Annotated in this window: 120 protein-coding genes, 1 tRNA gene and 1 pseudogene (1 of these 122 only partly in view); 80 read left to right on the forward strand and 42 right to left on the reverse strand. The window is 73.1% G+C overall.

What is annotated here, in order from left to right; genetic code table 11:
• Positions 1-125: 125 nt before the first annotated feature.
• From ACFU5J_RS05315 to ACFU5J_RS05350, 8 genes are read right to left on the reverse strand one after another with little or no spacing between them, the layout of a single operon-like run.
• A complete protein-coding gene (locus ACFU5J_RS05315) occupies positions 126-782 on the reverse strand; it encodes a response regulator transcription factor (RefSeq protein WP_430578055.1) in 657 nt (218 codons plus the stop codon).
• Between the two features lie 10 nt (positions 783-792).
• Entirely contained in the window at positions 793-2,328 is a 1,536-nt protein-coding gene (locus ACFU5J_RS05320; protein ID WP_430578056.1) for a sensor histidine kinase, read from the reverse strand.
• Positions 2,328-2,684, reverse strand: a complete 357-nt coding sequence (locus ACFU5J_RS05325) for a hypothetical protein (RefSeq protein WP_430578057.1) — start codon at positions 2,682-2,684, stop codon at positions 2,328-2,330. The genes ACFU5J_RS05320 and ACFU5J_RS05325 overlap by 1 nt, the downstream gene beginning before the upstream one ends.
• Before the next feature lie 7 nt (positions 2,685-2,691).
• Positions 2,692-3,768: an adenosine deaminase gene (locus ACFU5J_RS05330; RefSeq protein WP_430574575.1), complete on the reverse strand. Its 1,077-nt coding sequence runs from the start codon at positions 3,766-3,768 to the stop codon at positions 2,692-2,694.
• A 28-nt stretch (positions 3,769-3,796) separates the two neighbouring features.
• Positions 3,797-4,450 (reverse strand): response regulator, encoded by a 654-nt coding sequence (locus ACFU5J_RS05335; protein WP_430578058.1) that lies wholly within the window; start codon positions 4,448-4,450, stop codon positions 3,797-3,799.
• On the reverse strand, positions 4,447-5,727 hold the full coding sequence (locus ACFU5J_RS05340; RefSeq protein ID WP_430578059.1) for a sensor histidine kinase: 1,281 nt from the start codon (positions 5,725-5,727) through the stop codon (positions 4,447-4,449). The genes ACFU5J_RS05335 and ACFU5J_RS05340 overlap by 4 nt, the downstream gene beginning before the upstream one ends.
• Positions 5,714-6,586: an ABC transporter permease gene (locus ACFU5J_RS05345; protein WP_430578060.1), complete on the reverse strand. Its 873-nt coding sequence runs from the start codon at positions 6,584-6,586 to the stop codon at positions 5,714-5,716. Before ACFU5J_RS05345 ends, ACFU5J_RS05340 begins: the two co-directional genes overlap by 14 nt.
• Positions 6,583-7,545, reverse strand: a complete 963-nt coding sequence (locus tag ACFU5J_RS05350) for an ABC transporter ATP-binding protein (protein WP_430574579.1) — start codon at positions 7,543-7,545, stop codon at positions 6,583-6,585. The genes ACFU5J_RS05345 and ACFU5J_RS05350 overlap by 4 nt, the downstream gene beginning before the upstream one ends.
• 220 nt (positions 7,546-7,765) lie before the next feature.
• Here ACFU5J_RS05350 and ACFU5J_RS05355 point away from each other — a divergent pair.
• From ACFU5J_RS05355 to rplA, 5 genes are all read left to right on the forward strand, one after another.
• Positions 7,766-7,841 (forward strand) — tRNA-Trp (locus ACFU5J_RS05355).
• Between the two features lie 129 nt (positions 7,842-7,970).
• Positions 7,971-8,231, forward strand: coding sequence for a preprotein translocase subunit SecE (gene secE / locus ACFU5J_RS05360; protein ID WP_430574580.1), 261 nt, complete (start codon positions 7,971-7,973; stop codon positions 8,229-8,231).
• A 62-nt stretch (positions 8,232-8,293) separates the two neighbouring features.
• Positions 8,294-9,118 (forward strand): transcription termination/antitermination protein NusG, encoded by an 825-nt coding sequence (nusG, locus tag ACFU5J_RS05365; RefSeq protein WP_430574581.1) that lies wholly within the window; start codon positions 8,294-8,296, stop codon positions 9,116-9,118.
• A 111-nt stretch (positions 9,119-9,229) separates the two neighbouring features.
• A complete protein-coding gene (gene rplK / locus ACFU5J_RS05370) occupies positions 9,230-9,661 on the forward strand; it encodes a 50S ribosomal protein L11 (protein WP_430548497.1) in 432 nt (143 codons plus the stop codon).
• A 130-nt stretch (positions 9,662-9,791) separates the two neighbouring features.
• Positions 9,792-10,502 (forward strand): 50S ribosomal protein L1, encoded by a 711-nt coding sequence (rplA, locus tag ACFU5J_RS05375; RefSeq protein WP_430574582.1) that lies wholly within the window; start codon positions 9,792-9,794, stop codon positions 10,500-10,502.
• Positions 10,503-10,607: 105 nt separating this feature from the next.
• Here the strand turns inward: rplA and ACFU5J_RS05380 are convergent, their stop codons facing one another.
• Both ACFU5J_RS05380 and ACFU5J_RS05385 read right to left on the reverse strand, forming a co-directional pair.
• Positions 10,608-11,189, reverse strand: coding sequence for a hypothetical protein (locus tag ACFU5J_RS05380; RefSeq protein ID WP_430578061.1), 582 nt, complete (start codon positions 11,187-11,189; stop codon positions 10,608-10,610).
• Positions 11,186-11,593, reverse strand: coding sequence for a DUF4383 domain-containing protein (locus ACFU5J_RS05385; protein ID WP_430574584.1), 408 nt, complete (start codon positions 11,591-11,593; stop codon positions 11,186-11,188). The genes ACFU5J_RS05380 and ACFU5J_RS05385 overlap by 4 nt, the downstream gene beginning before the upstream one ends.
• A 291-nt stretch (positions 11,594-11,884) precedes the next feature.
• Here ACFU5J_RS05385 and ACFU5J_RS05390 point away from each other — a divergent pair, with 291 nt between their 5' ends.
• The 44 genes and pseudogenes from ACFU5J_RS05390 to ACFU5J_RS05605 form a co-directional block, all read left to right on the forward strand.
• Complete coding sequence (locus ACFU5J_RS05390) at positions 11,885-12,520, forward strand: RNA polymerase sigma factor (RefSeq protein ID WP_430574585.1); 636 nt, start codon at positions 11,885-11,887, stop codon at positions 12,518-12,520.
• Positions 12,517-13,032 (forward strand): hypothetical protein, encoded by a 516-nt coding sequence (locus tag ACFU5J_RS05395; RefSeq protein ID WP_430575353.1) that lies wholly within the window; start codon positions 12,517-12,519, stop codon positions 13,030-13,032. The genes ACFU5J_RS05390 and ACFU5J_RS05395 overlap by 4 nt, the downstream gene beginning before the upstream one ends.
• The gene (locus ACFU5J_RS05400; protein ID WP_430578062.1) at positions 13,029-14,912 is read left to right on the forward strand and encodes a S8/S53 family peptidase; all 1,884 of its coding nucleotides are present in this window, start codon (positions 13,029-13,031) and stop codon (positions 14,910-14,912) included. The genes ACFU5J_RS05395 and ACFU5J_RS05400 overlap by 4 nt, the downstream gene beginning before the upstream one ends.
• A gap of 146 nt (positions 14,913-15,058) precedes the next feature.
• A complete protein-coding gene (locus ACFU5J_RS05405; RefSeq protein ID WP_430578063.1) occupies positions 15,059-17,584 on the forward strand; it encodes a CHAT domain-containing protein in 2,526 nt (841 codons plus the stop codon).
• 101 nt (positions 17,585-17,685) lie between these two features.
• Positions 17,686-17,808 carry a hypothetical protein gene (locus tag ACFU5J_RS05410; protein ID WP_430578064.1) on the forward strand — a complete coding sequence of 41 codons (123 nt, stop codon included), beginning with the start codon at positions 17,686-17,688 and terminating at the stop codon, positions 17,806-17,808.
• Positions 17,809-18,097: 289 nt separating this feature from the next.
• Positions 18,098-18,628 (forward strand): 50S ribosomal protein L10, encoded by a 531-nt coding sequence (rplJ, locus tag ACFU5J_RS05415; RefSeq protein ID WP_380322286.1) that lies wholly within the window; start codon positions 18,098-18,100, stop codon positions 18,626-18,628.
• A gap of 83 nt (positions 18,629-18,711) precedes the next feature.
• Entirely contained in the window at positions 18,712-19,101 is a 390-nt protein-coding gene (gene rplL / locus ACFU5J_RS05420) for a 50S ribosomal protein L7/L12 (protein WP_430574589.1), read from the forward strand.
• Between the two features lie 459 nt (positions 19,102-19,560).
• A complete protein-coding gene (gene rpoB, locus ACFU5J_RS05425; protein ID WP_430574590.1) occupies positions 19,561-23,073 on the forward strand; it encodes a DNA-directed RNA polymerase subunit beta in 3,513 nt (1,170 codons plus the stop codon).
• 57 nt (positions 23,074-23,130) lie between these two features.
• Positions 23,131-27,012 carry a DNA-directed RNA polymerase subunit beta' gene (locus ACFU5J_RS05430; protein WP_430574591.1) on the forward strand — a complete coding sequence of 1,294 codons (3,882 nt, stop codon included), beginning with the start codon at positions 23,131-23,133 and terminating at the stop codon, positions 27,010-27,012.
• A gap of 445 nt (positions 27,013-27,457) precedes the next feature.
• Complete coding sequence (gene rpsL / locus ACFU5J_RS05435; protein WP_430574592.1) at positions 27,458-27,832, forward strand: 30S ribosomal protein S12; 375 nt, start codon at positions 27,458-27,460, stop codon at positions 27,830-27,832.
• The gene (rpsG, locus tag ACFU5J_RS05440) at positions 27,832-28,302 is read left to right on the forward strand and encodes a 30S ribosomal protein S7 (protein WP_430574593.1); all 471 of its coding nucleotides are present in this window, start codon (positions 27,832-27,834) and stop codon (positions 28,300-28,302) included. The genes rpsL and rpsG overlap by 1 nt, the downstream gene beginning before the upstream one ends.
• Positions 28,303-28,415: 113 nt before the next feature.
• The gene (gene fusA / locus ACFU5J_RS05445) at positions 28,416-30,518 is read left to right on the forward strand and encodes an elongation factor G (protein WP_430574594.1); all 2,103 of its coding nucleotides are present in this window, start codon (positions 28,416-28,418) and stop codon (positions 30,516-30,518) included.
• Between the two features lie 128 nt (positions 30,519-30,646).
• On the forward strand, positions 30,647-31,843 hold the full coding sequence (gene tuf, locus ACFU5J_RS05450) for an elongation factor Tu (RefSeq protein WP_430574595.1): 1,197 nt from the start codon (positions 30,647-30,649) through the stop codon (positions 31,841-31,843).
• A gap of 482 nt (positions 31,844-32,325) precedes the next feature.
• The gene (gene rpsJ / locus ACFU5J_RS05455) at positions 32,326-32,634 is read left to right on the forward strand and encodes a 30S ribosomal protein S10 (protein ID WP_013837837.1); all 309 of its coding nucleotides are present in this window, start codon (positions 32,326-32,328) and stop codon (positions 32,632-32,634) included.
• Positions 32,635-32,647: 13 nt separating this feature from the next.
• Positions 32,648-33,301: a 50S ribosomal protein L3 gene (gene rplC / locus ACFU5J_RS05460; RefSeq protein ID WP_416342460.1), complete on the forward strand. Its 654-nt coding sequence runs from the start codon at positions 32,648-32,650 to the stop codon at positions 33,299-33,301.
• 5 nt (positions 33,302-33,306) lie between these two features.
• Positions 33,307-34,005: a 50S ribosomal protein L4 gene (gene rplD / locus ACFU5J_RS05465; RefSeq protein ID WP_430574596.1), complete on the forward strand. Its 699-nt coding sequence runs from the start codon at positions 33,307-33,309 to the stop codon at positions 34,003-34,005.
• The gene (gene rplW / locus ACFU5J_RS05470) at positions 34,002-34,304 is read left to right on the forward strand and encodes a 50S ribosomal protein L23 (protein ID WP_079572420.1); all 303 of its coding nucleotides are present in this window, start codon (positions 34,002-34,004) and stop codon (positions 34,302-34,304) included. The genes rplD and rplW overlap by 4 nt, the downstream gene beginning before the upstream one ends.
• Positions 34,305-34,333: 29 nt before the next feature.
• Positions 34,334-35,170, forward strand: a complete 837-nt coding sequence (gene rplB, locus ACFU5J_RS05475) for a 50S ribosomal protein L2 (RefSeq protein ID WP_380321622.1) — start codon at positions 34,334-34,336, stop codon at positions 35,168-35,170.
• Between the two features lie 15 nt (positions 35,171-35,185).
• The gene (gene rpsS, locus ACFU5J_RS05480; RefSeq protein WP_075829208.1) at positions 35,186-35,467 is read left to right on the forward strand and encodes a 30S ribosomal protein S19; all 282 of its coding nucleotides are present in this window, start codon (positions 35,186-35,188) and stop codon (positions 35,465-35,467) included.
• Positions 35,468-35,525: 58 nt separating this feature from the next.
• A complete protein-coding gene (gene rplV / locus ACFU5J_RS05485; protein ID WP_079572426.1) occupies positions 35,526-35,894 on the forward strand; it encodes a 50S ribosomal protein L22 in 369 nt (122 codons plus the stop codon).
• A complete protein-coding gene (rpsC, locus tag ACFU5J_RS05490) occupies positions 35,894-36,727 on the forward strand; it encodes a 30S ribosomal protein S3 (protein ID WP_430574597.1) in 834 nt (277 codons plus the stop codon). Before rplV ends, rpsC begins: the two co-directional genes overlap by 1 nt.
• A gap of 2 nt (positions 36,728-36,729) precedes the next feature.
• The gene (rplP, locus tag ACFU5J_RS05495; protein WP_380244191.1) at positions 36,730-37,149 is read left to right on the forward strand and encodes a 50S ribosomal protein L16; all 420 of its coding nucleotides are present in this window, start codon (positions 36,730-36,732) and stop codon (positions 37,147-37,149) included.
• Positions 37,149-37,388, forward strand: a complete 240-nt coding sequence (gene rpmC, locus ACFU5J_RS05500) for a 50S ribosomal protein L29 (RefSeq protein WP_380321628.1) — start codon at positions 37,149-37,151, stop codon at positions 37,386-37,388. Before rplP ends, rpmC begins: the two co-directional genes overlap by 1 nt.
• A 7-nt stretch (positions 37,389-37,395) precedes the next feature.
• On the forward strand, positions 37,396-37,686 hold the full coding sequence (rpsQ, locus tag ACFU5J_RS05505; RefSeq protein ID WP_430578065.1) for a 30S ribosomal protein S17: 291 nt from the start codon (positions 37,396-37,398) through the stop codon (positions 37,684-37,686).
• 145 nt (positions 37,687-37,831) lie between these two features.
• Positions 37,832-38,200, forward strand: a complete 369-nt coding sequence (rplN, locus tag ACFU5J_RS05510; RefSeq protein ID WP_380321634.1) for a 50S ribosomal protein L14 — start codon at positions 37,832-37,834, stop codon at positions 38,198-38,200.
• A 2-nt stretch (positions 38,201-38,202) separates the two neighbouring features.
• A complete protein-coding gene (gene rplX, locus ACFU5J_RS05515) occupies positions 38,203-38,544 on the forward strand; it encodes a 50S ribosomal protein L24 (protein WP_430574598.1) in 342 nt (113 codons plus the stop codon).
• On the forward strand, positions 38,544-39,119 hold the full coding sequence (rplE, locus tag ACFU5J_RS05520; protein WP_430574599.1) for a 50S ribosomal protein L5: 576 nt from the start codon (positions 38,544-38,546) through the stop codon (positions 39,117-39,119). The genes rplX and rplE overlap by 1 nt, the downstream gene beginning before the upstream one ends.
• 1 nt (position 39,120) lies before the next feature.
• On the forward strand, positions 39,121-39,306 hold the full coding sequence (locus tag ACFU5J_RS05525; protein ID WP_069386379.1) for a type Z 30S ribosomal protein S14: 186 nt from the start codon (positions 39,121-39,123) through the stop codon (positions 39,304-39,306).
• A 73-nt stretch (positions 39,307-39,379) separates the two neighbouring features.
• The gene (gene rpsH / locus ACFU5J_RS05530; RefSeq protein WP_430574600.1) at positions 39,380-39,778 is read left to right on the forward strand and encodes a 30S ribosomal protein S8; all 399 of its coding nucleotides are present in this window, start codon (positions 39,380-39,382) and stop codon (positions 39,776-39,778) included.
• 19 nt (positions 39,779-39,797) lie between these two features.
• Positions 39,798-40,334 (forward strand): 50S ribosomal protein L6, encoded by a 537-nt coding sequence (gene rplF, locus ACFU5J_RS05535; RefSeq protein WP_430574601.1) that lies wholly within the window; start codon positions 39,798-39,800, stop codon positions 40,332-40,334.
• On the forward strand, positions 40,334-40,705 hold the full coding sequence (gene rplR / locus ACFU5J_RS05540) for a 50S ribosomal protein L18 (RefSeq protein ID WP_430574602.1): 372 nt from the start codon (positions 40,334-40,336) through the stop codon (positions 40,703-40,705). The genes rplF and rplR overlap by 1 nt, the downstream gene beginning before the upstream one ends.
• A 43-nt stretch (positions 40,706-40,748) precedes the next feature.
• Entirely contained in the window at positions 40,749-41,426 is a 678-nt protein-coding gene (rpsE, locus tag ACFU5J_RS05545) for a 30S ribosomal protein S5 (protein ID WP_430574603.1), read from the forward strand.
• A complete protein-coding gene (gene rpmD, locus ACFU5J_RS05550; RefSeq protein WP_079573239.1) occupies positions 41,426-41,608 on the forward strand; it encodes a 50S ribosomal protein L30 in 183 nt (60 codons plus the stop codon). The genes rpsE and rpmD overlap by 1 nt, the downstream gene beginning before the upstream one ends.
• Before the next feature lie 2 nt (positions 41,609-41,610).
• Complete coding sequence (rplO, locus tag ACFU5J_RS05555; RefSeq protein ID WP_430574604.1) at positions 41,611-42,075, forward strand: 50S ribosomal protein L15; 465 nt, start codon at positions 41,611-41,613, stop codon at positions 42,073-42,075.
• A 313-nt stretch (positions 42,076-42,388) separates the two neighbouring features.
• Entirely contained in the window at positions 42,389-43,687 is a 1,299-nt protein-coding gene (gene secY / locus ACFU5J_RS05560; RefSeq protein WP_430574605.1) for a preprotein translocase subunit SecY, read from the forward strand.
• Between the two features lie 101 nt (positions 43,688-43,788).
• Complete coding sequence (locus ACFU5J_RS05565) at positions 43,789-44,346, forward strand: adenylate kinase (protein WP_430575354.1); 558 nt, start codon at positions 43,789-43,791, stop codon at positions 44,344-44,346.
• Between the two features lie 13 nt (positions 44,347-44,359).
• Positions 44,360-45,244, forward strand: coding sequence for a type I methionyl aminopeptidase (gene map, locus ACFU5J_RS05570; protein ID WP_430574606.1), 885 nt, complete (start codon positions 44,360-44,362; stop codon positions 45,242-45,244).
• Positions 45,245-45,483: 239 nt separating this feature from the next.
• On the forward strand, positions 45,484-45,705 hold the full coding sequence (gene infA / locus ACFU5J_RS05575) for a translation initiation factor IF-1 (RefSeq protein ID WP_012867920.1): 222 nt from the start codon (positions 45,484-45,486) through the stop codon (positions 45,703-45,705).
• A gap of 70 nt (positions 45,706-45,775) precedes the next feature.
• Positions 45,776-45,889: a 50S ribosomal protein L36 gene (gene rpmJ, locus ACFU5J_RS05580; RefSeq protein WP_009740505.1), complete on the forward strand. Its 114-nt coding sequence runs from the start codon at positions 45,776-45,778 to the stop codon at positions 45,887-45,889.
• 194 nt (positions 45,890-46,083) lie between these two features.
• Positions 46,084-46,458, forward strand: coding sequence for a 30S ribosomal protein S13 (gene rpsM / locus ACFU5J_RS05585; RefSeq protein ID WP_380321661.1), 375 nt, complete (start codon positions 46,084-46,086; stop codon positions 46,456-46,458).
• A gap of 74 nt (positions 46,459-46,532) precedes the next feature.
• Positions 46,533-46,937, forward strand: a complete 405-nt coding sequence (rpsK, locus tag ACFU5J_RS05590; protein WP_380321664.1) for a 30S ribosomal protein S11 — start codon at positions 46,533-46,535, stop codon at positions 46,935-46,937.
• A 162-nt stretch (positions 46,938-47,099) separates the two neighbouring features.
• The gene (locus tag ACFU5J_RS05595; protein ID WP_380243303.1) at positions 47,100-48,116 is read left to right on the forward strand and encodes a DNA-directed RNA polymerase subunit alpha; all 1,017 of its coding nucleotides are present in this window, start codon (positions 47,100-47,102) and stop codon (positions 48,114-48,116) included.
• Positions 48,117-48,192: 76 nt separating this feature from the next.
• Positions 48,193-48,714, forward strand: a complete 522-nt coding sequence (gene rplQ / locus ACFU5J_RS05600) for a 50S ribosomal protein L17 (RefSeq protein ID WP_430574607.1) — start codon at positions 48,193-48,195, stop codon at positions 48,712-48,714.
• Between the two features lie 164 nt (positions 48,715-48,878).
• Positions 48,879-49,451, forward strand: a pseudogene (locus ACFU5J_RS05605) (alpha/beta fold hydrolase); the annotation flags it as partial.
• 108 nt (positions 49,452-49,559) lie between these two features.
• On the opposite strand, the gene ACFU5J_RS05610 reads toward ACFU5J_RS05605, so the two are convergent.
• Positions 49,560-50,372, reverse strand: coding sequence for an ROK family protein (locus ACFU5J_RS05610; RefSeq protein WP_430574608.1), 813 nt, complete (start codon positions 50,370-50,372; stop codon positions 49,560-49,562).
• A gap of 30 nt (positions 50,373-50,402) precedes the next feature.
• On the opposite strand from ACFU5J_RS05610, the gene truA reads away from it, so the two are divergent.
• Positions 50,403-51,299 (forward strand): tRNA pseudouridine(38-40) synthase TruA, encoded by an 897-nt coding sequence (gene truA, locus ACFU5J_RS05615; RefSeq protein ID WP_430574609.1) that lies wholly within the window; start codon positions 50,403-50,405, stop codon positions 51,297-51,299.
• 34 nt (positions 51,300-51,333) lie between these two features.
• Here truA and ACFU5J_RS05620 read toward each other — a convergent pair whose 3' ends face one another.
• A complete protein-coding gene (locus ACFU5J_RS05620) occupies positions 51,334-51,747 on the reverse strand; it encodes a DUF5709 domain-containing protein (RefSeq protein ID WP_430574610.1) in 414 nt (137 codons plus the stop codon).
• 137 nt (positions 51,748-51,884) lie between these two features.
• On the opposite strand from ACFU5J_RS05620, the gene ACFU5J_RS05625 reads away from it, so the two are divergent.
• The 6 genes from ACFU5J_RS05625 (at position 51,885) to ACFU5J_RS05650 (ending at position 56,727) form a co-directional block, all read left to right on the forward strand.
• Positions 51,885-52,463 carry a DUF937 domain-containing protein gene (locus ACFU5J_RS05625; RefSeq protein WP_430578066.1) on the forward strand — a complete coding sequence of 193 codons (579 nt, stop codon included), beginning with the start codon at positions 51,885-51,887 and terminating at the stop codon, positions 52,461-52,463.
• A 247-nt stretch (positions 52,464-52,710) separates the two neighbouring features.
• On the forward strand, positions 52,711-53,160 hold the full coding sequence (gene rplM, locus ACFU5J_RS05630) for a 50S ribosomal protein L13 (protein ID WP_430574612.1): 450 nt from the start codon (positions 52,711-52,713) through the stop codon (positions 53,158-53,160).
• Between the two features lie 32 nt (positions 53,161-53,192).
• On the forward strand, positions 53,193-53,681 hold the full coding sequence (gene rpsI / locus ACFU5J_RS05635) for a 30S ribosomal protein S9 (RefSeq protein ID WP_430574613.1): 489 nt from the start codon (positions 53,193-53,195) through the stop codon (positions 53,679-53,681).
• A gap of 157 nt (positions 53,682-53,838) precedes the next feature.
• A complete protein-coding gene (glmM, locus tag ACFU5J_RS05640; protein WP_430575355.1) occupies positions 53,839-55,203 on the forward strand; it encodes a phosphoglucosamine mutase in 1,365 nt (454 codons plus the stop codon).
• Positions 55,200-55,901, forward strand: coding sequence for a peptide deformylase (locus tag ACFU5J_RS05645; RefSeq protein ID WP_430578067.1), 702 nt, complete (start codon positions 55,200-55,202; stop codon positions 55,899-55,901). Before glmM ends, ACFU5J_RS05645 begins: the two co-directional genes overlap by 4 nt.
• A 160-nt stretch (positions 55,902-56,061) precedes the next feature.
• On the forward strand, positions 56,062-56,727 hold the full coding sequence (locus ACFU5J_RS05650) for a DedA family protein (protein ID WP_430574615.1): 666 nt from the start codon (positions 56,062-56,064) through the stop codon (positions 56,725-56,727).
• A 15-nt stretch (positions 56,728-56,742) separates the two neighbouring features.
• Here the strand turns inward: ACFU5J_RS05650 and coaA are convergent, their stop codons facing one another.
• On the reverse strand, positions 56,743-57,702 hold the full coding sequence (coaA, locus tag ACFU5J_RS05655) for a type I pantothenate kinase (RefSeq protein ID WP_430575356.1): 960 nt from the start codon (positions 57,700-57,702) through the stop codon (positions 56,743-56,745).
• Positions 57,703-57,861: 159 nt separating this feature from the next.
• Here coaA and ACFU5J_RS05660 point away from each other — a divergent pair, with 159 nt between their 5' ends.
• Positions 57,862-58,209, forward strand: coding sequence for a pyrophosphatase (locus tag ACFU5J_RS05660; RefSeq protein WP_430574616.1), 348 nt, complete (start codon positions 57,862-57,864; stop codon positions 58,207-58,209).
• Positions 58,210-58,222: 13 nt separating this feature from the next.
• Here ACFU5J_RS05660 and ACFU5J_RS05665 read toward each other — a convergent pair whose 3' ends face one another.
• Positions 58,223-59,044 carry an alpha/beta fold hydrolase gene (locus ACFU5J_RS05665; RefSeq protein ID WP_430578068.1) on the reverse strand — a complete coding sequence of 274 codons (822 nt, stop codon included), beginning with the start codon at positions 59,042-59,044 and terminating at the stop codon, positions 58,223-58,225.
• 51 nt (positions 59,045-59,095) lie between these two features.
• Between ACFU5J_RS05665 and ACFU5J_RS05670 the strand changes: the two genes are divergently transcribed.
• Together ACFU5J_RS05670 and ACFU5J_RS05675 are read left to right on the forward strand one after the other, a co-directional pair.
• Positions 59,096-59,446: a holo-ACP synthase gene (locus ACFU5J_RS05670; protein ID WP_380319364.1), complete on the forward strand. Its 351-nt coding sequence runs from the start codon at positions 59,096-59,098 to the stop codon at positions 59,444-59,446.
• Between the two features lie 45 nt (positions 59,447-59,491).
• Positions 59,492-60,295, forward strand: a complete 804-nt coding sequence (locus ACFU5J_RS05675; RefSeq protein WP_430578069.1) for an aminoglycoside N(3)-acetyltransferase — start codon at positions 59,492-59,494, stop codon at positions 60,293-60,295.
• Between the two features lie 51 nt (positions 60,296-60,346).
• On the opposite strand, the gene ACFU5J_RS05680 is transcribed toward ACFU5J_RS05675, so the two are convergent.
• Positions 60,347-61,402, reverse strand: a complete 1,056-nt coding sequence (locus ACFU5J_RS05680; RefSeq protein ID WP_430578070.1) for an LLM class F420-dependent oxidoreductase — start codon at positions 61,400-61,402, stop codon at positions 60,347-60,349.
• A 57-nt stretch (positions 61,403-61,459) separates the two neighbouring features.
• Here ACFU5J_RS05680 and ACFU5J_RS05685 point away from each other — a divergent pair, with 57 nt between their 5' ends.
• Positions 61,460-63,061, forward strand: coding sequence for a bifunctional ADP-dependent NAD(P)H-hydrate dehydratase/NAD(P)H-hydrate epimerase (locus ACFU5J_RS05685; protein ID WP_430578126.1), 1,602 nt, complete (start codon positions 61,460-61,462; stop codon positions 63,059-63,061).
• Between the two features lie 38 nt (positions 63,062-63,099).
• Positions 63,100-63,732, forward strand: a complete 633-nt coding sequence (locus ACFU5J_RS05690; RefSeq protein WP_430578071.1) for an acetyltransferase — start codon at positions 63,100-63,102, stop codon at positions 63,730-63,732.
• Here ACFU5J_RS05690 and ACFU5J_RS05695 read toward each other — a convergent pair.
• Complete coding sequence (locus ACFU5J_RS05695) at positions 63,729-64,211, reverse strand: glutathione peroxidase (protein WP_430574622.1); 483 nt, start codon at positions 64,209-64,211, stop codon at positions 63,729-63,731. The two genes, ACFU5J_RS05690 and ACFU5J_RS05695, sit on opposite strands and share 4 nt — an antisense overlap.
• Before the next feature lie 52 nt (positions 64,212-64,263).
• Between ACFU5J_RS05695 and ACFU5J_RS05700 the strand changes: the two genes are divergently transcribed.
• The 6 genes from ACFU5J_RS05700 to ACFU5J_RS05725 all read left to right on the forward strand — a co-directional run bounded on the left by ACFU5J_RS05700 (position 64,264) and on the right by ACFU5J_RS05725 (position 69,518).
• Positions 64,264-65,265, forward strand: a complete 1,002-nt coding sequence (locus tag ACFU5J_RS05700) for a pseudouridine synthase (RefSeq protein WP_430578072.1) — start codon at positions 64,264-64,266, stop codon at positions 65,263-65,265.
• Positions 65,266-65,339: 74 nt separating this feature from the next.
• Positions 65,340-66,602 (forward strand): alanine racemase, encoded by a 1,263-nt coding sequence (gene alr / locus ACFU5J_RS05705; protein WP_430578127.1) that lies wholly within the window; start codon positions 65,340-65,342, stop codon positions 66,600-66,602.
• Positions 66,599-67,150, forward strand: a complete 552-nt coding sequence (tsaE, locus tag ACFU5J_RS05710) for a tRNA (adenosine(37)-N6)-threonylcarbamoyltransferase complex ATPase subunit type 1 TsaE (protein ID WP_430574624.1) — start codon at positions 66,599-66,601, stop codon at positions 67,148-67,150. Before alr ends, tsaE begins: the two co-directional genes overlap by 4 nt.
• Positions 67,151-67,264: 114 nt before the next feature.
• The gene (gene tsaB / locus ACFU5J_RS05715; protein WP_430574625.1) at positions 67,265-67,996 is read left to right on the forward strand and encodes a tRNA (adenosine(37)-N6)-threonylcarbamoyltransferase complex dimerization subunit type 1 TsaB; all 732 of its coding nucleotides are present in this window, start codon (positions 67,265-67,267) and stop codon (positions 67,994-67,996) included.
• 116 nt (positions 67,997-68,112) lie between these two features.
• Entirely contained in the window at positions 68,113-68,613 is a 501-nt protein-coding gene (gene rimI / locus ACFU5J_RS05720) for a ribosomal protein S18-alanine N-acetyltransferase (RefSeq protein ID WP_430578128.1), read from the forward strand.
• Positions 68,610-69,518, forward strand: coding sequence for a sulfurtransferase (locus ACFU5J_RS05725; protein ID WP_430578073.1), 909 nt, complete (start codon positions 68,610-68,612; stop codon positions 69,516-69,518). Before rimI ends, ACFU5J_RS05725 begins: the two co-directional genes overlap by 4 nt.
• 90 nt (positions 69,519-69,608) lie before the next feature.
• Here ACFU5J_RS05725 and ACFU5J_RS05730 read toward each other — a convergent pair whose 3' ends face one another.
• Together ACFU5J_RS05730 and ACFU5J_RS05735 are read right to left on the reverse strand one after the other, a co-directional pair.
• Positions 69,609-70,232, reverse strand: coding sequence for a malonic semialdehyde reductase (locus tag ACFU5J_RS05730; RefSeq protein ID WP_430578074.1), 624 nt, complete (start codon positions 70,230-70,232; stop codon positions 69,609-69,611).
• A gap of 77 nt (positions 70,233-70,309) precedes the next feature.
• Complete coding sequence (locus ACFU5J_RS05735; protein ID WP_430578075.1) at positions 70,310-71,365, reverse strand: substrate-binding domain-containing protein; 1,056 nt, start codon at positions 71,363-71,365, stop codon at positions 70,310-70,312.
• An 86-nt stretch (positions 71,366-71,451) separates the two neighbouring features.
• Between ACFU5J_RS05735 and ACFU5J_RS05740 the strand changes: the two genes are divergently transcribed.
• Positions 71,452-71,856, forward strand: a complete 405-nt coding sequence (locus ACFU5J_RS05740) for a MarR family transcriptional regulator (protein ID WP_430578076.1) — start codon at positions 71,452-71,454, stop codon at positions 71,854-71,856.
• Here ACFU5J_RS05740 and ACFU5J_RS05745 read toward each other — a convergent pair.
• The 12 genes from ACFU5J_RS05745 to urtA form a co-directional block, all read right to left on the reverse strand.
• Positions 71,797-72,780, reverse strand: coding sequence for a HoxN/HupN/NixA family nickel/cobalt transporter (locus tag ACFU5J_RS05745; protein WP_430578077.1), 984 nt, complete (start codon positions 72,778-72,780; stop codon positions 71,797-71,799). The two genes, ACFU5J_RS05740 and ACFU5J_RS05745, sit on opposite strands and share 60 nt — an antisense overlap.
• Positions 72,777-73,538, reverse strand: coding sequence for an urease accessory protein UreD (locus ACFU5J_RS05750; protein WP_430578078.1), 762 nt, complete (start codon positions 73,536-73,538; stop codon positions 72,777-72,779). The genes ACFU5J_RS05745 and ACFU5J_RS05750 overlap by 4 nt, the downstream gene beginning before the upstream one ends.
• A gap of 1 nt (position 73,539) precedes the next feature.
• Positions 73,540-74,316, reverse strand: a complete 777-nt coding sequence (gene ureG / locus ACFU5J_RS05755) for an urease accessory protein UreG (RefSeq protein ID WP_430574632.1) — start codon at positions 74,314-74,316, stop codon at positions 73,540-73,542.
• Positions 74,309-75,073: an urease accessory protein UreF gene (locus ACFU5J_RS05760; RefSeq protein ID WP_430578079.1), complete on the reverse strand. Its 765-nt coding sequence runs from the start codon at positions 75,071-75,073 to the stop codon at positions 74,309-74,311. Before ACFU5J_RS05760 ends, ureG begins: the two co-directional genes overlap by 8 nt.
• A gap of 5 nt (positions 75,074-75,078) precedes the next feature.
• A complete protein-coding gene (locus ACFU5J_RS05765) occupies positions 75,079-76,782 on the reverse strand; it encodes an urease subunit alpha (protein WP_430578080.1) in 1,704 nt (567 codons plus the stop codon).
• Positions 76,782-77,156 (reverse strand): urease subunit beta, encoded by a 375-nt coding sequence (gene ureB / locus ACFU5J_RS05770; protein ID WP_430578081.1) that lies wholly within the window; start codon positions 77,154-77,156, stop codon positions 76,782-76,784. Before ureB ends, ACFU5J_RS05765 begins: the two co-directional genes overlap by 1 nt.
• Positions 77,157-77,184: 28 nt before the next feature.
• Positions 77,185-77,487 carry an urease subunit gamma gene (locus ACFU5J_RS05775; RefSeq protein ID WP_430578082.1) on the reverse strand — a complete coding sequence of 101 codons (303 nt, stop codon included), beginning with the start codon at positions 77,485-77,487 and terminating at the stop codon, positions 77,185-77,187.
• A gap of 79 nt (positions 77,488-77,566) precedes the next feature.
• Positions 77,567-78,268 (reverse strand): ATP-binding cassette domain-containing protein, encoded by a 702-nt coding sequence (locus tag ACFU5J_RS05780; protein WP_430574637.1) that lies wholly within the window; start codon positions 78,266-78,268, stop codon positions 77,567-77,569.
• Positions 78,265-79,125, reverse strand: coding sequence for an urea ABC transporter ATP-binding protein UrtD (gene urtD, locus ACFU5J_RS05785; RefSeq protein ID WP_430578083.1), 861 nt, complete (start codon positions 79,123-79,125; stop codon positions 78,265-78,267). Before urtD ends, ACFU5J_RS05780 begins: the two co-directional genes overlap by 4 nt.
• Positions 79,122-80,273, reverse strand: a complete 1,152-nt coding sequence (urtC, locus tag ACFU5J_RS05790) for an urea ABC transporter permease subunit UrtC (protein WP_430578084.1) — start codon at positions 80,271-80,273, stop codon at positions 79,122-79,124. Before urtC ends, urtD begins: the two co-directional genes overlap by 4 nt.
• Complete coding sequence (gene urtB, locus ACFU5J_RS05795; protein WP_430578085.1) at positions 80,270-81,154, reverse strand: urea ABC transporter permease subunit UrtB; 885 nt, start codon at positions 81,152-81,154, stop codon at positions 80,270-80,272. Before urtB ends, urtC begins: the two co-directional genes overlap by 4 nt.
• A 32-nt stretch (positions 81,155-81,186) precedes the next feature.
• Complete coding sequence (gene urtA / locus ACFU5J_RS05800; protein ID WP_430574641.1) at positions 81,187-82,479, reverse strand: urea ABC transporter substrate-binding protein; 1,293 nt, start codon at positions 82,477-82,479, stop codon at positions 81,187-81,189.
• A gap of 136 nt (positions 82,480-82,615) precedes the next feature.
• Between urtA and tsaD the strand changes: the two genes are divergently transcribed.
• Together tsaD and ACFU5J_RS05810 are read left to right on the forward strand one after the other, a co-directional pair.
• Positions 82,616-83,665: a tRNA (adenosine(37)-N6)-threonylcarbamoyltransferase complex transferase subunit TsaD gene (tsaD, locus tag ACFU5J_RS05805; protein ID WP_430578086.1), complete on the forward strand. Its 1,050-nt coding sequence runs from the start codon at positions 82,616-82,618 to the stop codon at positions 83,663-83,665.
• 58 nt (positions 83,666-83,723) lie between these two features.
• The gene (locus tag ACFU5J_RS05810) at positions 83,724-84,680 is read left to right on the forward strand and encodes a methyltransferase domain-containing protein (protein ID WP_430574643.1); all 957 of its coding nucleotides are present in this window, start codon (positions 83,724-83,726) and stop codon (positions 84,678-84,680) included.
• 12 nt (positions 84,681-84,692) lie between these two features.
• On the opposite strand, the gene ACFU5J_RS05815 is transcribed toward ACFU5J_RS05810, so the two are convergent.
• Positions 84,693-85,841, reverse strand: coding sequence for a glutamate--cysteine ligase (locus ACFU5J_RS05815; RefSeq protein ID WP_430578087.1), 1,149 nt, complete (start codon positions 85,839-85,841; stop codon positions 84,693-84,695).
• A gap of 54 nt (positions 85,842-85,895) precedes the next feature.
• Positions 85,896-87,119 carry an SAM-dependent methyltransferase gene (locus ACFU5J_RS05820; RefSeq protein WP_430578088.1) on the reverse strand — a complete coding sequence of 408 codons (1,224 nt, stop codon included), beginning with the start codon at positions 87,117-87,119 and terminating at the stop codon, positions 85,896-85,898.
• Between the two features lie 211 nt (positions 87,120-87,330).
• Between ACFU5J_RS05820 and groES the strand changes: the two genes are divergently transcribed.
• Positions 87,331-87,627: a co-chaperone GroES gene (groES, locus tag ACFU5J_RS05825; protein WP_079572552.1), complete on the forward strand. Its 297-nt coding sequence runs from the start codon at positions 87,331-87,333 to the stop codon at positions 87,625-87,627.
• Between the two features lie 57 nt (positions 87,628-87,684).
• Here the strand turns inward: groES and ACFU5J_RS05830 are convergent, their stop codons facing one another.
• Entirely contained in the window at positions 87,685-87,975 is a 291-nt protein-coding gene (locus ACFU5J_RS05830; RefSeq protein ID WP_430574646.1) for a WhiB family transcriptional regulator, read from the reverse strand.
• 203 nt (positions 87,976-88,178) lie between these two features.
• On the opposite strand from ACFU5J_RS05830, the gene ACFU5J_RS05835 reads away from it, so the two are divergent.
• A complete protein-coding gene (locus ACFU5J_RS05835; RefSeq protein ID WP_430578089.1) occupies positions 88,179-89,303 on the forward strand; it encodes a MerR family transcriptional regulator in 1,125 nt (374 codons plus the stop codon).
• A gap of 96 nt (positions 89,304-89,399) precedes the next feature.
• Complete coding sequence (guaB, locus tag ACFU5J_RS05840) at positions 89,400-90,917, forward strand: IMP dehydrogenase (RefSeq protein ID WP_430574648.1); 1,518 nt, start codon at positions 89,400-89,402, stop codon at positions 90,915-90,917.
• A gap of 81 nt (positions 90,918-90,998) precedes the next feature.
• Here guaB and ACFU5J_RS05845 read toward each other — a convergent pair whose 3' ends face one another.
• Positions 90,999-92,624, reverse strand: coding sequence for a flavin monoamine oxidase family protein (locus ACFU5J_RS05845; protein WP_430578090.1), 1,626 nt, complete (start codon positions 92,622-92,624; stop codon positions 90,999-91,001).
• Positions 92,625-92,898: 274 nt separating this feature from the next.
• On the opposite strand from ACFU5J_RS05845, the gene ACFU5J_RS05850 reads away from it, so the two are divergent.
• On the forward strand, positions 92,899-93,537 hold the full coding sequence (locus ACFU5J_RS05850; RefSeq protein WP_430578091.1) for a Rid family hydrolase: 639 nt from the start codon (positions 92,899-92,901) through the stop codon (positions 93,535-93,537).
• 72 nt (positions 93,538-93,609) lie between these two features.
• Here the strand turns inward: ACFU5J_RS05850 and ACFU5J_RS05855 are convergent, their stop codons facing one another.
• Positions 93,610-95,145: a helix-turn-helix domain-containing protein gene (locus tag ACFU5J_RS05855; RefSeq protein WP_430574651.1), complete on the reverse strand. Its 1,536-nt coding sequence runs from the start codon at positions 95,143-95,145 to the stop codon at positions 93,610-93,612.
• A gap of 109 nt (positions 95,146-95,254) precedes the next feature.
• The gene (locus ACFU5J_RS05860; RefSeq protein ID WP_430574652.1) at positions 95,255-96,025 is read right to left on the reverse strand and encodes an exonuclease domain-containing protein; all 771 of its coding nucleotides are present in this window, start codon (positions 96,023-96,025) and stop codon (positions 95,255-95,257) included.
• Between the two features lie 54 nt (positions 96,026-96,079).
• Here ACFU5J_RS05860 and ACFU5J_RS05865 point away from each other — a divergent pair, with 54 nt between their 5' ends.
• The 3 genes from ACFU5J_RS05865 to ACFU5J_RS05875 all read left to right on the forward strand — a co-directional run bounded on the left by ACFU5J_RS05865 (position 96,080) and on the right by ACFU5J_RS05875 (position 99,373).
• Complete coding sequence (locus ACFU5J_RS05865; protein WP_430574653.1) at positions 96,080-97,204, forward strand: GuaB3 family IMP dehydrogenase-related protein; 1,125 nt, start codon at positions 96,080-96,082, stop codon at positions 97,202-97,204.
• Positions 97,201-97,644 carry a GNAT family acetyltransferase gene (locus ACFU5J_RS05870; RefSeq protein WP_430574654.1) on the forward strand — a complete coding sequence of 148 codons (444 nt, stop codon included), beginning with the start codon at positions 97,201-97,203 and terminating at the stop codon, positions 97,642-97,644. The genes ACFU5J_RS05865 and ACFU5J_RS05870 overlap by 4 nt, the downstream gene beginning before the upstream one ends.
• 106 nt (positions 97,645-97,750) lie before the next feature.
• Positions 97,751-99,373: a succinic semialdehyde dehydrogenase gene (locus ACFU5J_RS05875; RefSeq protein ID WP_430578092.1), complete on the forward strand. Its 1,623-nt coding sequence runs from the start codon at positions 97,751-97,753 to the stop codon at positions 99,371-99,373.
• A gap of 27 nt (positions 99,374-99,400) precedes the next feature.
• On the opposite strand, the gene ACFU5J_RS05880 is transcribed toward ACFU5J_RS05875, so the two are convergent.
• Genes ACFU5J_RS05880 through ACFU5J_RS05890 form a run of 3 tightly spaced genes read right to left on the reverse strand, consistent with a single transcriptional unit; the run spans position 99,401 to position 102,333 of the window.
• The gene (locus tag ACFU5J_RS05880; protein ID WP_430578093.1) at positions 99,401-100,048 is read right to left on the reverse strand and encodes a vancomycin high temperature exclusion protein; all 648 of its coding nucleotides are present in this window, start codon (positions 100,046-100,048) and stop codon (positions 99,401-99,403) included.
• A 9-nt stretch (positions 100,049-100,057) separates the two neighbouring features.
• Positions 100,058-101,008, reverse strand: a complete 951-nt coding sequence (locus ACFU5J_RS05885; protein ID WP_430578094.1) for a DUF4031 domain-containing protein — start codon at positions 101,006-101,008, stop codon at positions 100,058-100,060.
• Positions 101,005-102,333, reverse strand: coding sequence for a carboxylesterase family protein (locus ACFU5J_RS05890; RefSeq protein ID WP_430578095.1), 1,329 nt, complete (start codon positions 102,331-102,333; stop codon positions 101,005-101,007). Before ACFU5J_RS05890 ends, ACFU5J_RS05885 begins: the two co-directional genes overlap by 4 nt.
• 78 nt (positions 102,334-102,411) lie before the next feature.
• Here ACFU5J_RS05890 and ACFU5J_RS05895 point away from each other — a divergent pair, with 78 nt between their 5' ends.
• Positions 102,412-102,930 carry a gluconokinase gene (locus tag ACFU5J_RS05895; RefSeq protein WP_430578096.1) on the forward strand — a complete coding sequence of 173 codons (519 nt, stop codon included), beginning with the start codon at positions 102,412-102,414 and terminating at the stop codon, positions 102,928-102,930.
• Here ACFU5J_RS05895 and ACFU5J_RS05900 read toward each other — a convergent pair.
• From ACFU5J_RS05900 to ACFU5J_RS05910, 3 genes are read right to left on the reverse strand one after another with little or no spacing between them, the layout of a single operon-like run.
• Positions 102,917-104,191 carry an acetate/propionate family kinase gene (locus ACFU5J_RS05900; protein WP_430578097.1) on the reverse strand — a complete coding sequence of 425 codons (1,275 nt, stop codon included), beginning with the start codon at positions 104,189-104,191 and terminating at the stop codon, positions 102,917-102,919. The two genes, ACFU5J_RS05895 and ACFU5J_RS05900, sit on opposite strands and share 14 nt — an antisense overlap.
• Positions 104,188-106,326, reverse strand: a complete 2,139-nt coding sequence (gene pta, locus ACFU5J_RS05905; protein WP_430578098.1) for a phosphate acetyltransferase — start codon at positions 106,324-106,326, stop codon at positions 104,188-104,190. The genes ACFU5J_RS05900 and pta overlap by 4 nt, the downstream gene beginning before the upstream one ends.
• A gap of 48 nt (positions 106,327-106,374) precedes the next feature.
• Positions 106,375-108,870: a phosphoketolase gene (locus ACFU5J_RS05910; protein ID WP_430578099.1), complete on the reverse strand. Its 2,496-nt coding sequence runs from the start codon at positions 108,868-108,870 to the stop codon at positions 106,375-106,377.
• A 171-nt stretch (positions 108,871-109,041) separates the two neighbouring features.
• On the opposite strand from ACFU5J_RS05910, the gene ACFU5J_RS05915 reads away from it, so the two are divergent.
• A complete protein-coding gene (locus tag ACFU5J_RS05915; protein WP_430574663.1) occupies positions 109,042-109,941 on the forward strand; it encodes an SURF1 family protein in 900 nt (299 codons plus the stop codon).
• Between the two features lie 42 nt (positions 109,942-109,983).
• Positions 109,984-110,154 carry the beginning of a GyrI-like domain-containing protein gene (locus ACFU5J_RS05920; RefSeq protein ID WP_430578100.1) on the forward strand. It continues 438 nt past the right edge of the window, so 171 of the gene's 609 nt are visible here — the first part of the coding sequence; its start codon is at positions 109,984-109,986; the stop codon falls past the right edge of the window.

A 110,154-nucleotide genomic window follows, 5' to 3' on the forward strand; every position in this document is an offset into this window, starting at 1 on the left:
GCCCGGGGCCCCTGCGGCCCCGCCGGGCCCCGCCCCCGTCGCCCCCCGGCCCCCCGCCCCCCACGGGGGGGGGGGCACGGTGGTGGGGGTCCAGAACGTGCACCACCGCCTGTTCGGCACTCGGGTCAGGCCAGCCGGTACCCCATGCCCCGCACGGTGACGAACCGCTCGGCGCCGAGCTTGTTGCGCAGGTAGCGCACGTACACGTCCACGACGTTGGACCCGGGGTCGAAGTCGTACCCCCACACGCGCGACAGGAGCTGCTCGCGGCTGAGCACCTGCCCGGCGTTGCGCAGGAACGCCTCGGCGAGCGCGAACTCGCGGGCGGACAGGTCCACCTCGACGCCGGCGGCGGTGGCGCGCCGGGTGCGCAGGTCGAGGCTGAGGTCGCCGTGGCTGAGCACGGTGACCTCGCCGGCGGGCTCGACGCGCAGCCGCAGGCGGATGCGCGCCAGCAGCTCCTCGAAGCGGAACGGCTTGGGCATGTAGTCGTCGGCGCCTCCCTCGAGGCCGGCGACGGTGTCGGTGACGGAGGTGCGGGCGGTGAGGATGATGACGGGCAGCGTCACCCTCGCCTCGCGCAGGCGCCGCAGCACGGTGAAGCCGTCCTGGTCGGGCAGGCCGAGGTCGAGCACGAGCAGGTCGAAGTCGCCCGTGCACGCGAGGTCGAACGCCTCGCGCGCGGTGCCGACGGTGGTGCTGGCGTACCCGGCGGCGCGCAGTCCCTTGGCGATGAAGGAGGCGATCCGGGTCTCGTCCTCGGCGACCAGGATCTGGCTCACGGCGTGGTCCTCACGGTGCGGTCCTTCCGTCGGGAGGGGGAGGGGGCGGCGGCACGGCCGGCGGCAGGTGCGGGGGAGTCCCCGCGTCGGCGTCGGGCACCGGGAGCACGGGGATCTCGACGGCGAAGAGGGAACCGCGACCCACGACGGACTCGACCGTCGCCCGGCCGCCGTGCCCGTGGGCGATGGCGGCGACGATGGCCAGCCCGAGGCCGGAGCCGTCGCGGCGCTCGCCGTCGTGCTCGGCGCGCGCGAAGCGCTCGAAGACGCGGCCGAGGTCGTCGGGCGCGATGCCGACGCCCTCGTCCCGCACCCACAGGCGGACGCTCGAGCCGTCGGCGGTGGTGCGCGACCCGATGGCGACGACGCTGCCGGGCGCGGAGAACTTCACGGCGTTGGCGGCGAGCTGCAGCCACGCCTGGGTGAGGCGCTGCGCGTCGGCGAGGGTGCGCGCGTCGGTGCGGGCGTCGACGAGCCAGGTGCGCTCGCCGAGGGTGCGCGCCTTGTCGAGGACGTCGTCGGTGAGGCGGCCGAGCTCGACGGGTGCGGGGCGCACGAAGTCGGGCTGCCCGACCGTCGCGAGGGTGACGAGGTCGTCCACGAGCCGGTGCATCCGGTCGAGCTCGTCGAGCGTGAGGTCGCGCGTCTCTGCGGTGTCGGCGGGGTCGGCGGGGTCCATGAGCTCGAGGTGGCCGCGCACGATGGTCAGTGGGGTGCGCAGCTCGTGCCCGACGTCGTCGAGCAGGCGGCGCTGCGACTCGAAGGACCCTTCGAGCCGGTCGAGCATCGCGTTGACGGCGCGGGTGAGGTGCGTGAGGTCGTCGTTGCCGGTCTCGGGGATGCGCGCCGACAGGTCGGTCTCGCCGATCTGCTGCGCGGTGTGCGCGAGGGTGCGGATGGGCCGCAGCAGCCGGCCGGCCAGGAGCCACCCGACGACGCCCGCGACGACGAGCGCCGCGAGCGCGACCAGGGCGTAGCCGCGGAAGACGGCCTGGGTCTCGGCGTGCTCGGCACCGCGGTCGTAGGCGAGGACGAGCGCGGCGGGGGCCTCGGAGGTCGCGCCGCCGGCGGCGCCGGGCAGCGCGCGGACGGGGGCGACGAGGGCGCGGTAGTCGGCCGTGGAGGTGGTGACGGTGCGCAGCAGCACGCGGTCGGCGTCGACGAGCGGCGTGACGGCTGCGACGAGCTCGGGGTCGTCCTGCAGCCGCACCTCCACCTCCTGCTGGGTGACGAGGGGGCGCTTGCCGGTGCGCAGCCCGAGGACGCCCTCGTTCCGGGCGGGCACCTCGAGCTGGATGGCGGCGACCACCACCTCCTCGGGCGAGGAGAACGGCAGGCCCGTCACCGGGTCGACGCCGGAGGCCGCCAGGGTGCGCAGCTCGTCCGCGCTCTCCACGAGGTCGGCGTCGATGCGCTCGTCCACCTGCCGGTGGGTGAGCAGGAAGGCGGTGGCGCCGGCGAAGCCCAGGGCGAGAGCCGTGAGCGCGAGCATGGAGGCGAGCAGACGCGTGCGGACGGTGAGCCCGCGCCGGACGGCCCGCGCCATCAGCGGCCCCCGCCGGCGGTCGGGGTGGCGGTCGCGTCGTCGTCCGGCTCGTCGTCGTCCGGTCCGTCGTCGTCGTCGTCATCGTCGTCGTCCGTCGGCGGAGCGGGTGCCACGTCGTCATCGTCGTCGTCATCGTCATCGTCGTCGGTGGGGGTGGGCGACGGCCGGGGCGAGGACGCGGGGGACGGTGTCGACGGCCCGGGGGAGACGACGACCACGCCGCCGACGTCGCGGTCCTCGGGCTGCGAGCCGGCGGCCGAGGCCACGAGGGCGACGATCGCCGCGACGAGGGCGGCGCCGAGCCCCCAGGGCACGACCCTGCGCCACCCCCACCCCGCGCGCTCGCCGTCCGTCATGCCGGGATCATCCCGCCGGCGGATGAGACGCAGATGAGAGCCCGTCGTCGCCGCCCGGCCCCGGGTCGGGCGCCGCGAGCCACGCGTCGACGTCGGCCAGCATCGCGCGCCGGGCGGACCCCGACGCGCGGCTAGCGCGCACGGACGACCGGGCGAGGTCGGCCAGCTCGGGGTCGGTGAAGCCGTGCACCTCGCGGGCGGCGACGTACTGGTCGAGCAGCCGGGAGGAGAACAGGAGCGGGTCGTCCGCGCCGAGGGCGACCCGGGCACCCGCCTCGACCAGGGGCCGCAGCGGCACCTGGGACGTGTCGGCGTACACGCCGAGGCCGACGTTCGACGCGGGGCACACCTCGAGGGCGATCTCGCGCTCGACGAGCTCGGCGAGGAGCGCCGGGTCCTCGCCGGCGCGCACCCCGTGGCCGAGCCGGTCGGGGTGCAGCGAGTCGACGACGTCGCGCACGTGCGACGGGCCGAGCAGCTCGCCGCCGTGCGGCACGGACGCCAGGCCCGCGCGGCGGGCGATCCGGAACGCGGCCGCGAACTCGGCCGTGTCGCCGCGCCGCTCGTCGTTGCTGAGCCCGAACCCCACGACCTCGCCCGCGCCCTCCCCGGCGTACCGGGCGGCCAGCCGGGCGAGGGTGCGGGCGTCGAGCGGGTGCCGCATCCGCGACGCCGCGACGATCACCGCCACCTCGACGCCGTGCGCGGCGCTCGCGGCCCGCGCGGCGTCGAGCACGATCTCGACCGCGGGCGTGATCCCGCCGACGAACGGCGCGTACGACGTGGGGTCCACCTGGATCTCGAGCCGGCGCGACCCCTCCGCGGCGTCGTCCGCCGCGGCCTCGTCGACCAGCCGGCGCATGTCCGCCTCCGAGCGCACGCAGGCGCGCGCCGCGTCGTACAGGCGCTGGAACCGGAACCAGCCGCGCTCGTCCGCGGGCACCCGCAGCGGGTCCCCGTCGGTCAGCGCGCCGGGCAGGCGGACGCCGTGCTCCTGGGCCAGGTCGCGCAGGGTGGGCACCCGCATCGAGCCCGTGAAGTGCAGGTGCAGGTGAGCCTTGGGGAGCTTCGCCAGATCGCGCACTGCGCCAGTCTGCCCCGAGCGCGCCCGATCAGGGCAGCCAGCCACGCTCCCGGGCCACGGTGACGGCCGCCGTGCGGTCGTCCACGCCCAGCTTCGCGAACGCCCGCAGCAGGTGCGTCTTGACGGTGGCCTCGGCGATGAACAGCTCCCGGCCCACGGCCGCGTTGGACAACCCGCGCGCCACCAGCCCCAGCACCTGCGCCTCGCGCGCCGTCGGCCGCTCGGACGCCGTGCGCACGCTGGTCACGAGCCGCGTCGCGACCCCGGGCGCCAGCACGGTCTCGCCGCGCGCGGCCGCCCGCACGCCCGCGACGAGCTGGTCGCGGGGGGTGTCCTTGAGCAGGTAGCCGGTGGCCCCGGCCTCCACGGCGCGCAGGATGTCGGCGTCCGTGTCGTAGGTCGTCAGCACGACGACGTGCGGCCCGGTCCCGGCGATCCGGGAGGTGGCGCCCACGCCGTCGAGGCGCGGCATCCGCAGGTCCATGAGCACGACGTCCGGGGCGAGCTCGGCGGCCAGCGCGACGGCGGCCTCGCCGTCGGGGGCCTCGCCCACGACCTGCACGTCGGGCTCGCCGTCCAGCATCCCGATGATCCCCGAGCGCACGACGGGGTGGTCGTCGGCGACCAGCACGCGGACCGTGGCCCTCGGGCCGGCCGTGCCGTCCGTGCCTGCCGCGTTCACGCGGCGTCCCCGGCCGGCACCCGGACCTCGACGCGGGTGCCGCCCTGCTCGCCGGGCCCGACGTCGAGCGTGCCGCCCACGGCCGAGACCCGCTCGCGCATGCCGGCGAGGCCGAGGCCGTCGGTGTGACCGGTGGAGAGGCCGCGGCCGTCGTCGATCACCTCGAGCCGCACGCCGGGCGCCGGGCCGGCGCCGGCGGGGTCCGCGGGCGCGTCGCGCGTCAGCCGGATCGTCACCGCGTGCGCACCGGCGTGCCGCCGCACGTTGGCCAGCGCCTCCTGGGCCGCACGCAGCAGCACGACGTCCGCGGCCGCGTGGCCGGTCGCCCCGCCGGGCGCGGTCGTGCCGGCGACGTCGAGCAGGACGCGCGCGCCCGTCTCGGCGGTGAACCGCTCGGCCAGGCGTCGCAGCGCCTCGGCCAGCGTCGAGCCCTGGAGGGGCACGGGGGCGAACGCCGCGACCAGGGCGCGGGCCTCGGCGAGGTTGTCGCGCGCGGTCTGCTCCACCAGCACCAGGCGTTCGCGGGCCCGGCCCTGCTCGCCCCGGTCGAGGGCGGCCGTCGCGGCCTGCGCCTGCGTCACGACGCTCGTGAAGCCCTGCGCCAGGGTGTCGTGGATCTCGCGGGCCAGCCGCTCGCGCTCCGCCGTGACGCCCGCCGCGTGGTGGGACTCGGCGAGCTCGGCCTGCGCGTCACGGAGCTCGCCCAGCAGCCGGGCACGCTCCTCGGAGAGCCGCATCGTCGTCGCGACCCACAGCCCGAGCATGACGGCGAAGGCCAGCGCGATCGCCATCTGCGGTGCGGCCTGCAGCAGCGTCGGGACGTCGAACCCGCCCTGGAAGGAGATGCCCACCGTCGACGCGGCCGCCAGCACCACCGACGCCACGACCGCCCGGCGCGGCGGGTCCAGCAGCATCCACAGCTGCGTGAACGCGCCGAACAGCAGCAGCGTCGCAATGCCGTTCTGCGCCACCGTCACGGCGGTCCCGACGATCAGGACGACCACGTACGCCGTGGCCGTGCGCTGGTCGCGCGTCCGCGCCGCACGGGCGCCCCAGAGCGCGTAGGCGAGGAGGATCGCCGCCATCGCGCCGTACGCCACCCACAGCTGCGGCCCGCGCTGCCCCGCCGACGGGAGCGCGACGGCGGTGAGCAGCACGATCGCGACGAACGTGCGGTCCCACCAGACGACCTGGCGCTCCCAGTCGTCGTCGACCACCGCGGCGTACCGGTCGGGGGCGGCGGCAGGGTCGGCCGCGCCGTCGTCAGCCGTCGTCACGACGCCGCCACCGGAAGGTGCGCACCCCGACGACGAGCCCCGCGATCAGCCATACGGCAAGTACACCAGCGGTGGCGAGGTGCTGCCACGACCCGCTGGTCTCCAGCGCCGCCATGTCCTCGGGCAGGAAGACGGACCGCATGCCCTGCGCGATCCACTTCAGGGGGAACACCGAGGCCAGGGTCTGCATCCAGGCGGGCAGGGCGAAGAACGCGAAGAACACGCCGGAGACGAACTGGAGCACCAGCACGACCGGCGTCACGACGGCGCTCGCCGACCGGCCGGAGCGCGGCAGCGATGAGAACGCGACGCCGCAGACCGTGCCCGTGGCCGTGCCGAGCACGAAGACCCAGGCGAACGTGGCCCAGCGGCCGGCGTCCGAGGGCATCGGCACGTCGTAGACGAGGGCCGCGACCGCGAGCAGCAGGGCCGTCTGCACGACCGAGGTCGCGAGCGTCAGCAGCACCTTGCCGCCGAAGTACGCGGAGGACGGCAGCGGGGTGGCGCGCAGGCGGCGCAGCGTGCCGTCGTCGCGCTCCACGGCGATGGAGATCGCCAGCGACTGGAAGCTGGTGAGCACGACGCCCGTGGCGACCATGCCGGGCAGGAAGTACTGCGCGAAGCCGATCTCGGCGACCTCGGTGCCCTGGTCCTGGCCGCCGAACACCGTGGCGAAGATCGCCAGCATGACGATCGGGTAGGCGAAGACGAAGACGACGGCGTCGCGCTCGCGCCAGAACTGGCGCAGCTCGACGCCGGCGCGCACGAGCGAGAGGGGCAGCACGCCGGGCAGCCCGGCGGGGGTGCGGGCGGCCGGCCCGGCGCCGCGGGCGGGTGCGGTCGGGGCCGTGGTGCTCATGCGTCGCCTCCGGGAGTGACGAGACCGAGGTAGACGTCCTCGAGGCTCGGGCGGGTGATGGACAGGTCGGCGACCTCGCCGTCGGGACCGGCGACGGTCGCGACGAGGTGCGCGGCCAGCGCGGTGGGCGTGTCCGTGCGCTCGGTGCGCCGTGCGCCGTCCTGGGTCCAGGACACGACGGGCGTGCGTGCCCCGGGGCCGCCGAGGGACCCGGGCGTGCCCTCGGCCACGACCTGCCCGTCGCGCACGACGGCGACGCGGTCGGCCAGGTGCGCGGCCTCGGCGAGGTCGTGGGTGGTGAGCAGGATCGTGGTGCCGGCCTCGCGCAGGCCGAGGACGAGGTCCCAGAACGCCCGGCGGGCCTGGGGGTCGAAGCCGGTGGTCGGCTCGTCCAGGAACAGCAGCTCCGGGTCGCCGACGACGCCGAGCGCCACGTCGAGGCGGCGTCGTTGCCCACCCGAGAGCGAGCGGACCCGGGCGCCGGCCTGGGACGTGAGGCCGACCGCCGCGACGACCTCGTCGGGGTCGCGCGGTGCGGGGTAGTAGCGGGCCGTGGAGCGGACGGACTCCGCGACCGTGAGCTCCGCCTGGTCGCGGGAGTCCTGGGCGACGACGCCGATCCGGGCGCGCCAGGCGCGGCCCGCGCGGGCCGGGTCCTCGCCGAGCACGCGGACCTCGCCGCCGTCGCGGGCGCGGAAGCCCTCGAGGATCTCGACGGTGGTCGTCTTGCCGGCACCGTTGGGCCCGAGGACGGCGACGATCTCGCCGGCGTCGAGGTCGAGGTCGAGCCCGTCGACGGCTCGCTTGGCGCCGTAGCGCCTGGCCAGGCCGCGGACACGGACGGCCACGTCGCCGTGCGGGTGCGGCGCGGCGGGGCGGGACCGGGTCCCGGTCGAGGATCGCGGGCCGCGCAGCGCGGTGGACGGCGGCGGGGCCGGTGCGGGGGTCGGCGAGGTCATGCCCCGAGCCTGGCCGCCCGGCGGGGGGCGGCGGGAGCCCCGGACGGGGGGACCCGGGGTCCACCGATCGGTGGACGGACCGGAGGTCCGGGGGCCCGCGCGGAGGCGGTTCGACCCACGCCTGCGCGTCGCGTACAGTTGTCCCTCGGTGGTTGATGCCCGCCATGCTCGAACGCGCCCTTCCGGGTGGTTCGGACTGGACGGCGGGGGTCGAGCACGAAGGGTAGTGGCGCAATTGGTAGCGCAGCGGTCTCCAAAACCGCAGGTTGCAGGTTCGAGTCCTGTCTACCCTGCCAGCGTGATCCCCCGCGGGGCCGCGCGCAGCGGGGCCATCGCATGACCCCGGAACGCCAGGAGTCAGTGCCGTGGGTGCGTCACCGGCAGGTGGCGTGGCCGCGGCGGGAACGCGAAACGGGGTAGTGCGAGTGAGCGAGTCACCGGCCGAGGCCGTGGGGACGCCCGGCGGCGGCAAGTCGGCCACCGGCAAGCGCCCGCACCTGTTCGCGCGTATCGCGCTCTTCGTGCGCCAGGTCGTCGCGGAGCTCCGCAAGGTCGTCACGCCGACCCGTTCGGAGCTGATCAACTACACGATCGTCGTCCTGGTGTTCGTCGTCGTGGTCATGCTCTTCGTGACGGCGCTCGACTGGGTCATCGGTCTGGGCGTCCTCGCACTCTTCGGCGACTGACCGCGGCAGGCCGCCGGTCGCCCGCCCCCGAAGCAAGCAGATTCCAGAAAGCAGGTTCGTTCGTGTCCCAGGATCCGCTGGACCAGACGGAGAACGTCGACCCCACCCAGCCCGACGCCGACGGCGCCGAGGCGGACCTCGACGTGCCCACGGACGCGGAGCCCGAGTCGGGCACCGAGGACGCTGCTGACGAGACCGGCGCCGAGGACACCGACGAGGCCGCGGAGGACACCGACGAGGACGAGCGCCCGGCGGACGCCGACGGCGACGTCGTCGAGGACCCGGCCGAGGAGTTCCGCCGCACGCTGCGCTCGCAGCTCGGCGACTGGTACGTCATCCACTCGTACGCCGGTTACGAGAACCGTGTGAAGGCCAACCTGGAGAACCGCATCCAGAGCCTGAACATGGAGGACTACATCTTCCAGATCGAGGTCCCCATGGAGGAGGTGACCGAGATCAAGAACGCGCAGAAGAAGACCGTCCGCCGCGTCCGCATCCCCGGTTACGTCCTCGTGCGCATGGACCTGACGGACGAGTCGTGGGGCGCCGTGCGCCACACGCCGGGCGTCACCGGGTTCGTCGGCCACACGCACCAGCCCGTGCCGCTGACGCTCGACGAGGTCTACTCGATGCTCGCGCCGGTGTTCGTCGAGGCCGCCCCCGAGGCCGGCAAGGCCGCTGCCGCGTCCGGCGCGTCGGCGAAGGCGCCGGTCGAGGTCGACTTCGAGGTCGGCGAGTCGGTCACCGTCACGGACGGCCCGTTCGACACGCTGCCCGCCACGATCTCCGAGATCAACGTCGAGGCCCAGAAGCTCCAGGTCCTCGTCTCCATCTTCGGCCGGGAGACCCCGGTCGAGCTGTCGTTCAACCAGGTCGCGAAGATCTGATCAGCCCGGTCTGACGTCTCGCGCGGCGCGGCCGCGCGCGACGGGACGCAGCACTGCAACCGGGTCATCGCCCACGGCGTCGGCCCACGAACAGAGAGCAAGGAACGCGACATGCCTCCCAAGAAGAAGGTCTCCGGCCTCATCAAGCTCCAGATCAAGGCCGGCGCGGCCACCCCCGCGCCGCCGATCGGTCCGGCGCTCGGTCAGCACGGCGTCAACATCATGGAGTTCTGCAAGGCCTACAACGCGGCCACCGAGTCGCAGCGCGGCAACGTGGTGCCGGTCGAGATCACGGTCTACGAGGACCGCTCGTTCACCTTCATCACGAAGACGCCGCCGGCCGCCGAGCTCATCAAGAAGGCCGCCGGTGTGGCCAAGGGCTCCGCGACGCCGCACACGGTCAAGGTCGCGCAGCTCTCCCAGGACCAGGTCCGCGAGATCGCCCAGACGAAGCTCCAGGACCTCAACGCGAACGACATCGACGCCGCGATGAAGATCGTCGCCGGCACCGCCCGTTCGATGGGCATCACCGTCGCGGAGTGATCCGCGGGCGAGCCGCCCGGCCGTGACCTGGTCACGTCCGGGCGGCCCGCACCAAGTCCCGGCGAACGACGCCGGGCACGTGGCAGGGTCCGCGCGGACCCGCTCACCACGACTGCAGAAGGAGAAGCAGATGGCAACGCGCAGCAAGGCGTACCGCGCCGCGGCGGAGAAGATCGACCGCGACGCCCTGTACGCCCCCCTCGAGGCGGTCCGCCTCGCCAAGGAGACCGCGACGGTCAAGTACGACGCGACCGTCGAGGTCGTGTTCCGCCTGGGTGTCGACCCCCGCAAGGCCGACCAGATGGTCCGTGGCACGGTCAACCTGCCGCACGGCACCGGCAAGACGGCCCGCGTGATCGTCTTCGCGAACGCCGCCAAGGCCGAGGAGGCCGTGGCCGCCGGCGCCGACGAGGTCGGTGGCGACGAGCTCATCGCCAAGGTCGCGGCGGGCTACACCGACTTCGACGCCGCCGTGGCGACGCCGGACCTCATGGGCAAGGTCGGCCGCCTGGGCAAGGTGCTCGGCCCCCGTGGTCTCATGCCGAACCCGAAGACCGGCACCGTGACGATGGACGTGGCCAAGGCCGTGTCCGACATCAAGGGCGGCAAGATCGAGTTCCGCGTCGACAAGCACTCGAACCTGCACTTCATCATCGGCAAGGCGTCCTTCGACGAGAAGGCGCTGGTGGAGAACTACGCCGCCGCGCTGGACGAGGTCCTGCGTCTCAAGCCGACGTCGTCCAAGGGTCGGTACATCACCAAGGCCACGATGACGACGACGATGGGCCCCGGCATCCCGCTGGACCAGTCGCGTACCTCGAAGCTGCTCGACGAGGCGTGATCGACGCGTGATCCCGCAAGGGACTCGCTGAACCGCACCGCACGACGGCCCGGCACCCACGAGGGTGCCGGGCCGTCGTCGTCTCCGGGTGCGGGCGGCGGGCCGTCACGGCCCGTGGTGGTGCCCCTCGAGCCCGGGGAGGTCGGGCAGGTGGTGCTCGCTGTGCGGGACGGCCCGCGCCCCGGCCTCGGTGTCGGTGAGGCCCGCCGACGTGACCGTCGAGACGGCGACCGCCCCGGCGAAGAGGACCGCCAGCGCGGCGGTCGGGCGGCGGGCCCGGACGCGCCCGCGGTCCGTCGGCGCGCCGTCCGGCACCACGCGGCGGGGCCGGGTGAGGACGCCCACGGCGGCGGCCGCGGCCAGCTGCAGGGCCGTGACCGCCGCGGCGGCGGCACCGAAGTGCCCGCCCGGGGCGAACGCGACCAGCACCCCGGCGACGCTGCCCGCGGTGAGAGCCGCGACCGCGGCCCGCGCGAGCGCACCGGCAGGGAGCCGCCGCGGACCCACGCCCCGGAGGACGCCGAACGCCGCGACGAGCTCCGCCGCGCCCGCCAGCAGCGCGAGCCACCCCTGCGGCGCCGGGAGGACGCCCCGCACCAGCCCCAGGTTGACGACGCCCGCGCCCAGCAGCGCGAACGCGAGGAGGGTGCGGCCCAGCGGCACCGCCGCCGTGGCGCCGGGGGTCATGCGGTGGCGACCGCCGACGCCTGGGTGCGGTCGGCGGCGAGGCCCACGCCCAGCAGCAGGACGGCGCTCGCCAGGTGCAGCACGTTGTCCGCCCCGTTGAGCGCGATGATGTTGGCGCCGGTGCCGACCAGGAACAGGCCGAGCACGCCGACCAGGAGGTAGACCGCGCCGATGGTGACGTTGACGCCCTTGGCGGCGCCCACGGAGCGGGAGGCGATCAGCAGGGCGGCGCCGACGCCGAGGTGGACGATGTTGTGGAGCGGGTTCACCTCGAACAACAGCAGGTTCGCGCCCTCCGTGGCGGCAAAGCCGACGCCCGACGTGACGACGAACCCGGCGAGGCCGACCAGCAGGTAGACGGTGCCAAACACTGCGGCGAGGAGGCGGTTCGCGGACGAGGACATGATGGCTGCTCCTTCTTCTCGGGCGCGGGGACGTCCCGCGCTCACCCGGGGTTCGGAACGGCGGGCGCTGCGGATGGGTGCACCTGCACCGGCGTGTATCAGGAGGTCGGCGGGCCCCTCCCTCCCCGTGACGACGAGAGCGCGGCGCCCTGCGGGCCCGCCCTGCGAAGGGGTGATGGCATGACGACGCAACGTCACCCTTCATCCGTCCCGACGGGCGCCGTAGGCTCGGAGGTTCCGGGGCGCAGCCGTCCCGGCTTCTCGACGAGCCCTCACGAGGTGCGAACAGTCATGACACGAGCCACGGAGGAACCGCTCGGTGGGGCGCCCGACGCCGACGAGAGCCTGGGCGACCGGGCCGCGCGGGCCATCCTCGAGTTCCGTGAGGGGCGCACCGACGCCCTGACCGACCTGGTCCGCGAGGCCAGCCCGCTGCTGTGGCACACGGTGCGCGCCCAGGGTGTCGACCGGGACGTCGCCGACGACGTGGTGCAGTCCACCTGGGCGGCGCTCGTGCGGCACGCGGACACGATCGCCGAGCCGAAGGCCGTGCTCAAGTGGCTCCTCGTGACCGCCCGCCGTGCCGCGTGGGAGTCGGTGCGCAAGGGCCGCGCCGACCTGCGCCGCCGCACCGAGCTGCCCGACGACGTCACGGAGGGCTCCGCGGCTCTGCCCGACGCCGGCCCGGGCCCGGAGGCCGAGGTGCTCCGCGACGAGCGCGACCGCCTCCTCTGGTCGTCCCTGCGCCGGCTCCCGGAGCGCTGCCAGGAGCTGCTGCGACTCGTCTCGCTCGCCGACCGCCCGGACTACAAGGCGATCTCGGCGTCGATCGGCATGCCGGTGGGAAGCATCGGCGCCACACGGGGACGGTGCCTGGCGAAGCTGCGCGCCGTCCTCACCGAACAGGGGGAGGCCTCGTGGACATGAACCTGAAGCACGAGAACGCATGGGGCGCGCCCGTGCCCGGCGAGGACGAGCCCCTGGACGAGCGCGACGTCGCCGTCCTGGAACGCCTCGGCCGCGCCGTGCAGGCGGTGGACCCGATGCCCGACGGCCTCGTCGAGCGGTCGCTGTTCGCGATGACCCTCGCCCGCCTCGAGGCCGAGGTGATGGACCTGCAGCAGATCGAGGCGCCCGTCGGCTCCGTCCGCGGCGACGCCCCGCCGCTGGAGGCCCGCACCATCACCTTCACGCACGAGCGCCTCACGGTGATGATCGCGCTGTCCACCGACGACGACGGCACGCACGTGCGCCTCGACGGCTGGGTGGCTCCGGCGGACACCCTCGTCGTGGAGCTGCGCCAGCCCGGTGGCGAGCGCACCACCACCGCCGACGACGACGGCCGCTTCGCCTTCACCGCCGTCGACCGCGGTCCCGCAAGCCTGCTGATCCGACTCGAGGAGGAGACGTCCGTGACGACGCCCGTGGTGGAGCTGTGAGCGACACCCCCCAACGCCTGCAGTGGCGTACGCGAGCACTCGACCCGACCGACGCGCGCCGCACGGGGACGCAGCCGTCCCCGCAGCCGACGTGGTACGTGGGGGACCGGCTGCTGCTGGACGTGGAGGCGCCGTCGCGCTCCGGCCCGGCACCGCGGTGGCTCCGGCGGCTGCGGCACGCCGCATGGCGCCATGGGGTCAACGTCGAGATCGAGCCCGAGACCTACGAGGACCTGGACCTGCTCTCCGAGGCCGCCGATCTCGGGGACTTCGACGATGCCCTCCGTGCCCGGCTCCGCCAGGTCTTCGGTACGTCGGCGGTGCTCGTCCGGTTGAACGAGGGCGGCCTGCCCGACGGCTGGAACCTCCTCACCGCGGTGCAGGGGAGCTGGGACCAGCACGACTCGAGACCGAGCGACGACACCCTCGGCTTCTCGCTCCCGTGGCCGGCCGGCCGCGTGTCGGTGCAGTCCGCGGACGGCCCGGGGGAGGTATCGCTGGGGCTCGACCACATCATCGTCCCCGGCGGGATCGGCGGAGGTGCGGCGAGCCAGCCCAGCACGTTCACGGCGACACAGCCGTTCATCACCGGCTTGCCCTTGACGATGGGGCACCCGCTGACGATGGGGCACCCGCTGACGATGGGGCACCCGCTGACCATGGGGCACCCTCTGACCATGGGACATCCGGTCGGCGGGCTCTCGGAGTACGCCGTCGCCGGTTGGGGAGGACGTCAGCCGGTCGCCTGGGTGGGCCCCGCGCCGCGCGGGGCGATCGCAGCCGGGGAGACCCCGTACGTCGGGGCCGACGGCGTGCGTCGGCCGGTGGTGGCGCTGATGGACACCGGCGTGGGGCCGCACCCGTGGTTCGGGCTCGACGGCGCGAAGCCCTCTGCCGGTGTGAGCTGGACGGAGAACGACCGGCACCGCGAGGACGTCGTGATCCGGGACCCGGAGGTCGTCGGGCGGCCGGTGGGTCTCAGCCCGCGGCCGGGGCACGCCTACCAGGACCCCGAGGTCGGGGGCGTCTCGATCGACCCGCTCGTCGGCCCTCTCGACCCGGTGGCCGGCCACGGTACCTTCATGGCGGGTCTCGTCCACCAGCAGTGCCCCGACGCCGTGATCCTCGCCCCCCGCGTCTACGGGGGCTCGGGCATCGTGTCCGAGCGCGACCTGCTCCGCTCGCTGCGCCGGCTCCTCCTGTGGCACCTGCTCGGCCTGGCCGGCATCGACGGGTACGCGCCCGTCGACGTGGCGGTCCTGTCGCTCGGCTACTACCACGAGCGTCCCCGCGACGAGGACTTCGACCTGCCGCTCGGCACCGTGCTGCGCGAGCTGCGTCGTTGGGGGGTCGCGGTCGTCTGCTCGAGCGGCAACGACGGGCAGGTGCGCGAAACGTTCCCCGCGGCATTCGCTCCCCGGCTCGACCGCCGTACGGAGCCGCCGACGCCGGTCGAGGCGCTGTCGGCGGACGAGCCGCCGCTGGTCGCCGTCGGCGCCCGCAACCCGGACGGGACGACCGCGCTGTTCAGCAACGACGGCGACTGGATCACGTGCCTGCGCCCCGGCTCGGCGCTGGTGAGCGCCGCGCCGGTGACCATGGACGGCGTGCTGGCGCCTACGCGGTTCATGCGCGAGCTCTATTCCGACGGCTACCGCGCGACGATCGACCCGGAGGGGTTCGAGGGCGGGTTCGCGATCTGGAGCGGCACGTCTTTCGCCGCACCGGTCTTCGCAGGCGAGCTGGCCCGGCATCTGCAGGACGGCGGCCTCGCGGAGCCGAAGAGGCCGGTCGGAGCCGATGGCGACAGCGAGCGCTGCGACCAGACGTGGGCGGCGATCAGCCGAGGCACCGGCCTCACAGTCCCGGGGCGCGGCTAGCGGCGCCGGCACGGCGCCCGAGCATGCTCGGCGTGACCTGTCACCCGGCCTGAGGGACGACGTACCCTCACCGGGTGGCAGGTCCTTTGGAACGCGCGCACTTCCTTTACGGTGACGCCCATGCCGCCGACGACGCCGGTGGGTTCGTGCACGCGCTCGAGACGTACCGCGAGCTAAGGTCCCTTCTCGACGACGACCGGCTCCTCGAGGCGTTGCACGGCGAGGAGCGGCGGGAAGGCTCCGTGCTGCGCGTGCGAGCCCACCTGGGGCTGGCACGCGCCACCTACGAGACCTCGGGCGACCTGGCTGAGGCGCTCTCCCTCCTGGCAGAGGCCGAGCGCACCTGCGAGGAAGAGGGACTGGACGGAGAGCTGCTCGCCGTGTGGGGTCAGCACGGACTCCTGCTCCTGCGTTCGGGCGACCTCGCCGGGGCGCGCGAGGCGCTGGACAGGGTGGCGCCGGACGACGACGCCGAGCCGTCGTTCGACCTCGGCGTCATTCTGCTCAACCGTGGCGCGCTGCACCTCGAGGCGGGAGACGCGACGGCCGCGGCGCGCGACCTGCGCGCGGCAGCGAAGGTCGGACGGGCGATCGGGAACTCGGTGCTCGAGGCGCACGCGCGCCATAACCTCGGGTACGCGGCATTCCTGAGCGGCGACCTGCCTGCGGCGCTTCGGGAAATGTCCGATGCAGCGGAGCTGGGGGACCGGCCCGAGCCGGTGGTCCTGATGGACCGGTCACGTGTCCTGGCCGAGGCAGGGCTGGTCTCCGACGCCGTCGCGGCACTCGAGCTCGCGTCCTCGCTGTTGGAGGGCGGCTCCGCCGTCGTCCGTGCGGAGGTCGAGCTCACGCTCGCCGTGTGCCTGATGGACATGCGTCAGTTCGACCGCGCGGTCGCCGCGGCTCGCACATCGGCTCGCGGATTCGAGCGCGCGGCGAACGGGCCTTGGCGGGCGCGGGCACGGGTCGTCGAGCTCCAGGCGCAGCTCGGCGCAGATCGGTTCGGGCGCAGGCCCGGCTCGCGCGCCACCCTCCGGCGCCGTGCGGCCCGCGCCCTCGAGCTGGCCGAGCTGGGCAAGACCGCCGGCACCGTGGGGCGTCTGACGGTCGCGTACCCGGCCCTCCTCATGGCCGCGGAGTGGTCGGCTATGGCCGGTGACCTCGACGCCGCGCGCGCCCTGCTCGCGCGGGTGCCCGCCGACCTCGGCGACGCGCCTCTGTCGCTGCGGCTCGAGCGGACCGCCATGACGGCCCAGGTGGCGTTCGCCCGTGGCTCGCGCAGTGCCGGCGTGCGCGCCGTGCGGCACGGGCAGCGCACGCTGGCGGCGCACCGCGGGCTCGGTTCCGTCGAGGCGGTCGCCGCGACGGGGCTGCACGCGCTCCGACTGAACCTGGTCGACGTCCGTGCCGCGCTCGCGACGGGTGACGCTGCGGCGGTCTTCGACGCGCTCGAGCGCGGCCGTGCCGCCGCCGCGGGGACCGCGCGGCTGGTCCCGCCCGACGACGCGCGCCTCGCCGAGCTGCTCGAGCGCGCCAGGGCGGAGCACCAGGCGGCGCTCGCCCTCGGGGCGACGGCGACCCCCGAGGGCATCCGCGACAAGCGGGGGCACCTGGTGGAGGCCCGGCGCCTGCAGGACGAGGCGCGGGAGCTCTCCTGGCAGGTGGAGGGCGAACGGCGCCCCGTCGAACCGGTCTCGGCACGGGAGGTCCGGGCCGCGCTGCGGGCCGCGCCGGCCCCGCGCGACGCAGACGTCGTCGTCTCCTACAGCACGCTCGACGACGAGCTGTTCGCCGTGCGCCTCGATGCCCGGGGCTCCACCCTGCACCGGCTGGGTGCGCGGTCCGCCATGCTGGAGCAGGCGCGTCGTGCGCGGGCCGACCTCACGGTGGTGTCGAACCCGCTCATCCCGGCGGCTCTGCGCGACGCGGCGGGCCGGTCGTTGGCGCAGAGCCTTGCGCGGCTCGACGACCAGCTCGTCCGGCCGCTCGGCGGCGCGGGGGACTTGCACGTGGTAGCCCGCGGTCAGCTCCTCACGCTGCCGTGGTCGGCTCTGACGTCGCGGGTCGGCCGGCGCACCTGGGTGGGGGAGCGGGTCCACCTCGTGCGCTCGGCCGACGGCCCCGCGGTCCACCGTGACGACGTCGTCGTGCTGGCCGGCCCGGACACTGAGGGCGGCGTCGCGGAGGCCGAGGCGGTGGCGGCGGTGTGGTCGTCGGCACGGGTGCTGGTCCGGGGCGAAGCTACCGTTCATGAAGCGGTGCGGGCGCTCACCCGGGCGCGGGTGGTGCACCTGGCAGCGCACGGCACGCATGCGCAGGACAACGCGATGTTCTCGTCGCTCCGCCTCGCGGACGGACCGCTCTTCGCCCACGAGCTCGACGGGGTGGGTCTCGCGGGCGCCACCGTGGTGCTCTCGGCCTGCGAGCTGGGGCTGTCCTCCTCGGACGTGGGCGGGGAAGCCCTCGGGTTCGCGAGCGTCCTGCTGCGCCACGGTGCGGACGCCGTGATCGCCGCGGTGGCGCCGTTGCGCGACGACGTCGCGGTCCGCGTGATGCCGTCCCTCCACGCGGGGCTGCGTGACGGGCTGCGGCCGGGGGAGGCTCTCGCGCGCGCCGTCGCGGACGAGCCCGAGCCCGTGCCGCTGGTGTGCTTCGGCCCGCTCGTCTTGTGATGTGGACGACACCTTGCCATCGCCACTGGCGCCGGTTGTGATGGGGGCGCCGAGTCTCGGCAGTTCGACTGAGACTGGGGACACCGACGGAAGGACGTTCGATGAAGGCACGCGCCGCCCGCGTCATTGCAGGTCTGCTGCTCGCCGCCACCGCCGTGGTGGGCGCAGCGGCCACGGCGTCTGCCGAGCCCCCGGGCCCGCAGCACCCGTTCTCCACCCACTGACTCCGACGCATCGTCGCCTATGGGGCGGTCGGTGGTCCGGCGGGAGCGTACCGGACCACCGACCGCCGTCGTGTACAGTTCTCAGGTAACCCAAGACCGCCGGTCGTCAGACGCTGCCCGGGCTCGCCCAGGAAGCCGAAGACCGAAGTCCCGCGAAGAGTGCGGGGGCCTGCGTAGGTGACACGACGACGATCACACAGTCCGCTGTGAGCTCCGAGCCCCGTGCGCACCTGCGCCGGGGCTCCTTTCTTTTCCGGGTACCGGTGGCACCACCACCGGAAGGATTGCCATGGCGAGGCCGGACAAGGCAGCCGCTGTCGCGGAGGTCGCGGACAAGTTCCGTGACTCGAACGCGGCCGTGCTGACCGAGTACCGCGGGCTCACCGTCGCGCAGCTCAAGGAGCTGCGTCGGTCGCTCAGCGGCAACGCAACCTACGCCGTGGTGAAGAACACGCTGACCTCCATCGCGGCCAAGGAGGCCGGGATCGACGCCTTCGAGGCGGACCTCAAGGGTCCTTCCGCGATCGCGTTCGTGACCGGTGACCCGGTCGAGGCCGCCAAGGGTCTGCGTGACTTCGCCAAGGCGAACCCTGCACTGGTCATCAAGGGCGGTGTCCTTGACGGGAAGCCGCTGACCGCTGCAGAGGTCACCAAGCTCGCGGACCTCGAGTCCCGCGAGGTCCTGCTGGCCAAGACGGTCGGCGCGATGAAGGCCAAGCTCTACCAGGCTGCCTACGCCTTCACCGCGAAGCCGGCCCAGGCCGCTCGCGTCATCGATGCCCTGCGTCAGAAGCAGGAATCGGAGGCCGCTGCCGCCTGACGGCGGTACGGCGAGAACACCCCCCTCTGCTTCTGCCGGGCCCCGCGAGGCCCCAGGACGCACCAACCGAAAGGAACGCCATCATGGCGAAGCTCAGCACCGACGAGCTCCTGTCCGCCTTCGAGGAGCTCACCCTCATCGAGCTCAACGAGTTCGTGAAGGCCTTCGAGGAGAAGTTCGACGTCACCGCCGCGGCCCCGGTCGCCGCTGCCGTCGCCGCCCCCGCCGCCGGCGGCGGTGCCGCCGAGGCCGCCGAGGAGAAGACGGAGTTCGACGTCATCCTCGAGGCCGCCGGCGACAAGAAGATCCAGGTCATCAAGGAGGTGCGCGCGCTCACGTCCCTCGGCCTGAAGGAGGCCAAGGACCTGGTCGACGGCGCCCCGAAGCCGGTCCTGGAGGCCGCGAACAAGGAGACGGCCGACAAGGCCAAGGCCGCCCTCGAGGGCGCCGGCGCCACCGTCACCGTCAAGTGATCGCCGCGGCCTAGCCGCGCATCGCTTCCTGCGAGGCCCGCATCCCTTCGGGGGTGCGGGCCTCGCTGCGTCCCGGCGGGAGGCGCCCGCGGGACGGTTGTGGAGGTGTCGTGCCGTGACCGACGTCGCGCGCCGACGCCTGGCATCCCGGCCATAGCACGGGTTAGGCTGGTCCGACAACCGTTTCTTGGGCGGCATATGGCGGCCACCGAGACAACGTCCTCAAAGACCCAGAACCGAGGGCGTCCGCTCGTGTGCCCGCGCGAGTGGACAAACGATGAAGTTCTGGCTACGCTAGCGCTTTGCGCTCGCTTGTGCCCCGACGCGTCCCCGCCGACGAAGCCCCGCCCTCCGTGTCACGTCTTCGTGACCCCATGGGGCGGTCCACTCCCGCGGTCCGGCGCCTCCAGCCCTCGCAGAGCGTACAGCGTGCCATCGAACTGCAGGGAAGGACCCCTCTTGGCTGCCTCGCGCACCCCTTCTGTTCCGTCCGCCGACGCCATCGCGAACCGCACCGCTTCCCGCCGCGTCTCCTTCGCCAAGATCTACGAGCCGCTCGAGGTCCCCGACCTCCTCGGGCTGCAGACCGAGAGCTTCGACTGGCTGCTCGGCAGCCCCGCCTGGCAGGCCCGGGTCGAGGCGGCCACCGCCGCCGGCCGGTCCGACGTCCCGGCCACCTCGGGCCTGGAGGAGATCTTCGAGGAGATCTCGCCGATCGAGGACTTCGGCCAGTCGATGTCCCTCTCGTTCTCGAACCACCGGTTCGAGCCCCCGAAGTACACGGCTGACGAGTGCAAGGAGAAGGACTTCACCTTCGCCGCGCCGCTGTTCGTGACCGCCGAGTTCGTGAACTACACGACCGGTGAGATCAAGAGCCAGACGGTCTTCATGGGTGACTTCCCGCTCATGACCGCGCGCGGCACGTTCATCATCAACGGCACCGAGCGCGTCGTCGTCTCGCAGCTGGTCCGTTCCCCGGGGGTCTACTTCGAGCGCACCCCCGACAAGACGAGCGACAAGGACGTCTTCTCGGCGAAGGTCATCCCGTCGCGCGGCGCCTGGCTCGAGTTCGAGATCGACAAGCGCGACGCCGTCGGCGTGCGCGTCGACCGCAAGCGCAAGCAGCCCGTCACCGTCCTCCTCAAGGCCCTCGGCCTCACGGAGGCGGAGATCCGCGAGGAGTTCGCGGACTTCCCGTCGGTGCTCGACACCCTCGAGAAGGACCACGTCCACACCCAGGACGAGGCCCTCGTCGACCTGTACCGCAAGATCCGTCCGGGCGAGCCGCCCACGGTCGAGGCCGGTCGCGCGCTGCTCGAGAACTTCTACTTCAACCCGAAGCGCTACGACCTCGCGAAGGTCGGCCGCTACAAGATCAGCAAGAAGCTGGGCGTCGACGCGCCGCTGGCGGACTCGACGCTGTCGGTGACGGACGTCGTCGCGACGATCAAGTACCTGGCCGCGCTGCACGCCGACCTGGTGACCATCCCCGGCACCCGGGACGGCCAGCCGACCGAGGTCCGCGTCGAGACGGACGACATCGACCACTTCGGCAACCGTCGCATCCGCGCCGTCGGCGAGCTCATCCAGAACCAGGTGCGCACGGGCCTGTCCCGCATGGAGCGCGTGGTCCGCGAGCGGATGACGACGCAGGACGTCGAGGCGATCACGCCGCAGACGCTGATCAACATCCGCCCCGTGGTGGCGTCGATCCGCGAGTTCTTCGGCACCTCGCAGCTGTCGCAGTTCATGGACCAGAACAACCCGCTCGCGGGCCTGACGCACAAGCGTCGTCTGAACGCCCTCGGCCCGGGTGGTCTGTCCCGCGACCGCGCCGGCATGGAGGTCCGTGACGTCCACCCGTCGCACTACGGCCGCATGTGCCCGATCGAGACCCCTGAGGGCCCGAACATCGGCCTCATCGGCTCGCTCGCGTCGTTCGGTCGCATCAACCCGTTCGGCTTCATCGAGACGCCGTACCGCAAGGTCACCGACGGCAAGGTCACGGACGAGATCGTCTACCTGACCGCCGACGACGAGGACCGGCACATCATCGCCCAGGCGAACACCGAGCTCGCCGTGGACGGCACGTTCCTCCGCGAGCGCGTGCTGGTGCGCACCAAGGGCGGCGAGACCGACGACCTGCCGCCGGCCGAGATCGACTACATGGACGTCTCGCCGCGCCAGATGGTGTCCGTCGCGACGGCGCTCATCCCGTTCCTCGAGCACGACGACGCGAACCGCGCGCTCATGGGCGCCAACATGCAGCGCCAGGCCGTGCCGCTGGTGCGCTCCGAGGCGCCGCTGGTCGGCACCGGCATGGAGCGTCGTGCGGCCGTCGACGCCGGCGACGTCATCGTGGCGACCAAGCCCGGTGTGGTCACCGAGGTCTCGGCCGACCTGGTCCTCGTCGCGAACGACGACGGCACCACCGGCTCGTACCGCGCCGCGAAGTTCCGCCGCTCGAACCAGGGCACCAGCTACAACCAGCGCGTGCTCGTGGACGAGGGCCAGCGGGTCGAGGTCGGCTCCGTGCTGGCCGACGGCCCGGCGACCGACGAGGGCGACCTCGCGCTCGGCCGCAACCTGCTCGTGGCGTTCATGTCGTGGGAGGGCCACAACTACGAGGACGCGATCATCCTGTCGCAGCGCCTCGTGGAGGACGACGTCCTCTCCTCGATCCACATCGAGGAGCACGAGGTCGACGCCCGCGACACGAAGCTCGGGCCCGAGGAGATCACGCGGGACATCCCGAACGTCTCCGAGGACGTCCTGGCCGACCTCGACGAGCGCGGCGTGATCCGCATCGGTGCCGAGGTCGGCGCGGGCGACGTGCTGGTCGGCAAGGTCACCCCGAAGGGCGAGACCGAGCTGACCCCGGAGGAGCGCCTGCTGCGCGCCATCTTCGGCGAGAAGGCCCGCGAGGTCCGCGACACGTCCCTCAAGGTGCCCCACGGCGAGCAGGGCACGGTCATCGGCGTGCGCGAGTTCAACCGGGAGGACGGCGACGAGCTGCCCGCCGGCGTGAACCAGCTGGTGCGCGTCTACATCGCCCAGCGCCGCAAGATCACCGTCGGCGACAAGCTCGCCGGCCGGCACGGCAACAAGGGCGTCATCTCGAAGATCCTGCCGCAGGAGGACATGCCGTTCCTCCCCGACGGCACGCCGGTCGACGTCATCCTCAACCCGCTGGGCGTGCCCGGTCGGATGAACGTCGGCCAGGTCCTCGAGACCCACCTGGGCTGGGTCGCCAGCCGCGGCTGGGACATCGAGCTGGCCGAGGGCGACGACCTCTCCTGGAAGGAGACGCTGCCCGCGGTCGCGGCGAAGTCGGAGCCGCGGACGCCGGTGGCGACGCCGGTGTTCGACGGCCTCGAGGAGTCCGGCCTGCGCGGTCTGCTCTCGACGACGCTGCCGAACCGTGACGGCGAGCGCATGGTCGCCACCGACGGCAAGGCCCGGCTCTTCGACGGCCGCTCCGGCGAGCCGTTCCCGGACCCGGTGTCGGTGGGCTACATGTACATCCTCAAGCTCCACCACCTGGTCGACGACAAGATCCACGCGCGCTCGACCGGCCCGTACTCGATGATCACGCAGCAGCCGCTGGGTGGTAAGGCGCAGTTCGGTGGCCAGCGCTTCGGTGAGATGGAGGTGTGGGCCCTCGAGGCGTACGGCGCGGCCTACACGCTGCAGGAGCTGCTCACCATCAAGTCGGACGACGTCCCCGGCCGCGTGAAGGTGTACGAGGCGATCGTCAAGGGCGAGAACATCCCCGACTCGGGCATCCCGGAGTCCTTCAAGGTGCTCCTCAAGGAGATGCAGTCGCTGTGCCTGAACGTCGAGGTGCTCTCGAGCGACGGAACCTCCATCGAGATGAAGGAGTCCGACGACGAGGTGTACCGCGCCGCGGAGGAGCTGGGCATCGATCTGTCTCGACGCCCCAACTCGGCCGCCACGGTCGACGAGATCTGATCCAGCGACCAGCTGAACTCCACGGACATTCGAAAAGCTTTGAGGAAGTAGGACATCTTGCTCGACGTCAACGTCTTCGACGAGCTGCGTATCGGCCTGGCAACGGCCGACGACATCCGTGCCTGGTCGCACGGTGAGGTCAAGAAGCCCGAGACCATCAACTACCGCACGCTCAAGCCGGAGAAGGACGGGCTCTTCTGCGAGAAGATCTTCGGCCCCACCCGGGACTGGGAGTGCTACTGCGGCAAGTACAAGCGCGTGCGCTTCAAGGGCATCATCTGCGAGCGCTGCGGCGTCGAGGTGACGCGCTCGAAGGTGCGTCGTGAGCGCATGGGTCACATCGAGCTCGCCGCCCCGGTCACGCACATCTGGTTCTTCAAGGGTGTGCCGTCGCGCCTCGGCTACCTGCTGGACCTGGCCCCGAAGGACCTGGAGAAGGTCATCTACTTCGCGGCCTACATGGTCACGTGGGTCGACGACGAGGCCCGCCACGAGGACCTCCCGAACCTCCAGAACGAGATCGACCTGGAGAAGAAGGAGATCTCGGACCGCCGCGACAACGACATCAACGCCCGCGCCCAGAAGCTCGAGGCCGACCTGGCCGAGCTCGAGGCCGAGGGTGCCAAGGCCGACGCGCGCCGCAAGGTGCGCGACTCCGCCGAGCGCGAGATGGCGCAGCTCCGCAAGCGTTCCGACGCGGAGCTGGACCGCCTCGAGCAGGTCTGGGACCGGTTCAAGAACCTCAAGGTCGCGGACCTCGAGGGCGACGAGATGCTGTACCGCCAGCTCGTCGACCGGTACGGCACGTACTTCGAGGGCTCGATGGGCGCCGCGGCGATCCAGAAGCGCCTCGAGAGCTTCGACCTGGAGGCCGAGTCCGAGTCGCTGCGCGAGACCATCCGCACCGGCAAGGGCCAGCGCAAGACGCGCGCGCTCAAGCGCCTGAAGGTCGTCAACGCGTTCCTCACGACGACCAACTCGCCCACGGCGATGGTGCTCGACGCCGTCCCGGTCATCCCCCCGGACCTGCGCCCGATGGTGCAGCTCGACGGTGGCCGGTTCGCGACGTCGGACCTCAACGACCTGTACCGCCGCGTGATCAACCGCAACAACCGGCTCAAGCGCCTGCTCGACCTCGGCGCGCCGGAGATCATCGTCAACAACGAGAAGCGGATGCTCCAGGAGGCCGTGGACTCGCTGTTCGACAACGGCCGCCGCGGCCGCCCGGTGACCGGGCCGGGCAACCGCCCGCTCAAGTCGATCTCCGACATGCTCAAGGGCAAGCAGGGCCGGTTCCGTCAGAACCTGCTCGGCAAGCGCGTCGACTACTCGGGCCGTTCGGTCATCGTGGTCGGCCCGCAGCTCAAGCTGCACCAGTGCGGTCTGCCCAAGCAGATGGCGCTCGAGCTGTTCAAGCCCTTCGTCATGAAGCGGCTCGTGGAGCTGAACCACGCGCAGAACATCAAGAGCGCCAAGCGCATGGTCGAGCGCACCCGCGGCGAGGTCTGGGACGTGCTGGAGGAGGTCATCCAGGAGCACCCGGTGCTGCTGAACCGTGCCCCCACCCTGCACCGCCTCGGCATCCAGGCCTTCGAGCCGCAGCTCGTCGAGGGCAAGGCCATCCACCTTCACCCGCTCGTGTGCGCCGCCTTCAACGCGGACTTCGACGGCGACCAGATGGCGGTCCACCTGCCCCTGAGCGCGGAGGCGCAGGCCGAGGCCCGCATCCTCATGCTCTCGAGCAACAACATCCTCAAGCCGTCGGACGGTCGTCCGGTGACCATGCCCTCGCAGGACATGATCATCGGCCTGCACCACCTCACGTCCGACCGCCCCGGTGGGGTGGGGGAGGGGCGCGCGTTCTCCTCGCAGGCCGAGGCGATCATGGCCCTCGACCGCGGTGAGCTCGACCTCAACGCCACGATCAGGATGCGGATGTCCGACCTCGTGCCGCCGACCAGCGGCTTCGAGGCCCCCGAGGGCTGGGAGCCCGGGCAGCCGCTGCTGTTCGAGACCACCCTGGGTCGCACGATCTTCAACGAGGCGCTCCCGATCGACTACCCGTTCCAGAACGGTGTCGTCGGCAAGAAGGAGCTCTCGACGATCGTCAACGACCTGGCGGAGCGCTACCCCAAGGTCGACGTCGCGACGTCGCTCGACGCGCTGAAGGACGCCGGCTACCGGTGGGCCACGCGTTCGGGCGTCACGATCGCGATCTCCGACGTGGCGATGCCGGAGATCAAGAACACGATCCTGGACGAGCACGAGCTGCGTGCGCTCAAGGTGCAGGACCAGTTCGACAAGGGTCTGATCACCGACGACGAGCGTCGCCAGGAGCTCATCGAGATCTGGACGCAGGCCACCGACAAGATCGCGTCGGTCATGCGCGAGAACCTCGAGAGCAACTCGCGGAACACGCTCTACCGCATGGTGTCCTCGGGCGCCCGTGGTAACTGGATGCAGGTCCGTCAGATCGCCGGTATGCGCGGCCTCGTGGCGAACCCGAAGGGCGAGATCATCCCCCGCCCGATCAAGTCCAACTACCGCGAGGGCCTGTCCGTCCTCGAGTACTTCATCGCCTCGCACGGTGCCCGCAAGGGTCTGGCCGACACGGCGCTGCGTACCGCTGACTCGGGCTACCTGACCCGTCGTCTCGTCGACGTGTCGCAGGACGTCATCATCCGCGAGGAGGACTGCGGCACCGAGCGCGGTCTGACGCTGCCCGTCGCCGAGCGCATCGGTGACGTGCTGGCGCCGCACCCGCGCGTGGAGACGAGCATCTACTCGCGCACGTTCGCGACGGACGTCGTGGACGCGGACGGCAACGTGGTGGCCGAGGCGGGCTCGGACGCGGGCGACGTGGTGATCGGCAAGGTCATCGCCGCCGGCGTCGAGAGCGTCAAGGTCCGCTCCGTGCTGACCTGCGAGTCGCGCGTCGGCACCTGCGCCAAGTGCTACGGCCGCTCCCTGGCCACCGGCAAGCTGGTGGACATCGGCGAGGCCGTCGGCATCATCGCGGCGCAGTCCATCGGTGAGCCGGGCACGCAGCTGACGATGCGTACCTTCCACACCGGTGGTGTCGCCTCCGCGGAGGACATCACGCAGGGTCTGCCGCGTGTCACCGAGCTCTTCGAGGCCCGCACCCCCAAGGGTGAGGCGCCGATCGCCGAGTACACGGGCACCGTGGCCATCGAGGACACGGAGCGCACGCGCCACCTGGTCCTCACGCCGGACGACGGTGGCGAGGAGATCCGCTACCCGGTGACCAAGCGTGCGCGTCTGCTGATCACGGACGGTCAGCAGGTCACGGTCGGCACCCAGCTGGTCCAGGGCGCCGTCGACCCGAAGAAGGTGCTCCGCATCCTCGGGCCGCGTGCCACGCAGAAGCACCTGGTGGACGAGGTCCAGGAGACCTACCGCTCGCAGGGTGTGGACATCCACGACAAGCACATCGAGGTCATCGTGCGGCAGATGCTGCGCCGCGTGACCGTGCTCGACTCGGGTGACTCGCACCTGCTGCCGGGTGAGCTCGCGGAGCGCGTCCGCTTCGAGGACGCGAACCGTCGTGCCGTGGCGGAGGGTGGCCAGCCGGCCTCCGGCCGTCCGGAGCTCATGGGTATCACGAAGGCGTCGCTCGCCACCGACTCGTGGCTGTCGGCCGCCTCCTTCCAGGAGACGACCCGCGTGCTCACCGAGGCGTCGATGAGCGGTCGTCGTGACCCGCTGCTGGGCCTCAAGGAGAACGTCATCCTCGGTAAGCTCATCCCGGCCGGTACGGGCCTGCCCCGCTACGGGAACATCCAGGTCGAGCCGACGGAGCAGGCGAAGGCCGAGCTCTACCCGAGCTTCGGGTACGACGAGATCGACTTCCCGACGCTCGGCATGGGCTCGGGCGAGGCGATCCCGCTGGAGGACCTCGACTTCGGCGACTTCCGCTAGAACCCACGGGTCTCCTCGCTTCGCCGCGGGGACCCGCCGGGACCCTGGATCCGCTGATCCGTCGGTCCTGAGCACCAGCTGGTCCCCAGGAGGGGCGCACGTCACAGCGTGCGCCCCTCCTGCACCTTTGACCCCGCTTGCTTCCGCGGGTAATCTTGGAAGCCGTGCCCGTGCCGTCGCGCGCGCATCCCGCTGTCAGTCCAGAGCCTTCGGCTCGGGCCGGCTGCCGGAGGCGTCGCCGACCTGAGCGCACAGGTACCCCGGGAAGATCGCTCGGACCGTCCGTGAGGGCGGGGGAGCGGGCCCGGGCCATCGAGCCGGTGGTAAGTGGCGTTGCGGTCCGTGAGGGCCGCGGGTGCCGCATGCGATCGGCACGCACAAGCCAGACAGACCACCGTCGAGGGCCGGCCGGCCCTCGAGAGCTCGAGAAGACGACGGAGACGTAGTGCCTACGATCCAGCAGCTCGTCCGCAAGGGCCGGAGCACGAAGGCCACGGCGTCGAAGACGCCCGCCCTCAAGGCTTCCCCCCAGCGGCGCGGCGTGTGCACGCGCGTGTACACCACCACCCCCAAGAAGCCGAACTCCGCGCTCCGCAAGGTCGCGCGCGTCAAGCTGTCCTCCGGTACCGAGGTCACGGCGTACATCCCCGGCGTCGGCCACAACCTGCAGGAGCACTCGATCGTGCTCGTGCGCGGCGGCCGCGTGAAGGACCTCCCGGGTGTCCGCTACAAGATCGTGCGCGGCGCGCTCGACACGCAGGGCGTGAAGAACCGCAAGCAGGCCCGCAGCAAGTACGGCGCGAAGAAGGAGAAGGCCTGATGCCTCGCAAGGGTCCGGCCCCCAAGCGGCCGCTCATCGTCGACCCCGTCTACGGGTCGCCCGTCGTCACGCAGCTGATCAACAAGGTCCTGCTCGACGGCAAGAAGTCCACCGCCGAGGCGATCGTCTACGGCGCCCTCGAGGGTGTCCGTGCCAAGACGGACCAGGACCCGGTCGTCGTGCTCAAGCGCGCGCTGGAGAACGTCCGCCCGGCTCTCGAGGTCCGCTCCCGCCGTGTCGGTGGAGCCACCTACCAGGTGCCCGTCGACGTCCGCCCCGTGCGCTCGACGACGCTCGCCCTGCGCTGGCTCACCGACTTCTCGCGCGCCCGTCGCGAGAAGACGATGACCGAGCGCCTGATGAACGAGATCCTCGACGCCTCCAACGGCCTCGGTGCCGCGGTGAAGCGCCGCGAGGACATGCACAAGATGGCCGACTCGAACAAGGCGTTCGCGCACTACCGCTGGTGATGCGCTCAGGACGGCTCCGGGTGACCCCCGGGGCCGTCCGCGGATCCGGAGCCGGCCGGGGGCCGGCCCTCCGGCCCGGCTCCCGACCTTCCACCGACAAGGGGTAAGACACCGTGGCACTCGACGTGCTGACCGACCTGAACAAGGTCCGCAACATCGGCATCATGGCGCACATCGATGCCGGCAAGACCACCACCACCGAGCGCATCCTGTTCTACACGGGTGTGAACTACAAGATCGGTGAGACGCACGACGGTGCGTCGACGATGGACTGGATGGAGCAGGAGCAGGAGCGCGGCATCACGATCACGTCCGCCGCGACGACCTGCTACTGGAAGAACAACCAGATCAACATCATCGACACCCCGGGTCACGTGGACTTCACCGTCGAGGTCGAGCGCTCGCTGCGCGTGCTCGACGGTGCTGTCGCGGTGTTCGACGGCAAGGAGGGCGTCGAGCCCCAGTCGGAGACCGTGTGGCGCCAGGCCGACAAGTACGACGTCCCGCGCATCTGCTTCGTCAACAAGATGGACAAGCTGGGTGCCGACTTCTACTTCACGGTCGACACGATCGTCAACCGCCTCAAGGCGAAGCCGCTCGTCATCCAGCTCCCGATCGGGGCGGAGAACGACTTCGAGGGTGTCGTCGACCTCCTCGAGATGAAGGCGCTCACGTGGCGCGGCGACACCAAGATGGGCGAGGAGTACGCGGTCGAGGAGATCCCGGCCGACCTCGTCGAGAAGGCCGAGCAGTACCGGGCCGAGCTCGTCGAGGCCGTCGCCGAGGCCGACGACGAGCTGCTCGAGAAGTTCCTCGGTGGCGAGGAGCTCTCGATCGCCGAGATCAAGTCCGGCATCCGCAAGCTCGTCATCCGGTCCGAGGCCTTCCCGGTCCTGTGCGGCTCGGCGTTCAAGAACAAGGGCGTCCAGCCCATGCTCGACGCCGTCATCGACTACCTGCCGACCCCGCTCGACGTCCCGGCCGTCCAGGGCCACGACGTCAAGGACGCGGAGAAGATCATCGAGCGTCGTCCGGACGAGACGGAGCCGTTCTCGGCCCTCGCGTTCAAGGTCGCCACGCACCCGTTCTTCGGCAAGCTCACCTACGTGCGCGTGTACTCGGGCAAGGTCGCGCAGGGCGCGCAGGTCCAGAACTCGACCAAGGGCAAGAAGGAGCGCATCGGGAAGCTCTTCCAGATGCACTCCAACAAGGAGAACCCGGTCGAAGAGGCGCACGCCGGCCACATCTACGCGTTCATCGGCCTCAAGGACGTCACCACCGGTGACACGCTGTGCGACCCGGCGAACCCGGTCATCCTCGAGTCGATGACCTTCCCCGAGCCGGTCATCGACGTGGCCATCGAGCCGAAGACGAAGGCCGACCAGGAGAAGCTCTCCACGGCGATCCAGAAGCTCGCCCAGGAGGACCCGACCTTCCGCGTCAAGCTGGACGAGGAGACCGGCCAGACCGTCATCGGCGGCATGGGCGAGCTCCACCTCGACATCCTCGTCGACCGCATGCGTCGCGAGTTCAAGGTCGAGGCCAACGTCGGCAAGCCGCAGGTGGCGTACCGCGAGACGATCCGCCGCGCCGCGGAGAAGATCGACTACACGCACAAGAAGCAGACCGGTGGCTCGGGCCAGTTCGCGAAGGTCCAGGTGACCTTCGAGCCGCTCGAGACGGCGGAGGGTGAGCTCTACGAGTTCGCCAACGCCGTCACCGGTGGTCGCATCCCGCGCGAGTACATCCCGTCCGTCGACGCCGGCATCCAGTCGGCGATGCAGCAGGGCGTGCTGGCCGGGTTCCCCGTGGTCGGGGTCAAGGCCACGCTGCTCGACGGCGCCTACCACGACGTCGACTCCTCGGAGATGGCGTTCAAGATCGCCGGCTCGATGGTCTTCAAGGAGGGCATCAAGCGGGCCGACCCGGTCATCCTCGAGCCCGTCATGGCCGTCGAGGTCCGGACGCCCGAGGAGTACATGGGCGACGTGATCGGTGACATCAACTCGCGTCGTGGGATGATCCAGTCCATGGAGGACGCGACCGGTGTCAAGGTCGTGCGCGCCCAGGTACCGTTGAGCGAGATGTTCGGGTACATCGGCGACCTGCGTTCCAAGACGCAGGGCCGCGCGGTGTACTCGATGCAGTTCGACAGCTACGCCGAGGTTCCTCGCAACGTTGCTGACGAGATCATCAAGAAGACCCGGGGCGAGTGAGTCCCCACAGGTCGACGACCTAGCACAACCATCAACCTGTAGGAAACCGCAACGCCCGCAGGGTTACGGCTTGATCGGCCGACACCTGCAACGTTCGGAACATCTACCCATTTCCCAGGAGGACCCCAGTGGCTAAGGCCAAGTTCGAGCGGACCAAGCCGCACGTCAACGTCGGCACGATCGGGCACGTGGACCACGGCAAGACCACGCTCACCGCCGCGATCTCCAAGACGCTCGCGGACACGTACCCCGACCTGCCGGCGAACACGCAGCGCAACTTCGACGAGATCGACGCCGCGCCGGAGGAGAAGCAGCGCGGCATCACGATCAACATCGCGCACATCGAGTACGAGACGCCCAAGCGTCACTACGCGCACGTCGATGCTCCGGGTCACGCCGACTACATCAAGAACATGATCACCGGTGCCGCCCAGATGGACGGCGCGATCCTGGTGGTCGCCGCGACCGACGGTCCGATGGCCCAGACGCGCGAGCACGTGCTGCTGGCCCGCCAGGTGGGCGTGCCCTACCTGCTCGTCGCGCTGAACAAGGCCGACATGGTCGACGACGAGGAGATCCTCGAGCTCGTCGAGATGGAGGTCCGCGAGCTGCTGTCGTCGCAGGAGTTCGACGGCGACAACGCGCCCGTCGTCCGCGTCTCCGGCCTCAAGGCCCTCGAGGGTGACCCCGAGTGGACCAAGAAGATCCTGGAGCTCATGGAGGCCGTGGACGAGAACGTCCCCGACCCCGTGCGCGAGCTCGACAAGCCGTTCCTCATGCCGATCGAGGACGTCTTCACCATCACCGGCCGCGGCACCGTCGTGACCGGCAAGGTGGAGCGTGGCACGCTCGACGTCAACTCCGAGGTCGAGATCGTCGGTATCCGCGAGCCGCAGAAGACCACGGTCACCGGTATCGAGACGTTCCACAAGCAGATGGACCAGGCCCAGGCCGGCGACAACACCGGTCTGCTCCTGCGCGGCATCAAGCGCGAGGACGTCGAGCGCGGCCAGGTCGTCGTGAAGCCGGGTTCGATCACCCCGCACACCGACTTCGAGGCTCAGGTCTACATCCTGGGCAAGGACGAGGGTGGGCGTCACAACCCGTTCTACTCGAACTACCGTCCGCAGTTCTACTTCCGTACCACGGACGTCACCGGCGTCATCACGCTGCCCGAGGGCACCGAGATGGTCATGCCCGGCGACAACACCGAGATGACGGTCGCGCTGATCCAGCCGATCGCCATGGAGGAGGGCCTCGGCTTCGCCATCCGTGAGGGTGGCCGCACGGTCGGTTCCGGCCGTGTCACCAAGATCATCAAGTGATCTGCTGATCCTCAGCTGATCGCCTGAAGGACCGGAGGCCCGGGCCCCGACAAGGGCCCGGGCCTCCGGTGCGTCCGGCGTCACAGCGGAAGAACCCCGTTCCGGCTTGGAATCGCGGGGTTCCCTGTGGCAAGATGTTCAGGTTGCCTGTCACGGGCGCGTTCTTTCTCGTGTCGAACAGTGTGTAGCACCACGGTGCGTGCGCCGGTCCGGATCTCCGGAACGGCCCGCGTCGCCTGGAGCGGATCCCCTCCCGGAGAGGGGTCGCGGGGTTGCCGGCTGTCGACGCGCTAGAGCGCCCCGCGGGACACATGTCTCGACAGGCCAGACAAACGTCGTGGTCCGCCCCGCGGACCACAATCAACGGCCCCACACCGAACGGTGTGTGCCCGGGTGCGCCGCACTGTTGTGACAACAACTGCGACACGCCCGAGCGCGGGGGTCGGACAGTAGCGGTTCGAGAGAGAGAGTCAGACGACGCCATGGCGGGACAGAAGATCCGCATCCGGCTCAAGTCCTACGACCACGAGGTCATCGACAGCTCGGCGCGCAAGATCGTCGACACGGTGACGCGCGCTGGTGCGACGGTCGTGGGTCCGGTGCCGCTGCCGACGGAGAAGAACGTCTTCACCGTCATCCGGTCGCCTCACAAGTACAAGGACAGCCGCGAGCACTTCGAGATGCGCACGCACAAGCGGCTCATCGACATCATCGACCCCACGCCGAAGGCCGTCGACTCGCTCATGCGTATCGACCTGCCTGCCGACGTGAACATCGAGATCAAGCTCTGAGGCTGGGATAGATATGACCAACCAGCAGAAGAACGTGACCGCGGTGCTCGGCACCAAGCTCGGTATGACGCAGCTGTGGGACGACGCCGGTCGTCTTGTCCCCGTCACCGTCGTGGCCGTCCCGACCAACGTCGTGACGCAGGTCCGCTCCGCGGACGCCGACGGCTACGCGGCCGTCCAGCTCGCCGCCGGCCAGATCGACCCGCGCAAGGTCACCAAGCCGCTCAAGGGCCACTTCGAGAAGGCCGGCGTCACGCCGCGCCGTCACGTCGCCGAGGTCCGGACCGAGGACGCCGCCGAGTTCACGCTCGGCCAGGAGATCACCGCCGCCGCCTTCGAGGCCGGCACCGTGGTCGACGTCGTCGGCACCACCAAGGGCAAGGGCACCGCCGGTGTCATGAAGCGCCACGGCTTCTCCGGTGTCGGCGCCTCGCACGGTGCCCACCGCAACCACCGCAAGGCCGGCTCGATCGGTGGCGCCTCGACGCCGTCGCGCGTGTTCAAGGGCCTGCGGATGGCCGGTCGCATGGGCCACGAGCGCATGACCGTCCAGAACCTGACCGTCCACGCGGTCGACGCCGAGAAGGGTCTGCTGCTCGTCAAGGGCGCGGTTCCCGGCCCCAAGGGTGGCGTCGTCGTCGTGCGTAGCGCCGCGAAGGGTGCGTGACCCCCATGGCTAACCAGACCGTCGACGTGCTCGACGCCCAGGGCAAGAAGGCCGGCAACGCCGAGCTTCCTGCCGAGGTGTTCGACATCGACACCAACGTCCCGCTGATCCACCAGGTGGTCGTCGCGCAGCTCGCTGCCGCCCGTCAGGGCACGCACTCCACCAAGACCCGCGGCGAGGTCCGCGGTGGTGGCAGGAAGCCGTACAAGCAGAAGGGCACCGGCCGCGCCCGTCAGGGTTCGACCCGCGCCCCGCAGTTCGCCGGCGGTGGCACCGTCCACGGCCCGCAGCCGCGCAAGTACGACCAGCGGACCCCGAAGAAGATGAAGGCCGCCGCTCTCCGCGGTGCCCTGTCCGACCGGGCTCGCGCCGGCCGCGTCCACGTGGTCTCCGGCTTCGGCATCGACGGTGCGCCGTCGACCAAGACCGCGGTCAAGACGATCGCCGCGCTCACCGAGCGCACGCACGTCCTCGTGGTCACCGAGCGCTCGGACGAGCTGACGATCAAGTCGCTCCGCAACGTCCAGCAGGTCCACCTGCTGACGGCGGACCAGCTCAACACCTACGACGTGCTCGTCTCCGACGACGTCGTCTTCACGGAGGGTGCGCTCGCCGCGTTCCTCGCCGGCCCGGCCACGGGCAAGAGCGTGAAGGCCGTCGCCACGGAGTCCGAGGCGGCCGAGACCGAGGAGGCCACCAAGTGACCGCCGTGACGAAGGACCCGCGCGACATCCTGATCGCGCCGGTCGTCTCCGAGAAGTCCTACAACCTCCTCGACGAGGGCAAGTACACCTTCGTCGTGGACCCGCGGGCCAACAAGACCGAGATCAAGATCGCGGTCGAGCAGGTCTTCGGCGTCAAGGTCGACTCGGTCAACACGATCAACCGCAAGGGCAAGGCGCGTCGCACGCGCTTCGGCCTGGGCAAGCGCAAGGACACGAAGCGCGCGATCGTGACCCTCCGTGAGGGCACGATCGACATCTTCGGCGGTCCGGCTTCCTGAGGCGCAGAGAGCAGATCGAGGACTAACCCATGGGAATCCGTAAGTACAAGCCGACGACGCCCGGCCGCCGCGGCTCCAGCGTCGCCGACTTCGTCGAGATCACGCGCTCGCAGCCGGAGAAGTCTCTGGTCCGACCGCTGTCCAAGACCGGTGGGCGCAACAACACCGGCCGCATCACGACCCGTCACAAGGGTGGTGGCCACAAGCGCGCCTACCGCGTCATCGACTTCCGTCGCCACGACAAGGACGGCGTGCCCGCCAAGGTCGCGCACATCGAGTACGACCCGAACCGCACGGCTCGGATCGCGCTCCTGCACTACGCGGACGGCACGAAGCGCTACATCATCGCGCCGAACAAGCTGTCGCAGGGTGACGTCGTCGAGGCCGGTGCCGGCGCCGACATCAAGCCCGGCAACAACCTGCCGCTGCGCAACATCCCGACCGGTACGGTCATCCACGCCGTCGAGCTCCGCCCCGGTGGCGGCGCGAAGATCGCCCGCTCCGCCGGCGCCTCCGTGCAGCTCGTCGCGAAGGACGGCCCGTACGCCCAGCTGCGTATGCCGTCCGGCGAGATCCGCAACGTCGACCTGCGCTGCCGCGCCACGGTCGGCGAGGTGGGCAACGCCGAGCAGTCGAACATCAACTGGGGCAAGGCCGGCCGCAAGCGCTGGAAGGGCGTCCGCCCGACCGTGCGTGGTGTGGTCATGAACCCGGTCGACCACCCGCACGGTGGTGGTGAGGGCAAGACCTCCGGTGGTCGCCACCCGGTCAGCCCGTGGGGCCAGCCCGAGGGCCGGACCCGCCGCCCGAACAAGCCGAGCGACAAGCTGATCGTCCGCCGTCGCCGCACCGGCAAGAAGCGCTGAAAAGGAGCCTGACAGATGCCTCGTAGCCTGAAGAAGGGCCCCTTCGTCGACGACCACCTGCAGAAGAAGGTGGACGCTCAGAACGAGAAGGGGACCAAGAACGTCATCAAGACCTGGTCCCGTCGGTCGGTCATCACGCCCGACTTCCTCGGTCACACCTTTGCCGTGCACGACGGCCGGAAGCACACCCCGGTCTTCGTCACCGAGGCGATGGTCGGCCACAAGCTCGGCGAGTTCGCTCCCACGCGAACCTTCCGCGGCCACGTGAAGGACGACAAGAAGGGCCGTCGCCGCTGACCCCCGGGTCAGCCGGACGACAGGCCCTGACGGTCTGAGAAAAGGAAGCAGGACAGCAATGGAAGCCAAGGCGCAGGCGCGGTTCGTCCGTGTCACGCCCCAGAAGGCCCGGCGCGTCGTGGACCTCATCCGTGGCAAGCAGGCCGCCGAGGCCGTCGCGGTGCTGAAGTTCGCGCCGCAGGCAGCGAGCGAGCCGATCCGCAAGGTTGTGGAGAGCGCCGTCGCGAACGCCCGGGTGAAGGCCGACCGCGCCAGCGAGCGCTTCGACGAGACGGAGCTCTTCGTCTCGGCGGCGTTCGTCGACGAGGGGCCGACGCTCAAGCGGTTCCGTCCGCGGGCGCAGGGGCGTGCGAGCCAGATCCTCAAGCGCACCAGCCACATCACGGTGGTCGTCGCACCGCGTGAGCAGAAGGAAGGGGCCCGATAGTGGGGCAGAAGGTTCACCCGCACGGGTACCGCCTCGGCATCACCACCGACCACCGGTCGCGCTGGTTCGCCGACAGCACCAAGCCTGGTCAGCGGTACCGCGACTACGTCCGCGAGGACGTGGCGATCCGCAAGCTCATGAGCACCGGTCTCGAGCGGGCCGGCATCTCCAAGGTCGAGGTCGAGCGCACTCGCGACCGCGTCCGCGTGGACATCCACACGGCGCGTCCGGGCATCGTCATCGGTCGTCGGGGTGCCGAGGCCGACCGCATCCGCGGCGAGCTCGAGAAGCTCACGGGCAAGCAGGTTCAGCTCAACATCCTCGAGGTCAAGAACGCGGAGATCGACGCGCAGCTGGTCGCGCAGGGCATCGCCGAGCAGCTCGCGAGCCGCGTCTCGTTCCGTCGCGCCATGCGCAAGGGCATCCAGTCCGCGCAGCGCGCCGGTGCCAAGGGCATCCGCGTGCAGGTCTCGGGTCGTCTCGGCGGCGCCGAGATGAGCCGGTCGGAGTTCTACCGCGAGGGTCGTGTGCCGCTGCACACGCTGCGCGCGAACATCGACTACGGCTTCTACGAGGCCCGCACCACCTTCGGCCGCATCGGCGTGAAGGTGTGGATCTACAAGGGCGACATGACCGAGAAGGAGTTCGCCGCGCAGCAGGCCACCGCCGCGCCCCGTCAGGGTCGTGGACGTGGGCCGGAGCGTGGGGAGCGCCGCGGTGGCGGTCGTCGTCCCGAGCGTCAGGCCCAGCCGGCCGCCGACAGCGCCCCCGCGTCCGACGCGGCCCCGGCGCCGGAGCAGGCTGCGGCCCCCGAGTCCGGAACGGAGGCCTGAGCATGCTGATCCCCCGCAGGCTCAAGCACCGCAAGCAGCACCACCCCAAGCGCTCCGGCGCCGCCAAGGGTGGCACCACGATCGCGTTCGGCGACTTCGGCATCCAGGCTCTCGAGCCGGCCTACGTCACGAACCGCCAGATCGAGGCTGCTCGTATCGCGATGACCCGCCACATCAAGCGTGGCGGCAAGGTCTGGATCAACATCTACCCGGACCGTCCCCTGACCAAGAAGCCCGCCGAGACCCGCATGGGTTCCGGTAAGGGTTCGCCCGAGTGGTGGGTCGCCAACGTCAAGCCCGGCCGGATCGTCTTCGAGCTGGCGGGTGTCGACGAGGAGCTGGCCCGTGAGGCCATGCGCCGCGCGATCCACAAGCTCCCGATGAAGTGCCGTTTCGTGGTGCGCGAGGGTGGTGCTAACTGATGGCAGTCGGAACCAAGGGCCTGGCCCCCGCTGACCTCGATGGCTTCGACGACGAGAAGCTCGTCGCCGAGCTGAAGAAGGCCAAGGAGGAGCTGTTCAACCTCCGCTTCCAGTCGGCCACCGGCCAGCTGGAGTCCCACGGTCGGATCAAGGCCGTCAAGCGCGACATCGCGCGGATCTACACGGTCCTGCACGAGCGCGAGCTCGGTATCCGCACGGCCCCGAGCGTGAGTGAGTGAGGCATCGATGAGCGAGAACACCAACGCGGTGGCCGCTGACGCGACCGAGCGCGGTACGCGCAAGGTGCGTCGTGGCTACGTCGTCAGCGACAAGATGGACAAGACCATCGTCGTCGAGGTCGAGGACCGCAAGAAGCACCCGCTGTACGGCAAGGTCCTGCGCACCACCACCAAGGTGAAGGCGCACGACGAGCAGAACTCCGCCGGTATCGGCGACCTGGTCGAGATCATGGAGACCCGTCCGCTGTCCGCGACCAAGCGGTGGCGCCTGACGGAGATCCTCGAGAAGGCCAAGTGATCCAGAAGGTCTTCTGACCTTCGGCCGGGGTGGGCCGTGACACACGTATGCGGCCCGCCCCGACCACCTCAGCAACTATCCGTTCGGCAAGGCTCGCCCGGGACCTCTCGGGACGAGAACCAGCTCGACGACAGGAGATCAATCGATGATCCAGCAGGAGTCGCGACTGCGGGTCGCCGACAACACGGGTGCCAAGGAGATTCTCTGCATCCGTGTTCTCGGTGGATCCGGCCGTCGCTACGCCGGTATCGGCGACACGATCGTCGCCACCGTCAAGGACGCGATCCCCGGCGGCAACGTGAAGAAGGGCGACGTGGTCAAGGCCGTCGTCGTCCGGACCGCCAAGGAGCGCCGTCGTCCCGACGGTTCCTACATCAAGTTCGACGAGAACGCCGCCGTCATCCTCAAGAACGACGGTGAGCCCCGCGGCACCCGCATCTTCGGCCCGGTCGGGCGCGAGCTGCGCGACAAGCGGTTCATGAAGATCGTCTCGCTGGCGCCGGAGGTGCTCTGACCATGGCGAAGATCAAGAAGGGCGACCAGGTGATCGTCATCGCCGGTCGCGACAAGGGCAAGACGGGCCGCGTGCTCGAGGTCTTCAAGGACTCCGACCGCATCGTGGTCGAGGGCGTGCAGCGCGTCACCAAGCACGTCAAGGCCGGCCAGACGGCTCGCGGCACCCGCACGGGTGGCATCGAGACCGTCGAGGCGCCGATCCACGTCTCGAACGTGATGATCGTCGACCCGGAGACCAAGAAGGGCACGCGCGTCGGGTTCCGTACCGAGCAGGTCGAGCGCGACGGCCGTACCCGCACCGTCCGTGTGCGCGTCGCCAAGCGTTCCGGGAAGGACATCTGATGACCGAGACCACTCTCGAGGCCCCGGCCACCCCGCGCCTCAAGCAGAAGTACCGCGAGGACATCATCGCGGCGCTGCGCGAGGAGTTCGGCCACCAGAACATCCAGCAGGTCGCCGGTCTGACCAAGATCGTCGTGAACATGGGTGTCGGTGACGCGGCGAAGGACTCCAAGCTCATCGAGGGCGCGATCCGCGACCTCACCGCGATCACGGGGCAGAAGCCCCAGGTGACGCGGGCGAAGAAGTCCATCGCGCAGTTCAAGCTGCGTGAGGGCATGCCGATCGGTGCGCACGTCACGCTGCGCGGCGACCGGATGTGGGAGTTCCTCGACCGCCTGCTGTCGATCGCGCTGCCGCGTATCCGCGACTTCCGCGGCCTGAGCCCGAAGCAGTTCGACGGGCACGGCAACTACACCTTCGGTCTCACGGAGCAGTCGATGTTCCACGAGATCGACCAGGACAAGATCGACCGCGTCCGCGGCATGGACATCACGGTCGTGACCACGGCGACGACCGATGACGAGGGCCGCTCCCTGCTGCGTCGTCTCGGCTTCCCCTTCAAGGAGCAGAACTGACATGGCGAAGAAGGCCCTGATCAACAAGGCGGCCGCCAAGCCGAAGTTCGCGGTCCGCGCCTACACCCGGTGCCAGCGCTGCGGCCGTCCGCACTCGGTCTACCGCAAGTTCGGCCTGTGCCGGATCTGCCTGCGGGAGATGGCCCACCGCGGCGAGCTCCCCGGCGTCACCAAGAGCAGCTGGTAAAACCACTACGCCGTAGGTCCGGGCGGTACTGACGTATCGCCCGGATACCCCGGCGAGGAAGGGCTGGAGCCCAATGACCATGACAGACCCCATCGCAGACATGCTCACGCGTCTGCGTAACGCGAACTCGGCGCACCACGAGACGGTCACCATGCCGCACTCGAAGCTGAAGTCGAACATCGCGGAGATCCTGCAGGCGCAGGGGTACATCACCGACTGGAGCGTCGAGGACGCGAAGGTCGGCAAGTCCCTCACCCTGACCCTCAAGTACGGCCCGAGCCGCGAGCGCGCCCTCACCGGCGTCCGCCGCGTGTCGAAGCCCGGCCTCCGCGTCTACGCGAAGTCCACCAACCTGCCTCAGGTCCTCGGCGGCCTCGGCGTGGCGATCCTGTCCACGTCCTCCGGCCTGCTGACCGACCGTCAGGCCCAGGCCAAGGGCGTCGGCGGCGAAGTCCTCGCCTACGTCTGGTAATCCGGAAAGGAGAATCGCCATGTCTCGAATCGGCAAGCTCCCCGTTCCGGTCCCGGCCGGCGTGGACGTCACCATCAGCGGTGCGCTCGTGACCGTCAAGGGCCCGAAGGGGACCCTGGAGCACACGGTGCCCACCCCCATCACCGTCGCCCAGGACGACGGCACCCTCGTGGTGTCGCGCCCGGACGACGAGCGCAAGTCCCGTGCGCTGCACGGCCTCACCCGCACCCTCCTGGCCAACATCGTCACCGGTGTGACCCAGGGCTACGAGAAGAAGCTCGAGATCGTCGGCACGGGTTACCGCGTCGCCGCGAAGGGGCAGACCCTCGAGTTCGCCCTCGGCTTCTCGCACCCGGTGACCGTCACGGCGCCGGAGGGCATCACCTTCGCGGTCGAGAGCCCCACCAAGTTCTCGGTGGCCGGCATCGACAAGCAGCAGGTCGGCGAGGTCGCAGCGAACATCCGCAAGATCCGCAAGCCCGAGCCCTACAAGGGCAAGGGTGTGCGATACGCCGGCGAGGTCGTCCGCCGCAAGGTCGGAAAGGCTGGTAAGTGATGGCTCTCAAGGTTCTGGGCAAGGGCAAGGCCGTCGCTCGTCAGCGCCGTCACCTGCGCCTGCGCAAGAAGATCAAGGGCACCGCGACGCGTCCGCGCCTCGTCGTGACCCGTTCCTCGCGCCACATGGTGGCGCAGATCGTGGACGACACGGTCGGCAAGACCGTCGCCTCCGCCTCGACCCTCGAGGCGGACCTGCGTGCCCTCGACGGCGACAAGACCGCGAAGGCCCGCAAGGTCGGCGAGCTCGTCGCCGCGCGTGCCAAGGCCGCCGGCGTCGAGACCGTGGTCTTCGACCGCGGTGGCAACAAGTACCACGGTCGGGTGGCTGCGGTCGCCGACGGCGCCCGGGAAGCGGGGCTGGAGCTGTGATGGCCGACGTCCGCGATTTCGCACGGAAGATGAGGATCCTCTGATGGCTGCAGGGCAGCGCACCGGCGCCCCCCAGGGCGCCAACGAGTCCAACAAGACCGACGGCCGCCGCGGCGGCGGTGGCGGTCGTCGTGACGACCGCCGTGGCGGTGGCCGCGACCAGGCCGACAAGAACGCCTTCGTCGAGCGCGTGGTGACGATCAACCGCGTCTCGAAGGTCGTCAAGGGCGGTCGTCGCTTCAGCTTCACCGCGCTGGTCGTGGTGGGCGACGGCGACGGCACCGTCGGTGTCGGCTACGGCAAGGCCAAGGAGGTGCCCGCGGCGATCGCCAAGGGTGTCGAGGAGGCGAAGAAGAACTTCTTCCGCGTCCCCCGCATCCAGGGCACCATCCCTCACCCCATCCAGGGTGAGAAGGCCGCCGGCGTCGTGTTCCTGCGTCCGGCCTCGCCGGGTACCGGTGTGATCGCCGGTGGTCCGGTGCGCGCCGTGCTGGAGTGCGCCGGCATCCACGACGTGCTGAGCAAGTCGCTCGGTTCGTCGAACTCGATCAACATCGTGCACGCGACCGTCGCGGCCCTCAAGGGCCTCGAGGAGCCGGCGGCCGTGGCCGCCCGCCGTGGCCTGCCGCTCGAGGACGTGGCCCCGGCCGCGCTCCTGCGTGCGCAGGCTGCCGGACTTGCCGCCAAGGCGGAGAAGTCGGGCGAGAAGGTGGGTGCGTGATGCCTCGTCTGAAGGTCACCCAGGTCAAGTCCGCCATCGGCGGCAAGCAGAACCAGCGTGACACGCTGCGGACCCTCGGCCTCAAGCGGATCGGCGACACCGCCGTGAAGGAGGACCGTCCGGAGATCCGTGGCATGGTCACCACGGTGGCGCACCTCGTCACCGTAGAGGAGGTCGAGTGATCATGGCCGACAACACCGAGAAGGTGCAGCCGCTCAAGGTCCACCACCTGCGTCCGGCCGACGGCGCCAAGACCGCGAAGACCCGTGTGGGTCGCGGTGAGGCGTCGAAGGGTAAGACGGCGGGTCGCGGTACCAAGGGTACGAAGGCTCGCTACCAGGTCCCCACGCGCTTCGAGGGCGGGCAGATGCCTCTGCACATGCGCCTCCCGAAGCTCCGTGGGTTCAAGAACCCGTTCCGCGTCGAGTACCAGGTCGTCAACCTGGACAAGCTCGCCGCGCTGTACCCCGAGGGTGGCTCCGTCACCGTCGAGGGCCTCGTCGCCAAGGGCGCGGTCCGCAAGGGTCAGCCGGTGAAGGTGCTCGGCACGGGCGAGATCACCGTCAAGCTGGACGTCACGGTCGACCGCGTCTCCGGCTCCGCCAAGGACAAGATCCTGGCGGCCGGCGGCACGGTCTCCGAGGACTGACATCCGCTCACAGGGCCGGCGGCGCACACGCGCTGCCGGCCCTGTGTGCTCTCGGCGTGCACCGGCCGTCAGGCCGCCGGTATATGGCGTGTGGTCTGGCTCACTCGTCCCGGGCACGTAGAATCCGTCACGGTCCGCGCTGCGCACCCGCTTCTTCGGGCGGGTGGCGACGAGGTCGGGGTCTCCCTGGCCGGACCATGACCGAGTCGGCGTGACGGCGACGTGGCCCCCGGGCCGCGGCGTCGGGTGCTCGCGCCACACCTCGCCGGTCCCCGGCGACACGACAACCCGCCGCGGCGGGCCAGGAGGATAGGTGCTCAGCGCATTCGGCCGGGCTTTCCGGACACCGGACCTGCGGCGCAAGCTGCTGTTCACGATCGCGATCATGGCGCTCTTCCGGGTGGGGTCCCTCGTGCCCACACCCGGTGTCGACTACGGCAACGTGCAGCAGTGCGTCGCGGCCCTCGAGGGCAGCACGTCGCTGCTCGGGCTCGTCAACGTCTTCAGCGGCGGAGCCCTGCTGCAGCTCTCGATCTTCGCGCTCGGCATCATGCCGTACATCACCGCGAGCATCATCGTGCAGCTGCTGCGGGTGGTCATCCCTCGCTTCGAGGCCCTGCACAAGGAGGGCCAGTCGGGGCAGTCGAAGCTCACGCAGTACACGCGCTACCTGACGATCGCCCTCGCGATCCTGCAGTCGACCACGATCATCACCACCGCCCGCACGGGGATGCTGTTCCCGGGCTGCAACGTCGACGTCATCGCCGACGACAGCTTCATGACGGCCACGCTCATGGTCATCACCATGACGGCCGGTACCGGCCTGGTCATGTGGCTCGGCGAGATGATCACCGAGCGCGGCGTCGGCAACGGCATGTCGCTGCTCATCTTCACGTCGATCGCGGCGAACTTCCCGTCCGCCCTGTGGTCGATCGCCGGTGGCTCGAACGGCCCGCTGAACTTCATCGTGATGATCGCGGTGATCGTGATCGTGGTCGGCCTCGTCGTGTTCGTCGAGCAGTCGCAGCGCCGCATCCCGGTGCAGTACGCGAAGCGGATGGTGGGTCGCCGCATGTACGGCGGCACCAGCACCTACATCCCGATCAAGATCAACATGGCCGGCGTCATCCCGGTCATCTTCGCGGCGTCGATCCTCGCGATCCCCGGCCTGCTCGCGCAGTTCGGTGACCAGTCCGCGGGCTGGGTGGTGTGGATCTCCAACAACCTGGTCCAGCAGTCCGACCCGCTGTACATCGTGCTGTACGTGCTGATGGTCATCTTCTTCGCGTTCTTCTACACGTCGATCACGTTCAACCCGGACGAGGTCGCGGACAACATGAAGAAGTACGGCGGCTTCATCCCGGGCATCCGCGCGGGCCGGCCCACGGCCGAGTACCTGGACTACGTGATCACGCGCATCACGTCCGCGGGCTCGATCTACCTCGCGATCGTGGCGCTCATCCCCACGATCGTGCTCGTCGTGCTGGGGGTCACCACGAACATTCCGTTCGGCGGTACCTCGATCCTGATCATCGTCGGTGTCGGCCTCGAGACCGTGAAGCAGATCGACTCCCAGCTCCAGCAGCGCCATTACGAAGGGTTCCTCCGTTGACCGAGACGAACGAAGGCGGCACCACCGGTGCGACGCCGACCACCCGCCGCGAGCTCCACGGCGCCCCCAGCGCCGAGGCGCGGGTGACACGCCTGGTGATCATGGGGCCGCAGGGCGCGGGCAAGGGCACGCAGGCCGCGCGCCTCGCCGAGCTGTTCGGCATCCCCGCCATCTCGACGGGCGACATCTTCCGCGCCAACATCAAGGGCGGCACGGACCTGGGCAAGCTCGCGCAGGAGTACAGCGCCAAGGGCGACCTGGTCCCGGACGAGGTCACGGACCAGATGGTCCGCTCCCGCCTCGGCGAGGACGACGTGAAGGTCGGGTTCCTGCTCGACGGCTACCCGCGCAACGCGCACCAGGTCGAGGCGCTCGACGCGATCCTCGGCGACCTGGGCTGGGAGCTCGACGGCGTCATCGAGCTCACCGCCGCGCGCGAGGAGCTGCTGTCCCGCATCGCCAAGCGCGCCGAGATCGAGGGCCGCGACGACGACACCCCGGACGCGATCGCCCGTCGCCTCGACATCTACGACGAGCAGACGGCGCCGCTCACGGCGGCGTACTCGGAGCGCGGCCTGCTGGCCCAGGTGGACGGCATCGGCGAGGTCTCCGAGGTCACCGAGCGCATCGTCCAGGCGCTGGCCGCAGAGCTCGGCTGAGGTCGCGCACGCCATGATCTTCGGTTCGCGCGAGCGCGTCGAGCTCAAGACGCTCGAGCAGGTGCGCGTCATGCGGCGCGCCGGCCTGGTCGTCGCGTCGGCGCTGGACGCCGTGCGCGCGGCCGCCCGGCCCGGCATGACGACGGCCGACCTCGACGAGGTCGCCGCGCGCGCCATCGCCGACGCGGGGGCCACGCCCTCGTTCCTCGGCTACCAGGGCTACCCGGCGACGATCTGCGTGTCCGTCGGCGACGAGGTCATCCACGGCATCCCGGGTGCGCGCGTCCTCGAGGTCGGTGACGTCGTCTCGCTCGACTGCGGCGCGATCGTCGAGGGCTGGCACGGCGACTCCGCGCTGAGCATCGTGCTCGGCCCGGACGGCGCCCTCGACGTCGACGAGCCGGCGGACGCCCCCGGCGTCGACGCCGCCGACCTCGACCTGGTCCGCGCCACGCGGGCCGCGATGTGGGCCGGGATCGCCGCCCTCGCGGGCGGCAAGAAGCTCAACGACGTCGGGACCGCGGTCGAGATCGCCGTGGAGCTGGCGGGCGGGGCCTCGGGCGTCGAGTACGGCATCGTCGAGGACTACGTCGGGCACGGCATCGGCACCGCGATGCACCAGCCGCCGGACATCGTGAACTTCCGTACCTCGGACCGCGGGCCGCGGCTCCGCCCGGGCATGTGCCTGGCGGTGGAGCCGATGGTGACGCGGGGGAGCGGGGCGACGCGGGTGCTCGAGGACGACTGGACGGTCGTGACCGAGGACGGGTCGCGGGCCGCGCACTGGGAGCACACCGTCGCCGTGCTCGAGGACGGCATCAGCGTGCTGACCGCGGTCGACGGGGGCCGCGCCGGCCTCGCGCCGTTCGAGGTCGAGCCCGTGAGCCTCGAGGTGTGACGCACCACCCTCGGGACCGCGTTCGCAGCTCCTGGTGCGATCAGGTACGATGTTCTGTCGGGTGTAGTCCGTTCGGCAGTTCCTCGATGCAGCCCCTCACACTGGCGCTGCAGACCAGCACCGCACCGGCGTGAACGCCGGTCGGTCGGGACGAGGGTGAGCAGGCGGCACGCACGACATCCGGACCTCCGTCACGCTGCTGACGGGCGCCCGGGGCCAGACGAGAGTTAGCGGAGGACATGGCAAAGAAGGACGGCGTCATCGAGATCGAGGGCAGCGTGGTCGAGGCCCTGCCGAACGCGATGTTCCGTGTGGAGCTTGCGAACGGCCACAAGGTCCTCGCACACATCTCGGGCAAGATGCGTCAGCACTACATCCGGATCCTCCCGGAGGACCGTGTCGTGGTCGAGCTCAGCCCGTACGACCTGTCCCGCGGTCGGATCGTCTACCGCTACAAGTAACCACCACCCCATCGAGCGCCGTCGGGGCGCCGGCACCTGCCGGCGCGCGTGCGGCGGCGGAGGAACACTGATGAAGGTCAAGCCGAGCGTCAAGAAGATCTGCGACAAGTGCAAGGTGATCCGCCGGCACGGTCGCGTCATGGTGATCTGCGAGAACCTGCGCCACAAGCAGCGCCAGGGCTGATCGCAGCCACCCGCTGACGGCGCGCTCGCCGTCAGCCGAAGCGCACCACCACGAACCTCGACCCCGCTCTTCCGGAGCGGCGCCCCTCGCGGGGCACGTCGAGAGGAACCTCCGGTCCAGGGGCCGGGGCCCGCGGTCTTCGCGGGAGGGCGGTGCGGCAGACCTCTGGACGAAGTACAGGAGCCGGAAGGCACATGGCACGTCTGATCGGCGTTGACCTCCCCCGCGAGAAGCGGCTCGAGGTTGCGCTCACCTACATCTACGGCGTCGGCCGTACCCGCGCCCAGCAGACGCTGGCCGCGACCGGGATCAACCCGGACCTGCGGGTCAAGGACCTCGGCGACGACCAGCTCGTCGCCCTGCGCGACTACCTGGAGGGCAACTTCCAGCTCGAGGGTGACCTGCGTCGCGAGGTCGCCGCCGACATCCGCCGCAAGGTCGAGATCGGCACCTACCAGGGCCTGCGCCACCGCCGCGGCCTCCCGGTGCGCGGTCAGCGCACCAAGACCAACGCGCGTACCCGCAAGGGTCCGAAGCGCACCGTGGCGGGCAAGAAGAAGGCCCGCTGATAGCAGTCCGTGGTGCGGTCGGCTCCCCGAGCTGAACCGCCCCGGTCCGATCAGACCAGGAGATCAGAGAACACATGCCTCCCAAGACTCGTGCCACGGCCGCGCGCAAGCCGCGCCGCAAGGACAAGAAGAACGTCCCGCTCGGCCAGGCGCACATCAAGAGCACCTTCAACAACACGATCGTCTCGATCACCGACCCGTCGGGCGCCGTGATCTCGTGGGCGTCCGCCGGCCACGTCGGCTTCAAGGGCTCCCGCAAGTCCACGCCGTACGCCGCGCAGCTCGCCGCCGAGTCGGCCGCCCGCCGCGCCCAGGAGCACGGTGTCAAGAAGGTCGACGTCTTCGTCAAGGGCCCGGGTTCCGGTCGTGAGACCGCGATCCGCTCCCTGCAGGCGACCGGCCTCGAGGTCGGTTCGATCCAGGACGTGACGCCTCAGGCGCACAACGGCTGCCGCCCCCCGAAGCGTCGCCGCGTCTGACTTTCCCGACGTCGTCGAGGCCCGGGGCCGAGTGATCGGCCCCGGGCCCCGCACGGCGCCGCAGCCTGCCCGGGCGGGTGGACCGAGTCCCGCCCCGGGGCCGCGAGCTCTCGCGGATCCGTGATGCGTCATATGGCGGACGCACACTGAAAGGACCTGACCGTGCTGATCGCACAGCGCCCCTCCCTGACCGAAGAGGTCATCTCGGAGTACCGTTCGCGCTTCTCCATCGAGCCGCTCGAGCCTGGCTTCGGCTACACGCTCGGCAACTCCCTGCGCCGGACCCTCCTGTCGTCCATCCCGGGCGCGGCCGTCACCTCCATCCGCATCGACGGAGTGCTCCACGAGTTCTCCACCGTGCCGGGTGTGAAGGAGGACGTCACCGAGATCATCCTCAACATCAAGAACCTCGTCGTCTCCTCGGAGAACGACGAGCCCGTCGTGATGTACCTGCGCAAGACGGGTGCGGGCGTGGTCACCGCCGCGGACATCGTGCCGCCGGCGGGCGTCGAGGTGCACAACCCGGACCTGCACGTCGCCACGCTGAACGACAAGGGCAAGCTCGAGATCGAGCTCACCGTCGAGCGCGGCCGTGGCTACGTGTCCGCGGCGCAGAACAAGAACGACGAGGCCGAGATCGGTCGGATCCCCGTCGACTCGATCTACTCGCCGGTCCTCAAGGTCACGTACAAGGTCGAGGCCACCCGTGTCGAGCAGCGCACGGACTTCGACAAGCTGATCGTCGACGTCGAGACGAAGGCCGCGATCGCCCCGCGCGACGCGCTCGCCTCGGCCGGCAAGACGCTCGTCGAGCTCTTCGGCCTCGCCCGCGAGCTGAACGTCGAGGCCGAGGGCATCGAGATCGGCCCGTCGCCGACGGACTCCGCGCTGGCCGCGGACCTGGCGCTGCCGATCGAGGAGCTCAACCTCACGATCCGCTCGTACAACTGCCTCAAGCGCGAGGGCATCCACCAGGTGGGTGAGCTCGTGGCGCGCAGCGAGGCAGACCTGCTCGACATCCGTAACTTCGGTGCGAAGTCCATCAACGAGGTCAAGGAGAAGCTCGCCGAGCTGGGCCTCTCGCTGAAGGACTCGCCGCTCGACTTCGACCCGTCCAGCGCCGCGTACTTCAGCGGTGGGGACGACGAGGCCACGTACACCGACGAGCAGTCGTACTGACGTCTCCGCGCCCGCAGCAGCCCGCTCGACCTGACCGGGCCGCGCGGCGCGGAACCACCCTCAAGGAGAACCAGAAATGCCTACCCCCACCAAGGGTCCGCGGCTCGGTGGCAGCCCGGCTCACGAGCGACTGATCCTCGCGAACCTGTCGACGTCGCTCTTCGAGCACGGCCGCATCACCACCACGGAGACGAAGGCGAAGCGCCTGCGCCCCCTGGCCGAGCGCCTCATCACCTTCGCCAAGCGCGGTGACCTGCACGCTCGTCGTCGGGTGCTGACCGTCGTCCGCGACAAGTCCGTGGTGCACACGCTGTTCACCGAGATCGCCCCGGCCATGGCCGAGCGCAACGGTGGCTACACGCGCATCACCAAGATCGGCAACCGCAAGGGCGACAACGCGCCCATGGCGGTCATCGAGCTCGTCACCGAGCCCGTGAGCCCGAAGCAGGCCGTCGTCAAGGAGGCCACGAAGGCCGCCGAGAAGGCTGCCAAGGCCGACGAGAAGCCCGCCAAGGTCGAGGACGAGGCCGCCGTCGAGGCGACCGAGGCCCCCGCCGAGGCCACCGAGGCCCCCGCCGAGGAGTCGAAGGACGCCTGATCCTGGCGCCTGAGCTCTGACGAGAGCACGACGCAGCCCCGCTCCACCCCCGGGTGGTGCGGGGCTCCGTCGTCCCCGGGCCGAGCCCCGTGGCTACCGTGGGGGTCATGGGAGCAGCCGGCGTGCCCGTCGTCCTCGTCCACGGATCGCGGACGTCGCGCACGATGTGGCGACGCCAGCTCGAGGCCCTCGCCGCCGCGGGCGTCCCGGCGGCGGCGATCGACCTCCCCGGGCACGGCGCCCGCCGCGGCGAGCGGTTCACGCTCGACGGCGCGGTGGACGCCGTGCGCGTCGCCGTCGACGCGGCCGGGGGTCGGGCGCTCGTCGTCGGGCTGTCCCTCGGCGGGTACGTCGCCATCGAGCACCGCGCGCGGCACCCCGCGCAGAGCGCCGGCCTCGTGGCCGCGTCGTGCAGCACGGCCACCACGTCGCAGGTGCGCCCGGCGTGGCTGTCCGTGGCCCGGTGGATCGAGGGCTGGCCCGACTCCGGCGAGGGCCTAAACGCGTCCCTCGTCCGCCTCGCGCTCGACGAGGCGAGCGCTCAGGACATGGGGGCGGGCGGCTTCGCGCTGGAGGTCATGAGCGACGTGCTGCGGGAGCTGGCGCCCGCCGACGCGCTCGGGGCGCTGGCCGCGGCGGACAGCCCGGTGTGGATCGTCAACGGCCGGTACGACCACTTCCGGACCCAGGAGCGGGCGTTCGTGGCGGTCGCCCGCGCGGGCGGGGCGCCCGCGCGCCTGGTCGTCGTGCCGCACGCCCGGCACCTCGTGAGCCTCGACGCGCCCGTGGCCTTCTCCCGGGTGGTGCTCGAGGCGGCCGCGGCGCTCGCGCGGGGCGGCCGGTCCTCAGGCGAGCGGCAGGTCCCAGGCCCGCGCGCCGCCGACCAGCGCCGCGGAGTTCGGCACGACGACGACGTCGTCGCCGAGGCGGTCGAGAGCGGCGGGCGTGATCCGGCGCGAGTTGCCGCCGCCGAGGTAGAGCCGGTCCCAGCGGAAGACCGGTCGTAGCCCGTCGACCATCGCGACCACCCGGCGCGACCACAGGCCGTCGCCGAGGCGGCGGCGCTCCGGCTCGCCGATGTACTGGTCGTACGTCGCCCCGCGGCGGAACGGCGCGTGCGACCACTCGAGGTGCGGGGCGAGGCGGCCGCCGTCGAACAGCGCGGAGCCGAGCCCGGTGCCGAGCGTGAGCACGAGCTCCATCCCCGACCCCGCGACGACGCCGGCGCCGTGCACCTCCGCGTCGTTGAGCACCAGGGCGGGCATGCCGAGGCGGCGCGCGAGGGCGCCGCGGACGTCGAAGCTGGCCCAGGCCTCCACGAGCTCGGGCAGCACCCGCGACCGGGGGCCGGACCGGGTGATGTAGTGCGGCGTGTGCACGACGACGCCGTGGCGGATCATGCCCGGCATCCCGAGCGTCGCCCGGTGCGCCGTGGGCAGCCGCCCGGCGATGTCCGCCACGGTCTCCAGGAGCAGCTGCGGGGGCAGCGGGTAGGGCGTCGGCACGCGGACCGGGGTGGCGTGCGCCGTGCCCGCGGAGTCGAGCACGGCGGCCTTGATGCCACCGCCACCGCAGTCGACGGCGAGGGTGAGCACGTCGGCGGGGGTGCCGTCGGGCCGGGGTCCGGGGGTGTGCGCCGTGGCGCCTGAGTCGACCATCACGGGACATCATCCGGCCACAATGGGTCGGTGAGCACGCCGACACCTCCTGCCGACACCCTCCGGGTGCGCCTCGACCTCGCCTACGACGGCACCCGTTTCGCCGGCTGGGCCACCCAGCCGCGCCTGCGCACCGTGCAGGGGACGCTCGAGGACGCCCTCGCGACCATCCTGCGGACGGAGCCGCTCGGCCTGCCCCGGCCGCGGCTGACCGTCGCGGGCCGGACGGACGCCGGCGTGCACGCGCGGGGCCAGGTCGCGCACGTCGACCTCCCGCGCGAGCGGTGGGAGGCCATGCCGGGCCGTTCCGACCGGGAGCCGGGCGTGGCCCTCGCGGACCGCCTCGCGGGCGTCCTGCCGCCCGACGTCGTCGTGCACGGTGCCGCCCCTGCGCCCGACGGCTTCGACGCGCGCTTCTCCGCGCTGCACCGCCGCTACGCCTACCGCGTGGCCGACCGCCCGGCCCTGCGCGACCCGCTGCGCCGGGACTGGGTGCTGTGGAACCGGCGGCCCCTGGACGTGGAGGCGATGCACCGGGCGATGCAGCCGCTCGTCGGGCTGCACGACTTCGCGTCCTTCTGCAAGCCCCGTGAGGGCGCGACGACCATCCGCGAGCTCACCGAGCTGTCGTGGGACCGGCCGACCGGCGGCCCGGACGCGGGGCTGGCCGTGGCGACGGTGCAGGCGGACGCGTTCTGCCACTCGATGGTGCGGGCCCTGGTCGGCATGTCGCTGGCGGTGGGGGAGGGGCGCCGCTCGCCGGACGACCCCGCCGCCGTGCTGGCGGGGCGGTCGAGGTCCGCCGCCGCCGGTGTCGTCGCGGCGCGCGGGCTCGTGCTGGAGCGCGTCGCCTACCCGGACGACGACGAGCTCGCCGCCCGGGCCGAGCGCGTGCGGGCGAGGCGGGACCCGGGCGAGGTCGACTGACGTCGCGGGCCCGGCGGGGGTCGGTCGGGGACGCTCAGGGCTCCTCGACCCAGTGCACGGCGGCCTCCTCGGCGCTGGCCCCGGCGCCGTCGATGCCGGCGTCCTCGCCGTAGAGGTCGTTGTCGCGGCCACCGTCCTCGCCCGGGTCGGCGTCGCGGTCCTCGGTGAGGCGGCCGGCGCGGGTGGTGTCCGGGCGGTCGAGCGGGTCGAGCTCCCAGTAGTCCGGCTGCTCCTCGGCCAGGCGCTGGTCCAGCGGCTCGCCGGCGGACTCCTCCCAGGCCGTCTCGCCCCAGTGGTTCGACCTGGAGCGCTCCAGGGGCGAGTACCCCTCGTCCAGGACGTCGTCCAGGTCGGGGTCCCCGAGGGTGTCCTCGCGGGGGAGCTGGTCCTCGTCGCCCTCGGCCCCCGTCTCGGGGTCCGGGGCCGTGCCGGGTGTCGCGTCGGTCATGCCACCACGGTGCACCCGGAACGGCGCCCCTGCAACGAGGGCCGGGCCCGGCGGGCACCCGGTTGCAGGGCCTCCGGCGGCCGCTAGCGTGGCTCGCAGGTCCGCCCGCCGGGCGCGGCACGACTGAGGAGCCCACCATGGCCGGTGCATCCATCGACGACCTGCTCTCCGAGCTCCCGATCGACCAGATCGCCGGGGAGCTCGGCGTCGACGCCGACCAGGCCCGGCGAGCCGTCGGGGGCGCGCTGCCCGCGCTGTTCGGCGGGCTGAAGGCGAACGCGGACGACCCCGCGGGCGCTCGGTCGCTCGCCGGCGCCCTGAGCCGGCACGACCCCGGCCTGGTGGAGGGCGGGGTCGACGTCGCCCAGGTCGACACCGCCGACGGCGCGAAGATCGTCGACCATGTGTTCGGCGCGCACAAGGACCAGGTCGTGGCGCAGGTGTCGGGGGCCGCGGGCACGGACCCGGGGGTGCTGCAGAAGCTGCTCCCGATCCTCGCGCCGCTCGCGCTGTCGTTCCTGTCCAAGAAGCTCGGCGCAGGCGGTCAGGCGGACGGCTCCGCCGGGTCCGGGGCCGAGAACCCGGCAGCGGGCGGCCTCGGGGACCTGCTCGGCGGGCTGCTCGGCGGCGGGTCGGGCGCCTCGTCCGGCGGGGGGCTCGACGTCGGCGGGGTGCTGGGCAGCCTGGGCGGGCTGCTGGGTGGCGGCCGCCGCTGACCCGGCTCGCGGCCCCGCGCGCGGCCCCGCGCCGGCGTGACGGGGCTCGCTTTGACCCGTGTACCGGACGGCCGCTAAACTGGCTCGTCGTTGTGCTATGCCTCCGGCGTCCCGCGTCGTCAGCGCGCCCACTCGCACCGACGATGCCCCGGCCAGGACGCCACCCGGAGCACCCGCGCACAACAACCTGACTCTTCGGGCGCCGCTTCTCGCCCGACGACACCGAACACGAAAAGGTGACGCAACCGTGCGTACGTACACCCCCAAGCCCGGCGACGTCCAGCGCGACTGGTACGTCGTCGACGCGACCGACGTCGTCCTCGGCCGCCTCGCGAGCCAGGTCGCCACTCTCCTGCGCGGGAAGCACAAGCCGACCTTCGCCCCGCACGTCGACGGCGGTGACTTCGTCATCATCATCAACGCGGACAAGGTCGCCCTGAGCGGCAACAAGCGGGAGACCAAGCTGGCCTACCGCCACTCCGGCTACCCGGGCGGTCTGCGCTCCGTGGCCTACGGCGAGCTCCTCGAGAAGAACCCCGAGCGGGCCGTGGAGAAGGCCGTGCGCGGCATGCTCCCCAAGACCACCCTCGGTCGCGACCAGCTGGGCAAGCTGAAGGTCTACCGCGGCGCGGAGCACCCGCACGCGGCGCAGCAGCCCAAGCCGTTCGAGATCACCCAGGTTTCGCAGCAGGCCTGAGCCGCTGCCGGATGCAAAGCGAAGGATTCACAGTGGCCGAGACCACCGTCGACACCGAGCTGGACGAGAACACGCCCAGCACCTACACCTCTGAGTCCGCCGCGCCCGTCGCGGACGGCGGCCAGTCCATCACCGCTCCCGGCGCGGCCGTCGGTCGCCGCAAGGAGGCCGTGGCGCGCGTGCGCCTCGTCCCCGGCACCGGGACGTGGAAGATCAACGGTCGCACCCTCGAGGACTACTTCCCGAACAAGGTGCACCAGCAGCTCGTCAACTCGCCGCTGAAGCTGGTCGAGGTCGAGGGCCGCTTCGACGTCATCGTCCGCATCTCCGGTGGTGGCCCCTCGGGCCAGGCCGGTGCGGTGCGCCTGGGCATCGCCCGCGCGCTCAACGCGATCGACTCCGAGGCGAACCGCCCCGCGCTGAAGAAGGCCGGCTACCTCACGCGTGACCCGCGTGCGGTCGAGTCCAAGAAGGCCGGTCTCAAGAAGGCCCGCAAGGCGCCTCAGTACTCGAAGCGCTGATCGAGCGCTCCTGTCGACAGGAGCGTCAGCGCAAGGACGGCCCCGTCGGAAGTCTCCGGCGGGGCCGTCCGCACGTCCGGCTACGATCGGTGCGGCGTCCGACCGTGGACGTCGTGGGCGCCAGAGCGGAGCTCCCGCCGCGCCCGGAGGAGGAGACATCGTGCGACTGTTCGGCACCGACGGGGTCCGTGGCCTCGCCAACAGGGACGTCACCGCCGACCTGGCCCTCGGGCTCGGGAGCGCGGCGGCGCACGTCCTCGGCACGTCCGGGGACTTCGCGGGGCACCGCCCGCGCGCCGTGGTGGGTCGTGACCCCCGCGCGTCCGGCGAGTTCCTGTCGGCCGCCGTGAGCGCCGGGCTCGCCAGCTCCGGAGTGGACGTGGTCAACCTCGGCGTGCTGCCCACGCCGGCCCTCGCTCACCTCGTGGGTGCGATGGACATGGACCTCGGCGTGATGATCTCCGCGTCGCACAACGCGATGCCCGACAACGGCATCAAGTTCTTCGCCCGCGGCGGCTACAAGCTGGCCGACCACGTCGAGGACGAGATCGAGGCGCGCCTCGGCCAGGAGTGGGACCGCCCCACCGGCGCCGACGTCGGGCGCATGCGCTCCGACACCGGGATCGCCGCGCAGCAGTACGTGGAGCACCTCGTGGCCAGCATCGGCACGACGCCTGACGTGCGGCCCCTGGAGGGCCTGCGCATCGCCGTCGACGCGGCCAACGGCGCCGCCAGCCAGGTGGGCCCGGAGGCGCTGCGCGAGGCCGGCGCCGACGTCGTCGTCATCAACGCCAGCCCCGACGGCCGCAACATCAACGAGAAGGCCGGCTCCACGCACCCCGAGCAGCTGCAGGCGGTCGTCGTGGCGGCGGAGGCCGACTTCGGCGTCGCGTTCGACGGCGACGCGGACCGCTGCCTCGCCGTCGACCACGGCGGTGTGCTCGTCGACGGGGACCAGATCCTCGGCATCCTCGCCCGTGCGCTCAAGGAGGAGGGGCGGCTGCCCTCGGACACCCTCGTCGTCACGGTGATGAGCAACCTGGGCCTGCTGCTCGCGATGCGCGAGGCCGGCATCGCCACGATCCAGACGGGCGTGGGCGACCGGTACGTGCTCGAGGAGATGCGCGCGCACGGCTACGGCCTCGGCGGCGAGCAGTCGGGCCACATCATCCTGGCCGACCACGCCACGACCGGCGACGGCGTGCTCACCGCCCTGTACCTGGCCGCCCGTGTGAAGTCGAGCGGGCGCCGCCTGGCGGACCTCGCCGGCGACGTCCCGCGCCTCCCGCAGACGCTCGTCAACGTCAAGGGCGTGGACAAGGCGCGCGCGGGCGAGGACGAGGGCGTGCGCGCCGCCGTCGAGCGCGCCGAGGCGCAGCTCGGCGACACCGGCCGCGTGCTGCTGCGCCCGTCCGGCACCGAGCCGCTCGTGCGGGTGATGGTCGAGGCCGCCAGCCAGACGCAGGCCGACGGCGTGGCGAACACGCTCGCCGCCGTCGTGCGCGACCGCCTGGCGCTGTGACCGACCCGGTGACCGACGACGTGACCGGCCCGGCCAACCCCGCCCATGGCGGGCCGGCCGACGAGGCGCTGCGCGCCGCCGTCGTCGACCTGCTGGACCGCGCCGACGCGGCCGGGGACGGGCCGGGCACCGGCATCCTCCCGATCGTGCAGGCCGGCGCCCCTGTCCTGCGGGCCGTCGCCGCCCCGTACACGGGGCAGCTCGGCGACGTGCTGCCGCGCCTCGTCGAGGCGATGCGGCGCACGATGCACGCCGCGCCGGGCGTCGGGCTCGCCGCGCCGCAGATCGGCCTCGGGCTGGCGATCGCCGTCGTCGAGGACGCGGGGACCGAGGCGGACGACCCGCGCGAGCGGACGCCGCTGCCCTTCCGGGTGCTCGTCGACCCGCGGTACGAGCCCGCGCCCGGCCCGGACGGCGAGCCGGAGCGCGCGGCCTTCCACGAGGGCTGCCTGTCGGTCAGCGGCTGGCAGGCCGTCGTGGCGCGCCACCGCCGTGTCCGGCTCACCGGCCGCGACGAGACCGGGGCGCCGATCGACGAGGTCCTCACGGGCTGGCCGGCGCGCATCGTGCAGCACGAGACCGACCACCTCGCGGGCGAGCTCTACCTGGACCACGCGCACCTGCGGACCCTGACGTCGAACGAGAACCTCGTGCGCTACGGCCCGGTCGTGGAGCCGCGCCTTGTGGAACAGGGGTGAACATTCGGCGCTCAGGGTGGAACCGGGGGAATTCCCCATGCAGCCTGTGCCCCGGTTCTGCCTAGGCTGGGACCTGTGACGCCGTCCGGCGTCGAGCGACCGCCGGAGGCCCCCTCCCGGCCGACGAACCGAGGGACAGTTGCTGGAGACTCTGTCGACGATGCTGGGTCAGCTGGAGAGCTGGATCCTCGACCTGGGCGCGTCCGCGTTGATCTACCCGGCCATGTACGTCTTCGCCACGATCGACGGGTTCTTCCCGCCGATCCCCAGCGAGTCGGTGGTCATCACCCTCACCGTCCTGGCGCACACGGAGGGCGTGCCGTGGCTGCCCGGCGTGCTCGCGCTCGCCATCGCCGGCGCATGGACGGGCGACCAGATCGCCTACCAGATCGGCCGCTCCGTCGGCACCGAGCGTTTCGCCTTCCTGCGCTCCGCGCGCGGGCGCAGGTCCGTCGAGTGGGCGCGGCACGCGCTCGACCACCGGGGCGCGTCGTTCATCCTCGCGGCCCGCTACGTGCCCATCGGCCGGGTCGCCGTCAACATGACCGCCGGCGCCGTGGGCTATCCGCGCCGCCGGTTCATGGTCTACTCCGGGATCGCCGCCGTCACGTGGGGCGTCTACTCGATGCTGATCGGTCTGGCGGCCGCGTCCTGGCTCGGCCACAACCCGCTGCTCGCGATGGTGGCCGGCGTGGTCGCCGGCATCCTGCTCGGCGTCCTGGTGGACCAGGTGGTGCAGCGCGTCGCCGGCCCCGCGAAGGTCGTGCCGGTGCCGGCCGACGAGGACGACGACGCCGAGACCGAGCCGACCAGCCGCGCGGCCTGACGCCCCGCGGCCGCCTCAGAGCTTGCGCAGCCGCACCCGCTGCACCGAGTGGTCCGAGCCCTTCGTCAGCACGAGCGTGGCCCGGCCGCGCGTCGGCAGCACGTTGTGCTCCAGGTTCGGCGCGTTGATCGACTCCCAGATGGACAGCGCCCGCTCCGTGGCCTCCGAGTCCGAGAGGTCCGCGTAGCGCCGGAAGTACGACTCCGGCCGGCTGAACGCCGTCTTGCGCAGCTGCAGGAAGCGCTCCACGTACCACTGGCGGATGTTGCGCGTGCGGGCGTCGACGTAGATCGAGAAGTCGAAGAAGTCGCTCACCGCGACCGTCGACTCGTCCACCGCGGACGGGCGCGCCGGCTGCAGCACGTTCAGCCCCTCGACGATGAGGACGTCGGGCTTGCGCACCACGACCTCCTCGCCCGGCACGATGTCGTACACGACGTGCGAGTACACGGGGGCGCGCACCTCCGCCTGCCCCGCCTTGACGCGGGACAGGAACCGGATGAGCGCCCGCCGGTCGTACGACTCCGGGAAGCCCTTGCGGTCCATGATCCCGCGGCGCTGCAGCTCCGCGTTCGGGTACAGGAAGCCGTCCGTGGTGACCAGCTCGACGTGCGGGGTGTCCGGCCAGCGCGCCATCATCTCGCGCAGGATGCGCGCCGTCGTCGACTTCCCGACCGCCACCGAGCCCGCGACCCCGATGACGTACGGCGTGCGCGGCGGCTCCTCGTGCAGGAACGTCGACGTGGCGCGGTGCAGCCCGGCGCTCGCGGCCACGTACAGGTTGAGCAGCCGGGACAGGGGCCGGAAGACGGCGTCCACCTCGGCCAGGTCGATCGGGTCGCCGAGGCCGCGCAGCCGCTCGACGTCGGCGTCGGTCAGCGGGAGCGGGGTCGACGCCGAGAGGCGGCTCCACGCCGCGCGATCGAGGTCGACGTACGGGGACGCCGGCGCGAGCCGGGTCAGGTGCTCGCCCAGCGGCTGCGGTGCGGTGCCGGGTGCGGTGTCGGAGGACTGCGGTGCCACCTGCACGATTCTGCCCGAGTCACCGGTTCGTCCCGCAACTCGGGGCGGGAAACGGGCGTGCCGGGGTGTCGGGCACGACGGGGCGGTCGCCCTCGTCCCTAGGGTGGGGGCGTGGAACTCACGGCGCTGGGCGACGAGGTCGAGATCATCTCGCGGGTGTACGAGCGGAGGTTCGGCGTCGCGCGCACCGACGACTGGCTCGTGCTGAAGCTGCACGAGGAGGTCGGCGAGCTCACGCAGGCCTACCTCGCGCGGTCGGGGCGGTCGCGGGACCGCGGCGAGGGCGACGGCGAGGTCGACGCGGCGTTCCGCGCGGAGCTCGCCGACGTGCTGGCGCAGCTGCTGCTCGTCGCCCGCCGTTTCGACGTCGACCTCGAGGCGGAGGTGGAGCGCAAGTGGTTCCGCTGGCGCCACCTGGTGGAGCCGCAGGACGAGGCGGGTGTCCGCCCGCCGGGCTGAGCCCGCGGCGCGGTCACCCGGCCGCGCCCGCCTCCTCGACGCGGTCGAGCCACTCGCGGACGAGGGCGTCGAACAGCTCCGGCTGCTCGATCTGCAGGTTGTGCCCGGCGCGGTCCAGCACGGCGAACGTGGCGCGCGGGTAGTGCTCGAGGAGCCGCCAGGCGTCGCGGTAGCCGGTGACGGCGTCCTGCCGGCCGAGCAGCAGGAGCGCCGGCCGGTCGTAGGGGCGCGGCTCGACCGGGAACGTGCCCGCGTAGTGCGCCCCGACCTGGCGGACCGTCTCCGGGTCGGCGGCCTCCAGCCCCGGGGTCACCTCCGCCTGCGTGCGGCGCCAGGTCTCCGGGGTCTGCACCACGCCGACGTCCTCCGCATCGAGGGCTGCCGCGCCGACGTCGCGCAGCAGGCCGGCGTCGCGGACCAGCACCCGGTGCGGCGGGACGTCGCGCCGCTCGTGCTCCGGCACGACCAACGGGCACACGAGCGCGAGCCCACGGACCCGCTCCGGGTCGGCGGCCACGAGCCCGCGCGCCAGGTAGCCGCCGTACGACTCGCCCACCACGACGTAGGGCCCGGGCACGAGCCGGTCGATCGTGGCGCGGACCGCGGCCAGCACGTCGTCGGTGGACCCGACCCCCGACGGCGGGCTGGCGCCCATCCCGGGCAGGTCGAGGTAGACGCGGCGCCAGCCCGGACGGGCGGCGAAGGCGCTCTCGAACGGCGTGAGCATGAGGCGGTGGTCCACGGGGAACCCGTGCAGCAGCACCACGGTCGGCGTGCCGGGCGCCGCGGCCGCGCCCCGCTCGACGTGGTGGAGCGGGGCGGGGAGGTCGGTCATGGCGGGCACGGTAGGTGACGGCACCGACAGCCGCGGACCTAGGCTGTGCGCATGATCATCGGCGTGGGCATCGACGTGGTGGACGTCGCCCGGTTCATGGCGACCGTCGAGCGGGTGCCGCGCCTGCGGGAGAAGCTCTTCACCGAGGCGGAGCGGGACCTCCCGGCGTCGTCCCTCGCGGCCCGGTTCGCCGCGAAGGAGGCCATCGCCAAGGCCCTGGGCGCCCCCGGCGACCTGCACTGGCACGACGCCACCGTGCACCGCGTGATCGGCGGGCCCCCGGAGGTCGAGTTGCGCGGCACCGTGCAGGCGCGGGCCGACGAGCTCGGCGTGAAGGCCTGGCACCTGTCCATCTCCCACGACGCCGGCATCGCCTCCGCCATGGTGGTCGCGGAGGGCTGACGGAGCCGGCGGGCCGGTGTCGGAGCCGTACGGCACGATCGGCGCATGGTGACATCCGAGGCACTGGGCCGCGACGAGATCCTCGACGGCTGGCGCGCGCTCGGTGTCCGCGCCGGGGACGTGCTCCTGGTGCACGCGTCCCTGTCCGCCTTCGGGCCCGTCGCCGGGGGTGCGGCCACCGTCGTCGAGAGCCTGTGCGAAGCGGTGGGTGTCTCGGGCACGCTGGTCATGCCGGCGTTCACGCCGCAGATCGCGGACCCGGACCCGACGGTTCCCGGGCCGCCGACGCCGGACGTGCGGGCCAGGCGCGACGCCGTGCCCCTGTTCACCCCCGCGACGCCCAGCCGGATGGGTGCGGTCGCGGAGGAGCTCCGGACGCGCGAGGGCACGCTGCGCAGCAGCCACCCCCAGGTGTCGGTCGTGGCTCACGGCCCGGCCGCGTCGCGCGTGGTGGCGCGCCAGAGCCTGGCCTACGGGGTCGGGGAGTCGTCGCCGTTCGGAGCGGTCCGTGCGCTCGGCGGTCGTGTCCTCCTGATCGGCGTCGGCCACAACCGCAACACGTTCCTGCACCACGCCGAGGGGCGCACCCCGCACCACCGCCGCAAGCTGCGCCGCTTCCCGACGCTGGTCGCGGGGGAGCGGGCCTGGGTCGAGACCGCGGACGTCGCGGACGACCTGGACACGCTGTTCCCCGTCGTCGGGGCGGAGTTCGAGGCGCGGGGGACGACCGCGACGCTCACCGTGGGTGGCGCCGTCTGCCGGTTGTTCGACGCCGACGAGCTGGTGCGGTTCGCGACCGGACGGTTCGACGAGCTGCTCCGCCCCGGGGTCGCCGAGCCCGCCGTCTGACGACGACGCGGTCCCCCGCCCGCGGAGCCGCGGGCAGGGGACCGGCCGAGGTCAGTCCTGCAGGGCTGGGATGACCTGCCGCTGGAACAGCTCGATCCCGTCGCGGTCGGCCGCGGCGTTCGGGAAGTACGTGATCGCGTACGTCATGCCGCGGGCCTTGAGGTCCGTCAGCTTCTCCACGATCTGCTCGGGCGTCCCGACGAGCGGACCGTTGCGCCAGCTCGCGATCTCGCCCTCGCCGCGCTCGCCGGGGGCGTGCTTGCGGAAGTGCGACTCGATCCACGCGAACCGGTCGTCGATCTCGGCCTGGTTCTCCCCGATGACCACGTTGTAGTCGGCCGACCGGGTGATCTCGCCGAAGTCGCGGCCGAGGTCGCGGCAGTGCTGCTCGAGCACGGACGACTTGTGCGTGAAGCCCTCGGGCGACCCGTCGAAGTTCGTGTACTGCGCGAACCGCGCCGCGATGCGGAGCGTCTTCTTCTCGCCGCCGCCCGCGACCCACACGGGGATGCTCGGCACCTCGGCGCCGCCGTCGCCCACCGGCAGCCGCTGCAGGGGCTGCGGGTAGCAGAGAGCGCCGTCCACCTGGTACGTCTCGCCGTCGAACGTCCCGGACGACCCGGTGCGCCACATCTGCGTGATGATCTGCAGGCCCTCGTCGAGGGCGCGCAGCCGTTCGCCCGCCCGCGGGAAGCCGTAGCCGTACGCGCGCCACTCGTGCTCGTACCAGCCGGCGCCGATGCCGAGCTGGGCCCGGCCGCCGGAGATCGCGTCCACCGTGGACGCGACCTTCGCCAGGTAGGCCGGGTTCCGGTACGACATGCACGTGCACATCTGGCCCAGCTTCACGCGCTGGGACGCGGCCGCGAACGCCGCCATGAGCGTCCACGCCTCGTGCGTGGCCTCGGTGCTGGGGATCGGGACGGTGTGAAAATGGTCGTAGACCCAGACGGAGTCCCAGGCCCACGGGCCTCCGGGGAGGGGCTCCCCGGCCGCGGCGTTGTCGGCGTAGTGGAGGAGAGACAGCATCGTCTCCCAGTGCTGTTCCGGGGGGACGTCGGTGAGCGAGTGGCGCCAGCCCTGCGGGATGAAGAGTCCGAATCGCATGGGTGTGAGCCTATGCCCCACCTGCGACGTCAGGGCGGGAACGGCAGGATGCGTCTCATGATCCCGTCGTGGCCCGCGTCCGCCGTCCGTGCCGCCGAGGAGCCGCTGCTGGCGGCGGGCGTGCCCCTGATGGAGCGGGCGTCGTTCGCCCTGGCGACGCAGGTCGTGCGGGACGTGGCGGCGCGCCGTGGCCCGGTGCGTGGCGCGCGGGTCGTGCTGCTGGTGGGCGCGGGGAACAACGGCGGTGACGCGCTGCACGCGGGCGCGGTGCTGGCGCGGCGCGGGCTGGCGGTCACCGCCGTGCTGGTCGCCGAGCGGTTCCATGCCGGCGGCCGCGCGGCGCTGGAGCGCGCGGGCGGGCGAGTCATGGAGCTGTTCGCCGCCCCCGGGGGCCTGGGCGCGGCGGCCGAGGCGGCCGCGCGGGCCGACGCCGTCCTCGACGGCCTGGTGGGCATCGGCGCCCGCGGCCCGCTGCGGGGGCTCGCCGCCGACCTCGTGAGCGCGGTCGCGGGGGCGATCGAGGAGCGAGCTCGCCCCGGGGCCGCGGTCACCACGTCCGGTCGGGGCCGGCCGTGGGTGGTGGCGGTCGACGTGCCCTCGGGCGTCGGGGTGGACGACGGCGCGGTGGCCGGACCGGTGCTCGCGGCCGACCGCACCGTGACGTTCGGCGCCGCCAAGCCGGGGCTGCTGCTGCCGCCGGCGGCCGCGCTCGCCGGGGAGCCGAGCGTCGTCGACCTCGGCCTGAGCCTGCCGGGGGACCCTGCGGTGCGCACCCTCGAGCCGGCCGACGTCGCGCGGTCGTGGCCGGTGCCGGGGCCCGAGGACCACAAGTACACCCGCGGCGTGGTCGGCGTCGTCGCGGGCACGGCGACGTACCCCGGCGCGGCGGTGCTCGCGACCACCGCCGCGGTGCGGGCGGGCGCGGGGATGGTGCGCTACCGCGGGTCGGGGCCGGTGGCCGGGCGGGTGCTGACCGCTCGCCCCGAGGTCGTCACCGCGCCCGGGCGGGTGCAGGCGTGGGTGGTCGGGCCGGGCGTGCCGGGCGGGCCGGAGGCCGCGCACGACGGCGAGGACACCGGCCAGGACGACGGGCAGCACGAGCGGGGCCGGGCGGGGCTCGCGGCCGCGGCGGGCCGCCTCGCCGGGACGGCGGGCGCGCCCGTGCCCGCGGTCGTCGACGCGGGCGGCCTCGGCCTGCTCGACGAGCGGGTGCCGCCGTGGTTCGTGCTCACGCCGCACGCGGGCGAGCTCACGTCGCTGCTGCGCTCGCGGGGCGAGGACGTGCGCCGCCCCGACGTCGAGGCCGAGCCCCTGCGCTGGGCCCGCCGGGCCCACGAGCTGACGGGCGCGACGGTGCTCCTCAAGGGCGGGGTGACCGTCGTCGTCGGGGAGGGCGTGGCGTACGCGCAGGCCGACGGGCCCGCATGGCTCGCGGCGGCGGGCGCCGGCGACGTGCTGGCCGGCGTCCTGGGCGCGATGCTCGCGGCCCGCTCGACGGAGGCGGTCGAGCGCCCGGCGCTCGCGGCCGAGGTGGCGGCCGCCGCGGCGCTCGTGCACGGCCGCGCCGCGCACCGCGCCAACCCGGGCGGCCCCGTGGCCGCCCTCGACGTCGCCGACGCCGTGCCGGCCGAGGTCGCGGCGCTGCTCGACGCCCGGTGAGCCGTCCCGCCGCGGGGCCGCCGCTACGCTGCGCCCCGATGACGACGAACCAGAACGCCGTGCGGGTCCTGCGCTCCGACGACCCCGAGGCCGCCCGGCTGCTGGACCTCGGCGCGCGCGTCGAGTCCGAGTCGTGGGGCGCCCGCCTCACCGTCACGCCGGAGGTGCTGGCCGGCTGCCGCGCGGCCGTCGACGCCGCCCGGTCGGCGGGCTGGGCGGTCCGCGCCCTCGCGCCGGAGGAGGCCGCGGCGCTCGTCGCGCTCGACACCACCGCCGCGGCGGACTACCCCGTGACGGCCGCCACCACGCACGACGTGCCCGACGCCGCGGGCCTCGCCACCGCGCTGGCGGCGGGGGAGCGCTGGGCCTTCGGGGCGTTCGCCGCCGACGGCCGGCTCGACGCCGCGACGGTGCTGTACCCCGAGCGCGACCGGGTCGACATCGACCTCACCGTGACGCGCGCGGCCGCGCGGCGCCGCGGGCTGGCGACCGCCGTCAAGGGGGCGGCCGTCCTCGCGCTCGCCGACGCCGGGCACACCCTCTTCGGCACCGGGGGCGCCGGGGACAACGTGGCGTCGCGGCGCGCGAACGAGGCGCTGGGCTACGTGGTCACCGAGCGCTGGCTGCACCTGCGGGTGCGGTCGGCGGACCGGGCCGGGGCCGCCGACTAGCGGGGCAGCCCCTTCTCGATGAGGGCGACGATCTCCGGGGCGTCGGGCACGGTCTGCGGGGAGAAGCGGTGCACGTCGGCGCCCGGCAGCACGAGGAACTTCTCGAAGTTCCACCGCACGCGCCCGTCGTGCCCGCCGTCGTCGGGCGTCTTCTTCAGCTCGACGAACAGCGGGTGCGCGTGCCGCCCGTTGACCCGGACCTTGGAGACCACGGGGAACGTGACGCCGTAGGTGGTGGAGCAGAACTCGGCGATCTTCTCGTCGGTGGACAGCTCCTGCAGGAACTGGTTCGAGGGGAAGCCGAGCACCGTGAAGCCGCGGTCGGCGTAGTCCTTCTGCAGCTGCTCCAGCGCCTCGTACTGCGGGGTGAGCCCGCACCGCGAGGCGACGTTGACCACCAGCACGACGTCGTCGCGGTGCTCCGCGAGGGTCGTCGTCGTGCCGTCCATGCGCTCGAACGGGATGTCGTAGAGGCTCATGCGCCCATCATGCCCCCGCACCCCGAGAGCCGGGAGCCGGGAGAATGGGGCCGTGCCTCCCAGCCCCCGCCCGCACCGCCCGCCGCTGCCGGTGCGCGACGGGCTCAACCCGACGCGGCTCGTGCTGCCCCACGACGCGGCGAGCACCGCCCGGTTCGCGACGGCCGCGCAGTACCTGCTGGAGCGGTTCGCGCACGACGCCGACCGGCTGCGCGAGAAGCTGGCCGCCGGCGAGGTGGTGACGGGGGAGGGCGCCGTCGTCGACGACGCCACCCCCTACCAGCCGCGCGGCTTCCTCTACCTGTACCGCGACCCGCCCGCCGACGAGCCCGAGGTGCCCGCGCTCGCGGAGCTCGAGGTGCTGCACCGCGACGACGACCTGCTGGTGGTCGACAAGCCGCACCTGGTCGCGACGATGCCGCGCGGGCGGTGGGTGACGCGCACCGTGCTGGTGCACCTGCGCGCCACGCTCGACCTGCCGGAGCTGGTGCCCGCGCACCGCCTGGACCGGCCCACCGCGGGCGTGCTGGTGCTCACCGTGCGCCCCGAGGCGCGCGGCCCGTACCAGACGGCGTTCCAGGACCGCGCCGTGCGCAAGGTGTACGAGGCGGTGGCGGCGCTGCCCGCGCCGGGCAGCCCGCTCGACGTGGACGGCACCACGACAGTCCGCTCGCGCATCGTCAAGCACCGCGGCGTGGTGCGGGCGCAGGAGGAGGCGGGGGAGCCGAACGCCGAGTCGCGGGTGACGCTCGTCGCGCGGGACGACGCCCGCGGGCTGGGCCTCTACCGGCTGGAGCCGCACACGGGCAGGACGCACCAGCTGCGCCTGCACATGGCGTCCCTGGGCCTGCCGCTGCTGCACGACACGTTCTGGCCGGAGCTGCGCGAGGACGCGCCCGACGACCCGGCGCGGCCCCTGCAGCTGCTCTCGCGCTCGCTGGCGTTCGTCGACCCGCTCAGCGGCGAGCCGCGGGAGTTCCGCTCGCGGCGGCGGCTCGCGGAGTGGCCCGGGGCCCCCGACGGGGGCGACGGCGGGAACCCGGTCGCGCGGTGAGAGAATCGGTGATCGTGAGCACCGAGGTCCCCTCCGAGGTCCCGACCGCCCCCACGGGTGACGCCGCCGTGGACCTGCCCTTCCCCGCCGACGCCCTCGCGCGCGCCGTCGTCGACCTGTCGGCCGTGCGCGACAACGTGCGGGCGCTGGCGGGGCACGCGCCGACCGCCGCGGTGATGGCCGTGGTCAAGGCGGACGGCTACGGGCACGGCATGCTCCCGGTGGCGCGGGCGGCGCTCGCGGGCGGGGCCACGTGGCTCGGCACCGCGGTGCCCGCCGAGGCGCTCGCGCTGCGCGCCGGCGGGATCACGCCGGCGGACTCCCGCGTCCTCACCTGGCTCGCGGCCCCCGGCGCGCCGTTCGACCGGCTGGTCGCCGCGGGCGTGGACGTGGGCGTCGCGGCGCCCTGGGCGCTGGACGAGGTGGCCGCCGGGGCGCGCGCCGCGGGCGTTCCCGCGCGGGTGCACCTCAAGGTCGACACGGGCCTCGGGCGCAGCGGGATCACGCCCGCGGACCTGCCGGACGTCGTGCGGCGCGCGGCCGCGCTGGAGGCCGAGGGCGTGCTGCGCGTGGTGGGCGTGATGTCCCACCTGGCGTGCGCGGACGACCCCGGGCACCCGTCGATCGCCCTCCAGGCCGCGGCCTTCGACGACGCCGTCCGCGTCGTCGAGGGCGCCGGGCTGAGCCTGGAGGTGCGCCACCTCGCCAACTCGGCGGCCGTGCTCACCGACCCGCGCCTGCACCACGACCTCGTGCGTCCCGGCGTCGCGGTCTACGGGCACTCGCCCGTGCCGCAGCTCGGCGCGCCCGGCGACTACGGGCTGCGGGGCGCGATGACCCTCCAGGCCCGGCTCGCGACGGTCAAGGACGTGCCCGCCGGTCACGGCGTGTCGTACGGGCACCACTACACGACGCCGCGGGCCACGCGCCTCGGCGTGGTGCCGCTGGGCTACGCGGACGGCATCCAGCGGCACGCGTCGGGCGGCGACCTCGGCGCCGGCGGTCCGGTGGCCGTCGGCGGGGGCGGCCCGGCGGGGGCGGGCGAGGCGCGCGTGCTGCGGGTCGCGGGCCGCGTCTGCATGGACCAGTTCGTCCTCGACCTCGGCCCCGACGCGCCGGAGCGCGCGGGGGACGTCGTGACGCTGTTCGGGGAGTCCGACGGCGTCGAGCGCGGCGCGGCCCGGCCGAACGCCGAGGACTGGGCCCGCGCCGCGGGCACCATCAGCTACGAGATCGTCACGGGCATCGGAGCGCGCGCCGCGCGCGTGTACACGGGGCTCGACACGGCGGCCGTCGCGGCGGCCGACACGGAGACCAGGAAGGAAGTGCAGCGGTGAGCGACGTCGTCGTGCGGACGGAGACGGACCTGCCGGACGCGGAGGCCACCCGCGCGCTGGGGGCGGCCCTGGCGGGCGTGCTCCGGGCGGGGGACCTCGTGATCCTCACGGGCGACCTGGGGGCGGGCAAGACGACGCTCACCCAGGGCCTCGGGGCCGCGCTGGGCGTGCGGGGCCAGGTGGCGTCGCCCACGTTCATCGTGGCGCGCGAGCACCCGCCGCTGCCCCGGGAGGACGGCACCCGCGGGCCCGCTCTCGTGCACGTGGACGCGTACCGCCTCGGCAGCCTCGACGAGCTGGACGCCCTCGACCTGGACTCCTCGCTCGAGGAGTCGGTGACGGTCGTCGAGTGGGGCCGCGGCCTGGCCGAGGCGCTCACGGAGGACCGCCTGGAGATCGACCTGGAGCGCCCGCGCGGCCGCGCCGCCGACGCGTCCGCCGCCGACGCCGAGGAGGCCGACCCGGGCGCCGGCACCCGGCACGCGACCCTGCGCGGCCTCGGTGACCGCTGGGCCGGCGTCGACCTCGCGGCGCTCGCCGCGCGCTGACCCTGCCAGGGGCATCGAGCGTGCTGGCTTGATCCTCAAACCTCAGGTTTGAGGATCAAGTCAGCACGCTCGATGCGTCCCGCGGTCGGTCCGGGGGAACCGTAGGCTGGGGCCGTGGCAGTTCTCGCTCTAGACACGTCCGCAGCCGTCGCCGTCGCACTCGTCGACGAGACGGGCGCCCGGCTCGCCTCGCGCTCGGCCGACGAGCGTCGCCGGCACGCCGAGTCGCTCGGCCCGCTCGTCGCCGAGGTGCTCGACGAGGCCGGGCTCGACCGCTCGGCCCTCACCGCCGTCGTCGCCGGCACCGGGCCCGCGCCGTTCACCGGCCTGCGGGTCGGGCTCGTCACCGCGCGCACCCTCGCCCTGAGCCTCGGGATCGACGTGCTCGGCGTGCCGAGCATCGACGCGGTCGCCGTGCAGGCGGTCGCCGACCTGGGCCTGACGCCGGGCGACGAGGTGCTCGTGGCGACCGACGCGCGCCGCAAGGAGGTCTACTGGGCGCACTACCGCGTCGTCGCGCACGAGGGCCCGCACGGCGTGCCGGTCGTCGAGACGCTCGCGGGCCCGGGCGTGGACAAGGCCGCGGAGGTCGGGGCGCGCCTCGAGGACGCCCCGACGGACGGCCGCCTGGTCGTCGTGGGGGAGGGCGCCACGCTGTACCCCGAGCACCTGCCCGCCGACGAGGACGCCCCGCTCGTGCCCGACGCCGCGGTCCTGGCCCGGCTCGCGCTCGCCCGCCGGGCCGCCGGCGAGGACCTGCCCACCGAGCCGCTGTACCTGCGCCGGCCCGACGTGCAGGAGCCCGCTCCGGCCCGCCTCGTGCCCGCCACCGGGAGCCCGGCGTGACCACGGACCAGCCGGCCGCCGAGCCGGCCGCTGAGCCGTCCGCCGAGCCGGCCGCCACGCCGGAGGCCGGGCCCGCGGCGCCCGACGCCGGCGGCCTGCCGCGCGTCGTGCAGCACGTGTACGCGCCGTCCTGCCGCCTGCGGCCGCTGCGCAGCACCGACTTCGACCGGGTGCTGCAGCTGGAGCGGGTGCTGTTCGGCGCCGGGGCGTGGACGTACGGCATGCTCACCGACGAGCTGGCCGGCCTCGGCCGCTGGTACCTCGTCGCCGAGCCCACGGGGACCGACGCCGTGGCCGTGTACGGCGCCGGGCCGAAGCCCGTGGTGGGGTACGCGGGGCTCTGGTTCGACGGCGACGTCGCGCAGGTCATGACCATCGGCGTGGACCCGCTCTACCAGCGGCACGGCGTCGGCCGCGCGCTGCTGGAGGCGCTCGTGGAGCGCGCGCGCACGCTGCGGGCGAGCGCCGTCCTGCTCGAGGTGCGCGTGGACAACGACCCGGCGCTGGCCCTGTACGAGCGGCTCGGCTTCGAGCGGATCGGGCTGCGCAAGCGGTACTACCAGCCGGAGGACAAGGACGCCTTCACCATGCGCCTGGACCTGGGGAGCGCCTCGTGAGCGCCGACGGGACGCCCCGCGCGCGGGTGCTCGTCTCCGTCGCCGAGCTCGCCGCGGACCTGCGCCTCAGCCCCGGGCCGGACCCGGCGGACGGGGCGCCCGTGCTCCTCGACGTGCGCTGGGCGCTCGGCATGACCGACGGCCGCGAGCGCTACCTCGAGGGCCACCTGCCCGACGCCGTCTACGTGGACCTGGAGTCGGAGCTGGCGGCCGAGCCGTCGCCGGAGGAGGGCCGGCACCCGCTGCCCTCGGCGTCGTCGTTCCAGCGCAGCGCGCGGGCCTGGGGTCTGCGCGACGGGTCGCGCGTGGTCGTCTACGACACGGTGGGCGGGCTGTCCGCGGCACGCGCCTGGTGGCTGCTGCGCTTCTTCGGCGTCGACGACGTGCGCATCCTCGACGGCGGCCTGCCGGCCTGGGTGCGCGCGGGCTACGCGCTGGAGAGCGGCGACGTCGTGCACGCGCCCGGCGACCTCGTGGTGCGCCCGGGCCACCTGCCCGTGCTCGACGCCGACGACGCGGGGGAGCTGGCGGAGACGGGCACGCTCCTGGACGCCCGCGCCGCCGAGCGGTACCGGGGCGACACGGAGCCGGTCGACCCGCGCGCCGGGCACGTCCCCGGCGCCGTCGGCGCGCCGACCGCGGCGAACCTGGGCGACGACGGCACGTTCCTCGACGACGAGGCGCTGGAGGCGCGGTTCGCCGACCTCGGCCTGAGCGCGGCGGGCGCCGGTGGCGACGACGACGACGTGCTGTCCGTGGGCGTGTACTGCGGCTCCGGCGTGACGGCGGCGCACGAGATCGCGGCCCTGGCGTGCGCGGGCATCCCGGCGGCGCTGTACCCCGGGTCCTGGTCGCAGTGGTCGAACGACGACACCCGGTCCGCGGCGGTGGGCGACCGCCCGTAGCCGTCCGCGGGCTCCTCGGGCCCCTCCGGACACGGGTCGAGCCCGCCGGGACGGATCTCGACGGGCTCGACCGTGGTGCGGGGCGGCGGGTCAGAGGACCTGCGCGACCTCGTCGAAGGACAGGCGCGGGGCGCGCGGGTACGGGGAGCCCTCGCCCTCGGCGTGGCCGACGTTGATGACGAGGAACGACTTCCATCCGGACTCGCCGAAGAACTCGGTGTCCACGCCGGCGAAGTCCATGCCGTTCATCGGGCCGGCGGCGAGGCCGGCGGCGCGCAGGCCGACGATGAGGTACCCGGCCTGGATGAGGGCGTTGTTGCGGGCCATCTGCTCGCGGACGTCCGCGGCGGGCTCCAGCTGGTCCTTCATGCCCGGGTAGGCGGGGAACAGGGTGTCGAGGTGCTGGTGGAACGCCGGGTCGGCGGCGAGCACGAGCGAGACGGGCGCGTTGGCGACGCGGTCCTTGTTGTTGCCGCCCATGTGGGCCACGAGGCGCTCGCGCGCCTCGCCGGAGCGCAGCACGAGCACGCGCAGCGGCAGCGTGTTCATCGCGGTGGGCCCGAACTTGGCGAGGTCCCAGGCGGAGGTGAGCTGCTCGTCGGTGACGGGCTCGTCGGTCCACAGGGAGGTGGTACGGGCGGCGCGGAACAGGAGGTCCGCCACGTCGTCGCCGACGGCGAGGGGCGTAGTCGGCTGCGTCAGGGTCTCGGTCATGGTTGCCTCAACCGATAGATGCAGACGCATGATTCCGGCCGGCGCCGTGACGTGCCCCACACCGATCCCGCCGCAGGTCAGAGCGCGGTGAGCGGCTCGAAGTCGTACCCGTCGGCGCGCGCCAGGTAGAGCCGCTGCTCGGCGTGGTTGCCGCGGAACCGGACGAGGCCGCGCGGCCCCTCGTACGCCAGGCCGTCGACCGAGCGGTCGGTCGCGGCGACGGCGGCGCTGCCCGCGTGCTCGACGATGGAGCGCAGCGCGAGGATCCCCTCGTAGCAGGCCTCCGCGGCGGCGCCCACGGCCGGGGCGTGCAGCCCGTGGTGCGCGGTGTACCGCCCCACGAGGTCGAGGGCCTCGCCGGTGGCCAGGCTGCGGAACCAGCCGCCCGCGGAGTACAGGTTCGCGGTGGCGGCGGCCCCGCTGCCCATGAGCATGTTCTCCTCCATGAGCGTGCTGAGCCGCACCACCCGCTCGTGCAGGCCGCGCCGGGCGAACATGCGGTTGAACCGCACCCCGTTCTGCCCGACCATCAGCAGCAGCACGCCCTCGGCGCCCGAGAGCTCGACCTCGTCGAGCGTGGCGCCGAGCTGCGCGGCGCTCGCGCCCTGCTCGGGCAGGAAGCGCGCGCCCGCGAACCCCGCGCCGAGGGCGGCGAGCTGCGGGGCCAGCGCGGCGTACGTGCCGCGCGGCCACGCGTAGTCGTCCCCGACGACGAACCACCGTCGCGCCCCCGTCTCCGCCCGCAGCCGGTCGATCGCGGGGAAGAGCTGCGCCGACGGCACCTCGCCGGTGACGTACAGGCCGGGCCGGGTCTCGGCTCCCTCGTAGGCCGCCGGGTACACGTACGGGACCCGGCGCTGCACCAGCGGCACGACGGCGTTCCGCACCGCCGACGTGTGCCAGCCGGTGAGGCCGTGCAGCCGCCCGGCGTCGAGGGTGGCGCCGAGCCGTTGCCGCAGCCGGGGCAGCGGCTGTCCCGCGTCGAGCAGCTCGGCGCGCACCGGGCGCCCGAGGATGCCGCCCGTGGCGTTGAGCTCGGCGACCGCGAGTTCCGTGACGGCCTGGCACGAGGGGCCGTAGATCCCGCCCGGCCCCTGGAAGTGCAGCAGGACGCCGACGACGAAGTCCGACATGACGTCCCGTCCGCGCGAGGGGCACGTGTCCGGGCCCCGGCCTGTGATGGCCGGTAGTGTACGAGCACGGGAGAAGGCGGGTCAGCATGCGGACGGCAGCAGGTGCGGGCACCACGACGATCACCGGCGCGGCCGCGCCCGCGGAGCTGCTGCGCGAGTCCGTGCTCGCCGGCCGCAGGGCCGCCCGGAGCGCCGCCGAGATCCTGGCGGGCGCCGGCTGCACCGTGGACGAGTGGCTCGTGCTGGACGCGCTGGGGCGCCGGCCGGGGGCCACGATGTCCGAGCTCAGGTCGGCCACCGTCATGGACAAGGCGACGCTCGGCCGCCGCGTCGACGCCCTCGTCACCCGGGCGCTGGTGTTCCGCGAGGTGGACGCCTTCGACCGGCGCGTGATCCGGGTCCACCTGTCGTCCCGCGGCCGGGACCTGCTGTCAGGCCTCGGCGCGCGGCTGGCGCAGGCAGAGCAGCCCGACCACCCAGGCGACGAGTAGCACCCCGGCGAGCACCAGGCCGTACGGCTCGAGGCCGACGGACGCGCCCGGGACGTGGGCGAGCGCCGGCAGGTGCTCGGCGGCCACCTGCAGCAGCGTCACCCCGCCGATGCCCACCGCCGCGGCCGCGGACACGCCGGTGACGAGCACGTCGTAGCGCAGGCGGCCGCGGCCCGGGGCGCCGGTCCCCGCCTGGGCGTACGCCCGGCGCGCGGCCGAGCCCTGGACCGAGTCGAGCAGCGACATCCCGGCGGCGAACAGGACGGCCAGGGGCAGCGGCGCGTACCAGGGCACCTGCCCGAGCGCGGCCGACGCGGTCATCGCGAGCAGCCCGATCTCCGTCGCCGTGTCGAAGCCGAGCCCGAAGACGAGGCCCACGCCGTACATCCGGCCCGGGCGGTCGGTGGCCCAGGAGAACCGGTGCACCGCCCAGGCGACCGGGCCGCCGGCGGGCCCGTGGTCGTGGGCGGCGCCGGGCCCGCCGGAGCGGGCGGCGCGCAGGGCGCGTCGGAGCAGGAGCACGTTCACCACGGCGATGGTCAGCAGGAACGTGCCCGACACCACCGGCCCCCACACGCCGGTGAACCGGCGCCAGGGCGAGGACTCGTCCTCCAGCGCCGGCGCCAGCGCCTGCACGCCGACGGCGAGGAGCACCGCGGCCCCCACGACCACCGTCGAGTGACCGAGCGAGAACCACAGGCCCACCCCGCGCGCGTCGCGCCCCTCGCGCACCAGGCGGCGCGTCGTGTTGTCGATCGTGGCGATGTGGTCGGCGTCGAAGGCGTGCCGCAGCCCCAGCCCGTACGCGGTGAGCGCCATGACGAGGGTGATCGACCCGGCGCCCCCGTCGAGGACGAGGGTCGCGGCGAGGCCGCCGATCCCCACGACGTGCAGGGCGGCGACGACGAGGGCGGTGCGGGTCATGCTGTCTCCAGGGGTCGGACGGTCGGCGCGGTGCCGGACCGGTACGGGTGAGACCGGTGCAACGGGCTGAGATGAGCGGCGGCGCCGAGCCATCGCGTCAGGACGCCGCCGCGCTCCAGGCGCAGCGTGACGGCGCCGTCGGGGGCGGCGCCGACCGCGGGGACCTCGGGCTCGTCCTCCGGGGCGCCGTGCAGCTCGGTGAGCGTGTCGATCACGCGCTCCCCGCCGAGCACCCCGGGCACGGGCCGGTCGCCGGCGGCCGCCACCTCCTCGACGAGCAGGGGGCCCTCGTCGTCGTGCACGGCGCTGCGCAGCACGACCCGGCCGCCGCGCTCCCCGTCGCGCCCCAGCACGACCGTCTCGCGCAGCGTCAGCCGGGCGCCGGGGCCGAGCGCGACGTCGGTCGAGCGGGTGACGTCGGCACCCGTCGAGACGACGAACGGGAGCCCGTGCCACGTGAGCCGGCTCCCGGCGCCGAGCCGCACGTCGACGTCCCAGCGGCAGGGCACGCCCTCGCCGTCGTACGCCACGGTGCCGCCGACGTCGGTCAGGGTGAGCGCGCACCCGTCGGCGACGCGCACGCGGACCGCCACGTGGTCGCCGCCGAGCAGCACGGCGCCGGTCGCGACCAGCGCCACCTCGGCGTGCGCCGTCCCGCGCGCGACGGTGCGCGCCGCGAGCAGGTCGTCCCGCGTGCGCACGCGCACCGGCGCGCCGGGCACGGCGCCGCGGTCGACCTCGACGAGGGTGAGGCGCACGTCAGCGCGCGTGCTCGTGGTCGTGCGCGTGCGCCCCGTCGCCGCCCTCGTGGCTGTGCAGCACGCCCTCGCCGTCGGCGTCGGCGTGGAAGTGCGGCGCCATCGGGCCCGGGTCCTGCGCCACGTGGACGCCGTCGCGGAACCGGTCCAGGACGCCGAGCAGCCAGGCCCGCAGGGCGGCGACGGACGCGGCGTCCGTGCGGGACAGCGCGACGACGTCCCGCCCCTCGCGGGCGGCCGTCGCGTCGGCGACCATCCGCTCGACGTCCACGCCCACGTAGGGCGCGAGGTCGGTCTTGTTCACCACGAGCAGGTCGGCGCGGCCGATGCCGGGCCCGCCCTTGCGGGCGACGTCGCCGCCGCCCGCGACGTCGAGCACGAAGATCTGCGCGTCGACGAGGGCGGGGGAGAACGTCGCGGTGAGGTTGTCCCCGCCGGACTCGATCACGACCAGGTCGAGCGGGGCGAAGTCCCGCTCGAGGTCCTCGGCCGCGAGCAGGTTGGCGGTGACGTCGTCGCGGATGGCGGTGTGCGGGCAGGCGCCCGTCTCGACGGCGCGGATGCGCTCGGGGTCCAGCACCCCGGCGGACCGCAGGAACCGCGCGTCCTCGTCGGTGTAGATGTCGTTGGTGATGACGCCGATCCGCAGCTCGTCCGCCAGCGCGCGGCACACCGTCGCGATGAGGGAGGACTTGCCGACGCCGACGGGGCCGGCGACGCCGAGGCGCAGGGCACGGGCGGGGGCGGCGGGGATCACGGGGGGAGCGGTCTCAGGCACGGAACAACCTCTGGGTCTGGCGGGCGTGGGCCTCGGCCCACCCCTCGGTCAACGGGGCACCGGAGGCCGGGACGGACTCCGGGGTGGCGCACGCCGCCACGCGGAGCACGTGCTCCTCCGCGGCGGCGCACGCGTCGAGGACCCACCGCGCGGGGGCGAGCGGGTCCAGCGGCTCGAGCTTGAGCAGGGCCGACGCCGCGGTCTGGGCGTCGTCGTAGACGGTCAGGCGCACCACGTCCTCGGGCGGCAGGCCCGCCGCCGCGGCGATCGCGCCGAGGACGACGGCGCGCGGCACGGTGCCCGTCCCGCGCGCCGTCTCGTAGGAGACGGCGGCGCGCACGGCCGCGCTGCCGGGCCACAGCGCGCGGGCCACGCGCAGGTAGCCGCGGCCGAGCAGCCGGGACGCGTCCCGCAGCGCGCGCGACGGCGTCCGCGCGGCCCAGGCGCGCACCACCGCGTCGAGGCGGTCCGCGGTCCCTGCCGTCCCGGCGGATCCGTCCCCGGGCGGCGGGGCGTCCGCGAGCAGCCGCGCGGCGACCACCGCGGTGCCGGCCTCGACCAGGCTGACCGTGGTGGCCCGCCCCACCATCCACGCGGGGACGTCGGCGGGGGTCAGGCCGCCGCGCAGCGCGGGCTCCAGGCTCGCGGAGTGGGCGTGCCCGCCGCCGGGCAGGCGCGCGTCGGCGAGCAGCAGCGCCACCGTCACTGGGTGCGGCGTCGCGCGCTCGGGGGCCCTGGTCGGGCTGTCGGGGCTCATCGGCGTCAGAACATCGAGTAGAGCTGGGCGAGGGGCAGCCGGACGGCGGGGGCGGGCTCCACGAGGTCGCCGTCCACGCGGATCTCGAACGTGTCCGGCCGGATGTCGATGGCCGGGAGGGCGTCGTTGTTGCGCATGTCGGCCTTGGTGAGGCCCCGCGTCGAGGCGATCGGGGCGAGCTCGCGGCGCAGGCCCAGCCGCCCCGCGAGGCCGTCGTCGATCGCGGCCGGCGCGACGAAGGCGAGCGAGAGGTCCGCGCCCACCGCGTCGCCGAAGGCGGGCCGCTGGAGCACCGGCTGCGGGGTGGGGATCGACGCGTTCGGGTCGCCGAGCGCGGCCCAGGCGATGACCCCGCCCTTGAGCACCACCTCCGGCCGGAACCCGAAGAACCGCGGGTCCCACAGCACGAGGTCGGCCAGCTTGCCGGGCTCCACGGAGCCGATGTGCGCGTCCACGCCGTGCGCGACCGCCGGGTTGATCGTGTACTTCGCGACGTACCGCCGCGCCCGCTCGTTGTCCGCCGGCTCCGCGGCCGACAGGGGGCCGCGGCGGTGCTTCATCACGTGCGCCACCTGCCAGGTGCGGGTGATCACCTCGCCGATGCGCCCCATCGCCTGGGCGTCCGAGGACGTGATCGAGATCGCGCCCATGTCGTGCAGCACGTCCTCGGCGGCGATCGTCGTCGCGCGGATGCGGGACTCGGCGAACGCGAGGTCCTCGGGGATCGCCGGGTTGAGGTGGTGGCAGACCATGAGCATGTCCAGGTGCTCCGCCACGGTGTTCACCGTGTGCGGCAGCGTCGGGTTGGTCGACCCCGGCAGCACGTGCGGCAGGCTCGCGATGGTGAGGATGTCGGGGGCGTGCCCGCCGCCGGCGCCCTCCACGTGGTACGCGTGGATGCCGCGCCCGTCGATCGCGTCGATCGTGGACCGCACGAAGCCGGCCTCGTTGAGGGAGTCGGAGTGCAGGGCCACCTGCAGGCCCCACTCGTCCGCGGCCCGGAGTGCGGCGTCGAGCGCCGCGGGCGTGGACCCCCAGTCCTCGTGCACCTTGTAGCTCGCCGCCCCGGCGAGCGCCTGCTCGGCCAGCGACGCGGCGCTCACCGTGTTGCCCTTGCCCAGCAGCAGCACGTTGAGCGGCAGGGCGTCGAGCGCGCGCAGCATCGACCGCAGGTGCCAGGAGCTCGGCGTCACGGTGGTGGCCTTCGACCCCTCCGACGGGCCGGTGCCGCCGCCGGCGACCGTCGTGATGCCCGTGGCCAGGGCCTCGTGCAGGGCGGACGGCGACAGCAGGTGCACGTGCGGGTCGAAGCCACCGGCCGTGAGGATCCTGCCCTCGCCCGAGATCACGTCGGTGGACGGGCCGATCACGAGGTCCGGGTGCACGCCGTCCGCGACGTCCGGGTTGCCGGCGCGGCCCAGCGCGACGATCCGCCCGTCGCGCAGCCCCACGTCGGCCCGCACCACGCCCCACCAGTCGAGCACCACGGCGCCGGTGATCACCGTGTCGAGGGCGCCCTCGGCCCGGGTGCGGGTGGACTGCGCCATCGACTCCCGGATCGACTTGCCACCGCCGAAGACCGCCTCCTCGCCGCCCACCGTGCAGTCCTCGGTGACCTCGATCCACAGGTCGGTGTCGCCGAGGCGCACCTGGTCCCCGACGGTCGGCCCGTACAGGGCCGCGTAGCGCTCGCGGTCGATCCAGACCATCAGTCCTCCTGCTCCGTGTCCTGCTCGTGCCGGACGGCGCCGAGCGCGCCGCCGTCGTGCTTGCCGCGCTGGATGCCGGGGACCCTCCGCGCCCCGCGGATCGTCACGGCGTCCACCTCGCGGCTCACCCCGGGCTCGAACCGCTGCGAGGTGCCCGACGGCACGTCGAGCCGGAAGCCGTGGGCGGCCGCGCGGTCGAACCGCAGCGCGGTGTTGGCGTCGGGCAGGTGCACGTGCGAGCCCACCTGCACGGGCCGGTCGCCGGTGTTCTCGACGACGAGGCGCAGCCGTTCGTGGGCGGGGCGGGCGTTGAGCTCGATCCGGCCGGGGGCGACGCGGATCGCGCCCGGGCCGGCGGACGGGGCAGCGGACACGGGTCCTCCTTGCAGGTCGGGTCGGGGCTCAGGGGACCGGGTGGTGCAGGGTGACGAGCTTGCGCCCGTCCGGGAACGTGGCCTCGACCTGCACGTCGGTGAGCAGCTCGGGGACGCCGTCCATCACCTGCTCGCGGCCCAGCACCTCGCGGCCGGTCCGCATGAGCGTCGCGACGTCGGCGCCCTCCCGGGCGCGCTCGATCACCCAGCACGCCAGCAGCGCGACGGACTCCGGGTGGTTGAGGCGCACGCCGCGGTCGAGCCGGTCGCGCGCCACCATGCCCGCGACGGCGAGCAGCAGCTTCTCGGTGTCGGCGGGGGTCAGGTGCACGGTGCGTCCTCCGGACGGGTGGTGGGCGGGGTCGCCGCTCGGCTCGCTGCTCGGCTGGCTCCTCGGGTCACGTCCCGGGTCACAGGGCCATCGCCTCCCGGGCACCGGCGACGGCCGCCGCCCCGCCGCCCGAGCCCCGGCGCGTCACGCGGCCGGAGGCGAGCACGGCGTACTCGGCCGCGTGCTCCACGGCGAAGCCGAGGTGCTGCTCGACGAGCAGCGCCGACAGCCCGCCCGAGCCCGTCAGCGTCGTGATCGCGGCGTAGATCTCGCTCACGACGTTCGGCTGGATGCCCTCGGCCGGCTCGTCGAGCACCAGCAGCCGCGGCCCGGTGACCAGGGCGCGGGCGATGGCGAGCTGCTGGCGCTGGCCGCCGGAGAGCAGGCCCGCCTGCCGGCCCAGCAGCTCGCGCAGCGCGGGGAACAGGTCGAGCGCGTCGTCCGTGCGCCGGCGCCCGGCGGCGCCGTGGGCGTCCGCGACCACCTGGAGGTTCTCGCGCGCGGTGAGCTGGCCGAACGACTGCTGGCCCTGCGGGACGTACGCGATCCCCGCCCGGACCCGGCGGTGCGTGGGCAGGCGGGTGACGTCCTCGCCGGCGAGGCGCACCGTCCCGGCCCGCGCCGGCAGCAGGCCCAGCACCGCCTTGAGGAGCGTCGTCTTGCCCGCCCCGTTGTGGCCGAGGACGGCGGTCAGCGCCCCGTCGCCCACGGCGAGGTCGACGTCGTGCACCACGACCGTGCGGCCGTACCCGGTGCTCAGACCGCTCAGCTCGAGCATCATGCGCCCGCCTCCGTCCCTGTGGTGGTCGCGCCCGCCGTGTCGACGGTCGGGGCGCCGAGGTACACCTCGACGACGGCCGGGTCCTGCTGCACCTCGGCGACGGTCCCCTCGGCGAGGACGCGGCCCTGGTGCATGACGGTCACGGAGTCGGCGTACGCGCGCAGGAACTCCATGTCGTGCTCGACGACCACGACGACGCGCTGCGAGCCGACCCGGCGCAACAGCTCCCCGGTCTCCTCGCGCTCCGCCTGCGTCATGCCGGCCACCGGCTCGTCGAGCAGCAGCAGGTGCGCGTCCTGCACCAGCAGCATCCCGATCTCCAGCCACTGCTTCTGACCGTGGGCGAGGACGCCGGCCGGGACGTCGCGCAGCGCGGCGAGCCCGACGGTCTCCATCGCCTGCTCCACGGCCTCGGGCGGGGCGCCGCGCCGCCGGAGCATCGTCGCCGGGCCGCGGCGGGCGCCCGCGGCGACGTCGAGGTTCTGCAGCACGGTGAGCTCCTCGAACACGCTCGCCGTCTGGAAGGTGCGGCCCACCCCGGTGCGCGCGACCCGGTGGGTGGCGCGGCCCAGCAGCTCGGCGCCGCCGAACCGCGCGGAGCCCGCCGCGGCGCGCACCAGGCCGGTGACGGCGTCGATGAGGGTCGTCTTGCCGGCGCCGTTGGGCCCGATGAGGAACCGCAGGTCGCCCTGCGTCACCGTGAGGTCGACGTCGCGGACGGCCACGAAGCCGCCGAACTCGACCCGCAGGCCGCGCACCTCGAGGTAGTCGTGCCGGAACCGGGCCGTGTCGTCGCCCAGCAGCGCCTCCGCGGCGGCGAGGTCGATCTCGGGCGTGGTGGTCGGCTGCTCGCTCATGCGCGGCTCCCCTCGGGCACGAGGTCGGACGACGGGGCGTCGTCGGGCACGACGTCGCCGGGCCCACGGTCCCGGGCGCGGAGCCGGCGCCGCGCCGACGTCACGAGCGACGCGAGACCGCCCGGCAGGAACGCCACGACGAGGACGAACAGCGCGCCCTGCAGGTAGATCCAGCCCGACGGGAACTGCTCCGACATCGTGGTCTGCGCCCAGCTCACGGCGACGGAGCCGAGCACCGGCCCGAGCAGGGTGGCCCGGCCGCCGATGGCGACCCCGACGAGGAAGCCGATGGACGGCACGACGCCGACGTCGGCGGGGGACACGATGCCGACGATCGGCACGAAGAGCGCCCCGCCGACGGCGGCCATCACGGCCGCGACCACGTAGACGACGGTCTTGACCGCGGCCGGGTCGTAGCCGAGGAACCGCACGCGGTCCTCCTGGTCGCGCACGGCGACGAGCACCTCGCCGAACCGGGACACCATGAGCTGCCGGGCCACGGCGACCATGACGAGCAGCACCCCGGCGGCGATGAGGTAGAGCATGCGCTGGTTGACCGGGTCCGCGAGGTCGTAGCCGAAGAACGACCGGAACCCGTTGAGCCCGTTGGTGCCGCCGGTGGTCTGCTGCTGCCCGATCAGGAGGATGGCGAAGGCGGCGGCGAGCGCCTGCGACAGGATCGCGAAGTACGCCCCGCGCACCCGGCGCGTGAAGACCGCCCAGCCGAGCACGGCGGCCAGGGCCGCCGGCAGCAGCAGGACCAGGGCGACCGCGACGACCGGCGAGCGCAGCGGCTCCCACCAGCCGGGCAGCTCGCCCGTGCCGTACAGCAGCATGAAGTCGGGCACCCCGCCGGGCCCGGCGTCGGCCAGCTTGAGGTGCATCGCCATGAGGTAGGCGCCCAGGCCGAAGTAGACGCCCTGCCCGAGGGTGAGCAGGCCGCCGCGGCCCCAGGCCAGGCCGATCCCGACGGCCACCATCGCGAGGCAGAGGAACTTGCCCAGCAGACCGAGCCGGAACGGGCTCAGGAGGACGGGGGCGACCGCGAGCAGCAGGACGGCGGCGAGGCCGAAGCCGGCCAGGGCGCGGGCGCGTCCGGAGCGGGTCAGGGCCGTGAGCCGGGACCGGGCGGGTGCGGGGGTGGTCATGCGAGGCTCCTGGTCCGGACCGAGACGAGGCCCTGGGGTCGTACCTGCAGGAACGCGACGATGACCACGAAGACGAGCACCTTCGCGACGGACGCCGTGGTGGAGAACTCGAAGAACGCCTGCAGCAGGCCGAGCGCGGTGGCCGCGATGACGGTCCCCTTGATCTGCCCGATGCCGCCCGCGACGACCACGAGGAACGCGTCGACGATGTAGCTGGTGCCGAGGGTCGGACCGACGGAGCCGAGCAGAGTGAGCGCGACCCCGGCCACCCCGGCGAGGCCGGAGCCGATGAAGAACGTCAGACGGTCGGTGGCGCGCGAGGAGATCCCCGACGCCTCGGCGAGGTCCCGGTGCTGCACGACGGCCCGGATCCGCCGCCCGAGCGGGGTGCCCCGCATGACGAGGGCCAGCGCGACGACGCAGACGACGGCGAGCGCGAGGATGAAGAGCCGGGTCTTCGGCAGCGCGAGGCCGCCGACGGCGACCGCGCCCGACAGCCAGCCGGGCGCGGCCACGTCGACGTTGGGGGCGCCGAACACGTCACGGGCCACCTGCTGCAGCAGCAGCGCGACGCCCCAGGTGACGAGCAGGGTGTCGAGCGGGCGCCGGTACATCCGGTGGATGAGCGTCGCCTCGAGCAGCAGCCCGAGCGCCCCGCCGACGACGAAGCCGAGCGGCAGCGACACGAGCAGGCTCGCGCCGGGGTCGCCGACGAGCCCCTGGATCACGAACGCCGTGTAGGCGCCCGCCATCATGAACTCGCCGTGGGCCATGTTGATCACGCCCATCTGACCGAAGGTCAGGGCGAGGCCCAGGGCCGCGAGCAGCAGCACGGAGCCGAGGCTCAGGCCCGCGAAGAGCTGGGAGAGGAGGGTGTCCATGTCGTGTCCGCCGTCGTGTCCGCCGCGCCGGGTCAGGAGAGCCCGTCGGCCCAGTCGTAGCCCTTGAGGAACGGGTCGGGCTCGATGGGCTCCTCGGAGCTCCACTCGGTGTGGATGAGGCCGTCGTCGCCGATGCGGCCGATGAGCGCCGTCTTGGCGACGTGGTGGTTCTCCCCGTCGACCACGACCGTGCCCTCGGGGGCGTCGAAGGTGACGCCGCCGGCCGCCTCCTGCACGTCCGCGACGTCGAAGGACCCGGCCTTCTCGACCATCGCCCTCCAGAGGTACAGCGACGTGTAGGCCGCCTCCATCGGGTCGGACGTCGGGCGGTCCTCGCCGTACTCGGCCTTGAACGCCTCGACGAACGCGTCGTTCTCGGGGCTGTCGACCGTCTGGTAGTAGTTCCAGGCGGTGAGCTGGCCCTCGACGTTGTCCACGCCGATGCCGCCCACCTCCTCCTCGGCGATGGACACCGACACGACGGGCATGTCGTCGGCCGACAGGCCGGCGTTGTTGTACTCCTTGAAGAACGCGACGTTGGAGTCGCCGTTGAGCGTGTTGAAGACGGCGTCCGCGCCGGCGGCCTTCACCTTGTTCACGATGGTGGAGAAGTCGGTGTGGCCGAGCGGCGCGTACTCCTCGCCGACGATCTCGATGCCGTGGGCGGCCGCGTAGGCGTTGATGATCTTGTTCGCCGTGCGCGGGAACACGTAGTCGGACCCGACGAGGAACAGGGACTTCGTGCCCTGCTCGGCGAGGTAGTCGAGAGCCGGCACGATCTGCTGGTTGGTCGTGGCGCCGGTGTAGAAGATGTTCGGCGACGACTCGAGGCCCTCGTACTGCACCGGGTAGAACAGCAGCGAGTCGTTCGCCTCGAACACGGGCAGCATCGCCTTGCGCGACGCGGAGGTCCAGCCGCCGAACACCGCCGCGACGCAGTCGCTGGTGATGAGCTTGGTGGCCTTCTCGGCGAAGACGGTCGGCTCGGACTGCCCGTCCTCGGAGACGATCTCGAGCTGCTTGCCCAGCACGCCGCCGTCGGCGTTGATCTCGGCGGCGGCCAGCTGGAGGGAGTCGTGCACCGTCTGCTCGGAGATCGCCATCGTGCCCGACAGCGAGTTGAGGAAGCCGATCTTGACCGCGTCGCCCGACGTGTCGACACAGCTCGCCGCGGCGGAGGACGAGGCGTCGCCACCCGCGGCGTCGACCCGGGACCCGCACGCGGAGAGGGCCGCGACGGCGAGGACGGCGAGCGCGGCGACGACAGGTCGGGTGGTGCCGGTGCGCGTGGTGCCCGTGGTGCCCGCGCTGCTTCGAGGACGCATGGTGCTCCGTTCGTGGCGGTGGCCCGAGGGCCCGGTTAGGTTCAGATGAACCCAAGTACGTCCACGTGTCCCCGCCGTGAGTTCGGCGTCACCATCGTGTTACGGCTGCCCCGGGCGCGGGTGCGATCATGGGGGCATGGCACACGGCGACCCCCTCGTCCTCGGTATCGAGACCTCCTGCGACGAGACGGGCGTCGCGCTCGTCCGCGGCGACGAGCTGCTGGTGGACGCCGTCGCCAGCTCCATGGACGAGCACGCGCGGTACGGCGGGATCATCCCGGAGGTCGCCAGCCGCGCCCACCTCGAGGCGATGGTCCCGACCATCACCCGGGCGCTGGGGGAGGCCGACGTCGACCTGTCCGAGATCGACGCCGTCGCCGTCACCGCGGGACCGGGCCTGGTCGGCCCCCTGACGATCGGCGCCTCCGCGGCGAAGGCGCTCGCGATCGGCCTGAACAAGCCGCTGTACGGCGTCAACCACGTCATCGGGCACGCCGCGGTCAACCAGCTCGTCGACGGCCCGTTCGACGGGCGCACGATGGCGCTGGTCGTCTCGGGCGGCCACAGCACCCTGATGCTCGTGGACGACATCGCGACCGGGGTGACGGAGCTCGGCTCCACCCTCGACGACGCGGCGGGGGAGGCGTTCGACAAGGTCGGCCGCCTGCTCGGCCTGCCGTACCCCGGCGGCCCGCACGTGGACCGCCTCGCGCGCGAGGGCGACCCCGAGGCCATCCGCTTCCCGCGCGGCCTCACGGCCGCCAAGGACCAGGAGAAGCACGCCTACGACTTCTCCTTCTCCGGCCTCAAGACCGCCGTGGCCCGCTGGATCGAGGCCTGCGTGGACTCCGGGCGCGAGGTGCCGGCGGCCGACGTCGCCGCGTCCTTCGCCGCGGCCGTGGCGGACGTGCTCACCGCCAAGACCATCGCCGCGTGCCGCCGGCACGACGTCGGCACGCTGGTCGTGGGTGGCGGGTTCTCCGCGAACAGCCAGCTGCGCGGCATGGCCGCCGAGCGGTGCGCGGAGGCCGGCATCGACCTGCGCATCCCGCCCATCCGGTACTGCACCGACAACGGCGCGATGATCGCCGCGCTCGGCTCCGCCGTCGTGCGCGCCGGGGCGGCGCCGTCGAACCTCGACTTCCCCGTCGACTCGTCGATGCCGATGACCACCATCACCGTCTGAACGGCTGCGCCGGAAAAGGTCTCGTCGCCGCGGGGGCGCGTCGGTAGCGTCGCGACCCGTGGACACCGCGCGCCCGAGCATCTACCAGCACCCGCTCGCCTACCTCGTCGGGCTCGAGGGGGTGGCGCTGATGCGGGCGTTCGCCGGCGAGCACGACCGGGCGTTCGTCGAGGCGCGGCTGGCCGACGTGCGCGCCCTGCTGGACGCGGCCGACCGGTTCGGCGACGGCCACGACGTGCCGCCGATCAGCACCCAGGACGGCTACCGGCACTGGGCCCCCCGCTACGACGGCCCGAACGGGTTCTGGGGGATGGAGGAGCCGCTCGTCCGGCCCCACCTGGAGCGGGCGGAGCCGGTCGTGGTGATCGACGCCGCGTGCGGCACGGGCCGGCACACGGAGTGGCTGGTGGAGCAGGGGCACGACGTGCTCGCGTTCGACTCCTCGCCCGACATGCTCGCGGTCGCCCGCGCGAAGGTGCCCGGCGCCCGGTTCGCGCAGGCCGACCTGTCCGCCCTGCCGGTGCCCGACGCCTCCGCGGACCTCGTGGTCGTCACGCTCGCCCTGTGCCACGTGCGGGACCTGGGCCCGGTGCTCGCCGAGCTGGCGCGCGTGCTGCGCCCCGGCGGCCGGCTCGTCGTCTCCGACACCCGCGGGTACTTCGTCGGGTCCCCGCTGTACCCGCTCGTCGAGGGCGCGGACGGCGAGTTCGGGTACATCCCGAACTGGCGGCACTCCACGAGCGAGTACCTGCAGGCGGCCCTGCCCGCGGGGCTCGTGCCGCGGTTCTGCCGCGAGTACGCCGGGGGCGGCGCGGACGACGTCGACGGCGGCCGCGAGTACACGGCGGCCGCGGACGCCGGCACCGGCGCGTTCGACCCGGCCGCCGATCTGGCGTTCGAGGACCCGACGAGGCCGCCGAACATCTGGGAGATGATGCCGTGGGTCGCCGCGGCCTCCCACGCGGCCTACTTCCGCGCGCCGGTGCTCATCGTGTGGGACTTCGAGAAGGCGTAGCGACCGGCGTCGTCAGGCCGCGGGCAGGGGCCGGCCCGCGTGCAGCTCGGCGACCAGCGACGCGACGACGGCCTCGAGCCCGTCCTGCCCGCCGCCGTGGGCGCGGGCCACGGCCCGCTGCCGCTGGTACGACGCGCCGGTGCGCACGATCTCCCGCACGCCGTCGAGCTCGGCGGCGCAGCCCAGCCGGTCCGCCACGGGTTCGAGGGTCGTGAGGAGGCGCGGGAGGGCGTCGGTGACGAGCTCCTCCTCCCCGGCGTCGTCGAGGATGATGATCGCGTCGGTGCCGTAGCGGGCGGCGCGCCACTTGTTCTCGTGCACGAACCACGGCGGCAGGGTGGGCAGGCGCCGGCCCTCGTCGAGCATCGTCGACAGGTGCTCCACGAGGCAGTGCACGAGCGCACCGAGCGCGGCCAGCTCGAGGGTGTTCGACGTGCCGTCGCAGATGCGCACCTCGACGGTGCCGAAGTGCGGGGCCGGGCGCACGTCCCAGCGCACCTCGGTGAAGTCGTCGATGACTCCGGTGTGCAGCATGTCGGCGACGTACCGCTCCAGCTCGGCCCAGCCGCCGAACTGGTACGGCAGCCCCGCCGTGGGGAGCTGCTGGAAGATCATCGTCCGCATCGAGGCGTAGCCGGTGTCGTCGCCCCCGAAGAACGGCGACGACGCGGACAGCACCTGCAGGTACGGCAGGTACACGAGCAGCGAGTTCACGATCGGCAGCACCTTGGCCCGGTCCTCGATGCCCACGTGCGCGTGCACGCCGTAGACGATCTGCTGGCGCCCCACGACCTGCGCCCGGTCGACGACGGTGGCGTACCGCTCCTTGTCGGTGACCTTCTGCTGCGACCAGTGCGCGAACGGGTGCGTGCCCGCGCCCATGAGGTCGACCCGCATCGGGCCGGTCGCGTCGTGGATCGCGGCGATCCCGCGCTCGAGGTCGGCGATCGCGTCGGGGACCGTGCGCCGCACGCCGCTGATCACCTCGACGGTGTTGCGGAGGAACTCGGGCTTGACGTAGCGGTGGCGCACGTCGTCCGCGACCGCCTCGATGACCGCGGGGGCCACCTGCCGCAGGTTGCCGGAGTCGGCGTCGACCAGCGCGAGCTCCCACTCGAGGCCGACGCTCGACCGGTCGGAGGCGGCAAATTCCAGCACCATGCGGGCAATGCTTCCACGCCCGGGCGCTCGGGCGCGCGTCGGTCCCGCGGGGTCTCAGCGCAGGGGCTCGACGACGAGGACGTGCTGCACCCCGCCGACGCGCGTGAGCACGAGCGTCGCCTCCGCGTCGCCCTTCGGCGAGAGCTGGGCGCGCAGCTGCTCCGGCGTGACCGCCGTGCCGCGCTTCTTGATCGTCAGGCGGCCGACGCCGCGCTCGCGCAGGTACGCCTTGAGGCGCTTGAGGTTGAACGGCATGACGTCGAGCACCCGGTACCCCGTCGCCACCGGAGCGGCTCCGGCGGCGGGCGGCGGCGCGGGCTGGTCGGTGGTGACGTACGCGATGGTCCGGTCGAGCAGGCGCCCGCCGAGCTCCTGGGCGGCGTGCGCGACCAGCCCGGCCCGGATGACGGCACCGTCCGGCTCGTACAGGTAGGCGCCGGCGGGCCCGACGTCGGGCACGAGGTCGGAGCCGTCGTCGTCGGTGCGCAGGGTGCGCGAGGCCGTCGCGCCGTCGCGCGTCGTGAGCACGAGGGCGGAGCGCCCGGGCCCGTCGGCCGCGAGCGGCCCGAACCACAGGCCCGCCTCGACGACGTCCCCGTCCACGGAGACCCACTGCGTCTCGGCGTCCGCGGGCAGGCCCTGGTGCGGGATGCCGGGCCCGACCTTGATGCCCAGCGCGGGGACCTGGTCGCGCAGCGCCCAGACGGCGTCGAGCGGGGGAGCGTAGGCGGCCGGGTCGAACACGCGCCGCCCGCCGCGGGTGCGCCGGGCCGGGTCGGCGTACACGCCGTCCACGCCCTCGGCGGCGAGGTCGAGCGCGAGCCCGTCGGTGTGCCGTACCTCCGCCTCGGGGAAGTGGCGCAGGTTCACGGTGGCGAGCGCGGCCGTCATCTCGTCGATGTCCGTGGCGAGCACCTGGAGGCCCACGCCCGCGAACGCGAGCGCGTCCGCGCCGATCCCGCTGGTGAGGTCGGCGACCTTCGAGACGCCGGCGGCGAGGTAGCGCCGCGCGTGCAGCGCCGCCACGACGAGGCGCGTCGCCTGCTCCACGCCGTCGGGCGTGAACAGCATCCCGTCCGCGAAGTCGCCGAGCTTGGCGCGGGCCTTGGCGCGCAGCCGCGACTGGGTGAGCGCGGCGGCGGCGAGGTCGGCGTCGACCCCCTCGGCGCGCAGCCGCGTGGCGAGCGCCATCGCCTGCTTCTCGTCGTACGGGGGGAGCGAGTTGAGCAGCGCCCACCCGTCCGGGCTCAGCAGCTTGCTCACGGAGGCGGCGTCCATCGGGCCATCGTCTCAGGCGCCGGCGGGAGGGAGTTCGCATGACGCCCACGGCGAACTGCTGGCACTCGACTTGTCAGAGTGCTAACGCCTGCCTAGATTTGTCGTCAGCGACCGCAAGGCTGTACCGGCACCCGCGACGACGGCCAGCCCTCGGACGCGACCTGGTCAATCAGCAAGTCCATCCACGCATCGCGAATCAAGGAGGTCCGACGTGTCGGTCCCCATCAAGCCGCTCGAGGACCGGATCGTCGTCAAGGCCATCGAGGCCGAGACCACGACCGCTTCCGGCCTGGTCATCCCGGACACCGCCAAGGAGAAGCCCCAGGAGGGCGAGGTCCTGGCCGTGGGCGAGGGTCGCTTCGACGACAAGGGCAACCGCGTCCCGGTCGACGTCAAGGTCGGTGACAAGGTCATCTACAGCAAGTACGGCGGCACCGAGGTCAAGTACGCCGGCGAGGACTACCTCGTCCTGTCGGCCCGCGACATCCTCGCGGTCGTCGTCGCCTGACGACTCCGTGACGCAGAAGGCCTCGCACCGTCGTCGGTGCGGGGCCTTCGTGCTTCCTCAACCGGTCTTGCGCGCTCCGCCGGCGAGGATGGCCGACCGCTCGTCCTCGCTGAGCCCGCCCCACACCCCGTAGGGCTCGCGGACCCGGAGCGACTGCTCCCGGCACTGCATCATCACGGGGCAGGCGCGGCAGATGGCCTTCGCCGCCTCGGCCCGGCGTCGACGGGTGGACCCGCGCTCGCCCTCCGGGTGGAAGAACAGCGTGTCGTCCTCGTCGCGGCACGAACCCTGGTACTGCCACTCCCACAGCTCCATCACCGGGCCGGGCAGCCTCGAGATCTCCGTCATGTCGAACAACCTACAAGTTGTGCAGAAGTTGTTCAAGATGCCGATTTGTGACGAGGTTCGATGATTCAGTGTTCAACTTTTCGCCCGTCGCTGAACTGGTTCGACCGGGTTCTGAACCGCTTTGACCTGCATCGTCGATGTGTTCCGCGGCGCGCCCGGCGGCGCGGTGGCGACCCTCCGGTCCTCTCGGCAGAATCGACGCCATGACCTCATCCCGACCCGCCCCTCACGGGGGCGGGTCTCGCGCGTCGAGCCCGGGCCGCGCCGTCGCGGCGGTCGCCAGGCGCCTCGGGGTGGCACCCGCCACCCTGCGCACGTGGGACCGCCGCTACGGGCTCGGCCCGTCCGCCCGCACCGCAGGCTCGCACCGTCGCTACACGCCCGAGGACGTGGCGCGGCTGCTCGTCATGCGCCGGCTCACCCTGGAGGGGGTCGCGCCGGTCGACGCCGCCAAGGCGGCGCTCGATGCCGGCGTGGAGGAGCTGGAGGAGGCGACGGAGCAGGCCGCGTCGTCGGCGTCCGGCGAGGCCGACCAGGACGTCCCGGAGGGCGAGGACGAGCGCCCCGCCGCCCCGGCGGGCGAGGAGGCGCCGCGGCCCGGGCGCGCGCACCTGCGGGCGCTGCCCGGCGGCGGCGAACGCAGCATGGCCGCCAGCAGCCACGTCCCGGGTGGGAGCGCTTCCGGCCGGGTGTCCGCCGTCGTCGACGCCGCCCTCGCGTACGACCAGCAGGCCTGCGACGAGATCCTGGCCATCCCGGCGCAGGGCGACCCGGCGGTCTGGTGGACCGAGATCGCCGAGCCGGCGTGGCAGCGCGTCGCCCAGCGGACGGTGCTCGCCGGCCCCGGCGCCGTCCCGGAGGTCGTGCTCGCGACCGCCGCCCTGCGCGCGCTGCGCGACTTCACCGAGGCGTTCGAGCGGGCCATGGTGGCAGGGGGAGCGCCGCCGGCCAACCACCCGAGCCGGATGCGCAAGATCGTGCTCATCTTCGCCGCGCCCGACGAGGTGGTGCCGCTGTCGGCGCACGCCCTCGCCGCCGCGCTGACCGCCAAGGGCGCGACCGCGCGGATCGTCACCGGCCCCGCCAGCACCCACCGCTCGCTCGAGCTCGTGACGATGGTGCGGCCCGCCGCCCTCGTGCTCGCCACGTCGCAGCGGCGCCCTGACCTCGACCTCGTCCACGCCGTGCACGAGGGGTTCGCGGAGCTGCCGATCATCGTCAGCCTGCGGCGCGACGACGCCGCCAGCGAGCTGCCGCTCGCGCCGACCGTGCAGCGGGTGCGGTCCTTCACCGCGATGCTGCACGAGGCCCTCGCCGTCGTGACGTGACGGCGGGCCGGGCCGGCGGCGTGAGGTCGGCCACGTGAGGTCCCGTGGGGCGGGACGGCCGGAATAAGGCCGGCGCCCAGAACGTAGACTCCTGTCATGACGGACTCGACCTCGCCCGCGCACGACCCGTTCGGATTCCTCGGCCTCACCTACGACGACGTCCTGCTGCTGCCGGGGTACTCGGACCTGGCCCCGTCGGACATCGACACCACGTCGCGCCTGACGCGCGAGATCTCCCTGCGGGTGCCGCTCGTCTCGGCCGCGATGGACACCGTCACGGAGTCGCGGATGGCGATCGCGATGGCCCGCCAGGGCGGCATCGGCGTCCTGCACCGCAACCTCTCGATCGAGGACCAGGCGTACCAGGTGGACCTGGTCAAGCGGACGCAGACCGGCATCATCTCCAACCCGGTGACGATCGGCCCGGACGTCACCCTCGAGGAGCTCGACAAGCGGGCGGGGGAGTACCGCATCTCCGGCTTCCCGGTCGTGGACGCGGGCGGCCGCCTCACCGGCATCGTCACCAACCGCGACCTGCGCTTCACGCCCGTCGCCGAGTGGGCCACGACCAAGGTCTCCGAGGTCATGACGCCCGCGCCGCTCATCACGGGCCCGGCCGGGATCTCGCGCGAGGACGCCACGCTGCTGCTGCGCAAGCACAAGCTCGAGCGCCTGCCGCTGGTCGACGAGGAGGGCCGCCTCGCCGGCCTCATCACCGTCAAGGACTTCGTGAAGTCCGAGCAGTTCCCGAACGCCTCCAAGGACGGCCAGGGCCGCCTGCTCGTCGGCGCGGCCATCGGCTACTTCGGCGACGCGTGGCAGCGCGCGACCACGCTGGTCGACGCCGGCGTCGACGTGCTCGTGGCGGACACCGCGCACGGCAACGTGCGCATGCTGGTCGACATGGTCCGCAAGCTCAAGACGGACCCCGCCACGCGCCACGTCCAGGTGATCGGCGGCAACGTCGGGACGAAGGAGGGCGCGCAGACCTTCGTCGACGCGGGCGCGGACGCGATCAAGGTCGGGGTCGGCCCGGGCTCGATCTGCACCACGCGCATCGTGACGGGCGTCGGCGTGCCGCAGATCACCGCGGTGTACGAGGCGTCGCTGGCCGCGCGCGCCGCCGGCGTCCCGGTCATCGCCGACGGAGGCATGCGCCACTCGGGCGAGATCGGCAAGGCTCTGGTGGCGGGCGCGGAGACCGTCATGCTCGGCTCGATGCTGGCCGGCACCGAGGAGGCGCCCGGCGACACGATCCTCGTCAACGGCAAGCAGTACAAGGCGTACCGCGGCATGGGCTCCATGGGCGCGATGTCGTCCCGCGGCAAGAAGTCCTACTCGAAGGACCGCTACTTCCAGGCCGAGGTCGCCAGCGACGACATGATCGTGCCCGAGGGCATCGAGGGGCAGGTCCCCTACAAGGGCACCCTCCACACGGTCGCCCACCAGCTCGTGGGCGGGCTGCACCAGTCGATGTTCTACGTCGGTGCGCGCACCATCCCCGAGCTGCAGGCCAAGGGGCGGTTCGTCCGCATCACGTCGGCGTCGCTCAAGGAGAGCCACCCGCACGACGTGCAGATGACCGTCGAGGCGCCGAACTACGCCGGCTTCTGAGCCGCGGTCCCCGCCCACGACGACGGCCCGGGCCCTCCCTCGCGGAGGACCCGGGCCGTCGTCATGACCGGACGAGGGCGGTCAGGACGCCATCACGCGCGCGTGCAGCGCCTGCACGGCGTACCGCGCGGACCAGAACGCGCCGTGCTGCCAGGCGGACACCTCGGACATCCAGTCGCCCGCGAAGAAGACGCGGCCGGCGCCCTGCTGCAGCAGCCTGAAGCCCGCCGACGACGTGTCCGGGTAGGCCCAGGCGCCCTCGATGTACGGCACCTTGTGCCAGGCGATCGAGAACGACGACTCCAGCTCGGTGCGGTACTTCTCGCCGTGGATCTTCACGCCCTGCGCGACGGCGCGCCGCTCCCGCTCGCGGGGCGTGAGGTCGGCGTAGGTGCGGGCGTTCGTCCCGGTGTTGTAGTAGCCGACCACGAGCCCCTTGCGCTCCCCGTACCCGTACGACGGGTACCAGACGTGCGCCAGGTCCATGTCGGTCTCGGTGATGCCGCCGAAGATGCGGTGGTCGTCCTCCCACCACCGGGACCGGTACTGCAGGCCGATCTTGCCGGCCGGCGAGCCGACGGCGAACTCGCCCAGGGCCGCGTCGATCCCGGCGCCCCAGTTCGTGTCCCACGTCCGCATCTGCCCGGCCGGCGCGGCGACGACGGCGAAGTCCGCCTCGATCTGCCGGGGCCGCCCGTGCGCGGGGGTGTACGTGACGCGCACGCCGCCCGGGGTGTTCTCGACCCCCGTCACCGGGGAGCCGAAGTGCACGTTCTGCTTGCCGATCGCCTTGACGAAGTACTGGTACGTGGTGTCCATCCCGCCCTTGGGCTGGAACATGAGCATCGACTGCTCCCAGTTGATCTCGAACGGGAAGTACTGCCCCACCTTCGAGGCGAGCACCTCCGAGACCGTGCCCGGGCCGGCGAGCGGCGTTCCGTGCTCGTTCCACGCCGACGGGTACGTCGCGAAACCGCGGTTGTCGCCGCCCGCGTAGGTGCCGTCCGCCTTCAGCGAGCCCCAGCTGCGCAGGAAGGAGCGCAGGTTCTCCTTGTCCGCGGCGGTGAGCCGCTGGTCCAGCGCGCCCTGGTCGGTGGCGTAGGACAGCAGCTCCGAGGTGTACCCGAAGACGTCCGCCTTGGCCGTGCGGTAGCGGACCGGGTTCCCGGGCGTCGCGCCGCTCTTCTCGTTGTAGAGGTAGGCGTCGGCGTTCGCGTTGGTGAACACCTCGTACGGCACGCCGAGCTCGCGCAGGTAGTCCATGGTCACCATCCACTGCGCGATACGGCCGGCGCCGGCGTTCATGTAGACGCCGTCGTCGAACCGCGCCGTCTGCGTCACCCCGTCGACGTCGGTCTCGGAGTCCCCGCCGCGGATGGTCAGCGTGCGGCCGCCGGGCCGGTGCCGCGCCTCGAGCACCGTGACCCGGTACCCGGCCTTCTGCAGCTCGTACGCCGACGCGAGCCCTGCCGGGCCGGCCCCGACGACCACGACCTTCTTCGCCGAGCGTCCCGTGAGCGTGAAGTCGCTGCCGCGCGGCGGGGTCCAGGCCGCGGTGGTGGGCTGGGCGGCGGCCGTGGGGGCGAGGCCCATCGCCCCCATCGTGGCGAACATGACGCCGGCGCTGGACCCCACGCCGACGGCCTGGAGGAAGTTGCGGCGGGAGAAGCCGGACGGGCGGCCGTCGGTGACGGTGTCAGTGACCATGGGCACTACCTCTCGTGTCGAAAGGCCTGACGGACGGACGCGGACGGCCCTCGATGCCGGGCGCCGCCGTCAGCACCGCGCCCGACGGTAGGAGGGGCGCGTCACGGCACGGGGTCGGTGGCGTTACCGGGTCGTCGCCCGCGGTAACGAGTGCGTTTCGACGGCGTCGTAGCAGGTCGGAGGGCCGTGCCGCCACCTGCTGCGCCGCCGGCCGACCCCGGACGGACCCGCGGCCGTCATCCGGGCGAAACGGCGCGCACCTACGTTCCCGGGCATGAAGAACACCACGAAGGTCGTCCTCGCGGTCGTCGTCACGACCGCCGTCGCCGTGCCCGCCACCGCCGTCGCGGGCGGGCGTCTCTTCGAGCCCCGGCCCACCGAGGCGCACTCGTTCGTCACCGGCGACACCCCGTCGATCGCCGACGGCGTCGCCATCGGGAAGAACGTGGCCTGGTACAAGTCGTCCGGGCTGGGGCCGTCCGCGCTGAACCGGGCCCCGGGCGTGTCCGCCGAGGAGCGCTACGTCCCCACCGACGTGTTCCCGGGTGGCGAGCTGCCCGACGGGGTGACCCTCACCGAGGCCCAGGGGATCAACGCGCTGATGCGCATCGGGGAGAACCTCGAGCGCGCGGGCCTGTCGTACGACGACGTCGTCTCCATGCGCGTGTTCCTGCAGAACCCGGACGGCGAGGAGGCGATGGACTTCGCGGGCTGGAACCGCGCCTACCGCCAGTTCTTCGCCAACACGAACCTCGCCACCGGCAAGACCCTCGACGTCGCGCTGGGCTCGAAGACCGGCGCTCCCCTGGTGGTCAACGCGGCCCGGCCCTCGCGGTTCGCCCTGGAGATCGAGAACCTGCCCGTCGACGGGTGGCTGGTGGAGGTCGAGGTCGACGCCGTGTACGACCGCTAGGCCGACGGCGCGAGGGACGCGACCTCCCGGACGGCGGGGCCTGTCGGCCCGCCGCCCGGGAGGTCGGGCGGGTCAGTCCTTGAAGGTCTCGATGTTGGCGCCGAGCTCGCGCAGGCGCTCGGTGAGGCCCTCGTAGCCGCGGGCGATGATGTCGACCCCGCGGAGCACGGAGGTGCCCTTCGCGGCGAGCATCGCGAGCAGGATGACGACGGCGGGCCGCAGCGCGGGCGGGCAGCTCACCTCGGCGCCGGACCAGCGCGTGGGCCCGGTGACCTGGAGGCGGTGGGCGTCCAGGAGCCGCACGTCGGCGCCGAGGCGCGTGAGGTCCGTGAGGTGGACGGCCCGGCCCTCGTAGACCCAGTCGTGGATGAGGGTGGTGCCCGTCGCGTTCGCGGCGATGACCGCGAAGAACGGCAGGTTGTCGATGTTGAGGCCCGGGAACGGCATCGGGTGGATCTTGTCGATCGGCGCGTGCAGCTCGCTCGGGTGCACGGTGACGTCGACGAGGCGCGTGCGCCCGTTGCGTGCGAGGTACTCGTCGCTCTGGGTGTAGCGCAGCCCCATCTCGGCGAGCGTGGCGAGCTCGATCTCCATGAACTCGATGGGGACGCGGGCCACCGTGATCTCCGACCCGGTGACGATCCCGGCGGTGAGCAGGCTCATCGCCTCGACCGGATCCTCGGAGACGGCGTACTCCACGTCCACGTCGATGTCCGTGCGCCCGTGGACGCGGAGCGTCGTCGTGCCGATGCCCTCCACCCGGACGCCGAGCAGCTCCAGGTAGAAGCACAGGTCCTGGACCATGTAGTTGGGGCTGGCGTTGCGGATGGTGGTCACGCCGTCGCGGCGGGCGGCGGCCATGAGCGCGTTCTCGGTGACGGTGTCGCCGCGCTCGGTGAGCACGACGGACAGGTCGGCGCCCGACGCCGGCGCGACCGTCGCGTGGTAGTTGCCGCCGGTCGCGGTGACGGCGAGGCCGAACGGCCGCAGCGCGATCATGTGCGGCTCGACCGTGCGGGTCCCGAGGTCGCAGCCGCCCGCGTACGGCAGCTCGAAGGTGTCGCGCAGGCCCAGCAGCGGGCCGAGGAACATGATGATCGACCGGGTGCGGCGCGCCGCGTCCACGTCGATGGCGGCGAGGTCGAGCTGGTCGGGCACCACGATCTCGAGGTCCCGGCCGCCGGTGGTCCAGGTCGCGCGGACGCCGACGGAGCGCAGCACGTCGACGATCCGGTCGACCTCCACGATGCGGGCGACGCCGCGCAGCGTGGTGCGGCCGCGGTTGAGGAGCGACGCGCACAGCAGCGCGACCGCGCCGTTCTTCGAGGAGTTGACGTCGATGCGGCCGGAGAGGGTCTGGCCGCCGCGCACGCGCAGGTGCGCGTGCTTGGGCCCGCCGAGGCTGATGATCTCGGAGTCGAGCGCGAGGCCGATCCGGTTCAGCATCTCGAGGCTGACGTTCTGCGCGCCCTGCTCGATCCGGTGGACGGCGCTCTGGCTGGTGCCGAGCTGTTCAGCGAGCTGGGTCTGGGTGAGGCCGCGGTTCTGGCGGGCGCCGCGGATGAGGGCGCCGACCTGACTCAGGGGTGCATCGTCGATCATCGTCATGCGAGCGACGATATCTCATGGATGAGATATTGGAGACCCGATCGACCCTCGTGGCGCCGGATCCGACCTCCTGGGCGGGTCGTTCATCCGTGTGGTGAGATGCGACTCGTCAGCGGGCGCCCGCCGCCGGCCAGGCCGTCGAGGTGGGCGGTCGGCTGTCGGCCTCGGCGGCGCGCTCGGCGTTGACCCGCTCGGCCCACGCCCGGTGCGCGCCCGACTGCGCGGCGTGCAGCGCGTCGAGGGCGACGCTCCGCAGGTGCGGGTGCGCCGCGAGCTGGGCGTCGAGGACGTCGAGGGTGGCCAGGACGTCGACGTCCGCCGTGTGCAGGGCGCCTTCGCCCTCGATCCCGTACAGGGCGCACAGGTCGCCGAGGCGGCGCTTGCCCGCGCGGGCGCCGTCGAGCCAGCGGTCGAGGACGAGCGGGTCGAGGACCGGCGCGACCGGGCGGCCGAGCCGCTGCGGGACGGTGGGCAGGCCGTGCCGGGCGAGCTCGACGTCCAGGAGCGTCAGGTCGAAGGAGGCGTTGTACGCGACGAGGGGCACGCCGTCACGCACCTGGGCCACGAGGATCGCGGCGATCTCCTCGAGCGCGCCGATGGGCTCGCGCCCCTGCGCCCGGGCGTGGGCCGTGGTGATGCCGTGGATGGCGGTGGCCTCGGCGGGGATCTCGACGCCGGGGTCGAGCAACCAGGTCCGCACGGTGCTTCCGCCGCCGGGGGAGCGCAGCACGAGCGCCGCGGTGACGATGCGGTCGGACCCGACGTCGAGCCCCGTGGTCTCCGTGTCGAAGCCCAGCAGGGGGCCGCGGGACCAGCCAGGCTCGGGCGGGGTCGCGACCGGCGCCGCCCCCGCTGCCTCGTGGTCCGCGTACGTCGTCATGTCCACGGACTGTGCCACCGGCCACCGACAGGACCGCGCCGGTAGGCTGTCCTGGTGAGCAACGAGATCGAGATCGGGCGCGGAAAGCGCGGCCGCCGCGCATACTCCTTCGACGACATCGCGATCGTGCCCTCGCGGCGCACGCGCGACCCGAAGGACGTCTCGGTGGAGTGGCAGATCGACGCGTACCACTTCGACCTGCCGATCCTGTCGGCGCCGATGGACTCCGTCATGAGCCCCGCCACCGCCGTCGCGCTCGGCAACCACGGCGGCCTCGGCGTCCTCGACCTCGAGGGCCTGTGGACGCGGTACGAGTCGCCCGAGCTGCTGCTGGCCGAGATCCGCGACCTGCCCGCCGAGTCCGCGACGCGGCGCATGCAGGAGATCTACGCCGAGCCCATCAAGCCCGAGCTGATCACGCAGCGCCTCAAGGAGATCCGTGCCGCGGGCGTCACCGTCGCCGGGGCGCTGTCGCCGCAGCGCACGCAGGAGCACTACCAGACCGTGGTCGACGCCGGCGTGGACCTGTTCGTCATCCGCGGCACCACCGTCTCCGCCGAGCACGTCTCCGGCAACGCCGAGCCGCTGAACCTCAAGAGGTTCATCTACGAGCTCGACGTGCCCGTCGTCGTCGGCGGCGCGTCCACCTACACCGCCGCGCTCCACCTCATGCGGACCGGCGCCGCCGGCGTCCTCGTCGGCTTCGGCGGCGGCGCGGCGCACACCACCCGCGTGGGCCTCGGCATCCACGCGCCCATGGCCACGGCCGTGTCCGACGTCGCCGCGGCCCGCCGCGACTACCTCGACGAGTCGGGCGGGCGCTACGTGCACGTCATCGCCGACGGCGGTGTGGGCCGCTCCGGCGACATCGTCAAGGCCGTCGCCTGCGGCGCGGACGCCGTCATGCTCGGCGCGGCGCTCGCGCGGGCGTCCGAGGCGCCCGGCCAGGGCTGGCACTGGGGTCCCGAGGCGCACCACTCGGTGCTGCCGCGCGGCGAGCGCGTGGCGGTCGGCACGGCGGGCACCCTCGAGCAGATCCTCTTCGGGCCCAGCGGCACCGCCGACGGCACGCTCAACCTCGTCGGCGCGCTGCGGCGGGCCATGGCCACGACCGGCTACTCCGACCTCAAGGAGTTCCAGCGGGTCGAGGTCGTCGTGTCGCCTTACCAGCCGCGGTGACGGCCGACGCCCCGACGCGGGACGCGCTCGACGTCGCGTTCCGCGAGATCGAGGACGGCGACGTCGAGCAGGTCGTCGCGCTGTGGGAGGCCTGCGGGCTGACCCGGCCGTGGAACGACCCGCGCCTCGACGTCGCCGACGCGCGCAGCACCCCGACGTCGACGGTCCTCGTCGGCCTGGCGGGCGACCGCCTGGTGTCGTCCGCGCTCGCCGGGTACGACGGGCACCGCGGCTGGCTGTACTACGTGGCCGTCGACCCGCAGGCGCAGGGGAGCGGCCTCGGCCGCGCCACCGTGGCCGCCGCGGAGGCCTGGCTGCGCGGCCGGGGGGTGCGCAAGGTGCGCCTCATGGTGCGGTACGGCAACGAGCGGGTGCTGGGGTTCTACGACGCGCTCGGGTACGCCGACTCCGAGTGCGTGGTGCTGGGGCGCGACCTGTAGCCCGTCTCCGCAGGTCGGCGTCCGCGGCGAGTTCCCGGTCGCGCTGAGAGCGAACCTGGGGACGACGGTTGCGGCGTGGTCGGCCGACCCGCGTAGGGTGGCCGCCATGCCGACCGCGCACGAGGGCGAAGGCGCTCTCGGGGAACTGCTGGACCCCGAGCTGCCCGCCGCCACCTATGTCCTGGAGCCCGACGTCGTGGAGCCGCTCTCGCGGCGCATCGTCACCTCCCACACCGCCGGGACGCACCGCTCGACGCTGCCCTTCACCGGCGCCCCGCTCGCCGCGTTCCCGCTGTCCTCGCCGGAGGACGTGGCGACGGCCGTCGGCCGCGCCCGGGCCGCCCAGGGTGACTGGGCCCGCACCCCCCTGCGCGAGCGGGTCGCCGTCCTCGACCGTCTCGGCGTGCTCGTGCTCCGGCGGCAGTCGGAGATCCTCGACCTGATCCAGATGGAGTCGGGCAAGGCGCGCCGCAGCGCGTTCGAGGAGGTCGCCGACGTCGCGATGGCCTGCCGGCACTACGCCGTGCGCGGCCCGGGGTACCTGGGCGCGCGCCGGGTGCCCGGCATGCTGCCGGTCCTCACCGGGGTGCGCGTGCACCGCCGTCCGGTGGGCGTCGTGGGCGCGATCTCGCCGTGGAACTACCCGCTGTCGCTCGTGCTGTCCGAGGCCGTGCCGGCGCTGCTGGCCGGGAACGCGGTGGTGCTCAAGCCGGACCCCCAGACGACGCTGTCGGCGCTCTGGGTCGCGGAGGTGCTCCAGGACGCGGGGCTGCCTGACGACCTCTTCCTCGTCGTCGCCGGCGGCGGCGACATCGGCGCCGCCCTCGTGGAGCACGTGGACCACATCGCCTTCACCGGGTCGACCGCGACGGGCCGCAAGGTGGCCGCGCGCGCCGGGGAGCGGCTCATCGGCACCACGCTCGAGCTGGGCGGCAAGAACCCGCTGTACGTGGCGGCGGACGCCGACCTGGACTCCGCGGTGCCCGGCGTCGTGCGGGCCTGCTTCTCGAACTCCGGCCAGCTGTGCATGTCCATCGAGCGGCTGGTGCTGCACGAGCGGATCGCCGACGAGTTCCTCGACCGGTTCACCGCCGCCGTGCGCGACCTCACGCTGGGCACCGGGCTGGACTACACCGCCGACGTCGGCTCGCTGGTCTCCGCCGCGCAGCTCGACCGGGTCGTGGAGCACGTGGACGACGCTCTCGCCAAGGGCGCCCGCGCTCTGGTCGGCGGCGTGCACCGCTCCGACGTCGGGCCGTACTTCTACGCCCCGACCGTGCTGGACGACGTCCCCGCCGACGCGCTGTGCGCCCGTGAGGAGACGTTCGGGCCGGTGGTGTCGGTGACGCGGGTGGCGTCCGACGACGAGGCGGTGCGCGTCATGAACGACACCGAGTTCGGTCTCAACGCGAGCATCTGGTCCACGGACGTCGCGCGGGCCAGGCGCCTCGCGGCCCGCGTGGAGTCCGGGACCGTGGTGATCAACGACGGCTACGCGTCCGCCTGGGGATCCGCGGGCGCGCCGATGGGCGGTTTCAAGGCCTCCGGGCAGGGGCGGCGCCACGGGCGCGAGGGCATCGAGGCGGTGACGGAGGTCCAGACCGTCGCCGTCCAGCGGGGCGCGCGTCTCGGCGCCTCCCTCGACACCCTCTACGCGCTCGGCGGCGAGACGCCGAGCCGCGTGCTCACGGTCGCGCTCGGCGCCATGCGGCGGCTGCGCCTGCCCTGACGCGGCGTGTCCGCCCGCGGGCGGCGGTCAGAGCTCGCGGACCGCGGCGCGCCACGACGCGGGGACCTCGCGCACGTGCCACCACACCCAGTTCCGCGGGGTGGCGCTGGCCGACGAGACGCCCACGCCCTGGGCGTCGAGCCCCGCGCGGGCGCAGCTGAACAGGGCTCGGCGCAGGTGGTAGTCCTGCGTGACGACGACGGCGGTGCGGGCCCCGGTGAGGTCCGCGGTGCGGCGGCACGACGCGGTCGTGTCGAGGCCCTGGCGGTCCAGGGTGAGCGCCTCGTCGGGCACGCCGCGGCCGAGGATCCACTCGCGCATCGAGGCGGGCTCGTCGTAGGGGGTCCCGTCCGGGCGGGCCTGGCCGTCGCCGCTGAGCACCACCCGGTCGGCGACGCCCGCGTGGTAGAGCTCGGCCGCGGCGTCGACCCGCCGCCGCAGGTACGTGGACGGGGTGCCGTCGGGGCGCAGCCCCGCGCCCAGCACGATGATGGCGTCGACGGGCTCGACCGCCTCGACCGACGGGCGCACGCGGGCCTGGCCGAGGAGCTGCACCCACGCCACCGGGACCGCGAGCGCGAGGGCGAGCACGCCCAGCGTCGTGGCGGTGGCGACGAGGGCGCGGCGGCGGCGCGGGCGGGCGACACGTCCGGCGGCGGGCGGGGTCGGGGTCACGACCGCAACCTAGCGCCCGGCGTCGAGCCCGTCCCGCTCGGCGCGCAGGTTGCGCCGCGCCGCCTCGCCCCAGCGCCCCGCGGCGGCGGGGGAGCGGTAGAGGTGCGGCAGCCCCGCGAGCTGGTCCAGCACGGCGGCGCGGCCGGAGCGGAACGCGTCGTCGGGCACGTGCCCGTACTCTGCGCGGACCTGCGCGGCGTACCGGGCGTAGCGGCTCGGGTCCGCGCCGAGCACGGCCAGGTCGGCGTCGCTGACGAGCGACCCGGAGGCGTCGTGGGGTGCCGGCGCGTGGTCCGTCGTCACGAGGACGAGGCGCGCGACCTCGGCGACGTCGTCCTCCGTCAGCCCGAGCGCCCGGCCGGCCGGCCGCGCGCGCCCGGCGAGCGGCCCGAGCAGGGCGCCGACGAGCTCCGCCGAGCGTTCCTCGTCGCGCCCCGCGTCGCCGTCGTGCACGGCGTCGTGGAACCACAGCGCGACGGCCGCGTGCCAGGCATCGCCGGGGGCGCCGTCGGCGACGAGCAGGCCGAGCGAGTCGAGGGAGTCAGCCAGGTGCAGCCGCGAGTGGTAGACGCGGTGCGGCTCGCGCCAGCGGTCCACCAGGTCCTGCCCGACGGGGTCGACACCGGCCGCACCGTCTGTTGCCGAGGGGTCCCACAGCCGCGCCCACCGCGCGAGCAGCGCGTCGCGGGAGGCCCGCCTGCGCTCCCACCCCGGGACCCGCAGGACCGAGCCGGCGAGCCGCCGCGACAGCTCGCCGCCCGTGACGGGCACGGCGCCCGCGGCGACCAGCGCGTCGTGCAGGTCCGCGGGGACGTCGTAGTGGTCGAGGTCGAACGCCCGGTCGCGCACCCCCTGCGCGCGGGCGAAGGCCCGCAGCTCGTGCAGGGAGCTGTCGGAGACGAGGTGGGACCACAGCGTGCCGTGGGCGGGCCACGCGGGCGGGTCGAGCCAGAGCGTCATCGGCCCGCCCTCCGGTAGACGAGCGCGCCCGGCACCTCGCCGCGCGCGCCGAGGTCCTCGCCCCGCGCGAAGGCGCCCCACACGGCGCGCACCCCGCGGGCGCTGCGCTGCAGGTCCTCCCAGGGCGCGCCGTCGGTCAGCGCGGCGGTCGCCCACGCCTTCTCGTCGCCGAACAGGAGCGGCAGGTCGACCGTGTGGGCGGCGCCCCAGGGGTTGCCCGGCGCCGCCCATGTCACGACGTACCGGTACGCGGTGCCCCCGGCCGCGGCGTGCCGGGCGGCGAACCGGCGCGCCGGGCGCCCGTAGACCCGGGCGGTGACGGTGGCGACCATGGCCCGGCGCGCCCACGGCCCGACGACGGGCAGCGCGGCGAGCCGGCGCACGGCGGGCAGGCGCCGCACGAACAGGCGGGCCTCCTCGGCGGTGCTCCCGACGAGCAGCGCGACCTGCGGGGCCGCCGCGTCCCACGCCGCCGCGACCTCGTGCTCCGGCGGCAGCGGGTCGTGGCCGTACTGCGTGCCGAACGGCATCGCGGCACGCAGCCCGAACCCGCGAGCGACCTCGCCGACCCGCGCCTCGGCGGCCACGACGTCGTCGACCGGCGTGCGGGCGGAGACCCCGGCCGCCGCGCGCGCCATGGCGGCGTTCATCCGCGCCCGCCCGCGGGAGATGCCGAGGGGCGCGCTCTGCACGATCGCGCGCGAGAACAGCCCCGCCGCGGCCGGGGCCGCCATGAGGTGCGCGACGGCGTCCCCGCCCGCGGACTGCCCGAACAGCGTGACGCGCGCCGGGTCGCCGCCGAACGCCGCGACGTTGCGCCGCACCCAGCGCAGCGCCTCGAGCTGGTCGAGCAGCCCGAGGTTCGCCGGGCGGTCGGGGCCGTCGTCGCCCAGGTAGCCGAACAGGCCCAGGCGGTAGGTGACCGTCACGACGACCACCCGCTGCTCCGCCACCAGCGGGCGCGGGTCCATGATCGGCACGTCCCCCGCACCGGAGGTGTACGAGCCGCCGTGGAGCCACACCATGACGGGCAGCCGGTCGTCGGGGCCCGCGTCGGCGGGCATCGTCACGGACAGGCGCTGGCAGTGCTCGTCGGTGGGGACGCCCGACCCGGCCGGGCCCAGCACCTCGTCGAGGAACGGCACCGGCGCCTGCGGGCACGCGGGCGACCAGGACGTCGCCTCCAGCACCTCGACCCGGTCCGGGACGGGCGCGGGACGCCGGAAGCGCTCCGCGTGCGCGTAGGGGATGCCGGTGGCCCGGCGGACGTCGCCGTCCGCCCAGCCGTGGACCGGGCCGCAGGGAGGCGTGAAGTGCAGCGTCACGCGTCGAGACTACGGCGGGAGGGCGCGACGCGTGCCCCCGGCTTGCGGCGGGCCCGTCCCGCCGGGAATGCTCGGCGCATGACTGCCACGGGGGACGGCGCCCACCTCGTCGTCATGGGCGTCGCGGGGTCCGGCAAGACGACGGTGGCGGCGCTGCTCGCCGACCGCCTCGGCCTGGAGCTCGCGGAGGCCGACGACTTCCACCCGGCCGCGAACGTCGAGAAGATGCACGCGGGCATCCCGCTGACCGACGAGGACCGGGCCCCGTGGCTGCTCGCCATCCGCGACTGGCTGGACGGGCACTCGGGAGGCGGCCGGCACGCCGTCGTCACGTGCTCCGCGCTGAAGCGCGCCTACCGCGACGTGCTGCGCACCGCCCAGAGCCCCGTCCGGTTCGTGCACCTGGACGGCTCGCGGGAGCTGCTCGCGGCGCGGCTCGCGGCCCGCAAGGGGCACTTCATGCCGCCGTCGCTGCTCGCCTCCCAGCTGGAGACCCTCGAGCCGCTCGACCCCGACGAGGACGGCTTCACCGTCGGCATCGAGGCCGAGCCCGAGGAGATCGCGGACGAGATCGTGGAGCGGCTCAGCCTGCCGTGACCGACGCGGCGGGGCCGAGGTGCTCCACGGCCTCCACGCACTGCCGGGCGATCGCCAGCTCCTCCATGGTGGGGATCACCATGACCAGCGTGGACGTCCAGTCCGGGGAGACGATGCGCTCGTCGTGCCGGGACGCGCCGTTCCGCTCCGGGTCGACGGCGATCCCCATGCCCTCGAGCCCCTCGCAGACGGCGGCCCGCACCGCCGCGTCGTTCTCCCCGACGCCCGCGGTGAAGGCGACGACGTCCACGCGCCCGAGGAGGGCGGCGTACGCGCCCACGTACTTCTTCAGCCGGTGGACGTAGACGTCGAACGCGAGCGCCGCCGCGTCGTCGCCCCCGTCGATCAGCCGGCGGAGCTCGCGGAAGTCGTTGACGCCCGAGAGCCCGAGCATCCCCGAGCGCTTGTTCAGCAGGGTGTCCAGCTCGTCGATGCTCATCCCGGCGTTCCGGGCGAGGTGGAACACGACGGCCGGGTCGACGTCGCCCGAGCGCGTGCCCATCACCAGCCCCTCCAGCGGCGTCAGGCCCATGGACGTGTCGATCGGCACGCCGCCGGCCACCGCCGACGCCGACGCCCCGTTGCCCAGGTGCAGCACGATCGTGTGCAGGTCCTGCACCCGCCGGCCCAGCACCCGCGCCACCTTGCCGGCCACGTACTGGTGGCTGGTGCCGTGGAACCCGTACCGGCGCACGTCGTAGGTCGCGGCCACCTCCCGGTCGATGGCGTACGTGTACGCCTCCGCGGGCAGCCCCTGGAAGAACGCGGTGTCGAAGACGGCGACGTGCGGCACGTCCGACAGCAGCTCGCGCGCCACCCGGATGCCCTGCACGTTGGCCGGGTTGTGCAGCGGCGCGAGCGGCACCAGCGCGTCGATGCGCGCCACGACGTCGTCGTCCACCACGACCGGGCCGGAGAACTCCGCGCCGCCGTGCACCACGCGGTGCCCGACGGCGTAGATGCCGGCGTCCGCGAGGCGGGGGCCGATCTCGTCGAACATGCCGAGGGCCAGGCGCAGCGCCTCGCCGTGGTCCGGCACCTCGAGCTCCCGGCGCGTCCTGTTGCCGGCGAACGTGTGCGTGACGATGCCCGACGGCTCGCCGATGCGCTCGATCGTGCCCGCCGCGATGGCCTCCCCGCCCACGGGGTTGACCAGCTGGTACTTCAGCGACGACGAGCCCGAGTTGAGGACCAGCACCGACCCGTGCGCGCCGTAGGCGCTGTACGGGGTGGGGCGCTCGGCCTCGGGGACGATGCTCATGCGGTGGCCTCCTGCGCCTGTTCCTGTTCCTGCGCCTGCGCCTGCGCCTGGATCGCGGTGATGGCGACGGTGTTGACGATGTCGGCCACGAGCGCGCCGCGGGACAGGTCGTTCACCGGCTTGTTCAGTCCCTGCAGCACGGGTCCGACGGCCACCGCGCCCGCCGAGCGCTGCACCGCCTTGTAGGTGTTGTTGCCCGTGTTGAGGTCCGGGAAGACGAACACCGTCGCCTGCCCGGCCACCGCCGACTCCGGCAGCTTCGACTTCGCGACCGACGCGTCGACGGCGGCGTCGTACTGGATCGGGCCCTCCACGGACAGGTCGGGGCGGCGCTCGCGGACCAGCCCGGTGGCCGTGCGCACCTTGTCGACGTCGGCGCCCGAGCCGGACGTGCCCGTGGAGTACGACAGCATCGCGACCTTCGGGTCCACGCCGAACTGCGCGGCCGTGGCCGACGACGAGATGGCGATGTCGGCGAGCTGCTCCGCCGTCGGGTCCGGGATCACCGCGCAGTCGCCGTACACGAGCACCCGGTCGGTGAGGCACATGAGGAACACGGACGACACCACGGAGACGCCGGGCTGGGTCTTGACGATCTCGAACGACGGCCGGATGGTGTGCGCCGTCGTGTGCGCGGCGCCCGAGACCATCCCGTCGGCGAGGCCGAGGTGCACCATCATCGTGCCGAAGTACGACACGTCGGTGACGATCTCGCGGGCCCGCTCCACGGTCATGCCCTTGTGCGCGCGCAGTCGCGCGTACTCGGCGGAGAACATCGTCACGTGCTCGGGGTCGGTGGGGGAGAGCACCGTGGCCGCCGCGATGTCGAGGCCGAGCTCGGCGGCGCGCGCCCGGATCGTCGTCTCGTCGCCGAGGATCACGAGGTCCGCGATGCCGCGGGCCAGCACGGTCGACGCGGCGCGCAGGATGCGGTCGTCGTCGCCCTCGGGCAGCACGACGCGGCGCCGGTCGGCGCGGGCGCGCTCGACGAGCTCGTACTCGAACATCAGCGGCGTCACGACGCGGGTGCGCGGCAGGTCGAGGCGCGCCAGCAGCGCGGCGCCGTCCACGTGCTGCTCGAACAGGGCCCGCGCCACGTCGACCTTGCGGGTCGAGGAGACGGTGACGTAGCCGTGCGTCTCGGCGGCGCGCCGGGCGGCGTGGAACGTGTCCAGCCGCGTCGCGACCACCGGCACGCGAGGGCCGAGCGCCGCCAGGAGCTGCGCGATCACGCCGCGCGGCACGTACCCGCCGGTCAGCACGATGCCCGCCAGGGACGGGAACGTCGCCGCGGCGTGCGCGGACAGCAGCCCGAGGAGCACGTCCGAGCGGTCGCCCGGCAGGATGACGACCGCGCCGTCGGACAGGTGGTCGAGCACGTGCTCGAACGACATCGCCCCGACGATGACCTCCAGCGCCTCGCGGCCCAGCAGGTCGCGGTCGCCGAGCATGAGGGTGCCCTCGACCGCCTCGGCGAGCCGGCCCACCGTGGGCGCGTGCAGGAACGGCTCCTCGGGGATCGTCCACACGGGCAGGTCCAGGTCGCCGACCAGCGCCGTCGCGCCCGCGGCGAGGACCGCCGGGGTGCTCCGGTTCACGACGACCCCCACCGGCTGCGCGTGGTTGGCGCGCAGCTCGGCGACGCTGATCCGCACCAGGGCGCGCACGTCCTCCGACGAGCGGCCCCGCCCGGACGCCACGAGCAGCACCGGGGCGCCGAGGTTGGCCGCGACGCGGGCGTTGAACGCCAGCTCGGTGGCGCCCGCGACGTCCGTGTAGTCCGTGCCGACCACGACCACGGCGTCGCACCGCTCCGCCACCGCGTGGTAGCGGTCGAGGATCTTGGCCAGGGCGGCCTCGGGGTCGGCGTGCACGTCGTCGTACGTGACGCCGACCGCGTCCTCGTAGGACAGGTCCACGCCGTCGTGCTGGAGCAGCATCTCCAGCACGTGGTCCCGCGGGGCGTCGCCCCCCGCGTCCGACGCCGGCGGCGACGGCACGCGGGAGACGGCGCGGAACACCCCGACGCGGGAGACCTGCCGGACCAGCAGGTCCAGCACGCCCAGCGCGACCGTCGACTTGCCGGTCTCGCCCTCGGGGGAGGCGATGTAGATCGAGCGGGAGGAGCCGGTCACGCGAGGTCACCCGTCATTCGTGCGTCGCTGGTCATTCGTCGTCGCCTGTCATTCGTTGTCGCCGCCCGTCGCCGCCGAGGCGTCGTACTCCGGGCCGCCCTGCGCGGTGGCGGTGTCGCCCGCGTCCGGCCACACCCAGTCGCGCACCTCGGGGATGTCCTCGCCGTGCTCGCGGGTGTACTGCCGGGCCGTGAGCCGCGCGTCGACCATCTCCTGGCGCAGGCCCGCGTACCTCGAGCGCAGCGACGGCACCCGGTCGATGACGTCGATCACGAGGTGGAAGCGGTCGATGTCGTTGAGCATCGCCATGTCGAAGGGCGTCGTCGTCGTGCCCTCCTCCTTGTAGCCGCGCACGTGGATGTTGGCGTGGTTGGTGCGGCGGTAGGTCAGCCGGTGGATCAGCCACGGGTAGCCGTGGTAGTTGAAGATCACCGGCCGGTCGGCCGTGAACAGGGTGTCGAAGTCCTTGTCCGACAGGCCGTGCGGGTGCTCCTTCTCGTCCTGCATCCGCATGAGGTCGACCACGTTCACCACGCGGATCTTGAGGCCGGGGATGCGGCGGCGCAGGATGTCGGCCGCCGCGAGCACCTCGAGCGTCGGGACGTCGCCCGCCGCGCCCAGCACGACGTCGGGCTCGGTGCCCTCCTCCTCCGTGCCCGCCCAGTCCCAGATGCCCAGGCCGCGCGTGCAGTGCGCGATCGCCTGCTCCATCGTGAGGAACTGCGGCGCCGGCTGCTTGCCCGCCACCACGACGTTCACGTACTGGCGGCTCTGCAGGCAGTGGCTGTAGGTGCTCAGCAGGGTGTTGGCGTCCGGCGGGAGGTAGACCCGGACGATCTCGGCCTTCTTGTTCACGACGTGGTCGATGAAGCCCGGGTCCTGGTGGCTGAAGCCGTTGTGGTCCTGGCGCCACACGTGGCTCGAGAGCAGGTAGTTGAGGCTCGCGACCGGCCGCCGCCACGGGATGTGGTTGGTGACCTTGAGCCACTTGGCGTGCTGGTTGAACATCGAGTCGACGATGTGGATGAAGGCCTCGTAGCTGGTGAACAGGCCGTGCCGCCCGGTGAGGAGGTAGCCCTCCAGCCAGCCCTGGCACTGGTGCTCGCTCAGCATCTCCATCACGCGGCCGGCGCGGGCGAGGTGCTCGTCGACGTCGGGCCCGTAGAACTCGGCGTTCCACTGCTTGTCCGTGACCTCGTACACCGCCTGGAGGCGGTTGGACGCCGTCTCGTCCGGGCCGAAGATCCGGAAGTTGTCCGGGTTGAGGCGCACCACGTCGGTGAGCCACTGCCCGAGGACGCGCGTCGCCTCGGCGACCGAGCCGCCGGGGGCCGCGACCTCCACGGCGTAGTCGCGGAAGTCGGGCAGCCGCAGGTCCTTGAGCAGCAGGCCGCCGTTGGTGTGCGGGTTGCCGCTCATGCGCAGCTCGCCCTCGGGCGCCTGCTCGGCGATCTCCGGCAGCAGCCGGCCCTCGGTGTCGAACAGCTCGTGCGCCCGGTACGACTCCAGCCAGCCGCGCAGCACCTCCAGGTGCTCCGGGGTGTCGCGCGCGCTCGCGAGCGGCACCTGGTGGGCGCGCCACGAGTCCTCGGTCTTCTTGCCGTCGATGACGGGCGGGCAGGTCCAGCCCTTCGGCGTGCGGAAGACGATCATCGGCCAGGCCGGCCGCTCGTCGTTGCCCGCCGCGGCCTCGGCCTTGATCCGGGCGATGTGGTCCAGCACCTCGTCCAGGAGCGCCGCGAACCGGCGGTGCACCTCAGCGTGATCCTCGCCGTCGAACCCGCCGACGAAGAAGTACGGGGTGTGGCCGTAGCCGATCATGAGGTCGCGCAGCTCGTCGTCGCTGATGCGCGACAGCACCGTCGGGTTCGCGATCTTGTAGCCGTTGAGGTGCAGGATCGGCAGCACGACCCCGTCGTTGAGCGGGTTGACGAACTTGTTCGAGTGCCAGCTCGTGGCGAGCGGGCCGGTCTCGGCCTCGCCGTCGCCGACCACCGTCGCGACCAGGAGGTCCGGGTTGTCGAACGCCGCGCCGTACGCGTGGCTCAGCGCGTAGCCCAGCTCGCCGCCCTCGTGGATGGAGCCCGGCGTCTCCGGCGCCACGTGCGAGGGGATGCCGCCGGGGAACGAGAACTGGCGGAACAGGCGACGCAGCCCCTCGTCGTCCTCGGTGATGTCCGAGTACGTCTCGGAGTACGTGCCCTCCAGGTACGAGTTCGCGACCAGCCCGGGTCCGCCGTGGCCGGGGCCCGCGACGTAGATGGTGGACTGCTCGCGCTCCTTGATCGCCCGGTTGAGGTGCGCGTAGAGGAAGTTGAGGCCGGGCGTCGTGCCCCAGTGGCCCAGCAGGCGCGGCTTCACGTGGTCGCGCGTCAGCGGCTCGCGCAGCAGGGGGTTGTCCAGCAGGTAGATCTGGCCGACGGACAGGTAGTTCGCCGCTCGCCACCACCGGTCGATCCGGTCGATCGAGTCGGCCGAGAGCTCGGTGCCGTCGCCGGCGCGCCAAGGCGTGGGGCGGACGGACGGGGTGGTCGTGGTGCTCATCACACGCTCCTGTGGCTCGGGGGTAGGCCAGCGCCTTCATTCCACCGCACCCGGTGCCCGAATGCAGCACGACCGGCGAGGTCAGAGGGCGTGACGTCGATCTGGCGGGGTGTCAGGTGCTCCCGGCGCACGGATTCCTGGCGGGGGCCCCGGTCCGATTACGGTGGTGCCGTGCCCAGCCCGCAGCCCGCCCGCAGGTCGTTCTGGGCGGTGGCCCTCCAGCCCCGCATGATCGGGATCCTGCTCCTCTTCCTGCTCGCCGCCGCCGTCTGCGGCCGGCTCGGCGTGTGGCAGCTCGACCGCGCCTACCAGCGCGCCGCGGTCGCCGCGCAGCAGGAGGCCGCGGAGAAGGCGGCCCACGGCCCGGAGGCGCTCGGCGACCTCCTGGAGCCGCAGACGTCGTTCCCGGGCGAGCTGGTCGGCACCGAGGCGTGGGTCACCGGCACGTACGAGCCGGAGGACCAGGTGCTCGTCGCCGGGCGCGCGCTCGACGGCCGCACCGGCTACCTCGTGCTCACGCCGCTGCGCGTCACCGACGACGGCACCGGCGGCGCGTCCTGGGCCGACCTGTCCGGCCCGCCCGTCCTGCCCGTCGTCCGCGGCTGGGTGGACTCGGCGACCCCCGACGCCGCCGCCCTCGACGTGCCCGAGGGCGAGGTGCGCCTCACCGGGTGGCTGCAGGCGTCGGAGTCCCTGCAGGAGGGCGGCGCGCCGCTGCCGGACAACCCGGACGGACCGCCGCTGGTGGACTCCATCTCCACCGGGTCGCTGGTCAACACCTGGGGCGGGCCGATCTACTCCGGGTACGTCGTGCTCACGACGTCCGACCCGGCGCAGGCGACCGCCGCCGAGGGCGGGCCCGCGCCGCTGCCGCGCCCCGTGCTCGAGGGCAGCGACGGCGTCAACCTGCAGAACCTGTTCTACGCGCTCCAGTGGTGGGTCTTCGGCCTGTTCGCCGTGCTGCTGTGGGTGCGCCTCGTCCGCGACGAGGCCGCCGGCACGCGCCGAGGCCGCACGCACGACGACTCCGACGACCCCGTGGGCACCGGCATCGCCGGCCTGCCCGGCTGACGGGTCGAGCCGCCTGTCGGTGGCCGCCGCCACCATGGGCGGATGGCGAGCATCGACCTCAAGCGCGAGCTGGGCGAGCAGTACCGCGCGACGACGACGCCGGCCCTCGTGACGGTGCCGCCCCGGCCGTTCCTCATGGTCGACGGCGCCGGCGACCCGAACACGGAGCCCGCGTACCGCGAGGCGGTCGAGACGCTCTACCCGCTCGCGTAC

The organism is Isoptericola sp. NPDC057559, from assembly GCF_042801555.1.
GTDB lineage: Bacteria > Actinomycetota > Actinomycetes > Actinomycetales > Cellulomonadaceae > Isoptericola.

What these genes read in the sequence shown, in the direction of transcription:
- ACFU5J_RS05320 (WP_430578056.1), bottom strand. Translation starts at nt 2,328, where the DNA reads ATGGCGCGGGCCGTCCGGCGCGGGCTCACCGTCCGCACGCGTCTGCTC.
- ACFU5J_RS05325 (WP_430578057.1), bottom strand. Translation starts at nt 2,684, where the DNA reads ATGACGGACGGCGAGCGCGCGGGGTGGGGGTGGCGCAGGGTCGTGCCC.
- ACFU5J_RS05345 (WP_430578060.1), bottom strand. Translation starts at nt 6,586, where the DNA reads ATGAGCACCACGGCCCCGACCGCACCCGCCCGCGGCGCCGGGCCGGCC.
- ACFU5J_RS05350 (WP_430574579.1), bottom strand. Translation starts at nt 7,545, where the DNA reads ATGACCTCGCCGACCCCCGCACCGGCCCCGCCGCCGTCCACCGCGCTG.
- rplK (WP_430548497.1), top strand. Translation starts at nt 9,230, where the DNA reads ATGCCTCCCAAGAAGAAGGTCTCCGGCCTCATCAAGCTCCAGATCAAG.
- rplA (WP_430574582.1), top strand. Translation starts at nt 9,792, where the DNA reads ATGGCAACGCGCAGCAAGGCGTACCGCGCCGCGGCGGAGAAGATCGAC.
- ACFU5J_RS05380 (WP_430578061.1), bottom strand. Translation starts at nt 11,189, where the DNA reads ATGACCCCCGGCGCCACGGCGGCGGTGCCGCTGGGCCGCACCCTCCTC.
- ACFU5J_RS05385 (WP_430574584.1), bottom strand. Translation starts at nt 11,593, where the DNA reads ATGTCCTCGTCCGCGAACCGCCTCCTCGCCGCAGTGTTTGGCACCGTC.
- ACFU5J_RS05390 (WP_430574585.1), top strand. Translation starts at nt 11,885, where the DNA reads ATGACACGAGCCACGGAGGAACCGCTCGGTGGGGCGCCCGACGCCGAC.
- ACFU5J_RS05395 (WP_430575353.1), top strand. Translation starts at nt 12,517, where the DNA reads ATGAACCTGAAGCACGAGAACGCATGGGGCGCGCCCGTGCCCGGCGAG.
- ACFU5J_RS05410 (WP_430578064.1), top strand. Translation starts at nt 17,686, where the DNA reads ATGAAGGCACGCGCCGCCCGCGTCATTGCAGGTCTGCTGCTCGCCGCC.
- rplJ (WP_380322286.1), top strand. Translation starts at nt 18,098, where the DNA reads ATGGCGAGGCCGGACAAGGCAGCCGCTGTCGCGGAGGTCGCGGACAAG.
- rplL (WP_430574589.1), top strand. Translation starts at nt 18,712, where the DNA reads ATGGCGAAGCTCAGCACCGACGAGCTCCTGTCCGCCTTCGAGGAGCTC.
- rpsG (WP_430574593.1), top strand. Translation starts at nt 27,832, where the DNA reads ATGCCTCGCAAGGGTCCGGCCCCCAAGCGGCCGCTCATCGTCGACCCC.
- rpsJ (WP_013837837.1), top strand. Translation starts at nt 32,326, where the DNA reads ATGGCGGGACAGAAGATCCGCATCCGGCTCAAGTCCTACGACCACGAG.
- rplC (WP_416342460.1), top strand. Translation starts at nt 32,648, where the DNA reads ATGACCAACCAGCAGAAGAACGTGACCGCGGTGCTCGGCACCAAGCTC.
- rplD (WP_430574596.1), top strand. Translation starts at nt 33,307, where the DNA reads ATGGCTAACCAGACCGTCGACGTGCTCGACGCCCAGGGCAAGAAGGCC.
- rplB (WP_380321622.1), top strand. Translation starts at nt 34,334, where the DNA reads ATGGGAATCCGTAAGTACAAGCCGACGACGCCCGGCCGCCGCGGCTCC.
- rpsS (WP_075829208.1), top strand. Translation starts at nt 35,186, where the DNA reads ATGCCTCGTAGCCTGAAGAAGGGCCCCTTCGTCGACGACCACCTGCAG.
- rplV (WP_079572426.1), top strand. Translation starts at nt 35,526, where the DNA reads ATGGAAGCCAAGGCGCAGGCGCGGTTCGTCCGTGTCACGCCCCAGAAG.
- rplP (WP_380244191.1), top strand. Translation starts at nt 36,730, where the DNA reads ATGCTGATCCCCCGCAGGCTCAAGCACCGCAAGCAGCACCACCCCAAG.
- rpmC (WP_380321628.1), top strand. Translation starts at nt 37,149, where the DNA reads ATGGCAGTCGGAACCAAGGGCCTGGCCCCCGCTGACCTCGATGGCTTC.
- rpsQ (WP_430578065.1), top strand. Translation starts at nt 37,396, where the DNA reads ATGAGCGAGAACACCAACGCGGTGGCCGCTGACGCGACCGAGCGCGGT.
- rplN (WP_380321634.1), top strand. Translation starts at nt 37,832, where the DNA reads ATGATCCAGCAGGAGTCGCGACTGCGGGTCGCCGACAACACGGGTGCC.
- rplX (WP_430574598.1), top strand. Translation starts at nt 38,203, where the DNA reads ATGGCGAAGATCAAGAAGGGCGACCAGGTGATCGTCATCGCCGGTCGC.
- rplE (WP_430574599.1), top strand. Translation starts at nt 38,544, where the DNA reads ATGACCGAGACCACTCTCGAGGCCCCGGCCACCCCGCGCCTCAAGCAG.
- ACFU5J_RS05525 (WP_069386379.1), top strand. Translation starts at nt 39,121, where the DNA reads ATGGCGAAGAAGGCCCTGATCAACAAGGCGGCCGCCAAGCCGAAGTTC.
- rpsH (WP_430574600.1), top strand. Translation starts at nt 39,380, where the DNA reads ATGACCATGACAGACCCCATCGCAGACATGCTCACGCGTCTGCGTAAC.
- rplF (WP_430574601.1), top strand. Translation starts at nt 39,798, where the DNA reads ATGTCTCGAATCGGCAAGCTCCCCGTTCCGGTCCCGGCCGGCGTGGAC.
- rplR (WP_430574602.1), top strand. Translation starts at nt 40,334, where the DNA reads ATGGCTCTCAAGGTTCTGGGCAAGGGCAAGGCCGTCGCTCGTCAGCGC.
- rpsE (WP_430574603.1), top strand. Translation starts at nt 40,749, where the DNA reads ATGGCTGCAGGGCAGCGCACCGGCGCCCCCCAGGGCGCCAACGAGTCC.
- rpmD (WP_079573239.1), top strand. Translation starts at nt 41,426, where the DNA reads ATGCCTCGTCTGAAGGTCACCCAGGTCAAGTCCGCCATCGGCGGCAAG.
- rplO (WP_430574604.1), top strand. Translation starts at nt 41,611, where the DNA reads ATGGCCGACAACACCGAGAAGGTGCAGCCGCTCAAGGTCCACCACCTG.
- ACFU5J_RS05565 (WP_430575354.1), top strand. Translation starts at nt 43,789, where the DNA reads ATGGGGCCGCAGGGCGCGGGCAAGGGCACGCAGGCCGCGCGCCTCGCC.
- map (WP_430574606.1), top strand. Translation starts at nt 44,360, where the DNA reads ATGATCTTCGGTTCGCGCGAGCGCGTCGAGCTCAAGACGCTCGAGCAG.
- infA (WP_012867920.1), top strand. Translation starts at nt 45,484, where the DNA reads ATGGCAAAGAAGGACGGCGTCATCGAGATCGAGGGCAGCGTGGTCGAG.
- rpmJ (WP_009740505.1), top strand. Translation starts at nt 45,776, where the DNA reads ATGAAGGTCAAGCCGAGCGTCAAGAAGATCTGCGACAAGTGCAAGGTG.
- rpsM (WP_380321661.1), top strand. Translation starts at nt 46,084, where the DNA reads ATGGCACGTCTGATCGGCGTTGACCTCCCCCGCGAGAAGCGGCTCGAG.
- rpsK (WP_380321664.1), top strand. Translation starts at nt 46,533, where the DNA reads ATGCCTCCCAAGACTCGTGCCACGGCCGCGCGCAAGCCGCGCCGCAAG.
- rplQ (WP_430574607.1), top strand. Translation starts at nt 48,193, where the DNA reads ATGCCTACCCCCACCAAGGGTCCGCGGCTCGGTGGCAGCCCGGCTCAC.
- ACFU5J_RS05610 (WP_430574608.1), bottom strand. Translation starts at nt 50,372, where the DNA reads ATGGTCGACTCAGGCGCCACGGCGCACACCCCCGGACCCCGGCCCGAC.
- ACFU5J_RS05620 (WP_430574610.1), bottom strand. Translation starts at nt 51,747, where the DNA reads ATGACCGACGCGACACCCGGCACGGCCCCGGACCCCGAGACGGGGGCC.
- ACFU5J_RS05625 (WP_430578066.1), top strand. Translation starts at nt 51,885, where the DNA reads ATGGCCGGTGCATCCATCGACGACCTGCTCTCCGAGCTCCCGATCGAC.
- ACFU5J_RS05650 (WP_430574615.1), top strand. Translation starts at nt 56,062, where the DNA reads ATGCTGGGTCAGCTGGAGAGCTGGATCCTCGACCTGGGCGCGTCCGCG.
- ACFU5J_RS05665 (WP_430578068.1), bottom strand. Translation starts at nt 59,044, where the DNA reads ATGACCGACCTCCCCGCCCCGCTCCACCACGTCGAGCGGGGCGCGGCC.
- ACFU5J_RS05670 (WP_380319364.1), top strand. Translation starts at nt 59,096, where the DNA reads ATGATCATCGGCGTGGGCATCGACGTGGTGGACGTCGCCCGGTTCATG.
- ACFU5J_RS05675 (WP_430578069.1), top strand. Translation starts at nt 59,492, where the DNA reads ATGGTGACATCCGAGGCACTGGGCCGCGACGAGATCCTCGACGGCTGG.
- ACFU5J_RS05680 (WP_430578070.1), bottom strand. Translation starts at nt 61,402, where the DNA reads ATGCGATTCGGACTCTTCATCCCGCAGGGCTGGCGCCACTCGCTCACC.
- ACFU5J_RS05685 (WP_430578126.1), top strand. Translation starts at nt 61,460, where the DNA reads ATGATCCCGTCGTGGCCCGCGTCCGCCGTCCGTGCCGCCGAGGAGCCG.
- ACFU5J_RS05690 (WP_430578071.1), top strand. Translation starts at nt 63,100, where the DNA reads ATGACGACGAACCAGAACGCCGTGCGGGTCCTGCGCTCCGACGACCCC.
- ACFU5J_RS05695 (WP_430574622.1), bottom strand. Translation starts at nt 64,211, where the DNA reads ATGAGCCTCTACGACATCCCGTTCGAGCGCATGGACGGCACGACGACG.
- ACFU5J_RS05730 (WP_430578074.1), bottom strand. Translation starts at nt 70,232, where the DNA reads ATGACCGAGACCCTGACGCAGCCGACTACGCCCCTCGCCGTCGGCGAC.
- ACFU5J_RS05735 (WP_430578075.1), bottom strand. Translation starts at nt 71,365, where the DNA reads ATGTCGGACTTCGTCGTCGGCGTCCTGCTGCACTTCCAGGGGCCGGGC.
- ACFU5J_RS05740 (WP_430578076.1), top strand. Translation starts at nt 71,452, where the DNA reads ATGCGGACGGCAGCAGGTGCGGGCACCACGACGATCACCGGCGCGGCC.
- ACFU5J_RS05745 (WP_430578077.1), bottom strand. Translation starts at nt 72,780, where the DNA reads ATGACCCGCACCGCCCTCGTCGTCGCCGCCCTGCACGTCGTGGGGATC.
- ACFU5J_RS05760 (WP_430578079.1), bottom strand. Translation starts at nt 75,073, where the DNA reads ATGAGCCCCGACAGCCCGACCAGGGCCCCCGAGCGCGCGACGCCGCAC.
- ACFU5J_RS05765 (WP_430578080.1), bottom strand. Translation starts at nt 76,782, where the DNA reads ATGGTCTGGATCGACCGCGAGCGCTACGCGGCCCTGTACGGGCCGACC.
- ACFU5J_RS05780 (WP_430574637.1), bottom strand. Translation starts at nt 78,268, where the DNA reads ATGATGCTCGAGCTGAGCGGTCTGAGCACCGGGTACGGCCGCACGGTC.
- urtD (WP_430578083.1), bottom strand. Translation starts at nt 79,125, where the DNA reads ATGAGCGAGCAGCCGACCACCACGCCCGAGATCGACCTCGCCGCCGCG.
- urtC (WP_430578084.1), bottom strand. Translation starts at nt 80,273, where the DNA reads ATGACCACCCCCGCACCCGCCCGGTCCCGGCTCACGGCCCTGACCCGC.
- urtB (WP_430578085.1), bottom strand. Translation starts at nt 81,154, where the DNA reads ATGGACACCCTCCTCTCCCAGCTCTTCGCGGGCCTGAGCCTCGGCTCC.
- urtA (WP_430574641.1), bottom strand. Translation starts at nt 82,479, where the DNA reads ATGCGTCCTCGAAGCAGCGCGGGCACCACGGGCACCACGCGCACCGGC.
- tsaD (WP_430578086.1), top strand. Translation starts at nt 82,616, where the DNA reads ATGGCACACGGCGACCCCCTCGTCCTCGGTATCGAGACCTCCTGCGAC.
- ACFU5J_RS05815 (WP_430578087.1), bottom strand. Translation starts at nt 85,841, where the DNA reads ATGGTGCTGGAATTTGCCGCCTCCGACCGGTCGAGCGTCGGCCTCGAG.
- ACFU5J_RS05820 (WP_430578088.1), bottom strand. Translation starts at nt 87,119, where the DNA reads ATGGACGCCGCCTCCGTGAGCAAGCTGCTGAGCCCGGACGGGTGGGCG.
- ACFU5J_RS05830 (WP_430574646.1), bottom strand. Translation starts at nt 87,975, where the DNA reads ATGACGGAGATCTCGAGGCTGCCCGGCCCGGTGATGGAGCTGTGGGAG.
- ACFU5J_RS05835 (WP_430578089.1), top strand. Translation starts at nt 88,179, where the DNA reads ATGACCTCATCCCGACCCGCCCCTCACGGGGGCGGGTCTCGCGCGTCG.
- guaB (WP_430574648.1), top strand. Translation starts at nt 89,400, where the DNA reads ATGACGGACTCGACCTCGCCCGCGCACGACCCGTTCGGATTCCTCGGC.
- ACFU5J_RS05845 (WP_430578090.1), bottom strand. Translation starts at nt 92,624, where the DNA reads ATGGTCACTGACACCGTCACCGACGGCCGCCCGTCCGGCTTCTCCCGC.
- ACFU5J_RS05850 (WP_430578091.1), top strand. Translation starts at nt 92,899, where the DNA reads ATGAAGAACACCACGAAGGTCGTCCTCGCGGTCGTCGTCACGACCGCC.
- ACFU5J_RS05855 (WP_430574651.1), bottom strand. Translation starts at nt 95,145, where the DNA reads ATGACGATGATCGACGATGCACCCCTGAGTCAGGTCGGCGCCCTCATC.
- ACFU5J_RS05860 (WP_430574652.1), bottom strand. Translation starts at nt 96,025, where the DNA reads ATGACGACGTACGCGGACCACGAGGCAGCGGGGGCGGCGCCGGTCGCG.
- ACFU5J_RS05875 (WP_430578092.1), top strand. Translation starts at nt 97,751, where the DNA reads ATGCCGACCGCGCACGAGGGCGAAGGCGCTCTCGGGGAACTGCTGGAC.
- ACFU5J_RS05885 (WP_430578094.1), bottom strand. Translation starts at nt 101,008, where the DNA reads ATGACGCTCTGGCTCGACCCGCCCGCGTGGCCCGCCCACGGCACGCTG.
- ACFU5J_RS05895 (WP_430578096.1), top strand. Translation starts at nt 102,412, where the DNA reads ATGACTGCCACGGGGGACGGCGCCCACCTCGTCGTCATGGGCGTCGCG.
- ACFU5J_RS05900 (WP_430578097.1), bottom strand. Translation starts at nt 104,191, where the DNA reads ATGAGCATCGTCCCCGAGGCCGAGCGCCCCACCCCGTACAGCGCCTAC.
- ACFU5J_RS05910 (WP_430578099.1), bottom strand. Translation starts at nt 108,870, where the DNA reads ATGAGCACCACGACCACCCCGTCCGTCCGCCCCACGCCTTGGCGCGCC.